This window comes from uncultured Bacteroides sp. (assembly GCF_902472605.1).
GTDB lineage: Bacteria > Bacteroidota > Bacteroidia > Bacteroidales > Bacteroidaceae > Phocaeicola.
Genome location: NZ_CABROP010000007.1, coordinates 1 through 93,427, shown reverse-complemented (window position 1 = coordinate 93,427; position 93,427 = coordinate 1). Strand labels below are relative to the sequence as shown.

The 93,427-nt window shown below is 46.4% G+C and carries 60 protein-coding genes and 1 pseudogene; 37 read left to right on the top strand and 24 right to left on the bottom strand.

The genetic code is table 11. The features are described 5' to 3' along the window. The first annotated feature begins 280 nt into the window (after positions 1 to 280). The 3 genes from RDP42_RS03005 (at position 281) to RDP42_RS02995 (ending at position 2,411) form a co-directional block, all read left to right on the top strand. Entirely contained in the window at positions 281 to 877 is a 597-nt protein-coding gene (locus RDP42_RS03005) for a TetR/AcrR family transcriptional regulator (protein WP_303916737.1), read from the top strand. A gap of 29 nt (positions 878 to 906) precedes the next feature. After that, complete coding sequence (gene fabG, locus RDP42_RS03000) at positions 907 to 1,653, top strand: 3-oxoacyl-[acyl-carrier-protein] reductase (RefSeq protein ID WP_072543560.1); 747 nt, start codon at positions 907 to 909, stop codon at positions 1,651 to 1,653. Positions 1,654 to 1,739: 86 nt separating this feature from the next. Then, positions 1,740 to 2,411 (top strand): RluA family pseudouridine synthase, encoded by a 672-nt coding sequence (locus tag RDP42_RS02995; RefSeq protein ID WP_204473692.1) that lies wholly within the window; start codon positions 1,740 to 1,742, stop codon positions 2,409 to 2,411. A gap of 298 nt (positions 2,412 to 2,709) precedes the next feature. On the opposite strand, the gene RDP42_RS02990 is transcribed toward RDP42_RS02995, so the two are convergent. The 7 genes from RDP42_RS02990 to RDP42_RS02960 all read right to left on the bottom strand — a co-directional run bounded on the left by RDP42_RS02990 (position 2,710) and on the right by RDP42_RS02960 (position 12,518). Next, on the bottom strand, positions 2,710 to 4,065 hold the full coding sequence (locus RDP42_RS02990; protein WP_308762467.1) for a sigma-54 dependent transcriptional regulator: 1,356 nt from the start codon (positions 4,063 to 4,065) through the stop codon (positions 2,710 to 2,712). A gap of 38 nt (positions 4,066 to 4,103) precedes the next feature. Beyond that, positions 4,104 to 6,617 (bottom strand): ATP-binding protein, encoded by a 2,514-nt coding sequence (locus tag RDP42_RS02985; protein ID WP_308762466.1) that lies wholly within the window; start codon positions 6,615 to 6,617, stop codon positions 4,104 to 4,106. A gap of 3 nt (positions 6,618 to 6,620) precedes the next feature. Then, positions 6,621 to 7,946 carry an MATE family efflux transporter gene (locus tag RDP42_RS02980; RefSeq protein WP_308762465.1) on the bottom strand — a complete coding sequence of 442 codons (1,326 nt, stop codon included), beginning with the start codon at positions 7,944 to 7,946 and terminating at the stop codon, positions 6,621 to 6,623. Continuing rightward, entirely contained in the window at positions 7,943 to 9,181 is a 1,239-nt protein-coding gene (locus RDP42_RS02975) for a pitrilysin family protein (RefSeq protein ID WP_308762464.1), read from the bottom strand. The genes RDP42_RS02980 and RDP42_RS02975 overlap by 4 nt, the downstream gene beginning before the upstream one ends. Positions 9,182 to 9,193: 12 nt before the next feature. Beyond that, on the bottom strand, positions 9,194 to 10,033 hold the full coding sequence (locus tag RDP42_RS02970; RefSeq protein WP_204473700.1) for a peptidylprolyl isomerase: 840 nt from the start codon (positions 10,031 to 10,033) through the stop codon (positions 9,194 to 9,196). A 40-nt stretch (positions 10,034 to 10,073) separates the two neighbouring features. After that, the gene (locus tag RDP42_RS02965) at positions 10,074 to 10,712 is read right to left on the bottom strand and encodes an HU family DNA-binding protein (RefSeq protein ID WP_308762463.1); all 639 of its coding nucleotides are present in this window, start codon (positions 10,710 to 10,712) and stop codon (positions 10,074 to 10,076) included. Between the two features lie 210 nt (positions 10,713 to 10,922). Continuing rightward, a complete protein-coding gene (locus RDP42_RS02960) occupies positions 10,923 to 12,518 on the bottom strand; it encodes a DUF6377 domain-containing protein (protein WP_308762462.1) in 1,596 nt (531 codons plus the stop codon). Between the two features lie 177 nt (positions 12,519 to 12,695). Between RDP42_RS02960 and RDP42_RS02955 the strand changes: the two genes are divergently transcribed. The 5 genes from RDP42_RS02955 (at position 12,696) to RDP42_RS02935 (ending at position 22,872) form a co-directional block, all read left to right on the top strand. Then, positions 12,696 to 14,549: a glycoside hydrolase family 13 protein gene (locus tag RDP42_RS02955; RefSeq protein ID WP_308762461.1), complete on the top strand. Its 1,854-nt coding sequence runs from the start codon at positions 12,696 to 12,698 to the stop codon at positions 14,547 to 14,549. Between the two features lie 176 nt (positions 14,550 to 14,725). Beyond that, a complete protein-coding gene (locus tag RDP42_RS02950) occupies positions 14,726 to 16,906 on the top strand; it encodes a glycoside hydrolase family 97 protein (protein WP_308762460.1) in 2,181 nt (726 codons plus the stop codon). Between the two features lie 76 nt (positions 16,907 to 16,982). Continuing rightward, a complete protein-coding gene (locus RDP42_RS02945) occupies positions 16,983 to 20,000 on the top strand; it encodes a TonB-dependent receptor (RefSeq protein ID WP_308762459.1) in 3,018 nt (1,005 codons plus the stop codon). A gap of 21 nt (positions 20,001 to 20,021) precedes the next feature. Beyond that, positions 20,022 to 21,689, top strand: coding sequence for a starch-binding outer membrane lipoprotein SusD (gene susD, locus RDP42_RS02940; RefSeq protein ID WP_308762458.1), 1,668 nt, complete (start codon positions 20,022 to 20,024; stop codon positions 21,687 to 21,689). A 19-nt stretch (positions 21,690 to 21,708) separates the two neighbouring features. Further along, positions 21,709 to 22,872 (top strand): SusF/SusE family outer membrane protein, encoded by a 1,164-nt coding sequence (locus tag RDP42_RS02935; RefSeq protein WP_308762457.1) that lies wholly within the window; start codon positions 21,709 to 21,711, stop codon positions 22,870 to 22,872. 100 nt (positions 22,873 to 22,972) lie between these two features. Here the strand turns inward: RDP42_RS02935 and lptB are convergent, their stop codons facing one another. Further along, entirely contained in the window at positions 22,973 to 23,791 is an 819-nt protein-coding gene (gene lptB / locus RDP42_RS02930) for an LPS export ABC transporter ATP-binding protein (RefSeq protein WP_204473716.1), read from the bottom strand. A 139-nt stretch (positions 23,792 to 23,930) separates the two neighbouring features. On the opposite strand from lptB, the gene RDP42_RS02925 reads away from it, so the two are divergent. From RDP42_RS02925 to RDP42_RS02850, 16 genes are all read left to right on the top strand, one after another. After that, positions 23,931 to 24,674: an ABC transporter permease gene (locus RDP42_RS02925; RefSeq protein ID WP_303913277.1), complete on the top strand. Its 744-nt coding sequence runs from the start codon at positions 23,931 to 23,933 to the stop codon at positions 24,672 to 24,674. After that, on the top strand, positions 24,671 to 25,444 hold the full coding sequence (locus tag RDP42_RS02920) for an ABC transporter ATP-binding protein (RefSeq protein WP_204473719.1): 774 nt from the start codon (positions 24,671 to 24,673) through the stop codon (positions 25,442 to 25,444). Before RDP42_RS02925 ends, RDP42_RS02920 begins: the two co-directional genes overlap by 4 nt. Before the next feature lie 308 nt (positions 25,445 to 25,752). Beyond that, on the top strand, positions 25,753 to 27,099 hold the full coding sequence (gene tig, locus RDP42_RS02915; RefSeq protein WP_303913283.1) for a trigger factor: 1,347 nt from the start codon (positions 25,753 to 25,755) through the stop codon (positions 27,097 to 27,099). Positions 27,100 to 27,255: 156 nt separating this feature from the next. Then, a complete protein-coding gene (gene clpP / locus RDP42_RS02910; protein ID WP_022053439.1) occupies positions 27,256 to 27,927 on the top strand; it encodes an ATP-dependent Clp endopeptidase proteolytic subunit ClpP in 672 nt (223 codons plus the stop codon). Between the two features lie 32 nt (positions 27,928 to 27,959). Continuing rightward, the gene (gene clpX / locus RDP42_RS02905) at positions 27,960 to 29,210 is read left to right on the top strand and encodes an ATP-dependent Clp protease ATP-binding subunit ClpX (RefSeq protein ID WP_308762456.1); all 1,251 of its coding nucleotides are present in this window, start codon (positions 27,960 to 27,962) and stop codon (positions 29,208 to 29,210) included. Between the two features lie 142 nt (positions 29,211 to 29,352). Beyond that, positions 29,353 to 31,536 carry a DNA helicase RecQ gene (recQ, locus tag RDP42_RS02900; RefSeq protein ID WP_308762455.1) on the top strand — a complete coding sequence of 728 codons (2,184 nt, stop codon included), beginning with the start codon at positions 29,353 to 29,355 and terminating at the stop codon, positions 31,534 to 31,536. Between the two features lie 176 nt (positions 31,537 to 31,712). Next, positions 31,713 to 33,188, top strand: a complete 1,476-nt coding sequence (gene guaB, locus RDP42_RS02895; RefSeq protein ID WP_204473724.1) for an IMP dehydrogenase — start codon at positions 31,713 to 31,715, stop codon at positions 33,186 to 33,188. A 118-nt stretch (positions 33,189 to 33,306) separates the two neighbouring features. Continuing rightward, on the top strand, positions 33,307 to 34,569 hold the full coding sequence (locus RDP42_RS02890; protein ID WP_308762454.1) for a peptidylprolyl isomerase: 1,263 nt from the start codon (positions 33,307 to 33,309) through the stop codon (positions 34,567 to 34,569). A gap of 75 nt (positions 34,570 to 34,644) precedes the next feature. Further along, on the top strand, positions 34,645 to 36,003 hold the full coding sequence (locus RDP42_RS02885) for a peptidylprolyl isomerase (RefSeq protein WP_308762470.1): 1,359 nt from the start codon (positions 34,645 to 34,647) through the stop codon (positions 36,001 to 36,003). A 15-nt stretch (positions 36,004 to 36,018) separates the two neighbouring features. Continuing rightward, positions 36,019 to 37,752 (top strand): OstA-like protein, encoded by a 1,734-nt coding sequence (locus tag RDP42_RS02880; protein ID WP_308762453.1) that lies wholly within the window; start codon positions 36,019 to 36,021, stop codon positions 37,750 to 37,752. A gap of 3 nt (positions 37,753 to 37,755) precedes the next feature. Continuing rightward, positions 37,756 to 38,052: a hypothetical protein gene (locus RDP42_RS02875; protein ID WP_303913301.1), complete on the top strand. Its 297-nt coding sequence runs from the start codon at positions 37,756 to 37,758 to the stop codon at positions 38,050 to 38,052. Further along, positions 38,049 to 40,103 carry a DNA mismatch repair endonuclease MutL gene (mutL, locus tag RDP42_RS02870; RefSeq protein ID WP_308762452.1) on the top strand — a complete coding sequence of 685 codons (2,055 nt, stop codon included), beginning with the start codon at positions 38,049 to 38,051 and terminating at the stop codon, positions 40,101 to 40,103. The genes RDP42_RS02875 and mutL overlap by 4 nt, the downstream gene beginning before the upstream one ends. 284 nt (positions 40,104 to 40,387) lie before the next feature. Further along, a complete protein-coding gene (locus RDP42_RS02865) occupies positions 40,388 to 41,725 on the top strand; it encodes a TolC family protein (protein ID WP_308762451.1) in 1,338 nt (445 codons plus the stop codon). A 23-nt stretch (positions 41,726 to 41,748) separates the two neighbouring features. Continuing rightward, complete coding sequence (locus tag RDP42_RS02860) at positions 41,749 to 42,825, top strand: HlyD family secretion protein (RefSeq protein WP_308762450.1); 1,077 nt, start codon at positions 41,749 to 41,751, stop codon at positions 42,823 to 42,825. A 37-nt stretch (positions 42,826 to 42,862) separates the two neighbouring features. Beyond that, positions 42,863 to 44,521, top strand: coding sequence for an MFS transporter (locus RDP42_RS02855; RefSeq protein WP_308762449.1), 1,659 nt, complete (start codon positions 42,863 to 42,865; stop codon positions 44,519 to 44,521). 139 nt (positions 44,522 to 44,660) lie between these two features. Then, the gene (locus RDP42_RS02850) at positions 44,661 to 45,554 is read left to right on the top strand and encodes a helix-turn-helix domain-containing protein (RefSeq protein ID WP_308762448.1); all 894 of its coding nucleotides are present in this window, start codon (positions 44,661 to 44,663) and stop codon (positions 45,552 to 45,554) included. 322 nt (positions 45,555 to 45,876) lie between these two features. Here RDP42_RS02850 and RDP42_RS02845 read toward each other — a convergent pair whose 3' ends face one another. The 13 genes from RDP42_RS02845 to RDP42_RS02785 form a co-directional block, all read right to left on the bottom strand. Next, on the bottom strand, positions 45,877 to 47,295 hold the full coding sequence (locus RDP42_RS02845; RefSeq protein ID WP_308762447.1) for an NADH-quinone oxidoreductase subunit N: 1,419 nt from the start codon (positions 47,293 to 47,295) through the stop codon (positions 45,877 to 45,879). Positions 47,296 to 47,313: 18 nt separating this feature from the next. Continuing rightward, complete coding sequence (locus tag RDP42_RS02840) at positions 47,314 to 48,795, bottom strand: NADH-quinone oxidoreductase subunit M (RefSeq protein WP_308762446.1); 1,482 nt, start codon at positions 48,793 to 48,795, stop codon at positions 47,314 to 47,316. Between the two features lie 20 nt (positions 48,796 to 48,815). Continuing rightward, on the bottom strand, positions 48,816 to 50,705 hold the full coding sequence (nuoL, locus tag RDP42_RS02835; protein ID WP_308762445.1) for an NADH-quinone oxidoreductase subunit L: 1,890 nt from the start codon (positions 50,703 to 50,705) through the stop codon (positions 48,816 to 48,818). 26 nt (positions 50,706 to 50,731) lie between these two features. Then, complete coding sequence (gene nuoK, locus RDP42_RS02830; protein WP_007557857.1) at positions 50,732 to 51,049, bottom strand: NADH-quinone oxidoreductase subunit NuoK; 318 nt, start codon at positions 51,047 to 51,049, stop codon at positions 50,732 to 50,734. Positions 51,050 to 51,061: 12 nt separating this feature from the next. Next, a complete protein-coding gene (locus RDP42_RS02825; protein WP_204480533.1) occupies positions 51,062 to 51,577 on the bottom strand; it encodes an NADH-quinone oxidoreductase subunit J in 516 nt (171 codons plus the stop codon). Positions 51,578 to 51,593: 16 nt separating this feature from the next. Further along, the gene (locus RDP42_RS02820) at positions 51,594 to 52,043 is read right to left on the bottom strand and encodes a 4Fe-4S binding protein (RefSeq protein WP_308762444.1); all 450 of its coding nucleotides are present in this window, start codon (positions 52,041 to 52,043) and stop codon (positions 51,594 to 51,596) included. Between the two features lie 16 nt (positions 52,044 to 52,059). Beyond that, a complete protein-coding gene (nuoH, locus tag RDP42_RS02815; protein ID WP_308762443.1) occupies positions 52,060 to 53,151 on the bottom strand; it encodes an NADH-quinone oxidoreductase subunit NuoH in 1,092 nt (363 codons plus the stop codon). Between the two features lie 56 nt (positions 53,152 to 53,207). Next, complete coding sequence (locus RDP42_RS02810) at positions 53,208 to 54,827, bottom strand: NADH-quinone oxidoreductase subunit C (protein WP_308762442.1); 1,620 nt, start codon at positions 54,825 to 54,827, stop codon at positions 53,208 to 53,210. Positions 54,828 to 54,841: 14 nt separating this feature from the next. Beyond that, positions 54,842 to 55,432, bottom strand: a complete 591-nt coding sequence (locus tag RDP42_RS02805; protein WP_308762441.1) for an NADH-quinone oxidoreductase subunit B — start codon at positions 55,430 to 55,432, stop codon at positions 54,842 to 54,844. After that, the gene (locus RDP42_RS02800; RefSeq protein WP_308762440.1) at positions 55,423 to 55,773 is read right to left on the bottom strand and encodes an NADH-quinone oxidoreductase subunit A; all 351 of its coding nucleotides are present in this window, start codon (positions 55,771 to 55,773) and stop codon (positions 55,423 to 55,425) included. Before RDP42_RS02800 ends, RDP42_RS02805 begins: the two co-directional genes overlap by 10 nt. Before the next feature lie 104 nt (positions 55,774 to 55,877). Beyond that, entirely contained in the window at positions 55,878 to 56,282 is a 405-nt protein-coding gene (locus RDP42_RS02795) for a hypothetical protein (RefSeq protein WP_308762439.1), read from the bottom strand. A 106-nt stretch (positions 56,283 to 56,388) separates the two neighbouring features. Beyond that, positions 56,389 to 58,716, bottom strand: a complete 2,328-nt coding sequence (locus RDP42_RS02790; protein WP_374046905.1) for a BamA/TamA family outer membrane protein — start codon at positions 58,714 to 58,716, stop codon at positions 56,389 to 56,391. Next, positions 58,697 to 63,316: a translocation/assembly module TamB domain-containing protein gene (locus tag RDP42_RS02785; RefSeq protein ID WP_308762438.1), complete on the bottom strand. Its 4,620-nt coding sequence runs from the start codon at positions 63,314 to 63,316 to the stop codon at positions 58,697 to 58,699. The genes RDP42_RS02790 and RDP42_RS02785 overlap by 20 nt, the downstream gene beginning before the upstream one ends. 133 nt (positions 63,317 to 63,449) lie before the next feature. Here RDP42_RS02785 and RDP42_RS02780 point away from each other — a divergent pair, with 133 nt between their 5' ends. Then, positions 63,450 to 64,355: a nucleotidyltransferase gene (locus RDP42_RS02780; protein WP_204473765.1), complete on the top strand. Its 906-nt coding sequence runs from the start codon at positions 63,450 to 63,452 to the stop codon at positions 64,353 to 64,355. A gap of 210 nt (positions 64,356 to 64,565) precedes the next feature. On the opposite strand, the gene RDP42_RS02775 is transcribed toward RDP42_RS02780, so the two are convergent. From RDP42_RS02775 to RDP42_RS02765, 3 genes and pseudogenes are all read right to left on the bottom strand, one after another. Then, on the bottom strand, positions 64,566 to 66,020 hold the full coding sequence (locus tag RDP42_RS02775) for a SusD/RagB family nutrient-binding outer membrane lipoprotein (protein WP_308762437.1): 1,455 nt from the start codon (positions 66,018 to 66,020) through the stop codon (positions 64,566 to 64,568). A gap of 18 nt (positions 66,021 to 66,038) precedes the next feature. Next, positions 66,039 to 68,999, bottom strand: coding sequence for a SusC/RagA family TonB-linked outer membrane protein (locus RDP42_RS02770; protein WP_308762436.1), 2,961 nt, complete (start codon positions 68,997 to 68,999; stop codon positions 66,039 to 66,041). A 362-nt stretch (positions 69,000 to 69,361) separates the two neighbouring features. After that, positions 69,362 to 70,524: pseudogene (locus RDP42_RS02765) on the bottom strand (site-specific integrase). Between the two features lie 342 nt (positions 70,525 to 70,866). On the opposite strand from RDP42_RS02765, the gene RDP42_RS02760 reads away from it, so the two are divergent. From RDP42_RS02760 to RDP42_RS02705, 12 genes are all read left to right on the top strand, one after another. Continuing rightward, a complete protein-coding gene (locus tag RDP42_RS02760; RefSeq protein ID WP_308762435.1) occupies positions 70,867 to 74,049 on the top strand; it encodes a TonB-dependent receptor in 3,183 nt (1,060 codons plus the stop codon). A 22-nt stretch (positions 74,050 to 74,071) separates the two neighbouring features. Further along, a complete protein-coding gene (locus tag RDP42_RS02755; protein ID WP_308762434.1) occupies positions 74,072 to 75,652 on the top strand; it encodes a RagB/SusD family nutrient uptake outer membrane protein in 1,581 nt (526 codons plus the stop codon). Positions 75,653 to 75,999: 347 nt separating this feature from the next. Then, entirely contained in the window at positions 76,000 to 79,161 is a 3,162-nt protein-coding gene (locus tag RDP42_RS02750) for a TonB-dependent receptor (protein ID WP_308762433.1), read from the top strand. 15 nt (positions 79,162 to 79,176) lie between these two features. Continuing rightward, positions 79,177 to 80,727 (top strand): RagB/SusD family nutrient uptake outer membrane protein, encoded by a 1,551-nt coding sequence (locus RDP42_RS02745; RefSeq protein ID WP_308762432.1) that lies wholly within the window; start codon positions 79,177 to 79,179, stop codon positions 80,725 to 80,727. Positions 80,728 to 80,744: 17 nt separating this feature from the next. Continuing rightward, positions 80,745 to 81,176 carry a hypothetical protein gene (locus RDP42_RS02740; protein WP_308762431.1) on the top strand — a complete coding sequence of 144 codons (432 nt, stop codon included), beginning with the start codon at positions 80,745 to 80,747 and terminating at the stop codon, positions 81,174 to 81,176. Positions 81,177 to 81,276: 100 nt separating this feature from the next. Then, positions 81,277 to 82,533 (top strand): GTPase HflX, encoded by a 1,257-nt coding sequence (gene hflX, locus RDP42_RS02735; RefSeq protein WP_308762430.1) that lies wholly within the window; start codon positions 81,277 to 81,279, stop codon positions 82,531 to 82,533. 18 nt (positions 82,534 to 82,551) lie between these two features. Further along, a complete protein-coding gene (locus RDP42_RS02730; RefSeq protein WP_308762429.1) occupies positions 82,552 to 84,543 on the top strand; it encodes a DUF4954 family protein in 1,992 nt (663 codons plus the stop codon). A 20-nt stretch (positions 84,544 to 84,563) separates the two neighbouring features. Then, a complete protein-coding gene (locus RDP42_RS02725) occupies positions 84,564 to 86,108 on the top strand; it encodes a TlpA disulfide reductase family protein (protein ID WP_308762428.1) in 1,545 nt (514 codons plus the stop codon). Positions 86,109 to 86,204: 96 nt separating this feature from the next. Further along, the gene (locus RDP42_RS02720; RefSeq protein ID WP_204480488.1) at positions 86,205 to 87,848 is read left to right on the top strand and encodes a fumarate hydratase; all 1,644 of its coding nucleotides are present in this window, start codon (positions 86,205 to 86,207) and stop codon (positions 87,846 to 87,848) included. Between the two features lie 142 nt (positions 87,849 to 87,990). Continuing rightward, positions 87,991 to 88,962 (top strand): transporter, encoded by a 972-nt coding sequence (locus RDP42_RS02715; RefSeq protein ID WP_308762468.1) that lies wholly within the window; start codon positions 87,991 to 87,993, stop codon positions 88,960 to 88,962. Positions 88,963 to 89,037: 75 nt separating this feature from the next. After that, positions 89,038 to 90,978 carry an ABC-F family ATP-binding cassette domain-containing protein gene (locus tag RDP42_RS02710; RefSeq protein ID WP_308762427.1) on the top strand — a complete coding sequence of 647 codons (1,941 nt, stop codon included), beginning with the start codon at positions 89,038 to 89,040 and terminating at the stop codon, positions 90,976 to 90,978. A 30-nt stretch (positions 90,979 to 91,008) separates the two neighbouring features. Next, a complete protein-coding gene (locus tag RDP42_RS02705) occupies positions 91,009 to 93,048 on the top strand; it encodes a M13 family metallopeptidase (RefSeq protein ID WP_308762426.1) in 2,040 nt (679 codons plus the stop codon). The last annotated feature ends 379 nt before the right edge of the window (positions 93,049 to 93,427 follow it).

Sequence of the window (93,427 nt, the reverse complement as noted above, 5' to 3'; positions counted from 1 at the left end):
GGGTTATGAGCCCAACGAGCTACCAACTGCTCCACTCCGCGATGTTATTTCTTAAATGCGGTGCAAAGGTACGGACTTGTTTTTAGAAAAGCAAATATTTATGAAAGAAATATGAAGGCTTTTATATTTCTTTAAAAGAATCGATCTGTGAGAAAGGATCGATATGGAGAGAAATGGAGATAAGGAGGCTTTTCCAATGAATTTGAGACCTTATATTTGTGTAGTATCAAGAAAAACAGTACTTTTGCTCAGTTTTTTATGAGTTGTGCAATAACGAAAGATGACAGTATTAAAGACGAGAGCTAAACTGGTAGATGTGGCCCGGCAGCTTTTTGCGAAGAAGGGAGTGGAAGATACAACGATGAACGACATTGCTCAGGCTTCGAAAAAAGGACGGCGCACACTTTATACTTACTTTAAAAGTAAGGAACAAATCTACATGGCGGTAGTGGAGTCTGAACTGGAAATGCTTTCCGACCAGCTGGAAAAAGCGGCTGGAAAACCGGTGTCACCGGATAAGAAGATTATGGAACTGATTATGACGCACTTGGATGCCATCAAGATGGTGGTGTATCGTAACGGTACGTTAAGGGCCGATTTCTTCCGGGATATTTGGAGAGTGGAGGCCATGCGCAAGGAATTTGACCGGAAAGAAGTGACTTTGTTTCGCCGTATCCTGCAGGAAGGTAAGGAACAAGGACTGTTCGACATCGACAATGTGGAGATTACGGCCGACATCTTGCATTATTGCATAAAAGGTATTGAAGTGCCCTACATTCGCGGACAGATTGGTGAGGAACTGGATGATGAAACCGGATGGCGTTATGTATCGAAAATTGTATCTGGCGCATTGGGGTGTAAAGAGAAAGAAAAATAATCATATCGTTTAATTAAAAAATAAAGAAAATGGGATTATTAACTGGAAAGACAGCCATTATTACTGGTGCTGCACGTGGTATCGGTAAAGCTATTGCATTGAAGTTTGCTGCGGAAGGAGCAAATATTGCGTTCACAGACTTGGTTATCGATGAAAACGGTCAGAATACAGAAAAAGAAATTGCTGCTTATGGCGTAAAAGTAAAAGGATATGCTTCTAACGCAGCCAGCTTTGAAGATACGGCAAAGGTCGTAGAACAGATTCACAATGATTTCGGTTCTATCGATATTCTGGTAAACAATGCAGGTATCACAAAAGACGGTCTGATGATGCGAATGAGTGAATCACAGTGGGATGCTGTGTTGACTGTGAACTTGAAGTCTGCATTCAACTTCATCCATGCTTGCACTCCGATCATGATGCGTCAGAAACACGGTAACATCATCAACATGGCTTCTGTAGTAGGTGTACACGGTAACGCCGGACAGTGCAACTATTCTGCTTCTAAGGCTGGTCTGATTGGTCTGGCTAAATCTATTGCACAGGAATTGGGTTCACGCGGTATCCGTGCCAATGCCATCGCTCCGGGCTTCATCATCACTGACATGACTGCGAAATTGTCTGATGAAGTGAAGGCCGAATGGAACAAACGTATTCCTCTGCGTCGTGGCGGTACACCGGAAGATGTAGCCAACATCGCCTTGTTCCTGGCTTCTGACATGTCTTCATACGTTTCAGGACAGGTTATCCAGGTTGACGGTGGTATGAACATGTAATACAAACCATAATAATATTATAAGGTGAAGAATAGGGAATAGGAGAAAGAGGCTTTCTTTCATTTCCTGTTCTTCATTTTTTGTTTATGACAGTAGTTTACGAAGATAATCACATTATAGTAGTCAACAAGACTGCTTCTGAAATTGTGCAGGGCGACAAGACGGGCGATGTGCCCTTGTCGGAAACTGTAAAGCAGTATTTGAAGGAGAAATACGCCAAGCCCGGCAATGTGTTTCTGGGGGTGACGCATCGTTTGGACCGGCCGGTCAGCGGACTGGTGGTATTTGCCAAGACGAGCAAGGCCTTGAGCCGTTTGAACGAGATGTTTCGCAATGGGGAGGTCAAGAAGACCTACTGGGCCATTGTGAAGCAACCGCCCAAGGAAACCGAAGGAGAACTGGTGCACTATCTGGTCAGAAACGAGAAGCAGAACAAGTCGTATGCCTACGATAAGGAAGTCAAGAACTCCAAGAAAGCGGTACTTCATTATCGCCTGATAGGCCGTTCAGACAATTATTATCTGCTGGAAGTCGATTTGAAGACTGGACGTCATCATCAGATACGTTGCCAGCTGGCCAAGATGGGGTGCCCTATCAAAGGAGATTTGAAGTATGGTTTTCCGCGCTCCAATCCGGATGGCAGCATCTGTCTGCATTCCCGCAGGGTACGTTTTATCCATCCCGTATCCAAGGAACCCATTGATTTGATTGCTCCTCTTCCTGAAGGAAATTTGTGGAAAGGATTTGGCATGTTGTAAAATCTAAAAAGATAAGAAGGAGACGCTTCACAGCGTCTCCTCCTGTTAACACATAGGCATCTTCATTTTATCATGAGATTGTAAAATAATTGAGAGTTCAATTAATTTGAGGTAAACAATCTCAGAACTTTATTCTATGGGGTTGGGTTTAGCCTAGTTTGTTTGGGTTGTTCATTGTTTTGTTTATCTGTAATATATAGGACAAAACGCGTGCCAAACGTTCAGAAGCCTTCTGGAGGGGGTATGGGAGTGAAATGTTGTGGAATAAGTGTGGAACGTGTGGAATTTTTCCACACGTTTATTGTGGAATCTGGTACAATTTCAGTTTGTTGTAAAGTGTTTTCCGGTCAATGCCCAGTAAGGCGGCAGCTTTGCTTTTGTTGTTTCCGGTCTGTTGGAGGGCTTTTAATATCCGGTGTTTTTCGGTTTCTTCATCGTGTAGCATGAACGATTCTTCAGGTTCTACTTTGTCATCTTCAGTCAATTTTTTTTCGTGGATTTCCTCTCCTAAGTCTTTCGTCGTGATGAATTCTCCCTGAGCCAGTAAGGTAGCCCGTTTGACCACGTTCTTCAACTGACGCAGATTGCCGGGCCAGGAGTATTTTTGCAGGGCTTCACTGGCTTCTGCATCGAAGCCGATGAGGGAGCGGTCCAGTTCCCGATTCGCCTGGTCCAGGAAAAAGTTGGCAAACAGCAGAATGTCTTCCGGCCGGTCTTTCAAGGCTGGCATCTGCAAGGTAAATTCGTTGATGCGATGGTACAGGTCTTCCCGGAAGTTTCCTTTGGCAATGGCTTCCTTCAGGTTCTCGTTGGTGGCGCTGATCAGACGGACGTCCACTTCTATTTCTTTGGTAGAACCGATGCGGCGGATACGGCGTTCCTGTAGGGCACGCAGCAGTTGCACCTGTACTTCGTAGCTCAGGTTACCGATTTCATCCAAGAACAACGTGCCTCCGTTGGCTTCCTCAAAGGCACCGACCTTGTCACTTAGAGCTCCTGTAAACGAACCTTTTACATGGCCGAAGAATTCAGAAGCAGCCAAGTCCTTGGGAATGGAACCGCAATCGATGGCAATGAAAGGCTTGTCTGCCCGTTTGCTGAGTTGATGGATGCGGTGAGCCACATACTCCTTGCCGGTTCCGCTGGCACCGTTGATGAGTACGGACATTTGGGTAGGTGCTACCAGGCTGACATAATTATACAGCTTTCGTGCCTCTTCGCTCTCTCCTTCCAGAAAACTGTGCGTCGTCTGCGAAGCATTTTTCTTCTTCTCCGTCGCTGCCCCTGAAGGTTCCGGCTGGATGGCCTCCTTGATTTTCTTCAGCAGTTCATCGGGCTGTATCGGTTTGGAGATATAGTCCGTGGCTCCTTCTTTCATGGCCCGTACGGCACTCTGTATTTCTGCATAGCTGGTCATGATGATAAAAGGCACCTCATTCTGCTGTTCCCGCAGCCAGGACAGCAGGCACATTCCGTCCTTGTCCGGAAGACGCAGGTCGGAGAGAATCAGGTCAAAACTGCGCGTACCCAGTAGTTTGCGTGCTTTGGCCTGTGTGCTCGCAGTTTCCACTTCAAACCCTTTTTTCCCCAGCCATGTTTTTAGCATGGTAGAGAAAGTCAAATCATCTTCAACGATTAAAATAGACGGAATCATATTTTTTTATTTAATTGCTTTTACAAAGATAATCTTTTTTACGATACTCTTTCTATATCCTTCAAGATTTTGCATTTCAGGATTTTTTGTGTCTCTTCTACTACCCGAGTGGCAGCCTGCGCAGCCTTTGGAGAATAGGTATGCGTACCTCTCTGTTGTTCCAGCCATTGGAGGGAAGGAATAGCCTGCCGGGCTTCAATCATGAGGAAAGTAGGCAGCATCTTGTGGGCTACGGCACAGAGGGTATCCATGTCTTCCGCTTGCAGGGCCGCCTGTATCTTTTCCAGGTTCTTGCGGGTTTCCTGCACAAACGTTCGGAGGATTTCTTGGGCTGCCTCCGGGTCATCTTCCGAGAAGGCAGTCAGCGGAGTAAAATTGTAGGTTTCTTCCGTGTTCTCTTCTTTGGGAAGCGGGGAAGGCTCTTTTTTTGACGTATCCAGTTCATGCCAGGATAAGACTTCTTTCAAGACACTCTTCAAGTCCGACTGGTTGAAAGGTTTCTGCAGCATGCCGGCAAATCCTTTTTGTCGGAAGTCATTCTTGTCCATGTCGCCACGTGCAGTAATGGCAATGACCGGAATGGATTGTGCCTGCGGCAGAGGCAGGCTGCGGAGATGTTTCAACAATTCAAATCCGTTCATGGCCGGCATTTGGATGTCGGTAAACAGGAGGTGGAAAGTCTGTGCTTGTAACTGTGCTACGAGCTCTTCAGGCTGTTCACAGCACACCGTTTCTATTTTCAGCCCTTTCACTTCTTCACTCACGTTATGGAGCATGGCTTCCGTGAGGTGCATTTGTATCCGGTCGTCGTCGATGATGAGTACCCGAAGCAAGGTTTCCGGAATGGACAGAGATGGCTCTGGTATTGGAGACACCGTCTTGGGAGAAATAGAAGGCAGGGGGATGGATACCTGGAACGTGCTGCCTTCTCCCGGGGTACTTTCTACTGTAATTTTGCCCAACAGCAGTTCCACCAGTTTGCGGGTAATGGACAGGCCGAGTCCGAAGCCTTCCTGTCCCTGGGCACTGCGCAGACGGGTAAATTCTTTGAAAATCCGTTCCTGGTCTTTGGCCGTCATGCCGCATCCCGTGTCTGCCACACGAAATACAAACTGGTTGCCGTGGTAGGCTGCCTCCAATGTGATTTTACCTGTTGCCGTGAATTTCAAGGCATTCGACAGCAGGTTCTCTACAATCTGCCGGATACGGAAGGGGTCACCTTCCAAGGTAAGTGATGCCGGAAGATGCTCCTCGAAAATAAGCTGCAGGTTCTTTTTCTCCGCAAGTGGCAAGAAGCTGTTGTAAATGTCGGTCAGCAGTTCGTGGGGATTGAATGCCACAGGATGCAGGTCCATTTTGCCTGCTTCCAGCCGGTGGTAATCCAGCAGGGAAGTGACGAGGGCCAGCAGATGTTGGGCCGAACTCTTCATGTTCGATAAGTAGAACTGCTGTCTCCGGTCGCGAACCAGTCGGATGAGGAGATCGATGTAGCCGATGATGGAGCCTGCCGGAGCCTTGATGTCGTGGGTGATGGTCAGCATCAGTTTTTCGCGGGCCACCAATAAGTTTTCGGCATAGAGCTTGGCTTTTTCCAGTTCCCTGCGGTAATGGTTGTTGCGGGTAATGTCACGGGCAATGACGATGGAGAATATCAATACCAGGACAAAGGCGGCGATGGCAATCTTGGCCATGGTCTCGGCTGCATTCTTCCGAATTTCTTCCTCCTGTGCCAGTTTGATTCGGGCCGCTTCTTGTTCGTCCTGTTCGATGTTTTCCAGCAACTGGTTGACACGCTGGCTGAGGCCGCTTCCAATCACACGGAGATTGTTGATCTGTGCGTTCAGCATTTCAGTTTCTTTTTGCCGGGTCTGGAACACCTTGTGCTGGATACCCGTAATCATGTGACTGATGGTGTCGACGGGGTTGTACACCTCATCGAGCGTATCGGTATATTCTTCCTGTATCACGTTGCTCACCTGAGTGGAATCTTCCTTGCCTGGGGCGAATACATCGGCCAGGCGTTTGAAGAATCCTTTCTTTTTGTGGTGGATGGTGTAGGAGTTGTGGTGCGTGATGACCTTTCTCCGGATATGGGGGGTACTGAGCAAAGAATCCTGCTGGGCAATCAGGCTGTCCAGCTGTTCCTGGTAAATTTGGTCGGTCGGGGTGTTCCGCATGGCTTCCAGTACCGCATACATGTTCCACTGTTTGTTATGAAGTAGGCTTCTCACTGTATCCAGACGGGCCTGCTGCAAGGTGTCTGTCAGAATAATCTCCAAGGTATCGATAGAGGCATTCACCTCTTTCATGGCTTTCAGGTAATGATAATATTCGTTCAGCTTGCCAGTACGCAGAGTTTGTCCAATGATTTCTGCATCATATAGCTGGCTGATGATGCGGTGGGTGATGTGGCGGCGATGTTCCAACTGTTCGTTCAGGTTGGAAGGAGTGGTGAGCAGGTTCATTTGCTGGATGGTATAAGTAAATGCTCCCAGCAGCAGTCCGATCAGCACGATGTAGCCGAATACGATTTTGGAAGAAGTGGAAAACATGGTTTAACAGCGTTGTTTGGTTTTATATCTGAACCGTAAGTAGTACATGATTCCGGCACTGGTGAGTCCGAAAGGAAAAGCCGCCCAGATTCCGGTGACGCCCCATTGGCAGACAAATCCGAAGAAATAACCTGCCGGCAGTGAAATCAGAAAATAGGCGATGAACGAGAACAGCATCATGGGACGCACGTCGGCAATCCCTCGCAGGGCGTTGGCAAAATTGATTTGCAGCCCGTCTCCAAACTGGTAAATCAAGAAAGGAATGATGACTTGGGCCACCATGAGGCTCACGGCCGCATCGTCTGTAAACCAGCCTCCGATGTGGTGGCGGAGGAGGAAAATAGGGATACCAGTCAGCACAATCATGACGAGAATGATATGGAACCCCATACGGGCTGTGCGGCGTACGTTCTCCAAGTCTTTCTGTCCGAAAAAGTAGCTGATGCGTACGGATACGGCAGCCCCCATGCCGTAGTACATCATGAAGCACACCTGCGATACCGCCATCATAATCTGATAGGATGCCAGTGCCGTACTGCCCAGCCAGCCCACCATGATGGCACTGAGGCTGAACGAGGCGGTTTCCATACCCATCTGTCCGGCAATGGGCCATCCTAATTTGTTCAGTTGCCCGAAGTCGGACTTATTGAGGCGTCCTTGCATGAATCCTGTTTTGAATGCTTCGTAGCGGGATGTGCCGAAGAAGAGAATCAGGTAGGCCACTACCATGAGGATGCGAGAGGTCAGGGTCGCAATGCCGGCACCTAACAACCCTAATTCCGGAAATCCAGCTTTCCCGTAAATCAACAGGTAGTTTCCCACGATGTTCAGCACGTTGCCCCCCAACAGAATCCACATGGAAATACGGGTGTCGGTAATGCCGTCGGTAAATTGTTTGAATCCGTTGAACCACAGTATAAAAGGCAAAGAAGAGAGCAGTACCAGATAATAGGGCCGCATCACCGGAAGCAGTTCTTCCGGCTGTCCGAGGTGTTCCAGGTTCCAGTAAAGTACAGCCATGACCAGGCAGACGATGACAGCCAGCAAGGTATTGGCAGCCAGGCTGTTTTTCAGCACCTGTCCCACCGCCTCATGGCGTCGCTGCCCGAACAGGCTTCCCACGATGGGAGTCAGTCCGTAGCTGAATCCCGTACTGAAAATGATGGCCAGGTTGAACATGTTGTTCACGAAACTGGCGGCCGCCAGTTCCTGCGTGCTGTGGTGCCCAATCATCAGGGTATCGGCAAAACCCAGTACGATGACTCCGATTTGTCCGATGACGATGGGAATACCCAGCCAGAGAAGTGCCCGGTAGTTCGATGATTTCATGAAATAGCCTTGTAATAAAGAATGCTGCAGTTTTCGGGTACGAAGCATTTGGCAGAAACCGCTTGAATCTGTGTGGCTGTGACGGCGCGGTATTTGTCCACTTCGTCATTGATGTCTTCGGCTTTGCCTGTCAGTTCAAAAAACGCCAGGTTGGTGGCCACGTTCAGGTAGTTGATGTTGTTGAAAATCTGTTCGCTTTCGTAACGGTTCTTTACTTTCTCCAGCTCCTGCGGACTGACGGGCACGGTCTTCATCTTGTCGAGTTCCTTCCAGATGGCCTCTTCGGCCTGTTCCAGCGATACGCCGGTAGCCGGTTTGCCGGTGATGTGCAATAACCCTTCGTCCAGGCTGCCCGAAATATAGGCATCGATGGACATGAACAGCTTTTGTTCCTGTACCAGCGACTGTACGAAGCGGGAAGAACGACCGTTCGACAGGATATCCGTAATCATGTCGTACACATAATAATCCGGGTGCATGCGGTTGGACATGTGGAAAGCCATGTAGATGGCATCCACGGGCACTTTTCGTTCCACCGTCTTGCGACGGATGGCCGTCTGCGGTTGCTCTTTCGGCAGCTGACGGGGGGTAATCTTCCGGGCCGGAATCGGACCAAACCATTTCTCGGCCAGTCGGACTGTTTCTTCAAAGGAGATGTGTCCCGTGACGGCTAAGATGGCATTGTTCGGGGCATAAAACCGATAGAAGAAGTCCTTTACCTCTTCCAGGGTGGCATGAGCGATGTGTGAAATCTCCTTGCCGATGGTCGGCCAGCGGTAAGGATGCGATTCGTAGGCCAGTTCGCGTATCAGGTGCGAAGCGTCGCCGTACGGTTGATTCAAGTTACGTTGTTTGAACTCCTCAATGACTACCTGCCGTTGCACCTCCAGGCTTTTCGGGTTGAAATCGAGGCTGAGCATACGGTCGCTTTCCAGCCAGAAACCCGTTTCCACGTTTTGGAACGGCAGGGTGATATAATAATTCGTAATGTCGTTGTTGGTCCAGGCATTGTTTTCCCCGCCGGCATTCTGTACCGGTGTGTCATAGTCGGGGATATGAAGGGAGCCTCCGAACATCAGATGCTCGAACAGATGGGCGAATCCCGTGTGCGACGGGTCTTCATCGCGGGCTCCCACGTCGTACAGCAAGTCGAGGGCGACCATTTGGGTAGAGTCGTCCTCGTTGTGTACAATCCGCAGCCCGTTGTCCAGGGTATAACGGTTAACTTGAATCATGCGGTTCTCAGATTATTCAATCACAGTTGCTTTCAAGATACGTACGTCGGTTTCCGGACGGTCGGCACGATTGGTCTTGACTGCCTGAATCTTGTCGATGACATCCATACCTTCAGTTACTTCGCCAAATACCGTGTAGGCACCGTCCAGATGAGGAGCTCCTCCCACGGTGGTGTAGGCTGCAATCTGTTCACGACTGAACTTCAAAGCCGGTTCCTTGGCCACGATGGCACGTGCCTGCGCTTCCAGGCTGTCCTGCAGTTCCAGCAGTCCGTCGTTGTCGCCAGCTTTCCGCATCTTGTAGATTTCTTTCATGTGCTTGCGGGCCAGTTCGTTGAATACGTTTTCCAGACGGGCATCGTTCAACTGGTTTTCCATGCTGATCATCTGTGCTTCCGAGAATTTCCGTCCGGTGACAATGTAGAACTGGCAGCCGGAAGATTCCTTCTTCGGGTTCACGTCGTCTCCTAAACGGGCTGCAGCCAGTGCCCCTTTCTTGTGGAAGAATTTCGGGTTGAATTCGGCCGGAATCGTATAGCCTACGTCACCGTTGCCCAATGTGGTTGTATCGGTTGCCGTCTTGCTCTGCGGGTCACCTGCCTGAATCATGAAGTTCTTGATGACACGGTGGAAGAGTGTGCTGTCGTAAGTACCTTCCTTTACCAGCTTGATAAAGTTGTCGCGGTGTTTGGGCGTTTCGTTATACAGTTTGACCGTGATGTTGCCCATGGTCGTTTCCAGACGTACAAGTGTTTCGTTTCCAGTTTCCATATCGGTTGTCTTTTTTTGATTGCCCGTGCATGCCATCAGGCAGCAGGCCATCAGTGTGAGTAAAATAGATAATCTTTTCATGTCCCAAAAAAATGATTGTGCAAAGGTATAAAAAAACTCTTTATTTTTCTTCTGGAACAGCAGCTATATAGACTCGGTGTGTGCGTTGTCCTTTGGCCTGTATGCCGGAGTCAGGAGTACGGCTCCAAGTTTGCAGTTCGCGGGCCGCCGTGGTATGGCTCAGTCCGGTCAGTTCCATGTAGTCGGTTACGGTCAGGTAAGGATGGTTTTGCAGGAAGTTTTGAGCTATTTTCAGCCGTTTTTCGCTGTTATGTCGGGAAATTTTCAGTCGGGAAGTACCATTTTCTCTTTCCAAGGTGCAGTGCTGGTTGGTTTTCTGTATCAGTTCCTTGTCGGCCCGGAAGTTGATGTTCCGCACTTGGATGCTGCGGGCGTTGCGTCGGGTGTCCCCTTCGGGGAGTTCAGCTTCTTTGCCCTTGGTCAGTCCCAATGAAGGTGTGAAGGTGCCTATCTGGTCAAGTTTGACGGAGTAGCCTCGGGCCATTTCGCGGGTCATGGCTTCGTGTAAGGCTATCAGCATGCCTTTGAGTTCGCCCGCACTGTAGCTGCTTTGCTTGGCAATTTCATTCACCAGTTCTTCTGTGCTGCATTGGCCTTTGATAATCATTCTCGGATAGAGGAGTGTTTCGTCCTCGTTGTGCAGGTCTTTCATTTCCTGCATGGTGTAAGTTGCTGCCATCGTAAGTAATAAATTTAAAGGTTTCAACAAATTCTTTCTTTTCCTTCGGCAAATTCTCTGTTTCATTGTGCGGGATTTGTATTTCACAGTGTGAAATATATATCCCACACTGTGGTTTTTGTATCCCACAGTGTGAAACAGAGAATTCTCCTTGGTGAAGATAGTTAAATTCAAGGGGAAATGCAAGAATGAGGGCGGGGAAATTTGCGCTTACAGGCTCATCACTTCCTGCTCAAAGTTCTCCTTGTCTCCCTTGGCTCGGTTGCGTATCTTGCTTCGGTAATTGTAGACCGTGGCCAGAGAGTAACCTAAGAAATGGGCAATCCGGTTGGCATCGGTCACTCCTAGTCGGATGAGGGCAAAGATGCGGAGTTCGGTGTTCAGTATCTCGCCTGGTTTGGGTTCAATTTTGCCTTCATCGGTAAGCAAATTGTTGAAGTCGCGGATGAAGTGGGGAAACAGTTCCAGGAACGATTTATCAAATTCGTTGTAGAAATTCTTGCGTTCTTCGCGCAGGAATTGTTCCGAACGGATAGCCTTGAACAATTCTTCGATGCGGGATGCCATGGCCAGTTTTTCGAGAGAACGCCGGTATTGCTCCAGTTTGTCCAGGTAGCTGACGCAACGGTCCAGGTAGCGTGCGATGTATACTTCTTTGATTTTTCCTGTTTGCTGCAGTTGTTTGTTGACTGCCACGAGCTCTTTGTTGGTTTGTGACAAATCTTTTCGCATGGCGGAAAGTTTTTTCATTCCATGATATAAATAGAATGCCAGTACAATCAGCGAGATAGCTAACAGGCTGAGACTCAACATTAAAATCCGTCCCATCCGTTTTTCTTGTGCTTTCTTGTCCGAATAAGCCTTGTCGATGATGGGATAGAATTCTGTCACCTCTAAAAAACGTAGGCGGGCATTGCAGGCCACTGCGTCTTGCATGGAACAGCTCACGTAAGTATAGGCTCTTTCCGGATTACCCTGATGATATACCAGCCGGGCGAGTCTCTGTAGGGCGGCATACTCTCGTACAGAGGAAGTCAGGTCGATAAGGGCGGTTTGTGCCAGATAGTAGACTTCCATGTCTATGTCTTTTTTGGCTTCATAGGCCAGTGAGAGGGTATAGAATGCATAGGCTTTTTCTTGCTGGCCTAAAGAGGACGTGAGCACCTTGTTTAAAAGGGGGATTGCTTTGTCGGGATGTCCCTCCAATATTAGTTTCTCGGCCAGAATAATTTGGTGGTTATTACCTTTTGGGATGATTTCAAGAAGAGAATCACGGTAAAGTGCGGTTTGACGCAGGTATTTCTCCTGAACAGTTTTGTCCACGGTGTTGTCGGCCATCCATCCATAACAGGCTCTGATGGTGAAATAATAGTATTCTCTGTTTGGAGAATTTAGCTGATGAGGATTGATGGCTTGTAATTTGGCTAAGGCCTCGTTGTACATACCCATTACTCCTCTTACTTCCGCATGGTTAATCATTATTTCGATGTCCCGGTCCGGATGCCTTTGCAAAGAATTGTAGTATTCCTTGCGTTTGATGTACAGGCTGGCAGAATCTGCCTGATAATGAAGATAGAGATTGAAGAGTTCTCCACAGAGTTTGTATTTTTCTTCATTGCTTGAGGCATAATGTAAACGTTGCTTGAGCTGTTCTATTGCTGCTTCCCGTTCGCTTCGGTATTTTTCTTTTTGAGCGATGACTTTGTCAAGTTGTACCAATATCCGCTCGTTGGAGGTTTGTGCGCAAACAGTGGTTTGCAAGACGTCTCCTAATACGAGAAGTAGAAGGTAAAATCGTATTTTCATAGCCTTAAGGTTAAATAGAACGTATTATCTCATTTATATTTTTATCACTGAAATTTTTATTAGCATACAGTTAATCAGAATATTAGCTTCTGTATGCATTTATATTTTGTTTCCAAAGATAAGAAATCTTTTTTCAGGAATCTATTTTTGCGATGAAAAACATTCAACCTCAATATCATGAAACATACATTGATTTTATGGGCTGTGTTCCTCTTCGTGTGGGGAATGGGGCAGACTGCCCGGGCCATGGACGTAAAGAAAATTGCTCCTTCGTTCTGGTGGGCAGGAATGAAGCATTCCGAATTGCAGATTTTGTTGTATGGTGACGATTTGGCTTCTTCCGATGTAACCGTGTCGGGAGAGGGAGTTTATTTGGAGGAAGTCGTGAAGCAGGACAATCCGAATTACCTGTTGCTGTACGTAGATTTGTCGGAAGCAAAGGCGCAGACTTTCCATATCCAATTAAAGAATGGAAAGAAGCTGCTTCAGATTCCGTATGAACTGAAGGCGCGTATGCGAAAAGGAGAAGATGTGAAAGGGTTTACTTCCGAGGATGTGCTGTATCTGATTATGCCCGACCGCTTTTCCAACGGGAATCCGGATAATGACGTGGTGAAAGGCATGAAAGAAACGAAGCTGGACCGCACGGATTCGTTTGCCCGTCATGGAGGAGACCTTCAGGGCATCTCGAACCATTTGGATTATATTGCCGATTTGGGAGTGACGGCCATCTGGTTGAACCCGACGCAGGAAAACGACATGGAGGGCGGTTCTTATCATGGATATGCCATTACGGATTATTATCAGGTAGACAGACGCTTTGGCAGCAATGAGGATTTCCGTGACATGGTGGACAAGGCACATGGAAAAGGCTTGAAAGTGGTGATGGATATGATTTTCAACCATTGCGGCAGCGAGAACTACTTGTTTAAGGACAAGCCTTCGAAAGAGTGGTTTAATTTTCATTCCAATTATGTACAGACTTCGTTCAAGACAGCGAGTGTGATGGATATTCATGCCAGTGGGTATGAAAAGAAGATTGCTACCGATGGCTGGTTTGCTTCTGTGATGCCTGATTTCAACCAGCGTAACCGTCACGTGGCCCGTTACCTGATACAGAGCAGTATCTGGTGGATTGAATATGCCGGCATCAACGGCATCCGGCAGGATACGCATCCATACGCGGATTTTGATTTTATGAGTCAGTGGTGTAAGGAGGTGTTGGAGGAATATCCTTATTTCAATATTGTAGGAGAAACTTGGCTGAACAGCAATGTGCTGGTTTCTTACTGGCAGAAAGACAGTAAGCTGGCTGCTCCGTTGAATTCCAATCTGCCGACGATAATGGATTTTCCTCTGCAGGCACTCATGAATCAGGCTTTCGATGAAGAGACCGGTGAGTGGGGAGGAGGTCTATATAAACTGTATGATTATCAGACACAGGATTTGGTGTATGCGAATCCGATGAACTTGCTGACCTTTTTGGACAATCATGACACTTCGCGTTTTACCCGGACGGATGAGATGGCTCAGAATCTGAAGCGTTACAAACAGGCTTTGGTCTTTTTACTGACTACCCGTGGGATTCCGCAGATTTATTACGGAACGGAAATCCTGATGACCGGTGATAAAGGAAAAGGTGACGGTGACTTGCGTAAAGATTTTCCGGGCGGATGGCCGGGCGATGTCCGCAACTGTTTTGAGGTCAGCGGACGGACACCACTGGAGAATGAGGCATTCGAGTTTACGCGCAGATTGTTGAACTGGCGAAAGGGAAACTCGGTTATCGGAAAAGGTACGCTGAAGCATTATTCTATCTGTCAGGGAGTGTATGTCTATCAGCGGGAATTCAATGGCAAATCGGTGGTGGTGGTGATGAACGGAACCGATTCTCCGAAAGAACTAGATCTGACTCCTTATAAGGAAATTCTTCCGGTAGACAATGCGCGGGATGTGCTGACGGGGAAGCAGGTGAATTTAGGAGGGAAATTGGCGTTGGAAGGACGAGAAAACCTTGTGTTGGAGTTCTAATGAATTTCTATTTTTAAGCTTTGTCTTATCTGTTAAGTAGCTTATTTATAAATAATTAAGTATTTTGTGGGTTTCTATTTTTCTATTTACGAATATCAAAATTGAGGAGGAAGCTTAATTTTGCTTTCAGTAACTGAAAAACATAAACCTAATTAAATTAATACCGCGAAAAACGTATGAAAACAAGAAAAACTTTTGCCTTTGTAGCGATGTGTTGTTGTGTACTTCTGGCACACGCACAGAAACTGACTTCGCCGGATGGTAATCTGGTGATGGATTTCAGTTTGAACCAGAAAGGAGCTCCGGTGTATGAGCTTACCTTTAAGAACAAACAGGTTATCAAGCCCAGTACTTTAGGATTGGAATTGAAACGGGAAGACCCGGAAAAACGGATTGGCTTTGAATGGACGGAACGCAAGGATAAGGAACGTGTAGATGAAAAGACCAACCTGATGACCGGTTTTAAAGTCAGAGAAACGCATACTTCTACTTTTGATGAGACTTGGCGTCCGGTGTGGGGAGAAGAGAGTGAAATCCGTAATCATTACAATGAGCTGGAAGTCACACTCGACCAGCCGGAAAATGACCGTTATATCGTGATTCGTTTCCGTTTGTTCAACGACGGACTGGGCTTCCGCTATGAGTTTCCTCAGCAGAAGAACCTGAATTATTTTGTTATCAAGGAAGAACATACGCAGTTTGCCATGACAGGCGACCATACTGCGTTCTGGATTCCGGGCGATTATGACACACAGGAATATGATTATACGACTTCCCGCCTTTCTGAAATTCGTGGAAAGATGAAAGAGGCGGTCACTGAGAATTCTTCACAGTTTGTGTTCTCACCGACAGGGGTACAGACTGCTTTGATGATGAAGACGGACGACGGATTGTATATCAACCTGCATGAAGCGGCTTTGAAGGACTATTCTTGCATGAGCCTGAACCTGGACGACAAGAATCTGGTGTTTGAATCTTGGTTGACTCCTGATGCCAAAGGGGATAAGGGCTATATGCAAACGCCGTGTACTTCTCCTTGGCGTACCGTCATCGTAAGTGATGATGCCCGTAATATTCTGGCTTCACGCATCACCTTGAACTTGAATGAACCTTGCAAGATTGCAGATACTTCTTGGATTCATCCGGTGAAATACATCGGTATCTGGTGGGACATGATTACCAATAAAGGAACTTGGGCTTATACGGATGATTTGTCGAGTGTGAAATTGGGTGAGACGGATTATTCCAAGACTAAACCCAACGGAAAGCATTCGGCTAATACCGCAAACGTAAAGCGTTACATTGATTTTGCAGCCAAACATGGTTTCGATGCCGTGTTGGTGGAAGGATGGAACCAGGGCTGGGAAGACTGGTTTGGCAAGAGCAAGGACTATGTGTTTGATTTTGTAACTCCCTATCCTGACTTTGACGTGGAAGAAGTGCATCGCTATGCAGCCAGCAAAGGGGTAGAAATGATTATGCATCATGAAACATCGGCTTCTGTACGTAACTACGAGCGTCACATGGACAAGGCATATCAGTTTATGGTGGACAACGGATACCATGCGGTAAAGAGTGGCTATGTGGGCGACATCATTCCGCGTGGGGAACATCATTATGGACAATGGATGGTAGATCACTATCTGTATGCAGTGAAGAAAGCGGCCGACTACAAGATTATGGTGAATGCGCATGAGGCTGTTCGTCCGACCGGATTGTGCCGTACGTATCCGAACTTGATTGGCAATGAGTCTGCCCGTGGTACGGAATACGAATCCTTTGGAGGAAATAATGTGAACCATACGACCATTTTGCCGTTTACCCGATTGATTGGTGGCCCGATGGATTATACACCCGGTATATTTGAACCGGATTGCAGTAAGATGAATCCGAATAACAAGTCGCATGCACGTACTACTCTGGCACGCCAGCTGGCTCTTTACGTGACGATGTACAGCCCGTTGCAGATGGCAGCCGATGTACCCGAGAATTATGAACGCTTCATGGATGCCTTCCAGTTTATCAAGGATGTGGCAGTAGACTGGGACGAAACCAAATACTTGGAAGCAGAACCGGGAGAATATGTCACCATTGCCCGCCGTGCCAAAGGCGCTACCGACTGGTATGTGGGATGTACGGCCGGATATAACGGTCATGAATCAAAACTGTCTCTTGATTTCCTGCAGCCGGGCAAGAAATATGAAGCTACCATTTATGCTGATGCAAAGGATGCCAGCTGGGACAAAAATCCGCAGGCTTATACCATTACCAAGAAAAAAGTAACCAATAAGACCAAATTGAACCTGAAAGCTGCTGTGGGTGGAGGTTACGCCATTTCCATCAAGGAAGTGAAATAAGAAATAATAAGGGAAAGATTGTGGTTCTCAATGGGTATTGGAATCCCGAATTTAGGTAACACTTTAATTTAATAATATGGAAATAAAATTGAACAATGCGAGTAAATTCCTGTCTGTATGGATAGTTGGAATTTTACTTTCCGTACAGGCCTTTGCACAAGGTCTTACCGTGAAAGGAGTTGTAAAAGACAATGCCGGTATGGGAGTCATCGGAGCCAATGTGCTGGTGAAGGGAACTACTGTGGGTACGATTACTGATTTTGATGGTAATTTTATGTTGGAGGCTAAAAAGGGAGATGTGATTGTCATTTCTTTTATCGGTTACAAAACGCAGGAGCTTCCAGCTACAGCTACCATGAATGTGACACTTCAAGATGATACGGAAATGTTGGATGATGTGGTGGTTATCGGTTACGGCTCGGTAAAGAAGAATGACGCTACTGGTTCAGTGACGGCCATCAAACCGGATGAATTGAGTAAGGGTATTACTACCAATGCACAGGATATGTTGACCGGAAAGGTAGCCGGTGTGAGTGTGATTTCCAATGACGGTACTCCGGGTGGAGGTGCACAAATCCGTATTCGTGGAGGTTCTTCATTGAATGCCAGCAACGATCCGCTGATTGTGATTGACGGGTTGGCTATTGATAACAGCGGTGTCAAGGGTATGTCGAACGGGCTTTCCATGGTGAATCCGGAAGATATTGAGACGTTTACAGTGCTGAAAGATGCTTCGGCTACAGCCATTTATGGTTCCCGTGCTTCCAACGGTGTTATCATTATTACTACGAAGAAAGGAAAGAGCGGTCAGGCTCCGAGGGTCAGTTACAACGGTTCAGTTTCCGTATCCACCATTCAGAAGAAATACGATGTGCTGAATGGAGACGAATACCGGGCATACGCCCAGCAGATTTTTGGCGATGAGTTGCCGGTGTCGCTGGGTACGGCCAATACCGACTGGCAGGATGAGATTTTCCGTCCAGCCGTCAGTACCGACCATCATGTGTCTATCAACGGAGGGCTGAAGAATCTTCCATATCGTGTTTCATTGGGATACAGTTATAACAATGGTATTTTGAAGACATCCAATTTCCAGCGTTTTACCGCATCGGTTAATTTGGCCCCTTCTTTCTTCGATGACCATTTGAAGGTGAATGTAACGGCCAAATACATGAATGGAAAGAACCGGTATGCAGATGCCGGAGCCGCCATTGGAGGTGCGCTTTCCATGGATCCTACTCGTCCGGTATATGGCGGTGACAGTATGTATGACGTGTTTGGAGGTTATTATCAGAACGCACAGTCTACTTCTGATTTTTCGGATCCGGACTGGCGGTATACGGCGAATAAGAATACGCCGCAGAATCCGGTGGCAGCTTTGGAACAGAAAGACGACAGTGCTAACAGCAACGATTTCGTAGGGAATGTGGAAGTGGATTATAAATTCCATTTCTTGCCCGACCTGCATTTGCATGCCAGCTTGGGTGGTGAATATGCAGACGGTACGCAGACTACCATTTATTCACCCTATTCATTCTCTTACAACTATTATGGGAATACTTCGGCTGTGACTGAATACAAATACAATTTGTCGTATAACGTATATGCACAATATATCAAGACATTGGGTGCACATACCTTTGATATCATGGCCGGCGGGGAGGAACAGCATTTCCACCGGAATGGGTTTACCATCGGGAATGGAGTGGATCCTTATACCGGAGAAATTCATGATGCCGTGTTGAAGGAACAGACGGCGTATGCTACCCGCAATACGTTGGTCTCTTACTTTGGACGTTTGAACTATACGTTGTTAGATCGTTACCTGTTCACCTTCACTATGCGCTGGGATGGTTCTTCCCGTTTTGCTGACGGAAACCGCTGGGGTACTTTCCCCTCTCTGGCTTTAGCTTGGAAGATGAAGGAGGAAAACTTCCTGAAGGATGTCAATTTCCTGTCTGACTTGAAACTTCGTTTGGGATGGGGTATCACCGGACAGCAGGATGTGAGCTCGGATTTCGCCTACATGCCGTTGTATGTGGTAAGTGACGATTATGCACAATATCCGTTTGGAGACACATATTATCATACTTCGCGCGCCAATGCCTTCAATACGGACTTGAAGTGGGAACAGACTACCACCTATAATGCCGGATTGGATTTCGGATTCCTCAACGGACGTATCAGTGGTAATGTGGATGGATATTACCGTGAAACAAACGATTTGCTGAATAGTGTGAAGATTCCGGTGGGTACGAACTTCAATGCACAAATGTTGCAGAATATCGGTTCTTTGAAGAATTACGGTATGGAATTTGCCTTTAACGTGAAACCGGTGGTTACGAAAGACTTTATGTGGGACGTAACTTATAACTTTACCTGGAACCATAATGAGATTACCAAGCTGACCGGTGGAGATGATGCAGATTATTACGTAGAAACGGGTAACAGCATTTCCCGTGGTAACAATACGAAGGTGCAAGTCAACAAGGTGGGTTATGCAGCTAACTCTTTCTATGTGTACCAGCAGGTATATGATGAAAACGGCAATCCGATTGAGAATATGTTTGTCGACCGCAATGGGGATGGCATCATCAACAGCTCTGATAAGTATATCTACAAGAAACCGGCAGCTGATTTCATGATGGGACTTACTTCGAAGATGACCTATAAAGACTGGGATTTCAGCTTTTCTTTGCGTAGCAGCCTGAACAACTATGTGTATTACGACTTTTTGGCTGGAAAAGCGAACGTGAGCAGCTCGGGATTGTTCTCTAACACAGCGTATTCGAATACTACCCCGGAAGCCATTGCTTTGGGCTTTACAGGAAAAGGAGATTATTACATGAGCGACTATTTTGTACAGAATGCTTCTTTCCTGCGTTGTGACAACATTACACTGGGATATTCGTTTAAGAATCTGTTCAAGACCTCGGCCTATAAGGGCATTGGCGGACGTGTGTATGCAACGGCTCAGAATCCGTTTATCATCACCAAGTACAAGGGGCTGGATCCGGAAGTGCAGAGTGGCATTGACTCTAATCCTTATCCGCGTGCCTTCACGTTCCTGCTGGGAGTTAATTTACAATTCTAATTTATGAAAACATTAAGACGTATGAGAACTAATTATTTGAAACATATATTTTCAGCGGCATTGATCGTTGCCGTTTCATTGGGAAATGTATCGTGCATCAATGACTTGGATATCAGTTCCATTGACCCTCAAAGTTCTTCCAGCTTTGATCAGGAGGGGGCTTTTGTCAAGCAGTATGCTTTGCTGGGGCTGACGGGACAGAAAGGTCTGGCAGGTAATCCCGACCTGGATGGACAGGATGAAGGAGAATCCGGATTCTATCGTACCATCTTTAATTGCCAGGAATTGCCTACCGACGAATGTGTATGGGTATGGCAGGACAACGTGGATATTCCTCAGTTTACCAGTATTGCGTGGAATTCTTCCAGTCAGCGTACCGAGTGGGTGTATGTGCGTTTGGGTTATGACATTACTCAGATGAACTTTTTCTTGGACCAGATTGCTGACAAAACGGATGAGGAATCCCTTCGTCAGCGTGCGGAAGTGCGTTTCTTGCGTGCCTTGCACTATTCTTATTTCCTGGACTTGTTTGGAAAGGCACCTTTCAAGGAGCATTTTGACAATGAATTGCCGGTAGAAAAAACGGGGAAGGATTTGTTTGATTACATCCAGAAAGAATTGGATGAATGTGAAGCGGATATGTATGAGCCGGGTCAGGCTCCTTTTGGACGTGCAGACAAAGCAGCCAACTGGCTGTTGAGGGCTCGTGTTTACTTGAACGCGGAGGTGTACACCGGTACGGCAGATTATGAAGATGCCAAGACGTATGCGGATAAAGTGATCAATAGCGGATATTATGAATTGTGCGATGACTATAAACTGATGTTTATGGCCGACAACGACCAGAATGAAAAGGCGATGAAGGAAATCATTCTTCCCATTCGTCAGGACGGTATGAAGACCCGAAACTATGGTGGTTCTACTTATTTGGTATGTGGTACGCGTACGGGTGGAATGCCTCACATGGGTACAACCAATGGTTGGTCTTGTATCATAGCTCGCAATTCGCTGGTGTATAAGTTCTTTGAGGAAGGAAGCGTGCCGATGATTCCGGAAGATGTAGAAGTGCCTGGGCAGAGCGATTTTGCCAATGATGAGGCTATTGATGCTTGGGATGCCCAGTATGGCGTGCGGACACAGGACATGATTCAAGCAGCGGGTGATGACCGTGCTATGTTCTATTCGGGTGCAGGTGGCGGACGCAGAACAATGGATCCGAAATCCATTACTGGTTTCCAGAGTGGGTTGTCTATTGTGAAATGGCAGAACATCCGTTCGGATGGAGCTTCTACCAGCCACACCGAATATCCGGATACGGATATCCCGTTGTTCCGATTGGCAGAAGCTTATCTGACCCGTGCGGAAGCCAACTTCCGGCTGAATCAAAAGAGCCTGGCCTGGGAGGATATCAAGACCTTACGTGCAAAACGTGGCTGTGTCAAGCAACCTGCCTTGAATGACATTACTGAGATGTATTTATTGGATGAATGGTCACGTGAATTCTATCTGGAAGGACGTCGCCGTAGTGATTTGGTACGTTTCGACTGCTTTACCACCGACAAGTATTTGTGGGATTGGAAAGGGGGCGTGAAAGAAGGTAAGTCGGTTAGTGACATTTACAATGTCTATCCGATTCCTGCCACAGACTTGAACAATAATACGAACATGCACCAGAATAAAGGTTATTAATCTATTAGAAGCAAGTAACATGAAAAAGATATTATTTCCCATTTTGTTGTTAGTCGGATGCGGACTTCCGTTACTGACGGCTTGTAATACAGACCGAGACGATAATCCGACATTACAGGAAGCAGAGACTTTTGTACTGGAAACTCCGGAGGACAATGTATATGATTTAGGAGAGGCTCAGGATACGATTGTATTGAATTGTGTGCAGCCTACTTATGGCTTTACGGCGGCTACGACTTATAGTGTACAGGTTTCACTGAATGAATCTTTTGTAGATGCCACAGAAGAAACCGAAGCTAATTACAAGACTTTGTCGACGACTTATACTTCCACCTCCATTGCATTGAAGCCTGCAGAGCTGAATACGGCTGTAGTGGATTTGTGGAAGCAGGCGAACCCGGAAGCAGATGCGTATATTGGCACGGTAACTCCGGTATATTTCCGGCTTACGGCAGTGATTACGGGTAGTGAACTGGGCAGTTCGGTATCGAATGTGGTTAAAGTCAGCCAAGTGAAACTGGGCGAGGTCGTCTCTACTTTGGAGCCGCCTGAGGCAATGTATCTGGTTGGTTCCAGCATCGGAACGGCTTGGGGAACGTGGCAACCGATGGTCAGTGTGAATGGGCTGGCTGGAGAGTTCTGGAGTATGGTTTATTTTGATGCGGGTGCCGAATTTAAATTCGGTAAGTTTGAACAAGACTGGAACGGTTATTCTAATATCTATCAGTTTGAAGATCATGCGGGAGCCGGACTGTCAGATAATGGAGGTAATATTAAAGTCGACAAAGCTGGATGGTATATTGTCTATTTGGCCGCTGCCGTGAATGGAGAAGAGTATCAATATACCATGAGTTTTTATGAACCTAATGTGTATGTGTTTGGAAATACGGTGGGCGACTGGAACTACAATGAAGCCTATAAGTTTTCTGTTCCGGAAGATAAGAGTGGCAGTTTTGTCTCTCCGGCTTTGACGGCTACGGGTGAAGTCCGTATGTGTATTAAGGCGAATACAGACTGGTGGCGGCTTGAATTTACCTTGAAAGATGGTGAAACTATCTTCTATCGCGAAAACAATGCGGTCAATAATGGATGGACTGATTTAGGAGCTGAATATTCTTTGACGGCCAATCCAGGTCAGAAAATATCGTTGAATTTTGCAGATGGAACAGGAACTCTTGATTAGATATTGAGGTTTTGATATATGGAAATGTCTCTCTTCACAGGTTGCTGCGGAGAGGGACATTTCTTTAAAAAACAGGCTATAATTTCTTCTACAGTTTGTATTATTCTCTAATTTCCTTCAGCTGGAAGTCCTTTCTTCGCAGGACAAAGCTGTTACTCAGGTATTTCTCGCGGACAATCTTGTTTTCGGCTAGTTCTTCCGGCGTACCCTGGAACAGAATCTTTCCTTCAAACAGCAGGTAGGCTCGGTCGGTAATACTCAGTGTTTCCTGTACGTTGTGGTCGGTAATCAGGATACCGATGTTCTTGTCTTTCAGTTTCCAGACGATGTGCTGGATATCTTCCACCGCAATCGGGTCGACACCGGCAAAAGGTTCGTCGAGCATGATGAATTTCGGGTCAATGGCCAGACAGCGGGCGATTTCCGTACGACGGCGTTCTCCTCCGGAGAGCTGGTCGCCCAAGTTCTTGCGGACTTTCTGTAATCGGAATTCAGCAATCAGGCTTTCCAGTTTCTCTTTCTGGTATTCGGGCGATTTGTTGGTCAGCTCCAGCACCGAAGCGATATTGTCTTCCACGCTCATCTTGCGGAATACGGAAGCTTCTTGGGCGAGATAACCGATACCGTTTTGGGCGCGTTTATATACAGGGTAAGAAGTGATGTCTTTGTCGTTCAGGTAAATATGTCCTTCGTTGGGCACAATCAGTCCGGTCGTCATGTAGAAAGACGTGGTTTTTCCGGCTCCGTTCGGCCCGAGCAATCCCACGATTTCGCCTTGTTTCACATTGATGGAAACATGGCTTACCACCGTTCGCTTTCCGTATTTCTTTACCAGATTCTCGGTGCGGAGCACCATTCTCCCATCGGAAGGCAATTCAAACTTTTCGGCTGTATTTTCTTGATTTTCTTGCGCTGCCATTGTCTTTTTGTTAGCTGTTCAGTCGTGCAAAAGTAGTAAAAATCTTGGCTTCTGTGGTTCTTAATTCGAAAATCCTCCTGTCTTTTATCATAATATAGCTAAAAAGCAGTACTTTTGTGCCAAATATGATTGTAACAATATGATAAAGCCTGTCACGAATCTGGGAAAGTACCTCATGTTGATGGGGCGTGTGTTTTCCCGACCGGAGCGTATCCGGATGTATTTAAAGCAATATCGGAATGAAATGGTACAGCTGGGCATCAATTCCATCGGCATTGTGTTGCTGATTTCTTTTTTTATTGGTGCCGTGATTTGTATCCAGATCAAATTGAATATTGAAAGCCCTTGGATGCCGCGTTTCGTGGTGGGGTATACCACGCGTGAGATTTTGCTGTTGGAGTTTTCTTCCTCTATCATGTGTTTGATTCTGGCCGGTAAGGTAGGGTCGAATATAGCCTCGGAGATTGGTACGATGCGGGTGACGCAGCAGATTGATGCGCTTGAAATTATGGGAGTGAATTCCGCTTCCTATCTGATTCTTCCCAAGATTTTGGGGCTGATGACCATGATTCCATTCCTGGTGATTTTCAGTATTTTTGCGGGTATCATCGGTGCGTTTTGTACGGCCTGGTTTGCCGGGGTCATGAACGCCACCGACTTGGAATACGGACTGCAGTATTGCTTTGTGGAGTGGTATATCTGGTGCAGCTTCATTAAATCTTTGTTCTTTGCCTTTATCATTGCCAGCGTGTCGGCCTATTTTGGCTATACGGTGGAAGGCGGCTCCATTGCAGTGGGAAAGGCCAGTACGGATTCGGTGGTATCAAGCAGCGTCTTGATTTTGTTTTCAGATTTAATACTTACACAATTATTGATGGGATGATACAGTTAAAATCTATATGCAAGTCGTTTGAAGGGCGTATGGTCCTTGAAAATATCGATTTTTCGTTTGATAGCGGGAAAACGAACTTGATTATCGGACAGAGTGGTTCCGGTAAGACGGTGCTGATGAAATGTATCGTAGGATTGCTTACCCCGGAGTGTGGAGAAATCTTGTACGACGGGCGCAACCTGCTGGAGATGGGGAAAAAAGAAAAGAAAGCCCTGCGCCGGGAAATGGGAATGATTTTCCAGAGTGCTGCTTTGTTTGACTCGTTGTCGGTGTTGGAAAACGTGATGTTTCCGCTGGATATGTTTTCCAATGACACTTATCGTGACCGGGTAAAACGTGCCCAGTTCTGTTTGGACCGTGTGAATTTGCTGGACGCCCAGTCGAAATATCCGGGAGAAATCAGTGGAGGTATGCAGAAACGTGTGGCCATTGCTCGTGCCATTGCTTTGCAACCGAGGTATTTGTTTTGCGACGAACCGAACTCCGGTCTGGATCCGAAGACTTCATTGGTGATTGATGAATTGATTCACAGCATCACGACGGAATACAAAATCACGACCATCATTAATACGCATGATATGAACTCAGTGATGGGAATCGGCGATAGCATTCTTTATATTTATCAAGGGCACAAAGAATGGGAAGGTACCAAGGATGAAGTGTTCAATGCCACAAATGAGCGATTGAATAACTTTATATTTGCTTCGGATTTGTTGCAGAAAGTGAAAAAAGAAGAAAATAACAAGGCGCAGAAACTCTGATCAGGAGGCGTCGGAAAAATAATTGGAGAAAATACGGTAGAAGGTGTGTGCTTTCTGCCGTTTTTCTTAACGGAGGCTTCGGAACAGCGTGAAGGCTGAAAGGGCTTTTTACAGACAAGTTGTTACGAGAGGAAGGGAGTTCCTGATTCGTAAAGAGAGATGTTTTTGGATTTTGTCAAGAATGGGGATTTCTGGCCCGTAAAGATTTTTTAGCTTGTCAGTTTGGTTATTGAAAGATTAAACATTATTTTTGCAACCACTTTTGATTTGTACGAGAAATAATTAATAATTAAATAAATAAGTCGGAAATGAATATTTCATTGCAAAATGTAGACAATGTAAGTGCTGTGCTTACTGTCCAGATTGAAAAAGCTGATTATCAGGAAAAAGTTGAAAAAGCACTGAAAACGCTTCGTCAGAGAGTAAATATGCCGGGATTCCGTAAGGGAATGGTTCCTATGGGATTGATCAAGAAACAGTATGGTACTTCTGTATTGCTGGAAGAAGTAGACAAACTGTTGCAGGAAAAGGTAGGCGAATATATCCGTGACAACAAAGTAAATATGTTGGGTACTCCGCTGCCGAAAGAAAACAATGTAAACTTCGAAAAAGACGAAAACTTCGAATTCTCTTTCGACATCGCTTTGGCTCCTGAGTTCAACGTAGAATTGTCTAACAATGATACAATCGACTACTATGACATCAACGTAACAGATGAAATGGTAGACCAGCAGGTGAAGATGTACACTCAGCGTACAGCTAAATATGATAAGGTAGAAGACTACCAGGACAACGACCTGTTGAAGGGTCTGTTGGCTGAACTGGATGAAAATGGCAATACAAAAGAAAACGGTCTGCAGGTAGAAGGTGCGGTGATGATGCCTACTTACATGAAGAACGACGAACAGAAAGCTATTTTCAACGGTGCAAAAGTAAACACCGTATTGGTGTTCAATCCGTCGGTTGCTTTTGACAACAACGAAGCTGAACTGGCTTCTTTGCTGAAGATCAAGAAAGAAGAAGTAGCTAACTACAAAGGCAACTTCAGCTTCCAGATTGAAGAAATCACTCGTATGATTCCGGGCGACCTGAACCAGGAATTGTTCGATCAGGTTCTGGGTGAAGGAAAAGCTCACAATGAAGAAGAATTCCGCGCTCAGATCAAGGACGTGATTGCAAAACAGTTTGAATCAGACAGCGATTACAAGTTCTTGCTGGATGTACGTACTTATTTGGCTAACAAGGTGGGCAAATTGCAGTTCGCTGATGAACTGATGAAGCGCATCATGTTGGAAAACAACAAGGACAAAGGTGAAGAATTCGTTTCTGAAAACTACGAAAAGAGCTTGGACGAATTGACTTGGCACCTGATTAAGGAAAAATTGGTAGCAGCTAACAACATCAAGGTTGAACAGGCTGATATCACTGAAATGGCAAAAGACGCAACTCGTGCTCAGTTCGCTCAGTACGGTATGATCAACGTTCCTGATGAATTGCTGGAAAACTATTCTAAGGAAATGTTGAAGAAACGTGAAAGCGTAGAAGCTCTGGTAAACCGTGTTATTGAATCAAAACTGGCTGAAATTCTGAAAGGTCAGGTAACATTGAATCATAAGGCTGTTTCTGCAGAAGAATTCAACAAAATGTTTCAATAAAATAATTTTGGCACTCGAATCTGATTGCTAAAATATTCTAAAAAAGGAGGCTTTTAACGGGACTTCTTCTGTAAGACAGAAGTGTTTTGTACTTTTGTTTCTTTGGAGGAAGGAGGTTAGAAGCCTCTTTTGTTATCATTTAATATTAGAATTATGATGGATGATTTTAGAAAATATGCTACCAAGCATCTCGGAATGAACAGCATGGTGCTTGATGATGTCATTAAGTCGCAGGCTGGATATTTGAATCCGTACATTCTGGAAGAACGTCAGCTCAACGTGACGCAGCTGGACGTGTTTTCCCGCCTGATGATGGACCGTATCATTTTCTTGGGTACCCAGATTGATGACTATACTGCCAATACGTTGCAGGCACAGCTGCTGTATTTGGACTCTGTAGACTCAGGGAAAGATATTTCCATTTACATCAACTCGCCGGGCGGATCGGTCTATGCCGGTCTAGGTATTTATGATACTATGCAGTTTATCAGCAGTGACGTGGCGACTATCTGTACCGGTATGGCAGCTTCTATGGCAGCTGTATTGCTGGTGGCAGGAAAAGAAGGAAAGCGTTCGGCTTTGACCCACTCACGGGTGATGATTCACCAGCCGATGGGAGGAGCTCAGGGACAGGCTTCGGATATCGAGATTACGGCCCGTGAGATTCAGAAGTTGAAGAAAGAGTTGTACACCATTATCGCGGACCACTCTCACACAGACTTCGACAAGGTGTGGGCAGATTCTGACCGTGATTACTGGATGACAGCTTCAGAGGCAAAGGAATATGGTATGATTGATGAAGTGCTTTCACGCAAACCTTCATTATAATAACGGAGATTTAATTCAAAACTAGATAGACTTTGGAAGATAAGAAAACTTCAAGAAATACCAAAAGACGATGCAGCTTTTGTGGTCGCACAGAAGACGAAGTGGGCTTTCTGATTACAGGGGTCAACGGATGTATTTGCGACAGTTGTGCGGAACAGGCGCACGAAATTGTAAAAGAAGCAATGCATCAGCAGGGAAAGGGGACGACGGATCTGAATCTGTCGGAATTGCCTAAGCCAAAGGACATCAAGGCGTTTTTGGATGAATATGTCATCGGACAAGATGATGCCAAACGCTATTTGTCTGTGGCGGTATATAATCATTACAAGCGTCTGCTCCAGCCGAAAGACAACAATGAGGTGGAGATTGAAAAATCGAACATCATCATGGTGGGAAGTACGGGTACTGGAAAAACTTTGCTGGCAAGAACCATCGCTAAATTGTTGCATGTACCGTTTACCATTGTGGATGCCACGGTGCTGACAGAAGCGGGATATGTGGGAGAGGATATTGAAAGTATCCTGACTCGTCTGCTTCAGGTGGCCGACTATAATGTGGAAGAAGCGGAAAGAGGCATTGTGTTTATCGACGAAATCGATAAGATTGCCCGCAAGGGAGACAATCCTTCCATTACGCGTGATGTAAGTGGCGAAGGCGTACAGCAGGGCTTGCTGAAACTGCTGGAAGGTTCGGTGGTCAATGTACCCCCTCAGGGAGGACGCAAACATCCGGATCAGAAAATGATTCCGGTCAATACTAAGAATATCTTGTTTATCTGTGGAGGGGCCTTTGACGGTATCGAACGGAAAATCGCCCAGCGCTTGAACACCAATGTGGTAGGTTATAGTGCAACGAAGGAAGCGGTGAAGATTGACCGTGCCAACTTGATGCAATACATTGCTCCTCAGGATTTGAAATCGTTCGGACTGATTCCGGAAATTATTGGCCGTCTGCCGGTACTGACCTATTTGAACCCGTTGGACCGTACTGCCTTGCGCAATATTCTTACAGAACCTAAGAACTCCATAATTAAGCAATATGTCAAACTGTTTGAAATGGATGGCGTAAAACTGGAGTTCGAACCGGAAGTGTTTGAATACATTGTTGATAAGGCTATTGAGTATAAATTGGGAGCTCGTGGCTTGCGTTCTATCGTGGAAACCATCATGAACGATATCATGTTTGAGATTCCATCGCAGCATGTAGACCGCTTTGTCGTGACATTAGATTACGCCAAACAACAGATGGGGAAGGCAAATGTTTCTCGTTTGCAAATGGCGTAAATAGAGAGTTTTTAGTGAGAAAATGAAAACTTCCGATGAAATATTCGCCGAAATATTTGTGTAATATGAAAAGTTGTTTATAACTTTGTTACACACGGAGACAATATTTTTACAATCAATAAACATCTAAATCCAAAGGACAATGGCGGAAAATATCAGTTTATCAGCAGCACTTAAAAAGTATTTTGGATTCGATACTTTTAAGGGGAACCAAGAGGCGATTATTCGGAACTTATTATCTGGAAAGGATACATTTGTTTTAATGCCTACGGGAGGGGGAAAATCATTATGTTATCAACTTCCTTCTTTGCTGATGGACGGAACTGCTATTGTGATCTCACCGTTGATTGCCTTGATGAAAAATCAAGTGGATGCCATGCGTAATTTTAGTGAAGAAGATGGAGTTGCTCATTTCATTAATTCTTCACTGACCAAATCGGCTACCGATCAGGTGAAATCGGATATTTTGGCCGGAAAGACGAAATTGCTTTATGTGGCGCCCGAATCTTTGACCAAAGAGGAGAATGTGGATTTTCTGAGACACGTGAAGATTTCGTTCTATGCGGTAGATGAAGCACATTGTATCTCGGAATGGGGACATGATTTCCGCCCGGAGTATCGTCGGATTCGTCCGATTATCAATGAAATCGGAAAAGCGCCTGTCATTGCACTGACGGCTACTGCTACTCCGAAAGTCAAAATGGATATCCAGAAAAATCTGGGCATGACGGATGCGGTAGAGTTCAAGTCTTCCTTCAACCGTCCGAACTTGTACTATGAGGTACGTGCCAAGACGGCAAATGTAGATAAGGACATTATCAAGTTTATCAAGCAGAACGAAGGAAAGTCGGGCATTATTTATTGCTTGAGCCGCAAGAAGGTGGAAGAGCTGACGGAAATTCTGCTGGCCAACGGAATAAAGGCCCGTGCTTATCATGCAGGAATGGATTCTGCCACGCGAAATGCCAACCAGGATGCGTTTCTGAAAGAAGATATCGATGTGATTGTAGCTACAATTGCTTTCGGTATGGGAATTGACAAGCCGGATGTACGTTTTGTGATTCATTACGATGTGCCGAAGAGCTTGGAAGGATATTACCAGGAAACCGGACGTGCCGGACGTGATGGAGGCGAAGGTCAGTGCATCACTTTCTATTCAAGCAAGGACTTGCAGAAGCTGGAGAAGTTCATGCAGGGAAAGCCGATTTCGGAGCAGGAAATAGGACGCCAGTTGTTACAGGAAACAGCCGCCTATGCAGAATCTTCAGTGTGCAGAAGAAAAATATTGTTGCATTATTTTGGTGAAGAATATACGGAAGATAATTGTGGTAATTGTGATAACTGTTTAAATCCAAAGAAACAAGTGGAGGCTCAGGATTCATTGTGTGCAGTGATTGAAGCAATCATTGCTGTAAAAGAAAACTTTAAGCAAGATTATATAATTGATATTTTGTTAGGTAAGGAAACTTCTGAAGTGCTGGCTCATAAGCATGAAGATTTGGAAGTGTTCGGCTCAGGAATGGGGGAAGATGAACGATTGTGGAACGCAGTTATTCGTCAAGCGCTTATAGCCGGTTACTTGACAAAGGATGTGGAAAACTATGGCTTATTGAAAGTGACGCCCGAAGGGCATAAGTTCTTGAAAAAGCCGAAGTCATTCAAAATTGTAGAAGATGCGGATTTTGATGATGAAGAAGTGGATGAAACTCCGATGCGGAGTGGTGCTTCGTGCGCAGTCGATCCAGTATTGTATTCCATGCTGAAAGATTTGCGGAAGAAGACGTCGAAGAAGCTGGACGTTCCTCCCTACGTAATATTCCAGGATCCTTCTCTTGAAGCAATGGCCACGATTTATCCGGTAACCTTGGAAGAGTTGCAGAATATTCCGGGGGTAGGTGCCGGCAAGGCGAAACGTTACGGCCAGGAATTCTGTGAACTGATCAAGAAACATTGCGACGAGAACGAAATCGACCGTCCGGAGGATTTGAGAGTACGTACGGTAGCCAACAAATCAAAGTTGAAGGTTTCGATTATTCAGAGCATCGACCGTAAAGTGGCATTGGACGACATTGCGGTGGCAAAGGGAATTGAGTTCAGCGAACTGCTGGATGAGATTGAAGCCATTGTTTATTCAGGTACCAAGCTGAACATCGATTATTTCTTGGAAGAAATCATGGATGAAGACCATATGCAGGATATTTATGATTATTTCAAGGAGTCTACTACGGACAAGATTGATGATGCCATGGATGAATTGGGTGATGATTATACAGAAGATGAAATCCGATTGGTACGTATCAAGTTTATTTCTGAGATGGCCAATTGATAAAGGAGATAAAGTATTTCTTTAAGATATTCTACAGCGGGTTGGTGTGTGTACACACTGACCCGCTGCTTTTTTTTGAGTGATAAACTGGCTTTTTAAAAAGATGTTAACTGTAGGTTTAAATCTGAATAAAATTCGTATATTTGCACGCAATAAAATCTAAAGCATAAAGCCCTATGTCATTTATTGCAGATAAAGTTGTAATGGACGGATTGACTTACGATGATGTATTGTTGATTCCGGCCTATTCTGAAGTATTACCTAAAACAGTCGAACTCACGACTAAGTTTTCACGCAACATTGAGTTGAAAATTCCGTTTGTAACTGCAGCCATGGATACGGTTACCGAAGCACAGATGGCCATTGCGATTGCTCGTGAAGGCGGTATCGGTGTAATCCATAAGAACATGTCTATTCAGGAACAAGCTCGTCAGGTAGCTATTGTAAAGCGTGCTGAGAATGGTATGATTTATGATCCTGTCACCATTAAGAGAGGTTCTGTGGTAAAGGATGCACTTGATTTGATGGCTGAATACAAGATTGGTGGTATCCCTGTAGTGGATGATGAGAATTACCTGGTAGGTATTGTTACCAACCGTGATTTGCGTTTTGAAAAAGATATGAACAAACGCATTGATGAGGTGATGACGAAAGAAAATATCGTAACCACTGAACCGGGTACGGATATGGAAACTGCTTCCAGAATTCTGCAGGAAAACAAGATTGAAAAACTGCCGGTAGTAGATAAAGCTGGAAAACTGGTAGGTCTGATTACGTATAAAGATATTACAAAAGCAAAAGACAAACCAATGGCTTGCAAGGACTCTAAAGGTCGTTTGCGTGTGGCTGCCGGTGTAGGGGTTACAAATGATACTTTCGACCGTATGGAAGCGTTGGTGAACGCTGGAGCAGATGCCATTGTGATTGATACGGCTCACGGACATTCCATGTATGTGATTGAGAAATTGAAAGAAGCGAAGAAACGCTTCCCCAATATTGATATTGTGGTAGGTAATGTCGCTACGGGTGAAGCAGCCAAAACGCTGGTAGAAGCAGGTGCGGATGCCGTGAAAGTAGGTATCGGTCCGGGTTCTATCTGTACCACTCGTGTGGTAGCCGGTGTGGGTGTTCCTCAGCTGACCGCAGTATACGATGTGGCAAAAGCACTGGAAGGAACAGGTGTTCCTTTGATTGCAGATGGTGGTTTGCGTTATTCTGGTGATGTGGTAAAAGCATTGGCCGCTGGTGGTTACAGTGTGATGATCGGTTCTTTGGTAGCCGGTACGGAAGAATCTCCGGGTGACACTATTATCTTCAACGGACGTAAGTTTAAATCTTATCGTGGTATGGGCTCATTGGAAGCCATGGAAAATGGTTCAAAAGACCGTTACTTCCAGAGCGGTACAACTGATGTGAAGAAGCTGGTTCCGGAAGGTATTTCTGCTCGTGTACCTTATAAAGGTTCTTTGTATGAGGTGATTTATCAGCTGGTAGGTGGTTTGCGTGCCGGTATGGGTTACTGCGGTGCACACAATATCATGGAATTGCATAATGCGAAGTTTACGCGTATTACCAATGCTGGAGTATTGGAAAGCCATCCGCACGATGTCTCTATTACGAGTGAAGCGCCGAACTACAGCCGTCCTCAGTAAATAAAGATTCTTTGAATTTATTCGCATATAATCATTCTGAACGTCAGTCAGGTCGTAATGACTTGCCTGACGGCTGGAATGATTTTTTTGTTTGATGAAGTATAAATAAAGGTTAGTCATGCGTAGAATCCTGTTGTGGTGTGTGTATCTGCTGATGGGGGCTTGTCTGTCTGCTCACGCAGAAGAGCGGGAAGTTGTGTTCCGGATTGATGGAAAAGCCACCTCTGTGAAAGAATTTGAACATTATTATGCGCGGATACATGCCGTAAATGGTATCTCAGCCGAACGTTTTTTGCCTCATTTTTTGTATTATAAGCTGAAAGTGGCCGATGCCAGAAAGAAAGGATGGGATACGTTGCCCGATTTTCGGTTGCAATGCAATGCGTTGCAAAGTGAGTTAGGGAAAGCTAAGGGAGAGAAAAACCTGCAGTCTGCTTCCATGAAGTGGGTAAAATTTCGTCAGATATCGATTTTGTTACCCCAGCATGTGTCGGCTGCGCAGGAGCGTCAGGCCCGGAAAAGCATGGATTCTGTGTATACCGCATTAAAGGGGGGAGCGGACTTTGAAACAGTCGCACGGAATTATCCCTTGGTGGAGGCTTCGCCTTATTTGGATGGAGAATGGATTCCGGAAGTATGTCTGGTAAAAGAATTTTCGGAACGGTTGGATACCTTGAAGAAGAATGCCTATTCAGCTCCGTTTTTTTCTCCATTGGGTATTCACGTGGTTCGTTTATTGGATTGCAAGCAAGACGTATACCCCAACTCGGATGATACGATGGCGGAAGTAGTCGGTGAATCGGATGGAGAGGAGTCGGAATGGAAACAGACCTTGACCGATGGCTTGTTGGCGGCTTACTGGGACAAACGTCATATCGGAGGATCTTCAGGGAGTGTCACCGATCAGGACTTGCAGAATTATTTTGAGGCGCATAAAAAAGATTATGCATGGGAACTTCCCCACTTCAAAGGGGGAGTGGTGCATTGCCTGAATAAGAAGGCCGCTTCTAAGTTGAAAAAGAAGTTGAAAAAATTACCATTGGGGGAATGGACGAAAGAAGTTGCTGTAGCTTTCCAAGAAAATCCAGGTTTGGAGGCAGAGGTGGTAACCGGGTTGTTTCAGATAGGAAGTAATCCTTATGTGGATAAGCTGGCTTTTAAATGCGGACACTTTACGCCTCGGACTGACTTACCTTATACATTTATCTTGGGAAAACGTCTGAAGAAAAGGCCTGAAGAATTCCAGGATGTGCGGGCAGAAGTGCAACGTGATTATCGTTTGTCGATTGAAAAATCACAAATGGAAGAGTTAAAGCAAAATTTCCAAATAGAAATAAACCAAGACATTTTAAAAACCGTTAATTGTAGCGGAAAAAAGTAATTAATGCCGTATCTTCGTCCTTTGTAATGTAACGGACCAAACAAATCAAATAGACAGAAAATGAATAAATTGATCATGACTGGTGTCTTGGCTTTCTTATTTGCCTTGACAGGAATAGTCCCCACTATGGCACAAGATAATGTAATTGATGAGGTGGTGTGGGTTGTCGGCGATGAAGCCATTCTGAAATCGGATGTAGAAAATGAACGCTTGAATGCACAGTATGAAGGCCGCCGTTTTGACGGTGACCCTTATTGCGTGATACCGGAAGAACTGGCAGTGCAGAAACTGTTCCTTCACCAGGCGGAAATTGATAGTATTGAGGTGAGTGACCAGGAAGTATTGCAGAAGGTAGAAACCCAAATTGCCTGGTTGACAGAACAGATTGGTTCGAAAGAAAAAATGGAAGAATACTATAATAAGACTTCCACACAAATCCGAGAGATGTTACGTGAGAATATCCGTGACGGGCTGACCGTACAGGAAATGCAGAAGAAAATTGTGGGAGATATCAAACTGACTCCGGCAGAAGTGCGAAACTATTTCAGTCGTCTACCGCAGGATAGTATTCCGTTTGTACCTACACAGGTGGAAGTACAGATTATTACACGTGAACCTAAGATTAAGGAAGAAGAAATTGAACGTGTAAAGAAAGAACTGCGTGATTTTACGGATCGTATCAATAAGGGAGAGACGACTTTCTCGACCTTGGCCCGTATGTATTCCGAAGACCCGGGTTCTGCCCGTCGTGGAGGTGAATATGGTTTTACGGGACGTGGAGAGTTGACCCCGGAATTTGCCAATGTCGTGTTTAACCTGACAGACCCCAAGAAAATCTCAAAGGTTTTCCAGACTGAATATGGTTATCACATTGCCCAACTGATTGAAAAGCGTGGTGACCGTGTGAGTTACCGTCATATCCTGATTAAACCACGTGTAGACGAAAAGGATATTGAGGCGGAACTGAACAAGTTGGACACGCTGGCCAATGATATCCGCAAGGGAAAAGTGACTTTCGATGAGGCAGCTACTTGGGTATCTCAGGATAAAGATACCCGTAACAACCACGGTTTGCTGGCTAATCCTCAGACTTCTACTTCTCGTTTTGAAATGCAACAGCTGGCCGGATTGGTTTCACAGGAAGTGGCCAAGACCGTAGAAGGCATGCAGATTGGAGAGGTTTCCCAGCCGTTTACTATGATTAATGCCAAAGGTAAGGAAGTGTGTGCCATTGTAAAATTGAAAAACCGTATTGATGGACACAAAGCCACTATCTCTGAAGACTATCAGCGTTTGAAGGATATTGTAACGGCTAACCGTAGTGAAGAGAAACTGCAGAAATGGATTGTAGAGAAACAGAAAAATACGTATGTACGAATCAATCCGTCTTGGCGTAAGTGTGATTTCAAATATCCAGGATGGATTAAACAGTGATGAGAATACCTGCACATGAAACAGGATACAGATAAAAAATCAGGCCGTGTAAGGATGCATCGTCTCCTGCCGGTTGTGGCATTTTGTTTGACCATACTGAGCCTTTCAGCTCAGGGAGGACTTTCTGTTCCTCAGCATCCGGTGAAGCAGGAAAAAAAACAAGCTCCGGCAAAGACTGCCCAGCAGAAAGGAGAATCCAAGCGTCCGGCAGCTAAAAGCAAGGTGTATTTGTTGCACTCCGATTTGCTGCGGAAAGATGCCCAGCATCCGGATGCCCAGATTGTGACCGGCAATGTGGAGTTCCGCCATGACAGTGTGTATATGTATTGTGACAGTGCATGCTATTATGATAAAATCAGCAGCTTTGAAGCTTTTGGTAATGTGAAGATGGTACAGGGGGATACCTTGTTTCTCTATGGTGACCGTTTGTACTATGACGGACTGACTCAGATTGCGGAGATGCGTTGCAATGTACGGATGGAAAACCGTACGACTACCTTGCTGACAGACAGCTTGAACTATGATAGAGTATATAACTTGGGGTATTTCTTCGATGGAGGAACCATGATGGACGAACAGAACGTATTGACCTCTGAATGGGGAGAATACAGTCCGCAGACCAAGCAGTCCGTTTTCAATTACAATGTGAAGCTGGTCAATCCGCAGTTCACGCTGACCTCGGATACTTTGCGTTACAATACGGCTTCTAAGATTGCCGACATCGTGGGGCCTTCGGATATCTGGAGTGATGCTAATCATATTTATTCAGAAAAAGGTGTTTATAATACGGTAACTGGAAAGGCTGACTTGTATGATCGGTCTGTGCTGACCAATCAAGGCAAGCAACTGACGGGAGACACGCTTTTCTATGACCGCAATACCGGAGTCGGTGAAGCATTCAGTCGGATGGTGATGACAGATACAGTCAATCGGAATATGCTGACGGGTGAATATGGTTTCTACAATGAAAAGACAGGGTATGCCTTTGCGACCGACAGTGCTGTGGCCATTGATTATTCACAGGGCGACAGTTTGTTCTTGCATGCGGATACGTTGTTGATGGAAACCTTCCACATGGATACGGATTCCATGTACCGTGAAATGCGGGCCTTCCACAAGGTACGTTTTTACCGTACAGATGTACAGGGAGTGGCCGATTCACTGGTATTCTCTACGACAGACAGTTGTTTGACCATGTATCGTGATCCAATTATCTGGAACAAAAACCAGCAGCTTCTGGGCGAAGAGATAAAAGTGTATATGAACGATAGTACCATCGACTGGTCGCACATCATTGGTCAGGCACTTTCGGTTGAAAAAATAGACTCCGTCTTGTACAATCAAGTGACCGGAAAGGAGATGAAATCTTACTTTGTGGGCGGAGACATGCGAAAGACTGAAGTGATAGGCTCCGTACGGGTGGTATATTATCCGATGGACTCCGACAGTACGCTGATTGGTATGAACGTGTCGGAGACCAGTAAGCTGGAAATTTATCTGCAGGACAAGAAAATCGAACGGATGGTGATGAGTCCGAAATCGAACGGGGTACTGTATCCGATGACACAGATTCCGGCAGGGAAAGACCGGTTGGAGAATTTTGTTTGGTTCGATTATATCCGTCCGAAAGATAAGGCCGATATATTCAACTGGCGCGGTAAACGAGTGGAAGACCAGTTGAAGAAGAGTGTACGCGGACCGGTAGTCTTGCCGAATGCTCGTTTGTTTGAAAATAAGAAGGAGGAATAAGATATGGGAATGTTTACAATGAGAAAGCCTCGCGGTTATCACCATGAATATATTTACGTGGATGAGCGCAAGGAAAAATTGCAGAAAATAGAAGATACTGCGAAACGTGAACTGGGAATGCTTCCTCCCAAGGAATTTGATCCGGAAGACATTCGTGGAAAGTTCGTGGAAGGAACGACGTACCTGAAACGCCGCAAGGAAAGCGGACGTAAACCTCTGAGTTATGGAGTCATGTTTGTGGCGATTGTAGTGTTGCTTTATATTTTACATTATCTGATTACAGGAGAATTTACATTATGACCTCGGGAGATGTAATCCGTTTGTTGCCGGATTCGGTAGCCAACCAGATTGCAGCCGGTGAGGTGATACAACGTCCTGCGTCTGTCATTAAAGAGCTGGTGGAAAATGCTGTCGATGCCGGTGCCAAGAATATCGAGGTACTGGTGACCGATGCCGGGAAAACCTGCATACGGGTAATTGACGACGGGAAGGGCATGTCGGAAACGGATGCCCGAATGGCTTTTGAGCGTCATGCTACCTCTAAAATCCGGGAAGCGGCCGATTTGTTCGCCCTGCATACCATGGGGTTCCGGGGAGAGGCGCTGGCTTCCATTGCGGCTGTGGCACAGGTGGAACTGAAAACCTGCTGTAATGGGGACGGCTTGGGTACTTATATTCAGATTTCTGGTTCTCAGGTGGAGAAGCAGGAGCCTGTGGCATGTCAGCAGGGCAGTGATTTCTCGGTGAAGAACCTGTTTTTTAACGTACCTGCCCGCCGGAAGTTCTTGAAATCCAATCAGACAGAGCTGAGTAATATTGTGGCCGAATTTGAACGGATTGCATTGGTGAATCCCGACATTTCGTTTGTATTGAGCCATAACGGTACGGAGATGCTGAATCTGCCGGCTATCCCATTGCGTCAGCGGATTATGGGCGTATTCGGGAAAAAACTGAATCAGGAACTTTTATCATTGGACATCAATACCACGATGGTAAAGATTCACGGATACATTGGTCGTCCGGAATCTGCCCGTAAGAAAGGGGCTCGTCAGTTCTTCTTTGTGAACGGACGGTACATGCGGCACCCTTATTTTCATAAGGCGGTGGCCAGTGCCTACGACAACCTGATTCCGGTAGGAGAGCAGGTTTCTTATTTTATTTATTTTGAGGTGGTTCCTTCGGATATCGATGTCAATATTCATCCCACCAAAACGGAAATCAAGTTTGAAAACGAACAGGCCGTATGGCAGATACTCTCTGCGGCGGTGAAGGAAACCTTAGGCCGTTTCAATGCAGTACCTTCCATCGATTTCGATACGGAAGGTATGCCGGATATTCCAGCCTTTGAAAATTCTCCTTATAGTGTGGCTCCTCCGCCTACCAGCTTTGATCCTTCTTATAATCCGTTCAACACCTCGGCTGTGCCTCCTTCTACTTATTCCTCTGCTTCCAGTGGAAGGGTAGAAGCTTCTCCCTCTTTTGAGGAAGGACAAGAATGGAAACCCGTTTCGAGTGAACGGGAAACTACCGTACGTTCATCGATGAACCGGCGGGAATCGGTACCCGATTTTGGACGGAACGGCAACTATACCCCTTCGTTTGGAGGACATAAAAACCGGGTAGAATGGGAACCATTGTTTGAAGGGCTGGAACGGTCGCACGAGGAGCCGTCGGATACGGTGGAAGAAGAACCGAAGCCATTAGAAACGACGAACTGGGAAGAAGCATCGGCCGAATCCATGCTGTCGACAGCCGAAGAGGAAAACAAAGAAAGAGTGCCGCTGGAGAATTCCATGCGTCATTATCAGTATAAAGCCAGTTTCATACTGACCTCAGTCAAGTCTGGATTGATGATTATCAACCAGCAGCGGGCTCATGTGCGGATTCTTTTCGACCGTTATATGGCGCAGATAGAAAACCGGAAGAATGCGTCTCAGCGGATGCTTTTCCCGGATATGGTACATTTCTCGCCGTCTGAAGTTCCGGTACTTGAGGAATTTATGGACGACCTGAACGCGTTGGGTTTTGAACTCAGTAGTCTGGGAGGAGGAACCTATGCCATCAATGGGATTCCGGCAGGTATCGAAGGATTGAATCCCGAGAAGCTGGTGACAGATATGGTACATACGGCCATCGAAAAGGGCTGTAAGGTGAAGGAGGAAGTGCAGAGCATGCTGGCCCTTTCCTTGGCAAAAGCTGCTGCTATCGTACCGGGGCAGATTCTGACCGATGAAGAAATGAACCGGCTGGTAGATGACTTGTTTGCGGTGTCTACTCCGAACTATACGCCCGACGGAAAGACCGTGCTGGCAGTATTGAAAGAAGAAGACTTGGAAAAGATGTTCAAGTAAGGTGTACGGCCGAGAATGTAAAGAAGGCCGTTGTACATAGATTTACAGACTACATCGTAAAACAGAGTGTAGTTGCTGAAAGAGAAATCCCTCTATTTTTACTTTGCCGCAGAGGTAAGGTGGAAAATAGAGGGATTTTTTTGTTTGTATAAGAGGGACAAAGAGCCTTTTGGGGGGAAAGAATGAGATGAAAAAGGAAAATCTGAACAGTCCCTCCTCTTTTCTGAATAATCGTGTAAGTACCTGACAGACTATCTTTGCTTCAGATTAAGAAACGAAAAAACATGAAGCAATTAGTAGTCATTTTAACTTCCTTGTTCGCGTGGTTACCTGCTTTTGCGCAGCGCACACTCACGTTGGAAGAATGCCTGCGGATAGGCATCGAGAACAATCTTTCGTTGGCTGGCAGTCGCAACGAACTGCGGAAAGCCCAGCATCTGCTCAGCGAGAACCGGGCAAAGTTGTTGCCGCAAGTCAGTGCGGTAGCCGGGTTTAACGATAACTTTAATCCTCCCGTATCAGTTACCGACGGTTCGGCATACGGCAATCCCTACAACGTGACCAAGACGCTGCAATACAATGCGTCGGCAGGTTTGCAGTTGCAGATGCCGCTTTACAACCAGACGGTGTACACCGCCATTGACATAGCCCGTACGATGAACGAGTTGAACCGCCTGTCGTATGAAAAAGCTCGGGAGGACTTGATGCTGCAAATCAGTAAGATGTATTACTTGGGGCAGAACACGGTGGAACAGCTGGCCCTGATTCAGGAAAACCGGGTGCGGTTGCAGGAGTTGCGCGACATTACCCAGGCTTTTTTCGACAACGGCATGGCCATGGAGGTGGACGTGAAGCGGGTCAACATTAACTTGGAGAACCTGCAGGTGCAGTATGATAATGCGAAGTCGATGCTGGTGCAGCAACTGAACCTGTTGAAATACGTGATGGACTATCCGGCGGAAGAGGAGATTGCCTTGACGCCGGTGAATCCGGAACAAGTGGAGTCGGTTTCGTTGACCGGACTTCGCAGTGACTTGTATGAATTACAGCTGCTGGAGTCGCAGGAGAAACTGGCCGGACAGCAGAAAGATTTGATTCGTCAAGGTTATCTTCCTTCGCTGAGCCTGACCGGAAGCTGGATGTATTCTGCCTACACTGACAAGGCCCGGCATTGGTTTCATTCCGGTCCTTCCAATCACTGGTATCCGTCCAGCGGGTTGGGGCTGACTCTCCGTGTGCCGATTTTCGACGGACTGGACAAGCGGGCGCGCATCCGGAAGGCCCGGATTGACGAGGAGAACGCCCGGCTGAACTACGAGAATATGCGGAAGAACATGGAGACGCAGTATCTGAATGCCACGAACGACTTGATGAACAACCAGCGTAATTTCCAGAAGCAGAAAGACAATTACCTGCTGGCTGAAGAGGTCTATCAGGTGACGACTGACCGCTACCGGGAGGGTATCGCTTCCATGACGGAAGTCCTTCAGGACGAAATGCGCATGAGCGAGGCACAGAACAATTACCTCAGCGCACACTATAATTATCAGGTGGCCAACCTGACCTTGCTGAAACTGACCGGACAATTGGACCGCTTGTTTCAGACAAATATCACTCATTGATTCACTCTTAAACTATTTTGTATATGAAAACTTCCAATCATACGCTTCAGGAAAAAGCCTTGAAATTAAAAAAACAACGTCGTCGCCAGATTTTAGCCAGTCTTTTGGGAATTGCCCTCCTTTTGTGGGGAGTGGTCGAAGTGGTCTGCATGTTTCTGGACTACAAGCATACGGAAACGAGCAACGACGCACAGGTGGAACAATATATCTCTCCGGTAAACCTGAGAGCATCGGGATACATCAAGAAAATTTATTTTACCGAGCATCAGCAAGTGCATAAAGGAGATACGCTCCTGGTGTTGGACGATCGGGAATACCGGATTCGGGTGATGGAGGCAGAGGCCGCACTGAAAGATGCGATGGCGGGAGCTACCGTGATGGATGCCACCTTACAGACCACGCAGACCACGGCTTCGGTCTATGAGGCTTCGATTGCTGAAATCGAGATTCGTCTGGCCAAGCTGGAAAAAGACCGTCAGCGCTACGAGAACCTGGTAAAGCGGAATGCGGCTACTCCGATTCAGCTGGAACAGATTGAAACGGAATACGAGGCTACCCGCAAGAAACTGGAAGCTACCCGACGCCAGCAGCGGGCCGCGATGTCGGGTATCAAGGAGGTATCTAATCGGAAGGAGAGTACGGAGGCTGCCATACAGCGGGCAAAAGCAGCTTTGGAGATGGCTCGCCTGAACCTGTCGTATACCGTAGTGCTGGCTCCTTGTGACGGGAAACTGGGGCGAAGGGCCTTGGAAGAAGGACAGTACATCACTGCCGGACAAAGTGTGACCTATATTCTGCCGAATAGTCAGAAATGGATAGTGGCCAATTACAAGGAAACACAGGTGGAAAACCTGAAGTTAGGGCAGGAGGTACGGATTGCCATCGATGCCCTCAGTGACCGGGAGTTTACCGGAAAGATTACGGCTATCTCCGGAGCCACTGGTTCCAAGTATTCGCTGGTACCTACCGACAACTCTGCCGGCAACTTTGTCAAAATTCAGCAGCGCATTCCAGTGCGCATCGATTTCACGGATTTGTCCGAGGAAGATAATGCCCGTCTGGCAGCTGGAATGATGGTGGTCGTCAAGGCCAAATTGTGAGTGTCACGTTTTCATGGATTCTTTTAAAAGTAGAATTATGCCTTCTTGTCCTAAAAATTATCCGTTCTATAACTGGGTGCCCAAACCGCTGGGCATCTTGATTCTGGTCCTGCTTTTTGTGCCGATTCTGACGGCAAGCGGGGTTTATACCGCCAATAGTGGGGAAATGCTCAGTGGACTGGGCATCCAGTCGGAACATATTCAGTTTGTCGGTTTTCTCACTTCTGTGGGAATGGCAGCCTTTTCGCCCTTCTTCTATGAGTTGGTGTGCCTCCGTCGGGAAAAGATGATGTGTATCGTAGGTTTTTCTTTGCTTTACCTGCTGAGTTACGTCTGTGCCAAGACCGACAGTATTTATGTGTTGGCGGTCTGTAGCGTGGTGATGGGATTTCTGCGGATGGTGCTGATGATGGTCAACCTGTTTACGCTGATCAAGTATGCGTTCGGGATGGAGGCCACCCGCAACATCACGCCGGGGAATGACCCTGTGGATGCAGCAGGATGGGACAGGCTGGACGGGGAGAAAAGTGTCAGTATGCCGACCATCTACCTGTTTTTTATGATTCTCGGACAGTTGGGCACTTCGCTGACCGCCTGGCTGGCATACGAATATGAATGGCAGTACGTCTATTATTTCATGATGGGGGCGTTGCTGCTTTCCATGCTGGTGGTGTTTGTCACCATGCCTTACCACACTTATGCATCTCGCCGTTTTCCCATCACTTTCCGGAAATTCGGGAGTGTGGTGATATTTTGTCTGATGTGTGCTTCGGTGATTTACGTGCTGGTCTATGGCAAGGTACTCGACTGGTACGATGACCCCTCTATCTGCTGGGCTACGGGGAGTGCCATGTGCTTTACGGCTCTTTTTGTGTATATGGAGAAGAAACAACATTCTCCGTATTTCTTGATGGATATCTTCAAGCTGCGTTCCATTCGGATAGGAATCTTGTTGTTCCTGCTGTTGATGCTTTTCAATTCAAGCGCTTTGTTTGTGAACGTGTTTACCGGGGTCGGGATGAAAATAGACAACTGGCAGAATGCGGCCCTGAACAACTGGAGCATGGCAGGATATTTCATCGGCTGTGTCATTGCCGTCATGTTGGGGCGTAAGGGGGTACATTTGAAATACCTGTTTTCGTTGGGCTTTGTCTTGATTGGCCTTTCGGCCCTGTTCATGTACTTTGAGGTGCAGACGGCCGGCTTGTATGAGCGGATGAAATATCCGGTCATCATCCGGGCTACGGGGATGATGCTGTTGTATTCGCTGACGGCGGTGTATGCCAACCAGCGTATGCCCTATAAGTATCTCTCTACCTGGATTTGCATTATGCTTACCGTGCGGATGGTGCTGGGCCCCGGCATCGGTACGGCTTTGTATACGAACGTGATGCAGCATCGTCAGCAGCATTATGTCACCTGTTTCGCACAAGACCGTGACCGGCTGAATCCGGAAGTGTCGGCTTCTTATACCCAGACAGTACAGGGGATGCAGTATCAGGGAAAGAGCGGACAGGAAGCCGAACAGATGGCGGCGATGTCGGCCAAGGGAACCGTGCAGGTACAGGCCACTCTGTCGGCAGTCAAGGAAATGGCCGGATGGACTTTTTATGGTTGTCTGGGCTGTGCGGTCTTTTTTCTGCTGATACCCTGGAAGAAGCGTAGATTGTCTTCTTTACCGGTTCCTGTTTCTTGAAGGAAGTGATGCGTCACGGGGAGGCTTTTCGTTTCTTAATCTATATTTTCGGCGGGGAATAGCTGCGAAGCCTCTGCCGTGACGCTTTTTTGTGTATCTTCGTATCATTAAACGAAAGTAAGGACTTGAATCTGGAGTTATGGATACACAAGAAGCACGTTTGATGAGGCTGAATCAGTCGCTGGTGGAGCGCAGGGATATTTGTTGCTCTGAAGGTACGGTGGACACATTCCCGCCGGTATTGCAGAAGACTTTCCGGATGGATTATTTGGGACTGATTGTCTGTGAGCAGGGAAGTTTCCAGTTCACTTTGGACCGGAAACCGTTTACGGCGAAGGCGGGAGAGACGGTTTTCTTGTCCGAAGACACGGAGTTCTGTGCAGGGACGTGTACGGAAGATTTGCGGGTGGGTTTTTTATTTTACCGGGTAGACCCTATCCGGGAACTGTTAGGCAGTTCGGTGGTGGCCATGCATCTGTATGCCACGCTGACTCCAGAACCTTGCTACGTGTGGTCTACGGGAGAGGAAGAAGACATCGCCCGTTACATCCTGTTGCTTAGTCGGTATCGTCATTCTACGGATAATCCTTTCGGCAATCACGAACGGAAGTTGTTGTTGCTGTCCTTGACGTATCGGCTTTGTGCCATTTACAGCCGTCGGCTGATGGAAGAGAATCAGGCGGCCGGACACAAGATTGATACTTTTATTCAGTTGATTCGTTTGATTGAGAAATACTACAAGCAAGAGAGGGGAGTGGCCTTTTATGCCGACAAACTTTGTCTGTCACCCAAGTATCTTTCGGCTTTGTCAAAATCCGTGTGTGGATATACGGTGCAGGAATTGGTGTTTCGGGCCATCATTCGTCGGAGCATGCTGTTGCTGAAGAATTCGAATAAGCCTGTGCAGGAAATAGCCGATGAGTTTCATTTCCCCAATGCCTCCGCCTTTGGGACTTTTTTCAAGAAAGAAACCGGACTTTCTCCCTTGCATTATCGGTGTGCGGAGGAGAATATGCCGTTTGAAAGTGAATAGCGGGCTTTTTTATTGTTGATTTTCAATGGGTTATAACTCTCCTAAAAATGCACTTGCGTTTGGAGTAAAACGCTTTGACGTTTTACTTAAAATGTACTTGCGTTTAAAGTAAAACGCACTTGCGTTTGAGTTGAAACGTACTTGCGTTTTTGAATGAAGGTCGAAGGGTTTTTACCGCAGTCATTTTTTAGACAAAAAATGAGGCTGTTTCAAAAGTCTGATTGTCCGGATAGTGTGAAACTTATAAAAAACAGAAGCCGTCTCAGATGTTATTTTGAGACGGCTTTTCTTGTATAAAAGTGGAATAAAATGATTATCAGCTTTAGAATCCCAGTCCCGCTACATGGCTGAACAAATCGTACACGCCGCTGCACAGTCCCAGGATAATGACTCCGACCAGGCAGATGAACAGTCCCGTGCGGACGAGGGCCGGGGTGCGGAAAGCGGCAATCGGCGTATCGTTGGGCGTGATGTACATCGCCTTCACGATGAGCAGGTAGTAGTAGAGGGAAATGATGGTGTTCACCAATGCCAGGAACACCACCAGCCAGTGGCCGCTGTGGAAGGCAGAGGCAAATACGAAGAATTTGGAGAAGAATCCGGCAAACGGCGGGATTCCGGCCAGAGAGAACAGGGCCAGCGTCAGGAGGAAGGTCAGGCGTGGGTTGGTCTTGTAGAGTCCGTTGTACGCACTGCGGTCCACTCTTCCTCCGGTATGTTGTTCAATGACACTGATTACACCGAATACAGCCAGGTTGGCAGCGATGTACACCACGAGGTAGTACACCAGTGAAGCCATTCCCTGTTCGTTTCCTCCCAATACCGCCAGCATGAGGTAGCCGGCCTGTGAGATACTGCTGTAGGCCATGAACCGTTTCAGGTCTTCCTGCAGGATGGCGAAGACATTGGCAAGGGTGATGGTCAGCACGATGACGATGCTCAGCAGCAGGCTCCAGTCGGCCACCATCTGTCCGAACACCTTCACCAGGATGCTCATCAGGGCGAAGGCGGCTGCACCTTTGGAGATGACAGACAGGTAAGCCGACACATTGGTCGGTGCTCCCTGGTAAGTATCGGGCGTCCACATGTGGAACGGCACCAGGCTCAGCTTGAATCCCAGTCCGGCAAAGAAGAACACCATGGCCATCACCTGGAGCGGGGTGCCCGTCAGTGCGGCCGTCACATCGGCAAAGTAGGTGGTTCCCGTGGTGCCGTACACCATGGAGATACCGTAGAGCATCAGGGCAGAAGAGAACATGGAGTTCAGGATGAACTTCGCTCCGGCTTCGGCGCTGTGGTGACGGAACTTGTCGAAGGCCACCAGACAGGCCATCGGGATGCTGGCCAGTTCCAGTCCCACGTAGAAGAGGATAAAGCTTCCGGCGCTCACCATGAAATACATTCCCAACAGGGTGCTCAGGGTCAGCATGTAGAACTCACCAGCTTTGTGGCGCGTGTCTTCGCGTGACAACCACTGGCCCGACTGCAGGAATACGAGCAGCGTGCCGGCGGTCAGGATGGTTTTTACTACAGATGCCATCGGGGTGGCATGATACATTCCTCCGAAGGCCTCTCCGCTGGTCGGAACGAGGTTCAGGGCCAGTTGCACCACCATCAGCACGCAAGCCATGTACTGGAGCGGCTTGTGGCTGGGCGTCTTCATGATCAGGTCGGCCAGCAGCAGGAGGAGGATAATGGCGACCAGGCTGATTTCAGCCTGCATAGTAAATAATTCGCTCATATAATTTCTTTTTATTTGTTATCGGATAAGTTGGCTGATAATCGGTTCTACGCTTCCGCTGATGAGGTGGCTCACCCAGTAAGGAGCCAGTCCCAGTCCGGCTACGGCCACGATCAGGCAGATCACGGCAAAGCGTTCATCCCAGGTGGCATCGGTCAGTTTCAGGTGCTCCGGGTTCTGGCAGGTGCCATACAGGATTTTTCCGATTACACGCAGGATGTAGACCGCCGTGATGACGATGCTCATCGTGGCGATGACGGTGCAGGTGCGGTGGAAGAGATCAGGATGCTGGAAGGAGCCGACGAACACGGTCATTTCGGCCACGAATCCGCTCAGCCCCGGCAGACCCAAGTTGGCCAGACCGGCAATCACATAACCTACGGAGAGGAACGGCATGATTTTCATCAGTCCGCTCAGCTGGCGTACGTCACGGGTGTGCGTACGTCCGTAAATCATACCGATGAGGGCGAAGAACAGGGCCGTCATCAATCCGTGGCTCAGCATCTGCAGGATGGCACCCGTCGCACTCACGCGGGTCATCATCAGCAGGGCGAACAACACCAGTCCGCAGTGGCTCACGGAAGAGTAGGCGTTGATGTACTTCAGGTCGGTCTGTACCACGGCGCTGAAGGCACCGTACACCACGGAGATGGTGGTCAGCACCAGGAAGAAGTCGCCCCAGATGGCGGCTCCGGTCGGCATCAGGTACATCGCGATACGGAAGCATCCGTAACCTCCCAATTTCATCAAAACACCGGCGTGCAGCATACTTACGGCCGTCGGGGCGGAAGCATGACCGTCGGGGCTCCAGGTATGGAAGGGGAAGAGGGCACCCAATACGCCGAATCCCAAGAAGACCATCGGGAAGAAGATGCGCTGCATCTCGGTCGGTATCTGGTGTTTCACGATTTCCAGGATGTTCATCGTCTCGGCACCGGCTCCGTAGTAGATGCCTAAGATACCGATCAGCAGGAAGGCAGAACCACCCATCAGCATCAGCGTCAGCTTCATGGCGGCATATTCCTTGCGGCCGCTTCCCCATACGCCGATGAGCAGGTACATCGGAATCAAGGCTACCTCATAGAACATGAACATGGTGAACAGGTCGGTCGAGATGAAGAAACCAAACACACCGGTGCTCAGCAGGGTGAACCACAGGAAGTATTCCTTGGTGAGGGGTTTCAGCTTCCAGGAAGCAAATGTACCGGTAAATACGATGATGGAACTCAGCAGCAGCATGACCACCGAGATGCCGTCCACTCCGACGGAATAGCAGATGTGAAGCGGGGCGTACCACGTGATGCTGTCTGTGAAAAGCATCTCAGCCGTGGCTCCGGCATGGCGCTGTCCGATATAAGACACCGTGAGGTAGGCGGCAAGCACCAACAGGATGGACGAGCCGGCCACCATCACTCCTCTGACCTGATTGACGTTGCGGGCAATCCACAGTCCTAACAGCATCAGCAGAGGTATCAATACGAAAAGACTTAATATATTCATACGTTATAGATTCTTCTTTGTTAGTTCAGCAGCAAGATGATTGTCAGTACAATGATTCCTGCCAGGAAATAATGAGTGTACGTCTGGATTTTACCGTTCTGTATCGGCTGTACGGTTTCTCCGGCGGCGTTGGTGCTCCAGGCCATGAAGTTCATGAACTGGTCGATGACGTGGCGGTCGAACCATGCCAGCGGAGTGGATACGCAGCGGAAGATGATTTTCTTGGTGACGAACAGCCAGAGCTCATCCATATAGAAACGCTTGTAGGCCGCACGGTGCAGGGTACTGAAACGCTGTGCCAGCATTTCGGGTACAGGCTGTTTTTCGCGGGCATACATCCAGGTGGCCAGGGCGATGGCGATGACGGCAATGATGATGCTGGTGCCGGCCACTCCCCAGTCGAGGTGAATGTCGTAGGCATGTCCGTTGGCAGAAACGAAGTGTCCGAAAGGAATGAATCCGGCTACGATCGTCACCAGTGCCAGGAACATCAGCGGGAAGGTCATGGTCAGCGGACTTTCATGCGGCACGTGGTGTGCATGCAGTTCCTTGTTTTCCTTGCCCCAGAAGATACAGTAGTACAGACGGAACATGTAGAAGGCAGTCATTCCGGCGATAATCGTCATGATCCATCCGATGACCGGGCTGTACTGGAAGCAGGCCGTCAGAATCTCGTCCTTGGAGAAGAATCCGGAGAACGGAGGAATACCGGCGATGGCCAGACAGGCAATCAGGAAGGTGATGTGGGTAATCGGCATGTATTTGTGCAGACCGCCCATGGTTTCCATCTCGTTGCTGTGTACGGCGTGGATGATGCATCCGGCACCCAGGAAGAGCAGGGCCTTGAACATGGCGTGCGTGAACAGGTGGAACATGCTGGCCATGTAACCCAAACCACCCTCGTGCGGGTCGGCTGCGGTGCAAACACCCAGTGCTACCATCATGAAACCAATCTGTGAGATGGTAGAGAAGGCAAGCACACGTTTGATATCACTCTGTGCGCAGGCTACGCTGGCAGCATAGAAGGCAGTGAAAGCACCTACCCAGGCTACGATGTGCAGGGTGTGGGGCGCATAACCGATGAACAGCGGGAACATGCGGGCTACCAGGTACACCCCGGCTACCACCATGGTGGCGGCATGAATCAGGGCAGATACTGGAGTCGGACCTTCCATGGCATCCGGCAACCAGATGTGCAACGGGAACATGGCACTCTTACCGGCACCACCTACGAACATCAGTCCCAGGGCCAGCGGCAGTACCATTCCAGCCTGCATCAGACGTTCCGTACCGGGATTGAAGGTGAAGGTCTGCATGTAATATCCGTAAATCAGGATACCGATCAGGAAGCCCAAATCGGCAAAACGGGTCACGATAAACGCTTTCTTGCTGGCAGCAATGGCTTCCGGCTTGGTGTAGTAGAAACCGATGAGCAGGTAGGAAGACACACCCACCAGCTCCCAGAACACGTACATCTGGAAGATGTTGGTGGCAACCACCAGTCCCAGCATGGAGAAGGTAAACAGCGACAGGAAGGCGTAATACCGCTGGAAGCCCACCTCTCCTTTCATGTAACCGAAAGAATAGATGTGTACCATCAGGGAAACGGTGGAGATGACCACCAGCATCATGACGGAAATCGGGTCCAGCAGGATACCCATGTCAATATGAAGCGATGAAGTGAACGGCAGCCATTCGATGTTCCACGGGGTCAGCGTAGGGTAGAGACCTTCCGCAGTACGTGGAGCCGTGAAATAGCTGAATGCCGTCAGATAGCTCAGTACGGCCACCACTCCCAGTGAAAGTGTGCCGATGGCGCCCGCCACGCGATGAGGCATTTTCATGCCGGCCAGTGCCAGAAGCAGGAAGCTCAGCATCGGGAGGGCAAGTATCAGAATTGTATAATCCATAAGCAATTGAATAATGTATAAGAAAGTTATCCTTTCAAATCGGTTATATCATCGGTAAGCACCTGTTTCAGGTTGCGATACACATTAATAATGATGGCGATGGCCACGGCGGTTTCGGCAGCGGCGATGGCTATTCCGAACAGGCTGAAGAAGTGTCCCTCCAGTTGTCCGGGGAAAAGATAACGGTTGAATACCGCGAAATTGATGTTGGTCGCATTGAGCATCAATTCTACTGAAATCAGCAGGGCCAGCAGGTTCTTGCGGGTGAAGAAACCATAGATGCCGCAGAAAAGCATGACGGTGCTGATGACGAGGTAGTGAACTACATGAATTTCTATTTCCATAATCTTACTGTATTATTTTTCTTTGCGTGCAATCAATATCGCACCAATCATACAAGCTAACAACAATACGCTGACGGCCTCAAACGGCAGGACGAACTGGTACTTGTCGGTACCAATCAACGCGTGTCCGATCTGGTCGACCGGAAGTTCCACTCCCTGTGGAATCAGGTTCAGGGCAAAGCCGTTGGTCATGACCAGGAAGAGCACCAGCACGGCTCCCACCACGGTGGTAATCAGCACGCTGATGAGTTTGGCCCGGTTTTGCCGGTATTTCATATTCTTGTCCGACTGGGTCAGCAAGATAGAGAACACATACAATACCACGATACCTCCGGCGTACACCATCAACTGGACCGCACTCAGGAAGGTGTAGCCCAGAATTCCGTAGATGGCTCCTGTGCCGAAGAGCACGAACAGCAGGTAAGTGGCTGCACGCAGCAGTCTTCCTGTAGTGACAGCCAGAATGGAGCTGACAATGATACAGGCACCTACGATATAAAATACGATTTCTTGAAGTGATAGACTCATATCCGTTTCGTTTTATTTATTTCTTGTTGAGTGTCATTACGAGTTTCTCTTTCTGGAATACTGCGTTTTCGAAGTCATTCGTGAATCGGATGGCATCGTGCGGGCAGGCATTGACGCACAGCATGCAGAACATGCAGGAGCCGAGGTTATACTCGTATTTCACCAGTACTTTTTTCTTCTTGCCGTCTTCCGTCTCGCGCATTTCCGTGGTCAGGCGGATGGTGCCGTTCGGACAGTTCATCTGGCACAGGCCGCAGGCGATGCAACGGTTGTTGCCGTTTTCATCGACCGGCATTTCGAGCATGGCTCTGTGGCGTTCCGGAATATGGAGAGTGGTATGGCGGTTTTCCGGATACTGTTCGGTTATTTTCTTCTGGCAGAACACCTTTATGGAGGTGCGCATACCTACCAGCAGACTCTTTACTCCGCTGACGTATCCTTTCAAATATTCTTCCAATGCATTCATATTCAAAAATTTTTAATCAAAATGTCAGGCCGCACACTTTGCATACGGTCATCAGTAACAAAACCACCAGTGACAGCGGCATCAGATATTTCCACTCCAGGGTGAGCACCTGGTCGATACGCAGACGCGGGAAGGTCCAGCGAATCCACATCAGCAGGAAGACGATGAGGAAGGTCTTTCCCATGAACCAGACAAAGCCGGGGATGTAGTCCATCACCAGGTTCAGGCCGTCGAGTCCGGCAATGTGCAACGGCATCCAGCCGCCCAGGAAGAGGGTGGTGGCAATACCGGCCGTGATGAACAGGTTCAGGTATTCGGCCAGGTAGAAGAATCCGAAGTGCATACCGGAATATTCCGTATGGTATCCGGCGGTCAGCTCCTGTTCCGCTTCGGCCAAGTCGAACGGGCCACGGTTGGCTTCTGCATTACCTGCAATCAGGTAGATGATGAATGCCATGATGGCCGGGATATGTCCTTTGAAAATGTTCCATCCGTTGGCCTGTCCTTCCACGATGGTCTGGATGTCCATGGCACCGCTCATAACCACCATGGTCAATACGCTGAGACCGATGGAAAGTTCGTAACTGATAATCATGGCTCCGCTTCGTACGGCACCAATCAATGTATATTTACTGTTACTACTCCATCCGGCCAGCAGGATACCCAAGACGCCGATGGAAGAAGCCGCCAGCACGAAGAAGATACCGATGTTCATGTGCAGGATTTCACCTCCCTTGTTCCACGGCAGGCAGGAGAAGGTAAGGATAGAGGCCAGAATGACCAGAAATGGAGCCAGGTTGTACAGGAAATGGTCGGAGTTCTTCAGGCTGATGATTTCCTTGGTCAGGATTTTCAACACGTCGGCCGGAACCTGCAACAGTCCGCCTTTTCCTCCTACACGGTTCGGACCGATACGGCACTGGAAAGCCGCACAGACTTTACGCTCCATATAGATAAGGATGATGGCCAGCACGGCGTACATGAGGAGAATGAACACGCCGACCACGAGGCCTTCAAGGGTAAGTGCCAGCCACTCGGGCATCAGACTGCACAGAAAGGCATGAATCTGCATGAGCAGCGGGCTGAAATTATAATAATCTAAAAACATATTTCTTTTAATTTTTCAGTTTTACAGTGAGGATTGTCCACCTTTCAGCCGGAATCTTACCGGTCGATGTCAGGGATGACAAAGTCGAGTGTACCTCCAATGGCGATTAAGTCGGCAATCTTGGTTCCGCGGCAAATCGTATCCATGGCATGTACCAATGGAAGTCCCGTAGAACGGTAGTGCAGACGGTAAGGCACCTTGTCTCCATGGCTCTCAAGTACGACATCGAACTCTCCACGGCTGGTTTCTACCGAGGAAGTGAACACGCCTTCCGGCAATTTGATAATCGGTTTGGTCTTTGCGCGGAATTCACCTTCCGGGATGTTGTCAATCAACTGTTCGATGATGTGGCAGGATTCCATGATTTCGTCCATACGCACCATATAACGGGCAAAAGAGTCCCCTTCCGTATAAGTGATTTCTTTGAAATCCACCTTGTCATACAAAGCATACGGATGATGTTTGCGCACGTCGTTGGCCCATCCGGAAGCACGTCCGGTACCTCCCGTACAACCCAGTGAGATGGCATCTTCCTTTGACAGGATTCCCACCCCTTTCAGACGGGTGTCGGCGATGACATTGGTCGTGAAGATATCGTGATAGTCCTGGATTACGCTGCGCAGGTGCTTGATGAATTCCTTCACCTTCTGCTGGAAGGTAGGATGGATGTCGGCCTGCACACCCCCGATCATGTTATAGTTCTGAATCAGACGGCCGCCGGTGGTCTCCTCAAAGATATCCAGAATCATCTCACGTTCACGGAACCCGTAGAAGAACGGTGTCAGTCCACCCATATCCATTACCAGGCAGGAGTAGAACAGCAGGTGAGAATCGAGACGTTGCAGCTCGTCCATGATGGTGCGGATGTACTGGGCACGTTCAGGCACCTCGATGCCCGCCGCCTTTTCGATGCACATGCACAGGGCGTGACGGTTCTGATGCGCGCTCAGGTAGTCCAGGCGGTCGGTCAGCGCCAGTGTCTGCGGATACGTCAGGCTTTCGTTCATCTTTTCGATGCCCCGGTGGATATAACCCAAAATCGGGTCGATCTTGCGGATATTTTCACCGTCGAGAGAAGTACGCATACGCAATACACCATGTGTAGAAGGGTGCTGCGGGCCGATGTTCACCACGAAGTCATCTTCTCCAAACACTACGTTTTTGCGTCCCTCAAGTGTACCGTCTGGATGGAGGAAGTATTCGTCGGTCAGGTCGGCGTTCTCTTCGTTGTCCATCTGCAGCGGATTGGAGTTCATGTCATAATCCTTGCGCATGGGATAACCTTTCCAGTCTTCACGCAGGAAGATGCGGCGCATATCCGGATGGTTCAGGAAGACGATGCCGAAGAAGTCGTACACTTCACGCTCCTTGATGAGGGCCGTTTTCCACAGGTCGCTCACTGTAGGCAGGAAAGCCTTTTCACGGTCGGGAGCCACTGATTTGAGGATGATTCGGGCACCTGTGCGGGTAGATTCCAGCAGATAGAGTGCCCCCAGTCCTTCTTCCCCCCAGTCCATTCCCACGATGTCACGCAGGAAATCCATGGGCTCCTCCTTGTCGTCATGCAAGGCCTGGGCTGTGGCATGCAGCTTGTCGGCCGGTATTTTCACCACCGTTTCACCCGTCGGACAGATTTCCGCTTCAGGAGTAATGCGTTTTATTTTTTCAATTTCCATTTGCATTTTCTTTTTTACTTGGTTGATTCCTCTTTTTCCTTGCGGTTCACGCCTCCTAAGAAGCGTTCCACCTTGATTTTACGCTGCAGCTGCATCATGCCGTAGAAGAAGGCTTCCGGCCGCGGAGGACATCCCGGGATGTACACGTCGACGGGGATGATCTTGTCGATGCCGTTCACCACGTGATAAGATTTGATGAACGGACCCCCGGAAATGGTGCATCCGCCCACGGCCACCACGTATTTCGGTTCGGCCATCTGGTCGTACAGACGCTTCAGCACCGGAGCCATCTTGTAGGTGATGGTTCCCAATACCATGATCATGTCGGCCTGACGCGGGGAGTTACGGGTTACCTCAAATCCGAAGCGGGCCATGTCATAGCGGGCGGCTCCCAAGGCCATGAACTCGATGGCGCAGCAGCTGGTTCCGAAGGTGAGGCTCCAGAGCGAGTTGCTCCGTCCCCAGTTGATCAGTTCGTCTACTGTTCCTAAAATGATACCTGCCCCGTCCATGTTCAGGCGGCGCACCATATCTTCCAGGTAATCGTTGTTCTTGAAGTCTTCATACTTCATCGAACGGATGGAGGTGGCTTTTTTTACTTCCATTCAAGTGCTCCTTTCCGCCAGGCGTATGCCAGGCCTAAAATTAAGACAACCAGGAAGAATCCTACACTGACCAGTGCGTACGTTCCTACCCGGCTGGCCACTACTGCCCACGGAAAGAGAAACACGGTTTCGATGTCGAACATCAGGAACAGGATGGCGAACAGGTAGTAACCTGCACGGAACTGTACCCATGATTCTCCGCGAGTGGGAATACCACATTCGTACGGCTCTCCTTTCTGCGGATTGAATGACCTTGGAGCCAATAGCTTGGCAATGGCCATTGCAGCAGCGACCAGCACGACGGCTGTCAGAATAACTACAATAATAAATGTAAAAAACATATATCTAAGAATTTTTGATGATACATAATTAGAATAACTGTCCCGATACGTCAAACCTCCGTTTGTAATGGGGTATCCGGCACAGTAGAGAATCTTAGATAGTATTAAATCAGGATTTTTTCGAGGGTATATAAATAGTAGATTCTATTTAAATGAGTATAAGGGTGTTTAGAATGTTTTTGGTAGGAAGTGCACAAGTAGAGGGGGGGAGTGTGGGTAAGACTTTCTCTGCTTCCGCAGGCTGTCAGGAAAAATTTTCCGTCAAACTCCTTCTGTGCCTGTACGCACAGGAATTTATGTGGAATGTGTGCTTTCCCATTGGAAATCAGTAGGCTTACCGTCCTTGAAGTAGTGTCTTCAGATTGTGAATGAAGGTAGCTTGTAGCCTGCTTTCCTACGGAGCTTGTTTCTTGTAAAGAATTTGGATTAAGGGCATAAAGATTACCTCCTATGAATAATGTCATAAGAGTGATAATTGATAAGAAAGCAAAAATCTTCCACTTATTCATTCCGAAAAACCTTAATACCTTCAAAAACGGTGCAAAGGTAGGCAATTATTTTGAACCATGAATCTGTATTTGCATTAAATTTTCTTGTTGAAGTGATAGCTGAACCTTAGAACGGATAACCAATGGCGAAATGAATTCCCATTCCATCCTTGAACCGGGGGATATTGTAATATCCACTTTTGCCAGTTTCATAAGGTACGTGTAAGGCGATTCCGAAGTCCAGACGCAGAATCAGGAAAGACAGGTCATAGCGCAAACCGACTCCGGTACCGAGCGCGATGCTGTCGAAGAAGTTATCCAAACTGAATTCTGCTCCCGGACGAGCTTCGTCTTTCCGCATCAACCATACGTTGCCGGCATCCAGGAAAGTCGCCCCGTTCAGATTGCCTCCCATGAAATTCGACAGGATACGAAAACGGTATTCCAAATTGGCTTCCAGTTTGATGTCACCGGTTTCATCCACGTAAGAATAATTGGCGTTGTTGACCGGATGGAATCTTCCCGGTCCGATGGAACGGACGGTAAAGGCACGGATACTGTTGGCACCTCCAACATAGAATTGTTCGCTATAGGGGGCGATGGTCTTGTTACCGTATGCCCAGATGACTCCTCCCATGAGTCGGGCAGCCAGTTGCTGCTTTTCGCTGATGTTGTGCAGGAAGCGAACTTCGGAAGAGTATTTCAGGAACTGTGCGAACGGAGTTCCCAACAGTTTCTTTTCTTTGGTGCTGAACTTTTGTCCGAAGGCGGCATAAATCATGGAAGTTACGTTACCGGCCGAGGTCAGTGAGTTCTCCCACCATACTTGGTTTTTCTTTTTCCGGTAACTGTTGTCGTAGGTTACGGTGTAAGTCAGCGAAGGAATGAACTGGTCGTCCAAACTATGGAACAGCATCGGGTTGGCATTGGCAATAGAGTCAAAGCGGGCTGTTCGGTTTTGCAGGGTGTTGAAGGCCAGATGCAGCGGTGTGACCGTATGCTTGATGCTACGTTTGGGTTGGAAACTGTAGGACACGGTTCCTCCGAATGATAACATCTTGAAATAGCGGGCACGGTTCAATTGTTCGGCATAAATCTTGAAATTAGTTTCCGACGGGAAGCGGAATGGGTCTACCCGGTTTCGTATCCACGGAAGAATCAGTCGGGGAAAATTCAGTGACAGTGCCGCTCCTAATTCGTATGAGTTCATCACGGAACTTTCACCGTCTACCGTAGAGCTGGTTTGCCATTCGTAAGATCCTGACAATTCCAGGTTCAACGAGGCTCCCATTCGCTTGAAATTCTTTTTGGAAAGATTGAATTTGGCTCCAGGGCCTGTCTGTTTGGTACTTTTGGTGGTAACGTTCAATTCCAGTTCGCTGTCGTAAGGCAGGTCGAACATCGCATTGACGTCAATGTCCAGTGTATCTGTTCCCGGGCGGGGCGTATATTTGAAGTCATTGAATTTGAATACCCCCAGTCTTGACAAAGCCTGTTGTGTGTAGTTTTGTCGGACTTGTGAGTACGTTTCTCCACTACGGTAGAGGAAACGTCGGCGAAGCACTCCATACCGTATGCCTGGTCTTTTCCCGGCATAATTAATGGTAAAGTTATGAAAATTCAGGGAATCTTCCGGCTGTTCTCCATTGTATCCAATCAAATTGATTTTTGTATTCCCGATATAGTATGTACGCAATCCGTCTTCCGGTATATTTTGCTTCTGTACGATTTTTAAGTTGACATATCCCGGGCGAATCAGTGTGTCGGCCAAGAATGTAATAAAGTCGGAACGATAATAGTAATATCCGTTGTTACGGAACAGTTCTACCAGCCGGTTTCTTTCTTCGTCCAGTTTGCTGACGGAAAACTCATCTTCCCTTTTGAGCAGACGTTCCTCATAGGATTTTTGAATCAGCGTGTCCGCTTTACCGGAGAATCCCACGTAGCTTATGGAATCCAGCTTGTAGCGTTGTCCTGTGTAAATAGTGTACAGCAGTTTGGCTTTCTTGGGATTTTTGGCCGTATCGACTTTTACTGTTACGTTTCCTTGAAAGAAACCGTTTTCACGCAGCAGGTTGCTGGCTACCTTGGTACGGGTTTCCGGGTTGACGGTTGACACATAGATCGGGTCGGCAGCCAGTTTCTTGAAAATCCATTTTCCGATACCTTTTTCGTAACGTTCAAAACGGTTATATACCCATAATCCGAGAGGGAAGGGGATACGAAGGTTCGGGCTACCGAAAAATGAATTGTTCGGTGCCACGTTCAAGGCTCCTTGCACTTCTTCCAGGGTTGCTTCGCCTTCATCTTCCGGATTGTATCCTTCAATCTTTGGAGAAGGAGTTCCGATGTAGAGCAACTCATCTTCCGGCAGATGTTTGGTGGTAGAGCATGCAACCATCACTACAAGCAGCAGAAGTCCTGTCAGGAAACGGCTATTTATCTTTATTTTCATCTTCATTTTCATCTTCCTCTTTTTTTACAGCTTCGACGGGTGCTTTTTCTTTTTTCCTGAAAATAAACAATTCACCTACTTTGCTTACTTTCTTGCGCAATACGATACCTACGCCTGTTTCAGTTACTTCTCCATCGAGGATACTTTCATAATTCTTGTCGTGGAAAAGCTTTACATATCGTGTTCCACTGTTATCCAAACGATACTCTAATGAAATATTGTCGATGAAGGACTCATCTTGCTGCACGTTGTTTCCGGTTGAAACTTTTCCGCCGATGACAACCCGGATACGGTTGTTCCAGAACCGTTTGGCGAACTGGAAGTTATAATCCGTGCTCGATTGTCCGGTTTGTTCTCCGTTGTTGGTTTCTATACCGAAGTTCACATCGATGGTCTTGAGGGCACTTCCGGCTACCTTTGAAATCTGGTCTTGCAGGAACGAGTTCATCACGCTGCTTCCTCCTCCACCGCCCAATGTACCTCCTTCTGTCAGGTACATGCCGGTTACCAACATGGTTACTGCTACTTTGTTTTTGTCTTCGGCCGACATGGAAGCCAGTTCATTCTGCATACTTCCGTCTTCCGGTGCATCTATAATAAAGGTAAAGCCTAAATCTTCCAAAGTGTTCGTAATATTTACTCCTACATCGAAATTGACCATACGTGAAGCCTGTCCTTCCTGTGCCACAGACGAGCGTACTCTTTCGGTAGCCTTGATGTTCAGTTGCGGATTCATGGCATTTCCACTCCATTGTATGTAACTTCCACTTTGTATGTGGAAGGTCTTCAACTGGATAATCGGCAACTGGTATTTCATTTCTCCACTCAGCAGTGAATATTTTCCGCTTAAAATGATATTTCCTGCCGGTGTATATTGGAAGGAGAGGTCGCCTCCACCTTCAAAATACATGTAGTTGCTGCCTTTTTCATCCAGGTTGACACGACATTGTACGGCTTCATCGATATGCAAGGTCATCAGCATATCGATGCCTCCCAGTGTCAGGGCCGGTAATATTCTTCGGTCCACAGTAGTCGTATCACTGAAATTCATGAAGGTAACCGTTTCTCCCAGTTTGTCCTCCACGGTCAGCGGAGAATCCTGCAAGATGTATGTAAAGTCACTGTTACCTAAAATATTCATATTCCCACGTATGGTCATGTTGTCAGGAGTGCCTTTAAGTGTAGAGTGGAAGTCTACATATAGCTTTCCGAATACCAGCGAGCGTTTGGTCTGTTTGGCATTCAGCAATTCAAAGTTGTTGGCATCCATTTTCAAGTCCATTTTCATTTGGCTGAGGTCTGCCATATCTACACTTCCATCAATGGTAAATGGAGTTTTTCCTTTGGTGAAAATTTTAAATCGGTTGAAGGTCAGCTTGCTGTCTTTCACCTCCACTGGCCTGTCGTCAAACCGCAAGTTCAAGGAAGCCTGTGGAACATAGATATTCACACTGTCCAGGTTGATTTGTCCGTTCATGAGAGGACTGGCATTGCTACCCGAGACTTTCATGTTTCCGTCTACGTCACCGCTTAAAATGGCCATTTGGTCGGGAATGAAAGAATTGGCAATTTCCAGCGGAAAATGGTGTAGGGACATGTCTGCATTAATCCGGTCATTCTCCTCCTCACTGGCCGCCGGGAAATAGGAACCGTCTATGCTGGCAATCTCCTGATTGTTTCGAGTAATAAAGCCATTGATACTTTGTTCTCCGCTTTCTTTGGGCAGGTAAACCGCACTCAAAGCCCAGTTTCCCAGTTCAATACCGTTGTAAGCCAGCTGGTCGATGCTGTTTTCCAGTGAAATCATGTCAGTACCATTCGTTTGTACATAATGCGCTTCGGCATTGATGACACCGGAAATGTCCGGCATGTAAGGGATTACCCTTTTAAATTCTCCAATGTTGATTTGGCTCAATGCAAGCGTCAAATCCTGTTGGGCAGTAGAGTCAGGAGTGGAGTATAGACTGATGCCTGTACGCATGTCATCATGGATAGAAAGGTTGGCCATGATACGTCCGTCATCCCTCAAGTAAATATAGTTGTCAGGGTTTACCGTGAACTTTCGGTATACTAATGTAGGGTCAAATGGGTTGATATGCAAGCTGATGCCTTTTTTCTGCAATCCGGCGGTCATGCCGATATTGACTCCACATTCTTTTTTACCGTTCAGGTATTCTATGGTCGCATTAAGTTTATCTGCTTCCACGTCTCCGTTGAGCATGATGTCGAATGCTTCCTGAAAAGGCTTATCGTTGGCGATAATGCCGCTGCTGAGCAATATTTTCTCAGCTTGTTGTGATGCGTTGAAATAGATGGTATCAAACGCAAGGCTGTCGGTGCTCAACCCATAGAGATTCATGGCCGCATTCAGTCCGTTTTCTGGCGAGGTCTGAATGTTTACATTCATCCGGTCGAAATTGATTCTCCGGATGGCCAGGGTGTTGGAAACCGGATTGTCTTTTCCGGCAAAAATGCGCAACTGGGCATTGGGCAGCAATTCGCGTAGAACGGTCTGGTCAATGTGTCTTTCTTTCCATTGCTTGTCCAGTGTCTGCGTCAGCTTCGTGAACTGGTTACCCAGTTCATCAATACCTCCCTTGCTGTGGAACAGGAAGGTCAAATCGCCCGCATTGACAAAGCTATGGATGGAATCACGTGCGGTGGTAAAGCCCAGATGCAAATCTTTGGTCTTGTATGTCTTTTTCTCCGTAATCAGTTGGATATCCTTAACCGACATACGTATCCCATGACTCTTCTTTAGGTTGGTATTCAGATGAATATCAATGTTGCTCGCAGTCTTGAAAGGAGTTTGTACCAGTCCCATTCCATACAAATCCAGGTCGGCAATCTGAATCAGTGCATCAGCTTTGACTCGTGACGGATGCAAGGTAGCATCCAGCTGAGAAGAGATTTGCATGGCATTGTCTTTTATGTTCATTGTCATGCTGGCCTGTGAATTCTTCAAGCCTGCCTGCAGCTGTACCCCCGAGAGCGTACGTGAACCAATTTGCAGATGCGAAAGTGCTGCGTCTGCTTTTAACCGTGTATGCGGAGAGAAAAAGTCATATCCTTTTCCTTTTATATGTGCTTGTGCCGAGAGCTGGAATAGAGAATCCATCGGCATAAAACTATGCAGATTGAGCTGTTCTATGTTTAAATCGGCCTGATAAGCCTCTGTCAGAAGATTGTACTTGCCGTCCAGTTCTGCATATCCTTCATCGTGACTCAGTTTGGTTGCTGCTTGCAGGTCATTTCCTTTCATTTGTGCTTTTCCTCGAAGTTGTGTACCAGAAGGGATAAGGAAATCTCCTGTCAAGCTTTGCAGAAAGTTCATCCGGTAAAAATCAGAATTCAAGTTGATGACCCCCTGTCGGGATATACTGTCGAGTACATGCCGGAGAGTACCATCTGCTTCCATACGGAAATAGTCGGGAATTTTTACCTGGCAAGTATTTAAGTTCAACTGGTTCAGGTTACCATCCACGTCGAGACGTATTTGCAGTGGCGCTGCAGGAAACGATTGAATAAATTCTTTCGGCATATCGGGGATGAGCTTGAACAAGTCTGCTTTCCCGATTTCAGCCATCAGCCGTGCTTGCAGTAGCCCGTCCTGATTCTGTTCCGTGACCGACCAGTCGACTGTGGCGTTGAATGCAATGAACGAGTTGGCTGTCTTGATTTGGAAATCAGGAATCTTGATGGTTTTCTCATCGGCACGCAATTCTCCTTCCGATGAAGTGATTTCCAGCCCGGAGCGTTCTTTCAGTTCGAACTGATGCAGTAGAGCACGGATGTTGTTCCCTTGGTAATAAAGTGAGTCTAGCTGCAGATTTACTTTCGAGAGAGCAATGTGCGATGGATCTATCCCTTTGGCCAGCGGAGTCGAGTTTCCGGAGTTGTAAAACAGCTGGCTGTCCAGTAATTTGAATGTATTGGCAGAATACGCTTCCTTATGTAAGTCGACAAAGCCGTTGCGCAAAGATGCGCTTTGGATTCTGATGCCGAAATTCATGGTATCGAGTGGCATGTCCATCTGGAAACTGACATTGTCAAGGTCAATTTTCTCCAGTTTGAATTTCCAATAGGTGGGAGCACTTTGGGTAGTGTCTTGTGCGGTTGTATCGGCCAGGCACATTTTCAGGTCTGCATCCTTGAGGGTCAGTTCATTGAGTACAGCCGTTTCGGGAGTCAGGTCTACGCCATGCGATTTCAAGAACAGATTGCCCAGCTTTCCTTTGAGCGACATTCCCTCAATCAGGTTTGCGGTGTTGACTGAGGCATTTTTCAGGCCTACTCCATCCACTTCTATCTGTTTTTTCAACAGAGGTAGCAGCTGGATTTTCACCGTCAGTTCTTCTACGTCAAGCAGGGTATCTTTCTGGTCTTTTACGGTTGTTTCATGTACGACCAAGTTTAGTGGAAATGACAGAGAAATGCGTTGTATATGAATTTGCATTCCCGTAGCCTCAGAAGCATATGCGGTGGCCTTGTCCACAATAAAGTTTTGGACAGGGGGGATGTAAATCAATATGCATAATATAATGAAAAGGATGAATGGACTTGCTAAAGCAATTCCTCCCCATTTTATATATTTTTTCATACACTATTGAGCCGTTAGATATTGCGAATATACGAAAAAGAACCAAATAATGGTACATTTTGTTTATGAACTGTGAGTTGAAATCACATTATTTATTTACCTTTGTGCAGTTACTAAAATTTATATACTACTTATGAAACCAACATTATTTGTATTGGCTGCCGGTATGGGAAGTCGTTACGGTGGCTTGAAGCAACTTGACGGACTGGGTCCTAATGGGGAAACAATCATGGATTATTCAATTTTTGATGCAATTCGTGGAGGTTTCGGAAAATTGGTATTCGTAATCCGTCGTGATTTTGAAAAGGATTTCCGTGAAAAGATTGTAAGCAAATACGAAAATCATATCCCTGTAGAGGTTGTATTCCAAGATTTAAACAACCTGCCGGAAGGTTTTACTTGTCCGGAAGGCCGTGCAAAACCATGGGGAACAAACCATGCCGTATTGATGGGAAAAGATGTGATCAAAGAACCGTTTGCTGTTATTAATGCGGACGACTTCTATGGTCGTGACAGTTTTGCCGTAATCGGTAAATATTTGTCAGAACTGCCTGAAGGAGCAAAGAACGACTATTGCATGGTAGGTTTCCGTGTAGGTAATACCTTGTCAGAAAGTGGTTCTGTAGCTCGCGGTATTTGCTCTACCGATGAGAATGCCCATCTGACTACCGTAGTAGAACGTACGGAAATCATGCGTGTAAACGGAGTCGTTTCTTATAAAGATGAGAAAGGTGAATGGGTAGGCATTGAAGACAATACTCCTGTTTCAATGAACATGTGGGGATTCACTCCGGATTATTTCAAATATTCTGAAGACTATTTCGTAGAATTCCTGAAAGAGAATATTGGAAATCTGAAATGTGAATACTTCATTCCGTTGATGGTTAACAAGCTGATCAATGAAGGTACTGCTACTGTAAAAGTACTGGATACTACTTCCAAGTGGTTCGGTGTGACTTACGCTGCTGACCGTCAGAGTGTGGTTGACAAGATTCAGGCTTTGGTGGATGCAGGTGAGTATCCTTCTAAATTGTTCTGATAATCCTCATTGAGAAATTTATTATAGACAGGCCGGGACTGCAGGAAACTGTGGTTCCGGTTTTTTTTGTGTTTAGAAAATAGAAATTACTGTGGGGATGATGCGCAGCATGAAGTCTTGATAAGTCTCCTAAAAAAGACCAAAGGCCGTCTCAAGGAAAACTGAAACAGCCTTTGGTATATTTTTATGTGGTGGATTAAATTTTATTTTTTATTTGCCACCGTTTATCCATGTTTTCTCAGAGTAGATATAATATCCGTCTCCATACGCACTGCTTATATTAGGATTGCTTAACACGCTACTGTTACCGTATGGCAAGCGTTCCGGATAACGATTGACACCTCCTTGTGTGTTATAAGGGTTGGTCAGGACTACATAACTTTCCCCCATTGCTTTCAGACGGCGTAAATCATTGTAAGTTTCCACTTGCTCATCCGCACATTGGGCAATGTACTTCTGTTCAAAAAGCGTCTTGAGCGTCGGCGTTCCCAATGAATTTACGTAAGCACTGGCATCGCTATCATCTCCACACCATCCCAATATTTCACTGATAGAAGCTGTTACAGCTTTTTGGAATTCACTGGTAGCGTCTTCATTCAGGCGTAATTTAGCTTCAGCCAAGATGAAATATAATTCAGATACGCTGAACAGATGAAGAGGTTGAGTACCTAAATCATACCATTCCGGGAAGGCCAGACTTCCATCGGCAACTTGTGCGGCCGTTTCATCTCCAGGAGTATATGATTCCCCTGTTTCATAAGTGTAATAAGTAAAACGAGGATCGTCACTACCCATTAAATCCGTAACGGTTTTTGAAGAAGCAATGTAATATCTGCTCCATAGATAAGCGCTCCAGGGATTGTCACAAGTAACACCGTTGAATTCTTTAATCATGAATCCTTTGAAACCCAGTTCGACAGCTTTCCCAGCGGCGGCCTTTACCTCTGCCAATAAAGCATTTCTATCTTCGGTTACAGCCAGCTGATGAATCAAATAGCGAGCCTTTAAAGCGTATGCTGTGGCCATCCATTGTTCATTGTCATTTTTAAACGCAATGTCTTGATTTCCGGCAGACTTTAAATCTTTTCCTTTTTCAAGATTGCTGATAGCATCTTCCAATGTCTTTAATATACCAGCATACACATCCTTTTGTGCATCCAGTTTAGGCTGGAGATTTTCTTGTCCCAGCAAAGCCTCGCTATAAGGAATATCTCCATGCATGTCTGTCAATACTCCAAAATTCAGAGCTTCCAGAACTTGTGCCATACCCAACAAATCATATTTGCCAGCATTTCCTTGCGTTCCGGTATTGATCTTTTCAATCATCTGACGGATATTCATCAGATTTCCGTATGTGGAATTCCAGACATTATTAAAGGTTGTAGACGCAGCCCATTCAGAGGAATTGCGCAGTTCTGCTCTCATCAGCTGATTGTTCCCTACGCCAATTTCTTGCTCATTGAGAGAAGAGAGATAAAAAGCATAATCCCCAGAAACGGTGCTGAAACCTGTGGCCATGATTGCATCTGTCAGCTGAAGTGCAGCTGACACGTTTTCGGGAGCAGGATGCTGATTATCTTTGTTGATATCGTCCATTATATCCTCGGTACAAGATGTCAGTCCGAGAAATGCAACAGACAAAACGGATAATATATATTTCTTCATGTTCGAATCGTATTTATATTAAAATTTAATAGTAAGTCCACCGCCAAAGCTTGAAGTATTAGGCACAGAGAAACGTTCAAAATATCCACTCATGTTATTGTTACCCTGTGATGATTCCGGGTCGAAATTAGGCAAGTTGGCCCAAACCAAGATATTACGGGCAAATCCATAAACTGAAATATCGAATATACCCATTTTAGGCAACTGGTAAGTCAGTGTGACGTCACGCAATTTCACGAAGCTGGTATCATAGATACCTGATTCAGAAATATTGTAATAGGCCTGATAGTAGGCTTGCTTGCTGACCTCAACTGTATTCTTTTCTCCCGTAGCTTCATCGATTCCTTCTGCCACCATCGTTCCTTCATGATAATTGAGAGATTCCTTGGTTGCACCGAAATAGTTCAATGTCATGTTTGTACCATGATACATTTTACCACCTTGCTGCCAGCTCCATGTGGTTTCCAAAGAAAGACGTTTGTAACGTCCGCCGAAAGTGATACCTGTGGTGAAGTCAGGTGAACAGTTACCCAAGTTCTGACTGTCTCCTGTAGCTTGTGGCAGACCGTTAAGCAAGAGAAGGTTTCCTTCATTGTCACGTTTGAATGCAGCGCCATAAATGTTCGGATATGTACATCCTGCCTGAGCTCTGATTTGCGGTTCCACAAAACCACCCAGCATGATAGATTCTACACCCGGAGCCAGTTCTACTACCTTATTAATAATCCGAGTGAAGTTGATACCTAAGTTCAAGTCATAATCTTTACTCTGCAAAATAGCTGCATTGATAGAGAATTCATGAGCATGTGTACGCATCTTTCCTGCATTGGTCATCATATACTGATAACCGATTGTTCCATCTGTCGGTACAGAGAATATCTGGTCTTTTACGTTCTGTAAGCTATACGTATATTCCATTTTGATTCTGCTGTTGAACAGATGCAAATCGATACCGGCTTCATAGTTTACGGTGTTCTGTGGCTTGAGGTCTTCATCATAGACCACATAGTAGGGAACGTATGATGAGACACCGCTTGGAAGAGGATAAGACACCGGAGTATAGGCTAAGAAACCTCCGCCATAAGACGGGGTATAATAGAAATTGTTGTAATAATTTCCAGCCTGACCGACTTGTGCAAATGAACCTCTTAATTTACCATAGTTAATAACACTGTTACCTTCAAGGAAAGACAGTTTGGTGAATTCCCATCCTAAAGATACAGAAGGATAGAAGAAGCTACGACTACCTCTAGGCATTGTAGATACATAGTCATTACGTCCTGTCACAGTCAGATACAGCTGGTCCTTCCATGATACAGATGCGCTTCCAAAGAAACCAACTGTACGTTCTCTTCTTGTGTATTCGTTGGCACTGGCCAGATTGGTGGCATTCCCAATGGTTGGGAATCCTGGGAAGTTAAAATTGCTGGCATAGTAGTCCCACGTACGAATGTTTTCATCATTAAATTCATTACCCAAGATAATGTTTAGTCCCCATTCGTCTTCATTTCCGAAACGTCCGTCAAAATTGATGGTAAACAGGTTATTAAATACATTGTGCTGAGAACCATAATTTTCAATATCACCTCCGGTCAAAGCAGTGGTTGACCCCATTTCTCTTACATCCGAATAGTTGGATGTCCAGATATCCAAACCTGCCTGTTCACGGAACTTTAATGTAAATCCATCTCCCCAGTTCAATTTGGGTTGGTATTCAAGGTAAGCATTTCCAAACACACGGTTCGTATGCTGCAAGTATTCATTGTTGTCTGCCCACCAGTAAGGATTCACGAAAGAAGTGGAACGGAACAATACCTGATTGGTAACATCTCCCGGAACATGAGTAGGAATACCTTTCAGGTCATATTCTGCCGGAGCCGAATAAACCACGTTCATGATACCGTCGTTAGCACCTGGAGCTGAAGTAATCTTTGTAGAAGAATAGTTTGCAGAAAAACCAGTATTCCATTCATCATTGATTTTCCAGTCAACCAATCCTCTTGCTCCCCAACGGTTCATTCCAGTAGATGGGATAATACCATTCTGATAAGAGTTGTTCAGGCCAAATGAATAATTCACTCCATTAAGGCTCTGAGATATGTTCACATTGGTATTTTCAGTGAAACCTGTACCCAAAAAATCACCGACATTGTCATAAATTTGGGGAGTAGTCCAACCATCCAGTCCCGCTTTGGCACGCTGGGTGTTATAATATTGACCTTCGTGCATGCCATATTCCGCAGTGTAGTCATTGTTTGTATTACCTCCATAAACAGGATCATTAGGCAAATCACTGATTTTAGGTCCCCATGTGCTGGAAGAAGAAGGATTATATGCACTGATGTTATCTCCCTGTGCATACACTGTCTGGCGTTCAAACTTTCTTGACACCCGTTGAGCACTCAAATTTGTTGAGATAGTGACAGCCGGTTTGTTCAAGTTGTTTTTTGCCCCACGTTTAGTTGTGATTACAATCACACCGTTGGAAGCACGGATACCGTACAAGGCAGAAGCAGCCTGTCCTTTAAGTACGTTGATTGTTTCAATATCCTCAGGATTGATATCAATACTACGGTCGGCATAGTTCGCACCTGTTACAGAACTTCCGGTATCGAAGTCGGCAGAAGTATTAATCGGCATACCATCAATCACATACAAAGGCTGGTTATTTCCATCAAACGAACGGGCACCACGGATAATAATTTGTGAAGAAGCTCCCGGTGCACCAGAAGACTGGCGGACTTCAACTCCAGTCAACTTACCTTGAATAGCATTAGCCAAAGAAGTTGTACCACTTTTACTTAATTCATCAGATTTTAAATCCTGTGCTGCATAGCCCAACGCTTTACGGTCTCGTTTGATACCCATTGCAGTCACTACCACTTCGTCAAGCTGTTCAGCATCAGACTTCAACGCCACTTTTACGACGGGAGCAACCTTCACTTCCTGTGACTGCATTCCGATGAAAGAAATGACCAAAGTTCCCGCTGAACTAAAATTTCATACAAATAACTGATAAACAAATAATTAATAATTTATCTGTATTACATATAAACAATCCAGAGCCTATGTGGACGTGCGAGTTACATAGGTTTTCTACCTCTTTTTTACTAATAAAGTCAAAATCCAACAGTATTAATTTATAACCTATTCCTCATATTTTACGTTTCGCATGTGGAAAACGTATGTTTCTCAGTGCGAAAACGTACGTTTCCCTATAGGAAAACATACGTTTCAGCATCGGGAAACATAAAATATAACAAGAAGCTATTCTATTACAGGCTTTATCTTTTCATGTTTACCTATTCCTTGATAAAATAGGTGTATACCTTATTATATAATTAGAATTTGCATTTCTTCAGGTCCTTGATGATTGTACCGGAAAAGATTTCACTGTAACCTTGGGTAGTTTTCACACTTTGATGTCCTAAAAGCTTCTGAACCGTAGTTATCTGTGCACCATTATATATCAGAAGCGTTGCATTGGTGTGCCGGGCAGTATGAAATGAGAAATGCTTGTCTATTTTGGCCATCAGTCCTATTTTCTTCAAATCTTTGTTGACGGATGAATTTGATTTCAGATGAAAAAAATGATTTAAATCATGTTTATGTTCCTGTAAAAGAAGAAGGGCTTTTCCCTGAAACAACAAATACAATGGTATGCTGACTTCTGTATCAGTCTTCACCGTTTTAAACATCAGCCATTTTTTACCTTTTATTTTTACAATATTTCTTTCATCAAGATGTATAAAATCTGAATACCTTACTCCCGTATAGCAACAAAATAAAAAGGCCTTCAGGCTATGAGCCAACGACTCGGATACAAGAGAAAGGTCAAGTTGTTCTAACTTTCGGATTTCTTCAGGTAGCAGAAAAGTATGTTTGCTTTGAGTGGTTTTTATTTGGTAATTCTTAAAAGGATAATTTTCTGCCATCATATATCCTCTTTTAATGGCTTCGTTGATAAATGTTCTTAATTGTCTCAAGTGTTTGGCGATGGTGTTGGTTTCATACATCCTTTGCCTCATGAAATTCTCAAATTCCTGAAGAAATGAATAAGTAATATCCGAAAATTCAATATAGGGATGAAAATTTTTCAGCAAATCTAATGTAGTCATCAAGTTCTTTTTAGTTGTTTCTTTACGGGCTGATTGTTCTACCCAGTTTCTACCAAAATGAAAAAACGTGACTTTTTCGTCATGAGGTTGTGCTCGTAAATCTCGGAAAACTGATAGACTAATAGGAATTCCTCGTTTCCAATATTTCAACTCTTCCCATTGTAATTCCAACATAAACTCTTCTAACATGCGATTCAATTCTTCCGCTTGTGGGTGACTTATAATTCGACTTCGACAACTATCCCATTGCCGTGGATTTACATATATTCCTGACGAAATGTAAATCTTTTTACGGTTTTGATATACCTCCACTTGAATGAGAGCTTTTCCAAACTTGTTTAACTTTTTTTGCGATTGTACACTAAACGAAAACGGATTTTGTCCATACTATATCATTTTTAAAAGAATATGCAGATAATATGCGATTTGATGGGAGTTTATCACATATATGAGGCCCATTTTGTTTAAATTAAAAGAAAGGAATTGATACTAAACAATGATTGAGATTTCATTACGCAAAAAAAATGTAATGACAAAAAAGCTTATCAAATACTTCAGAAAAACATATTTTTGTATAAAAACTTCCTCGGATAAGTGTTAAAAAGCAACCTTTTGCAGTACTTTTATTGAAAAAGGTATAAATATTTAAATTTATATTACTACTTTTGTCCCCGTTAGAGTGAATGAATTTTTATTAATGTAAAGTTAAACTTTAAGAGAGATTTTTTATGAAAAGAAAATTGATGCTGTTAATGACCTGCCTGATGATAGGTATCGGTCTGGTAAACGCTCAAATCTCGAAGGTAACTGGTAATGTTACTTCTGAAGAAGACGGTTTACCTGTAGTGGGCGCATCAGTATTGGTAAAAGGTACCACTGTAGGTACTGTTACCGACATTGATGGTAATTTTACGTTGACTAACGTGCCAAGTTCAGCGGGAACTTTGGTCATTTCTTTCATCGGAATGCAGACGCAGGAAGTGAAAATTGCTCCGATGGTAAAAGTGGTGTTGAAGTCTGATTCAGAGCAACTTGATGAAGTGATGGTCGTGGCTTACGGTACGGCAAAGAAATCAGCTTTCACAGGTTCTGCATCTACAATTAAAAATGAAAAGATTACTTCTCGTCAGACGTCAAATGTGACGAATGCATTGGCTGGTCAGGTTGCGGGTGTACAGACTACAAGTAGTACAGGTCAGCCGGGTAAGGATGCTACTGTACGTATTCGTGGTATCGGGTCTATTTCAGCAAGCAATACGCCGTTGTATGTAGTGGATGGAGTACCTTATGATGGAGAAATCTCTGCTATCAACTCTTCTGATATCGAGTCTATGACTGTATTGAAGGATGCGGCTTCTAATGCATTGTATGGTGCCCGTGGTGCCAACGGTGTCATTTTGATTACTACCAAGCGTGGTAAGACGGGAGATGCACGTGTGACATTCGATGCAAAATGGGGTGTCAACAAACGTGGAGTTCCTTCTTATGAGACCGTGCAGGATCCGGGCAAGTTCTATGAAATGGCTTATTCTGCCATTTACAATGGTGACCTGAAAGGATATGCGGCTGCGGGTGATTTGGTAGCGGCCAATAAATATGCTAACCAAGCTATGTTGTCTTCATCTTATTTAGGATATCAGGTTTTCACCGTACCTAACGGAGAACAGTTGATTGGCATGGATGGCAAATTGAATCCAAATGCGACTTTGGGTTATTCTGACGGTACGTATTATTATAGACCGGATAACTGGAGTGATGAATTGTTTGAAAACAACATGCGTCAGGAATACAATCTGAGTGTCAGTGGGGCTACTGAAAAAATGAACTATTACATGTCTGCCGGTTACTTGGACGATCAAGGTATCGTTCCTAACTCTGGATTCCAGCGTTACTCTGCTCGTTTGAAGGCTGATTATCAGGTGAAACCTTGGTTGAAACTGGGAGGTAATGTGTCATTTACTCATTACGACAGCCGTGAACAGGATACAGAAGGAGGTTCATCCAATGCCAATGCATTCTATGCAGCCAATATCATGGGCGCTATCTATCCGATGTATATTCGCGATGCAGAAGGCAATATCATGATAGATGAAAGAGGATACAAACGTTATGACTACGGTTCTGATACGAACTTCTCTCGTGACAATGTGATTCCGAATGCCAATCCGCTGGCCAGCTACATGTTGGATATGATGCGATATGCCGGTGATGTAGTCAGTGGCAAATGGTTTGCTGATATTGACATCTGGGGTGGAATTAAGGCTAAAATCAATGTAGGTGTAGATGCAAATAACGTGCGCTATACCAATATGGTCAACCCATATTATGGACAGTACTCAGAAACCAGTGGTGTGGGTGGTATTGTAAGCGTAGCTTCTCAGCGTACATTCAGCACCAACTTACAGTATTTGCTGACCTATAACAAGACATTCAATAATGTACACAATTTGGATGTGTTGGCCGGTTATGAAAACTATAACTACAAATATCAATATTTGTATGGTTCACGCGAAAAAATCTATAACCCGGATGTGCCGGAACTGAACAATGGTATCTTGAACCAGAACAACTCTTCTTATACCAACAATTATGCTACTGAAGGATGGTTGTTCCGTGTGCAGTATGATTATGATGGAAAATACTTTGTTTCCGGATCTTATCGTCGTGATGCTTCTTCAGTGTTCCATCCGGATAATCGTTGGGGTAACTTCTGGTCAATCGGTGCAGGTTGGCTGATGAACAAGGAATCCTTCCTGGCAGACCAGACTTGGATTGACATGTTGAAATTCAAGATTAGTTACGGTTTGCAAGGTAACGATAACCTGATGTATGAAGGTGGTTTGTATCGTAACTATTATCCTTACATGGACCAATATACACTGTCCAACAGTAACAGTGACTTTGCTACTTCTTTGTATTATAAAGGTAATCCGGAAATCACATGGGAAACTTCTCATAGTTTCAATACCGGTTTTGACTTTACTTTCTGGGGTGGCAAATTGAGCGGTACGGTAGAGTACTTCTCACGTAAGACGACTGACATGCTTTACTTTAAGCCGGTGTCTCCGTCTATGGGATATTCTCGTTTCCCGGAAAATGTGGGTTCTATGATCAACCGTGGTGTGGAATTGGATTTGAACTCTAATATCTTCAGTACAAAAGACTTTACTTGGGATGTGAACTTTAACCTGACTCACTTCAAAAATGAAGTATTGGAACTGGCTCCTGAACTGAATGGTCAGTTGATTGACGGATCACGTATTTACCGTGAAGGTGAATCTATGTACCAGTTGTATTTGCCGAAGTATGCAGGGGTGAACCCTGAAACAGGTGAGAGCCAATGGGCGTTGCTGGAACCGAATGAAGCGGGAGAGACTGTAACCACATCTTATACTGAAGCTTCTTCTAACCGTTTTGCTACGGGTGACATCCTGCCGAAAGTATATGGTGGATTTGGCACAAGCTTGACTTTCAAAGGCTTTGATTTCTCTATTGCATTTGCTTACCAGTTGGGCGGACGTATTTTGGACTATACTTACCAGAGCTTGATGAGTACGGATGCACAAGGAGCAGCATGGCATGTGGATATGTTGAGAGCATGGACTCCGGAAAACAAGAATACAGATATTCCGCGTATGAATGTGCAGGATTTGTACACCTCAAATATCTCTGACCGTTGGTTGACAAGCTCTGATTATTTGAGCTTGCAGAATATTACATTCGGTTATACACTGCCGAAGTCATTGACTCGTAAGATTAAGATTGATGGTATCCGTTTGTATTTCGTCGCAGATAACGTAGCTTTACTGACTGCCCGTAAAGGTCTCGACCCACGTCAGGGTTATGTAGCTGCGGATAATGTGTACTCACCGATTCGTACAATTTCCGGTGGTATCTCATTGAATTTCTAATTAATTAAATGTTTTAGAACGTATGAAAAAGACAAATAAATATTTGGTATTCGTAGGTGCTGCCTTATGTCTGGCTTCCTGTGACCTGGATAAGCTTCCGGAAGGCCAGTATGTTGGAGATGGGCAGAACGAGGAAATTATAAGCAAGCGTCCGAACATGGTTGTGGCAGGTGTCAATGCGATGGCTGCGAAATTGAATACATTCGGAACGATTTCGGATGATGCTACTACCTATCATAATGACTATGGAGTAGCTGCTGTAAGTCAGTTCCTGGAACAGGGTGGACAGGATATGCCTTGTACAACTTCAGGTTATAACTGGTTTGCTACAGCACAGAATTATTCAGACCGTCTTTATACAAGTGCAGAAGATGAATTGATTTGGAAAACTTTCTACAATCATATGAAAACTGCCAATGATGTGCTTGTGCTGACGGAAGGTACGAAAGATGAAACCATGTTGGTTTATCGTGGACAGGCCTTGGCAGCTCGTGCATACGATTTGATGAACCTGGCTCAGATTTATCAGTTTACTTATAAAGGGCATGAAAATGCATTGTGCGTGCCTATTATCACTGAGAATATGACGGAAGAGGAGATGCAGAACAATCCTCGTGCGACAGTTCAGCAGGTTTATGACCAGATTATGAAAGATTTGAATGAGGCGGTTACCTTGTTGGCTGGTTATGACAATGGTTCATCAAAGGATAAAATAGATGAAGCTACGGCCTATGGTTTGCGAGCTCGTGCAAACTTGTTGATGCAGAATTGGGCAGACGCGGCGAAGGATGCAGCAAAAGCCATTGAAGGTGGAACACCTCAGTCGCTCAGCGAAGTGTCTAATCCGACATTCAATTCAGCTTCTGCCGATTCTTGGTTGTGGGGAGTGTTGATTACTCCAGATAATGATGTGGTTACCACAGGTATTATCAACTGGCCTTCTCACTTGTGTTCACTGACTGGAAACGGTTATACCACACTGACGGGTTCTTTCCGTTATGTAAGCTCTGCATTGTATGATCAGATTCCTGCTACAGATATCCGCAAACAGTGGTTTATTTCCCCGGATACAACTTCTACTTTGGTGGACAATAAGACGGTGGGAGGTATTCCTGTGATTGATTATTTTGGTTTGGCTCCTTATACCAATGTGAAATTTGGTCCGTATCAGGATGTAATGGGTAATACCACTAACTCACAAGACTGGCCACTGATGCGTGTGGAAGAAATGTATCTGATCAAGGCAGAAGGTGAAGCAATGTCTGGTGACCTGCCTACGGCTAAACAGACATTGGAGAATTTCGTGAAGACTTATCGTAATCCTTCATACGTATGCAACGCTTCTTCTGCAGAAGCTATGCAGGATGAAATCTGGTTGCAGCGTCGTATGGAGTTATGGGGTGAAGGTTTCGCGTTGTTCGATATTCTGCGTCTGAAGAAGCCAATCATTCGTAAGGGAACAAACTATGCGGCTATCGTTCAGTTCAATTTGGAGCCGGAATCTCAGATTATGATTTACCGTATTCCACAATGTGAAATGGAAACCAACAAGGGTATTACGGAAGCCGACAATAATCCGGCAGCTCCGCAACCTTCAGTGTAATACGTAAGATAAACTAATATTGAGAAGGAGGTATATCTTTTCATTGATATACCTCCTTCTTTGGTAATATCCCATTAAAATATGGTCTTTTCATAGGAATCGCCTTGTTAATAATACAAAATATATGCAATTTTATTCTATTTATATTCGTTTTGTATAAATATAGGTAAGTATATACAAGTCGTTAAGAATCATTTATTTATCTCTTTTTAATATTCTTTTGTTTCCTGCCTATGGAATAAGTGTAAGAATACCCTCTGTTTGACTTATTCTCCTTAGTTTATTATTTTAGCAGCCCGTTTGTGAAAACATACTTGTTTAACTTAACTAAACTAAAGAGAGATTTTATGAAGAAAAAAATCACGTGGTTCGTGACCTTTCTCCTGATAGGGATTGGTCTGTCTAATGCCCAGATTTCTCAAGTGACCGGTAATGTGACGTCCGATGAAGACGGACTGCCGGTAGTGGGCGCATCGGTATTGGTAAAGGGTACGACTGTAGGGACGGTGACCGATATCGATGGAAATTTTACAATTACTGGAGTGCCGGCCTCGGCAAAAGTTCTGGTGGTTTCTTTTATCGGTTTGCAGAGCCAGGAAGTGCCTGTGAAATCGGTGGTAAATGTAGTGCTGAAATCCGATGCGAAGCAGCTGGATGAAGTGATGGTTGTGGCTTATGGTACAGCCAAGAAGGAGTCGTTTACCGGTTCGGCATCGGTGGTCAAGGCTGACAAAATCACGTCAAGACCGGTAGCTAATGTCACGAAGGCTTTAGACGGATTGGTGGCCGGTGTACAGACTACTTCCGGTTCCGGACAGCCGGGTTCGGGGGTTTCGGTCGTGGTTCGTGGTTATGGGTCTATCAATTCGGCCCAGAGTCCTTTGTATGTGGTAGACGGAGTGCCTTATGATGGAGACGTGGTTTCCATCAATCCGAATGACATTGAGTCGATGACGGTATTGAAAGATGCCTCGGCAGGTGCGTTGTATGGTTCACGCGGAGCAAACGGCGTAGTGATGATTACAACGAAGAAAGGAAAGTCGGGCAAGGTAAATGTCAATCTGAAGGCTAACTGGGGTGTGGCCTCCCGTTCTATTCCCCGTTATGAAACAATGGATGAGGCGGGGTATCTGGAGACCGTTTTCCAGTCGTACAAAAACAATCAGATTTATAACAATGGTCTTTTGCCGGCGGCAGCGGGAGTTGCGGCACTGGAGGCCATGAAATCGGGGGCTACTGCGATTTTCGGCCAGAATGAACAGTATAATCCGTTCAATTATTCTGTGACGGAACTGATTGATCCTACTACGGGCAAGGTGCGTAGTGACGCGCGTCTGAAATATTCGGAAGATTGGATGAACGAGGCAATGGTGAACAACCCGTTGCGTCAGGAGTATAATGCTTCTTTCTCTGGCGGAAATGAAAAGACCAAGTATATGTTTTCATTGGGATATCTGAATGAAAAAGGTTTGTTGAAGACTACCCAGTTTTCTCGTTACAACGGTCGTATGAACATTGATTCGGATGTGACCAACTGGTTGAAGGCCGGGATGAATGCCAGCTATTCGCGCAATGAGAATAATACGGCAGTGGAAAACTCATCAAAAAACTCCAATGTGTGGTACACGGCTCAGCTGATGGCACCTATTTTCCCTGTGTATGAGAAGGATGCGGAAGGAAAGACGGTGTTGGATAAAAATGGCAATCCGGTGTTCGATTATGGATCAAACCGTCCGGCGGGTGCCAATGCGGACTGGAATACCATTGCAACTTTGTATGATGACAAATATTCTACTACGAGCGACAACTTGAGTGCCCGTATGTATATGGAATTAGGCAACCTGAAAGAGGGTCCTTTGCAGGGTTTGAAGTTTTCGGTGAATTATGGTTTCGACTTGATTAACCGGGACAACATGACTTATTACAATCCTTATAACGGAAATGCGACTTCCGTGAAAGGACGTCTGACCAAGAGTGCTTCCCGCTCTTTCAGCTACACACTGAACCAGCTGTTGAATTATGACCGCCGCTTTGGTAAGCACCATGTAGCGGCACTGGTAGGACATGAGTTCTATAAATATACCTATTCTTATTTAACCGGTCAGAAAACGGGTTTCCCGTTCGGTGGATTGTATGAACTGGCGGCAGCTACAACGGTAGTGGATACGGATTCTTATAGCCATAATTATTCAGTAGAGTCGGTATTGTCGCGTTTGTCTTATGATTATGCTGATAAATATTATTTCTCGGCCAGCTTCCGAACTGACGGGTCGTCTCGTTTTTACAAGGACAGCCGCTGGGGTAATTTCTGGTCGGTAGGTGCGAACTGGCGGATTTCGCAGGAAGAGTTCATGAAAAACGTGAGATGGGTGAATAATCTGTCGGTGAAAGTAAGTTACGGTGTGCAGGGAAATGACCGTTTGCTTGATTCAAACGGTGATGACATCTATTATGCATGGCAGTCTTTCTATAGTCTGAGCTATCCGAACAATACGATGAACGGTGCCGCTTTGTCTTCTTTGGAAAATAAGGGATTGAAGTGGGAAAAGAACGGTAACCTGAATGTGGGTGTGGAAGGCCGGTTATTTGACCGCGTGAGCTTCAGTGTGGAATGGTACCAGCGCAAGACTTCGGACATGTTGATGTCTTTCCCGATGGCTACCTCACTTGGGTTTGACGGATACAACAAAAATATCGGTAGCATGCGTAACCGCGGTCTTGACGTGAGCATTGCCACAGATATTTTCCAGCAACCGAACTTCGGATGGCGGTTAACCCTGATGGGCTCTACCGTGAAAAACGAGGTATTGCAGCTGGCGGATAAACCGGAAATCATTAATGGAAGTTATATCATCCGTGAAGGTGAAACCATCAATTCGTTCTATACGGCTACTGCGGCAGGAGTGGATCCGGCTACCGGTGAACAGTTGTACTGGGTGTGGGATACGGATAAAGACGGCGTAAGAGGCGAGAAGTATATCTCGAATGATGCGTCGAAGGCTACCAATTGCAAGGAAATCCAAGGCAGTCGTATTCCGGACTTGTATGGTTCTTTCAACAATGAATTCCGGTACAAGAACTTCGATTTGTCTGTGCTCTGTACGTATTCTATCGGTGGTAAGGTACTGGACGGCGTGTACAGAACCTTGCTGTATGGAAATTATGTCGGACAGGCTAAGAGCAAGCACTTGGAACGTGCTTGGAAACAGCCCGGTGATATCACTGACATTCCCCGTATCGAGATTGGCAGGAGTTATATTACAACCAACAACGACTTGATTGACGCTTCTTACCTTGCCATCAAGAATATCTCCCTGGGTTATACTTTCCCGGAGAAACTGATTCAGAAATGGGGCATGAACCGTTTGCGGCTTTCAGCTACGGCAGACAATGTGGTGTTGTTCAACTGCCTGAAGGGTATGAATCCTCAGTATAATTTCAGCGGTGGTACGAGCTTTGGCTATGTGCCGGTTCGGACTGTATCATTTGGTATTGACGTAACATTCTAATGAAAAAAGACAACAATGAAAATCAATAAATATTTTTTATGCGGGCTGGCGTTCGCAGGAGTCGGTTTGTTGGCTTCCTGCTCGGATGAATTGGAGACTCAGCCTACCAACTCTGTGTCTGGAACGCAGGTTTTTGAGAACGCGGAGCATGCGGAAGCCGCGATTAATGGAGCATACCGTTTTTTGTACACTGCCGGATGGAGCTCGGGCTGGGGCACACAGAACTGTGGGCAGACAGCCATCCAGTTGTTTGCCGATTTGATGGCAGAAGATCATTTGATGCACGAACAGGGACAGGGATGGTTCTATGAAGATTATCGCCTGAACGTGCACGGAGACTATGCTGGAAAAGCCGGACGTTCTTATTCCGTATGGAATTTTTATTACACGATAATCAGTAACCTGAATTATATTCTGGCAAACGATGGAAAGCTGGATGGAAATCCTGACTTGGTGAATAGTCTGATGGGACAGGCGTATGCTTTCCGGGCTTATTGCTATTTTTATCTGATTCAGTTGTACCAGCAGACTTATGCTGGGCATGAGAATGCACCGGGTGTTCCTCTTTACACGGAACCGACGGTAGCCGGAACGGAAGGGAAACCTCGTGGTACGGTGCAGGGTGTGTACGACCAGATTAATTCAGATTTGGCTGAAGCAGTCGGTCGCTTGAAAGGACTGGAGCAGTCGCACATCTCTCACATTGATTATTATGTGGCTAAAGGTTTCCAGGCGCGTGCTTTCTTGGTACAGCATAAGTATAAGGAAGCGGCTGAAGCGGCGAAAGAAGCCTTGACAAAACCCGGTCTTTCGTTGGTGAAGGTAGATGCCTTGGGTGGAAACAACAGTGTGAAGGTGGACGATGTAATGTGGGGACTGGAGATTTCGAAAGACCAGACTTCGGGTTATGCCGGATTCTTCTCTCACATGGATGCGGATGCAAAAGGCATGTATGGCTCCAAAGCCCGTCAGTGTATCAGCTCCGGATTGTATAACCTGCTGTCGGATACGGATGAGCGTAAGATGAAATGGTTCCGGGGAAAACTGGAAAAGGAGGAAAAAGGTAATTCTATGGTAAGTTATTGCCAGCTGAAATTTAAGATGGCCGATTATACTATCTGGACCGGTGATTATCTGCTGATGCGTGCGGAGGAAATGGTATTGATTAAGGCCGAGGCTGAATGTCATTTGAAGGAGTTTGATTTGGCACGGACTACCATCAAGCAGTTGGGAACGCTTCGGGATACAAATTATGAGGCTATTCTGGCAAAGCGTACCGATTCGGAAACTTATGATGCGAATACAAATGCTCCTGTCACTACGCTGATGGAAGAAATTTTGTTGCAGCGCCGTGTGGAATTGTGGGGTGAAGCAGGAAGAATCTTCGACTTGCAACGTCTGGCCTTGGGTTACGACCGGAAGTATGACGGTTCCAATCATTCGGAAACAGTGCAGACGAAGAATACGGGAGTGGCTTCTCCGCTCTTCATATTCCCCTTGCCTCAGTCGGAGATTGACGGAAACGAGCATATCAGCAGCTCGGATAACAATCCTATTGTACGATAACTTTTAATTGAAATGAGATGAAGAATTATATATTCGCAATTGCGGTTTTATTATCGGGTGTGGCTGCTTCGTGCAACAAAGATGCCGAAGGAGCGGTGTACACAGCACATGAAATGGCTTTTTCTTTTGTAAACGCCAAACAAGTGATGGACGCGGAGGCCGGAAATGCCGGTGTAGTAAAAGTGCCGGTTTATCGCTCTAGCAGAAACGGTGAGGCCAAGGTGGAAATGATGCTTGACGAGAAGGCGGTTGCCGAAGGTGTGCTGAAGCTTCAGACACCGGAAGTGACCTTTAAAGACGGAGAACCGGCTGCCTATGTGGAAGTAAGTTTCTTGCCGGCAGACCAGTGGAAGGAAAAGAAATATACGGCAGTACTGACCTTTAAAGAAGGCACTCATTTGTCTCCCGGTGCTGAGGTCCGCACGGAAATTACGGTACAGCGTAAATAATTACGGTTGATTGTGGTTTGTAAAAATAAAAGAGCGCATCTGAAAGGAGATGCGCTCTTTTTCTGTATATTTGCGACATATAGAATTAGATTTACACTGAATGAAGGAATTTGTGATATCGGATGCGCAGACCGAAAAAGCTGCGCTGGTGGGTTTGATAACCCAGACTCAGAATGAACGTAAGACCAATGAATACCTGGACGAACTGGCTTTCCTGGCGGAGACGGCAGGGGCAGAGGTAGTGAAACGCTTCACCCAGAAGCTGGACACTCCCAACTCTGTGACGTATGTAGGAAAAGGTAAATTACAGGAAATCAAAGAATACTTGGCTGTTCAGAATGAAAATGAGGAGACTGAAATCGGAATGGTGATTTTCGATGACGAACTCTCGGCGAAGCAAATCCGTAACATTGAAAATGAACTGAAAGTCAAGATACTCGACCGTACTTCATTAATCCTGGATATTTTTGCCATGCGGGCACAGACGGCCAATGCCAAAACGCAGGTGGAACTGGCGCAATACAAATACATGCTTCCCCGCTTGCAGCGTTTGTGGACACACTTGGAACGTCAGGGAGGTGGTTCCGGTGCCGGAGGTGGTAAAGGTTCCGTGGGTTTGCGTGGTCCGGGTGAAACGCAGTTGGAAATGGACCGCCGTATCATCTTGAACCGTATGGCTTTGTTGAAACAGCGCCTGGCCGATATTGATACGCAGAAGTCTACGCAGCGCAAGAACCGCGGACGTTTGATTCGTGTGGCGCTGGTGGGATATACCAACGTAGGAAAATCTACGCTGATGAACCTGCTGGCCAAGAGTGATGTGTTTGCAGAAAACAAACTGTTTGCCACACTGGATACGACGGTGCGCAAGGTGATTATCGAGAATCTGCCTTTCCTGTTGTCCGATACGGTAGGGTTTATCCGGAAATTGCCGACCGACCTGGTCGATTCGTTCAAGTCGACGTTGGACGAGGTGCGTGAAGCTGATTTACTGGTGCACGTGGTTGATATTTCTCATCCGGATTTTGAAGAACAGATTCAGGTGGTGGAAAAGACCATTGCCGATTTGGGAGCAGGTGGGAAGCCGAGCATGATTGTATTTAATAAGGTAGATGCTTATACGTACGTGGAGAAGGCAGAAGACGACTTAACTCCGAAAACCAAAGAGAACATTACCCTTGAGGAACTGATGCATACTTGGATGGCGAAGTTGAACGATAATTGTATTTTCATCTCAGCTCGTGAGAAAACGAACATCGAACAGTTCCGTGACCTCTTATATAAAAAGGTAAGAGAGCTGCATGTACAGAAGTATCCTTACAATGATTTTCTGTATCAGACCTACGACGAAGAATAACCGCCAAAAAGAGAAAAGATGACACGACACTATCGTTTCCTGACCCCTGAAGAGATTGCTCGGTTGGAAGCCCAGCATTGTGTGGCTTCCGATTGGGAAAGTGTAGAGGTGGCCGAGGGTTTCCACACAGACCATATCCATCATGTCCGTTTCTCTGGAAAGATCCGACTGGGGGTTTTTGAGAAAGAGTTTACACTGGCGGGTGGAATTACCAAGCATTCCGGACTGTATTATGCTACGTTGCACAATGTGACGGTGGGAGATAACTGCTACATTGAAAATGTGAAGAATTATATTGCCAATTATGAGATTGGGCAGGATACCTTTATCGAGAATGTGGATATTATTCTGGTCGATTGCCGGAGCCGTTTCGGGAATGGAGTGGAGGTCTCAGTCCTGAATGAAACGGGGGGACGGGAGGTGATTATGCACGACCGCCTGTCGGCCCATCAGGCTTACATCATGGCGCTTTACCGTCATCGCCCGGTACTGATTGAGAAGATGCGGCAGATTATTGAGACCTATGCTGAGGCGCATGCTTCGGAAACTGGCACGATAGGACATCATGTCACGATTGTCAATGCGGGTTACATTAAGAATGTACGGATTGGCGATTATTGTCAGGTGGAAGGAGCCGGACGTCTGAAGAACGGAAGTGTGAACAGCAACGAAGCAGCGCCGGTGCATATCGGTTACGGAGTGGTGTGTGATGATTTCATCATTTCAAGCGGTTCTCATGTGGAAGACGGTACCATGCTGACCCGCTGTTTCGTGGGACAGGCTTGTCATTTGGGACACACGTATTCAGCTTCCGATTCGTTGTTTTTCAGCAACTGTCAGGAAGAAAATGGAGAGGCTTGTGCCATTTTTGCCGGACCTTTCACGGTGACACACCATAAATCTACCTTGTTGATTGCGGGTATGTTCTCGTTCATGAATGCGGGGTCGGGTTCCAATCAAAGTAATCATATGTACAAGCTGGGGCCGATTCATCAGGGAACGTTGGAACGGGGAGCCAAGACCACTTCTGATTCTTATGTGTTGTGGCCGGCCCGTATTGGTGCCTTTTCACTGGTGATGGGGCGTCATGTAACGCATCCGGACACTTCCAATCTGCCTTTTTCTTATTTGATTGAAGAGAAAAATACCACGTACCTGGTGCCGGGTGTCAATCTGCGAAGTGTGGGAACCATCCGCGATGCGCAGAAATGGCCTCGCCGTGACAAGCGGAAGGATCCGAACCGGTTGGACCAGATTAATTATAACCTGCTGAGTCCGTATACTATTCAAAAAATGATGACGGGACGCCAGATTCTGAAAGAGCTGGCCCGGGTGTCGGGAGAAACTTCGGAAATCTATTCCTACCAGAGCGCGAAAATCAAGAATTCTTCCTTGAATAAGGGAATTAAGTTCTACGAGACAGCTATTCACAAGTTTTTAGGCAATTCTGTGATCAAGCGGTTGGAAGATATCCATTTTACTTCTGATGAAGAAATCCGGAAACGGTTGTTGCCAGACACTCCGGTTGGTATCGGAGAGTGGGTAGATATCTCCGGATTGATTGCGCCGAAGAGCGAGATTGAACGGTTGATGGAGGATATTGAGTGCGGGCGGTTGACATCTGTAGATGAGATACACAACCGTTTTGCGGATATGCATTCCCATTATTACACCTATGAATGGACGTGGGTTTATGAAAAGATGCTGGAATTTTACGGCTTGCAGGCCGATAAAGTGACGGCAGCAGATATTGTGTCTATCGTGCGCCAGTGGCAGGAAGCAGTAGTTGGACTCGACAAGATGGTATACGAAGATGCCAAGAAAGAATTTTCGCTGACTTCCATGACCGGATTCGGAGCCGATGGAAGCAGTGAGGAAAAAGTGCGTGATTTTGAAGAAGTGCGGGGCGTGTTTGAGAGCAACCCGTTCGTGACGGCCGTGCTTGAACACATCAAAGTGAAAACCGCCCTTGGAAACGAATTGATAGAACGTCTGAAAGATTTGTTGTAAAAATACAGGAGGGTCTGTGTATGAAGAATATATGCGGATGGATTTGTTTGCTGTGCTTGTGTTTTCTGTCTCTGCAGGCACAGGCCGGAAGGAAAAAAGTGCTGGAATGTCCGGGATTCGTATGGGCCAACACTTCTGAAATTGAGTTTAAGCGGATGATTCTGACCGAGGAACAGACGCAGGTGGACGCCGTGATGTATGGTAAGCCCGGCACTCCGCTCGTCATCTCTTCCCAGGCCATGTTGAAAGGAGCGAATGGGGCAGTGGCCCGTTTGCGCGAGGCGGATAAAATATCTATTGACGGAGTGACGGAGCCGGAAGTAATCGGTGAGGACGGAAGACTGGAGGTGACCCTTTCTTTTGCTCCGTTGCAGTCCGATGTGCATGAGGTGGATTTCGTGGAACCGGAAATGGGCTGGAACATCTTTGGCATTCAGTTGAGCCGGAAGGAACCTTATGTATATGTACCGAATTTTCTGACTTCGGACCCATCGATGGATTCGAATGAACTGCCGGAGCCGGGATTGTCGGAAGGGAAGTCAGTCGTGAATGGATATATTTTAGGATATGACTCAAAGATGACCTTGTTGGGCGAACTGGTATATGAGGACGGGCTTTTTCCTCAGCCTTGGACGCTGCCCGTAAAGATACGTCAGGATGGTTCTTTCCATTTGGAAACAGAATTGTATCAACCTGTGTTGACCTCCTTGAAGTTGGGTGAGGCTACTCTGTCTCTTTTTCTGGTGCCGGATGAAGAACTTACGGTTTATATTCATTTGCCCCGTTTGAGCATGTCATGCTCGCATCTGTTGGGCAGACATTATGAGAAAAAAGAAAAAGCCTGGTTTGATGGAGCGGCTGAAACAATCAACAGAGAGCTGTCTGTGGGGAACAAATCAGCCTTGGAAGCTTATCAAGCTGTGGAAAAAGACTTGATGGAACGTCCGGAAATTGCTGGAAAATTGAAAGCTGACAGTGAAAAGGTGAAACCGGTGTGTGAACGTTTGCTGGCTGCTTCTTCTTTGACTTCGGATGACGCGAAAATCTTGAGGACATTGGAGTTCCCAGAAATCCGAACTTATGTAGAAACGGTAGCGCAGGCTCTCCAGTTGAATGCCGCGCGAGTGGTTTCTACCAAAGAGGCGGTGGTTGCTTCGCTGGATGCCCAGGTGGCAGGTGCCGATATTCTTCCCCGGATTATTGCGCCACATAAAGGAAGAGCTATTTTGATAGACTTTTGGGCGACTTGGTGTGGCCCGTGCCGGAAAAGCATGCAGGCCATGCTTCCCTTGAAAAAAACACTGGCCTCCAAGGATATTGTCTATATCTACCTCACGGGACCTTCTTCTCCGGAAAGTATCTGGAAGGCTGCACTTTCCAAGATGACCGGTGTACATTACCGGTTGACCGATACACAATGGAAGTACCTTTGCAGTTCGTATGGGGTGACGGGCATTCCCGCCTATCTGATTATCAGTCATGACGGAAAATTGCAGGCGCGCTATGTGGGTTTCCCGGGCGTGGATGTATTGCAGGAAGATTTGATTCGTGCCATTGAAGAGTGAAAAGGATTGCCGATAACTTTTTGGATGAATTAAGGAAAAATTTCAATAATACTTTGTAACTTTGCTGCACAATAACTAACAATAAATACAATTATTATGGCAACACCAGAATTCAAGTATCAGCCGATGTTTGAGAAAGGTAAAGATACGACTGAATACTATTTGCTTACAAAAGACTATGTGTCAGTAAGCGAGTTTGAAGGAAAACCTATCTTGAAGGTTGAAAAGGAAGGTCTTACAGCAATGGCGAATGCGGCTTTCCACGATGTCTCTTTCATGCTGCGCCGTTCACACAACGAAAAGGTGGCTAAGATTCTGCACGATCCGGAAGCCAGCGAGAACGACAAGTTTGTAGCACTTACTTTCCTGCGCAATGCCGAAGTGGCTGCCAAAGGCGTACTGCCTTTCTGCCAGGATACGGGTACTGCCATTATCCACGGTGAAAAAGGACAGCAGGTATGGACAGGCTACTGCGATGAAGAGGCCTTGTCTCTGGGTGTGTACAAGACTTATACAGAAAACAACCTGCGTTATTCTCAGAATGCGCCGTTGACTATGTACGACGAAGTGAACACTCGTTGTAACCTGCCTGCACAGATTGATATCGAAGCTACTCAGGGAATGGAATATGAATTCCTTTGCGTCACAAAAGGTGGTGGTTCTGCCAACAAGACTTATTTGTATCAGGAAACAAAAGCCATCCTGAACCCGGATACATTGGTTCCGTTCTTGGTTGAAAAAATGAAAACACTGGGTACGGCTGCTTGTCCTCCTTATCATGTAGCATTTGTGATTGGAGGTACTTCTGCTGAAAAGAACCTGTTGACCGTGAAACTGGCTTCTACTCACTACTACGATAATCTGCCTACTACAGGTAATGAATACGGTCGTGCATTCCGCGATTTGGATTTGGAACAGAAATTGCTGGAAGCTGCTCACAACATTGGCTTGGGTGCACAGTTCGGTGGTAAATACTATGCACACGACATCCGCGTCATCCGTCTGCCGCGTCACGGTGCTTCTTGTCCGGTAGGTTTGGGCGTATCTTGTTCTGCCGACCGTAACATCAAATGTAAAATTAACAAAGACGGTATCTGGATTGAAAAGCTGGATTCAAATCCGGGCGAACTGATTCCGGAAGAATTGCGTCAGGCTGGTGAAGGCAATGTAGTGAAGATTGACCTGAACCGTCCGATGAAAGAAATCTTGGCTGACCTTGACAAATATCCGGTAGCTACCCGTCTGTCACTGACTGGTACCATCATCGTAGGTCGTGATATTGCACATGCCAAACTGAAAGAACGTCTGGACCGTGGTGAAGATCTGCCTCAGTATATCAAGGATCATCCGATTTATTACGCAGGTCCGGCCAAGACTCCGAAGGGTATGGCTTGCGGTTCTATGGGACCGACAACTGCAGGACGTATGGACCCGTACGTAGACTTGTTCCAGAGTCACGGTGGTTCTATGATTATGTTGGCTAAAGGTAACCGTAGCCAGGCTGTGACAGATGCCTGCAAGAAACACGGTGGTTTCTACCTGGGTTCTATCGGTGGTCCGGCTGCTATTCTTGCTCAGAACAACATCAAGAGCATTGAATGTGTAGAATATCCGGAACTGGGTATGGAAGCTATCTGGAAGATTGAAGTAGAAGACTTCCCTGCATTTATCTTGGTGGATAACAAGGGTAACGATTTCTTCAAACAGATCAAGCCTCGTTGCACAGGTAACTGTAAATAATTGAGACTTTAGATATGCTTTTCCCGTTGGGAAGGGCATGAGACCATACAAAGGATTTGCAAACCGTAGCCTGTCGATGGCCGGATTTGCAAATCCTTTTTTATTCTATTTCCCCGATTTGTTTCATCATAGTGGATTAAAAATGAATTTTCTGCGTTTTTGTAAGAACTGGACGCTTCCCATTGCGATGGTCATGGGAGTCATTCTGTATTTTGTATATGTCAATATTCCTTTTCTTGCCCCGACCAAACCGTTTGTGACCCGTGCCATCGACATTGTGCAGCCGGTGTTGATTTTCCTGATGCTGTTTCTCACGTTCTGTAAAATCAGTCTGCATGATTTGAAGCTGTGTGCCTGGCATTTGCGTTTGCTGCTGATTCAGGGAATCAGTTTTGTGATTTTGGGCTTGCTGCTGGTGATATTCCCTGATTTCCAAGCCCGTATTTTGGTGGAGGGAGCCATGATTTGTCTGATTTGTCCCACGGCTACGGCAGCCGCAGTGGTCACCCGTAAATTAGGGGGAGATGCGGCCCATCTGACTACCTATACCATTTTGATTAATATTCTGACAGCTATTTTAGTGCCGTTGATGCTTCCGCTGGTTCATCCGCATCCGGAACTGAATTTCGGTAGTTCGTTTACTCTGATTTTAGGAAAGGTCTTCCCGTTGTTGCTTTGTCCGTTTCTGGCGGCAATTCTGTTGCGGGTACTTCTGCCGAAGGTACATGCCAAAATCGCACAGTATCATGAGCTGTCATTCTACTTGTGGGCTGTAGCCCTGACTCTGGCCATCGGGGTGACGGTAAAAAGTTTCGTACACAGCGACGTGTCTTTCTGGTATCAGGCCGGATTGGGAGGCGTTTCCCTGGTGTGCTGTGGTCTACAGTTTTATTTTGGAAAGAAAGCCGGGCGTAAGTATGGCGATTCCATCAGTTCCGGACAGGCTTTGGGGCAGAAAAACACCGTATTCGCCATTTGGATGGGCTATACTTTCTTCACTCCGGTGACGGCAGTGGCTGCCGGATTCTACAGTGTATGGCACAATGTGGTCAATTCCTATCAGTTGTATTTGCAGCGGAAAGTGGAAGGAACGTCCGACGCTTTGAAAAATTAACAGCTTGTCTGTCATTGCTGTGCGCGGAAAGTTGTAACTTTGCCGTCACTTTGTAATGTAGAAGAATAGATTCGCATGATTTCAATAGAAGGATTGAAGGTGGAGTTTGGAACGACTCCCTTGTTTGAAGATGTATCGTTTGTTATAAATAAGAAAGACCGCATCGCGCTGGTCGGGAAAAACGGTGCCGGAAAATCCACCATGCTGAAAATCCTGGCGGGATTGCAGCAGCCTACGGAAGGGGTGGTGGCCGTGCAGCGAGGCATTACCATCGGATATTTGCCGCAGGTGATGATTTTAAGCGATACACGTACGGTGATGGCGGAAGCCGAGATGGCTTTTGAGCATATTTTCGAGATGCAGGAGAAGCTGGAAAAGATGAACCAGGAGCTGGCCGACCGTACGGATTATGATTCGGAGAGTTATCACGAACTGATAGAGCGCTTTACCCACGAGAACGAACGTTTCCTGATGATGGGAGGTACTAACTACCATGCAGAGATTGAGCGTACGCTGACGGGATTGGGATTCAACCGGAGCGATTTTGACCGGCCGACGTCTGAGTTCAGTGGGGGATGGCGTATGCGTATCGAGCTGGCGAAACTTTTGTTGCGCCGTCCGGATGTGCTCTTGCTCGACGAGCCGACCAACCACCTGGACATTGAGAGTATCCAGTGGCTGGAGAATTTTTTGAAAGCAAGTTCGGGAGCCGTAGTGCTGGTGAGCCATGACCGTGCCTTCATCAACAACGTGACGAACCGTACCATTGAAATCTCCTGCGGGCGGATATACGATTACAAAGTACCCTACGATGAATTTGTTGTGCTGCGTAAGGAACGCCACGAACAGCAGTTGCGTGCGTACGAAAACCAGCAGAAAGAAATAAAAGATACGGAAGACTTCATTGAACGCTTCCGTTACAAGGCTACCAAGGCCGTACAGGTGCAGAGCCGCATCAAGCAGTTGGAAAAAATCGTCCCCATTGAGATTGACGAAGAAGACAATTCCACCCTTCGCCTGAAATTTCCTCCTTCCATCCGTTCCGGTAATTATCCGGTGATTTGCGAGAATGTGAAGAAAGCATACGGCGACCACGTGGTGTTTCACGACGTGAACCTGACCATCCACCGCGGGGAAAAGGTGGCGTTTGTGGGAAAGAACGGCGAAGGTAAGTCTACCTTGGTGAAGTGCATCATGGACGAGATTCCTTTCGAGGGGAAATTGACCATCGGACACAATGTACAAATTGGATATTTTGCTCAGAACCAGGCTCAGTTGCTTGATGAGAACCTGACGGTGTTTGATACCATCGACCGGGTGGCGAAAGGGGATATTCGTTTGAAGATACGCGACATCTTGGGTGCCTTCATGTTTGGAGGAGAAGCCTCCGAAAAGAAAGTGAAAGTGCTTTCCGGAGGAGAGCGCAGCCGTCTGGCCATGATCAAACTGTTGCTGGAGCCGGTGAACTTTCTGATACTGGATGAGCCGACCAACCACTTGGACATGCGTTCGAAAGATGTGCTGAAAGAAGCGATAAAGGAGTTTGATGGAACCGTCATCGTAGTATCACACGACCGTGAGTTCCTCGACGGACTGGTGACCAAGGTGTATGAATTTGGCGGCGGTCTGGTGAAAGAACATATCGGTGGTATTTACGATTTCCTGCAAAAGAAGAAGATGGAGAGCCTGAACGAACTTCAGCTGTCGCAGTCGCCGCAGGTGGCTCCAGAAAAGAAAGAAGAAACACCGGACAGTGACAACAAACTTTCGTACGAAGCCCAGAAAGAGCTGAACAAGAAAATCCGTAAGCTGGAAAAGCAGGTGGCCGACTGTGAGGCAAAGATTGAAAAACTGGAAGGCCAGGTAGGGGAACTGGAACAGCAGATGGCTACGCCGGAAGGAGCTTCCGACATGAAACTGTATGAACAGCATCAGCAGCTGAAGAAACAGATTTCAGAAGCGGAGGACGAGTGGACCGCCCTCTTGTCGGAACTGGAGGAAATGAAGCAAGAATAAGTTGAAACTTAATTAAAATAACAACCATTTATGAACAAAAAGAATTATGTAGCCGTAGCTGCATTGGCATTTGCTATGCTGACCAGCTGCGCCGGACAGAAGGAGGCCAAAAGCACTTCTGGTATCGATTTGGCAAACATGGATACGACCGTGGCTGCCGGAACCGACTTTTTCCGTTATGCATGTGGCGGTTGGAACGAAGCGCATCCGCTGACTGCCGAATATTCTCGTTATGGTACATTCGACCTGTTGTTCGAAAACAGCCAGAAGCAGTTGCGTGAACTGATTGAAGGACTGGCTGCCCAGAAGAACAACCCGGCAGGTTCAGCCGCACAGAAAATCGGTGATTTGTACAACATGGCCATGGATAGCGTGACCTTGAACAAGCAGGGAGCAGAACCTGTGAAAGCAATGCTGGGTAAGATTGCAGCCTTGAAAGATAAAAACGAAATTATCCCGATGATGACCGAAATGGCGCATATCGGTATCGGTACTTATTTCCGCAGCTATGTATATGCTGACCCGAAGAACAGCGCGCTCAACATCTTCCAGATGGGACAGGGCGGTATCAACCTGGGTGAAAAGGAATATTACCTGGACAACGACAGCATTACGCAGAATATCCGTGAACAATATAAGGTGTATATCGGTAAACTGTTCCAGCTGGCAGGCTTCACAGAAGCAGAAGCTCAGCAGAAAGTGGCAGACGTAATGGAAATCGAAACAGCCATCGCCAAGGCTTCACGCAGTGCTACAGAACTTCGTGACCCGGAAGCCAACTACCACAAGATGTCGTTCGACGAGCTGAAGAAGACCATCTCTGGTATCGACTGGGATGCGTATGTAAAGGGATTGGGCATTCAGGCTCCTGCCGAACTGAACGTAGAACAGGTAGAGCCGATTCAGGAAGTGGCTCGTTTGATGAATACTTTGCCGCTGTCAAAACACGTGTCTTACCTGGAATACAATCTGCTCGATGCAGCCGCTTCTTGCTTGAGCGATGACTTCGTGGCTGCCCGTTTCGATTTCTATGGCAAGGTATTGTCTGGTCGTCAGGTAAATCAGCCGCGCTGGAAACGTGCCGTAAGTTCTGTAGACGGTATGTTGGGTGAGCTGGTAGGCGAAATGTACGTGGAAAAATACTTCCCGGCTGCAGCCAAGGAACGTATGGTGAAACTGGTGAAGAACCTGCAGGTGGCACTGGGCCAGCGTATCGACGCACAGGACTGGATGAGCGACAGCACCAAGGTGAAAGCGCACGAAAAACTGGATGCTTTCCATGTAAAAGTAGGTTATCCTGACAAATGGAAAGACTATTCCAAACTGGACATCAAGAAAGACTCTTACTGGGCTAACGTATGCCGTGCTTCAGAATGGAACTTCAATGATATGTACAGCCGTCTGGGCAAACCGGTCGACAAGGACGAATGGCTGATGACTCCGCAGACAGTCAACGCATACTACAACCCGTCTACCAATGAAATTTGCTTCCCGGCAGCCATCCTTCAGCCGCCGTTCTTCAATATGGAAGCAGACGATGCCGCTAACTACGGTGCCATCGGCGTGGTAATCGGTCATGAAATGACACACGGATTCGACGACCAGGGTCGCCAGTTCGACAAGAACGGTAACCTGACCGACTGGTGGGCTCCGGGTGATGCCGACCGCTTCAAGGAACGTGCACAGGTAATGGTGGACTTCTTCAACAACATTGAAGTATTGCCGGGCTTGCATGCCAACGGTGAATTGACACTGGGTGAGAACCTGGCCGATCACGGAGGTTTGAACGTGGCCTTCCTGGCTTTCCAGAATGCCACAAAGGATGCCCCTCTGGGTGTAGTTGACGGTTTCACTCCGGAACAGCGTTTCTTCTTGGCTTACGCTACTTTGTGGGCTGGTAACATCCGCGACGAGCAGATTCGTGTATATACCAAGTCAGACCCTCACTCTTTGGGCAAATGGCGTGTGAACGGTGCGCTGCCGCACATCCAGGCTTGGTACGATGCCTTCCACATCACACCGTCTGATCCGTTGTATGTAGCTCCGGAGAAACGTGTGAACGTGTGGTAAGCCGTAAATTCTGAGAATTAATATTCAGCATATAAAAGGTCTATGGACTGTCATGAGGTCCATAGACCTTTTTTTATGGTCTTCAGCGTGATAAGTATAGGAGGCAGGAAGTATTCTTTCATTTCTACTGGCATATTCTTTCTTTTCTACCGATATTTTCTCTGTTTCACACTTTGGGATTTGTGTCCCACACTGTGAAATATATATCCCACACTGTGGTTTTTGTATCCCACAGTGTGGGACAGAGAATTTGTGTGGAAGTTTGAGAGAATATGTAGGTAGAAAAGAAAGTTTACAAAAATATTTTTCTTATTTTCTGCTATTTAACGTGAGTTCGATATAAGATCAAAAGATAGTAAGTTGCCCGTCATTGATAAAA

Excerpts from the sequence above, each read along its gene's own strand:
- RDP42_RS03005 (WP_303916737.1), top strand. The coding sequence starts at position 281 with ATGACAGTATTAAAGACGAGAGCTAAACTGGTAGATGTGGCCCGGCAG.
- fabG (WP_072543560.1), top strand. The coding sequence starts at position 907 with ATGGGATTATTAACTGGAAAGACAGCCATTATTACTGGTGCTGCACGT.
- RDP42_RS02995 (WP_204473692.1), top strand. The coding sequence starts at position 1,740 with ATGACAGTAGTTTACGAAGATAATCACATTATAGTAGTCAACAAGACT.
- RDP42_RS02990 (WP_308762467.1), bottom strand. The coding sequence starts at position 4,065 with ATGATTCCGTCTATTTTAATCGTTGAAGATGATTTGACTTTCTCTACC.
- RDP42_RS02985 (WP_308762466.1), bottom strand. The coding sequence starts at position 6,617 with ATGTTTTCCACTTCTTCCAAAATCGTATTCGGCTACATCGTGCTGATC.
- RDP42_RS02980 (WP_308762465.1), bottom strand. The coding sequence starts at position 7,946 with ATGAAATCATCGAACTACCGGGCACTTCTCTGGCTGGGTATTCCCATC.
- RDP42_RS02975 (WP_308762464.1), bottom strand. The coding sequence starts at position 9,181 with ATGATTCAAGTTAACCGTTATACCCTGGACAACGGGCTGCGGATTGTA.
- RDP42_RS02970 (WP_204473700.1), bottom strand. The coding sequence starts at position 10,033 with ATGAAAAGATTATCTATTTTACTCACACTGATGGCCTGCTGCCTGATG.
- RDP42_RS02965 (WP_308762463.1), bottom strand. The coding sequence starts at position 10,712 with ATGGCAGCAACTTACACCATGCAGGAAATGAAAGACCTGCACAACGAG.
- RDP42_RS02960 (WP_308762462.1), bottom strand. The coding sequence starts at position 12,518 with ATGAAAATACGATTTTACCTTCTACTTCTCGTATTAGGAGACGTCTTG.
- RDP42_RS02955 (WP_308762461.1), top strand. The coding sequence starts at position 12,696 with ATGAAACATACATTGATTTTATGGGCTGTGTTCCTCTTCGTGTGGGGA.
- RDP42_RS02950 (WP_308762460.1), top strand. The coding sequence starts at position 14,726 with ATGAAAACAAGAAAAACTTTTGCCTTTGTAGCGATGTGTTGTTGTGTA.
- RDP42_RS02945 (WP_308762459.1), top strand. The coding sequence starts at position 16,983 with ATGGAAATAAAATTGAACAATGCGAGTAAATTCCTGTCTGTATGGATA.
- susD (WP_308762458.1), top strand. The coding sequence starts at position 20,022 with ATGAGAACTAATTATTTGAAACATATATTTTCAGCGGCATTGATCGTT.
- RDP42_RS02935 (WP_308762457.1), top strand. The coding sequence starts at position 21,709 with ATGAAAAAGATATTATTTCCCATTTTGTTGTTAGTCGGATGCGGACTT.
- lptB (WP_204473716.1), bottom strand. The coding sequence starts at position 23,791 with ATGGCAGCGCAAGAAAATCAAGAAAATACAGCCGAAAAGTTTGAATTG.
- RDP42_RS02925 (WP_303913277.1), top strand. The coding sequence starts at position 23,931 with ATGATAAAGCCTGTCACGAATCTGGGAAAGTACCTCATGTTGATGGGG.
- RDP42_RS02920 (WP_204473719.1), top strand. The coding sequence starts at position 24,671 with ATGATACAGTTAAAATCTATATGCAAGTCGTTTGAAGGGCGTATGGTC.
- tig (WP_303913283.1), top strand. The coding sequence starts at position 25,753 with ATGAATATTTCATTGCAAAATGTAGACAATGTAAGTGCTGTGCTTACT.
- clpP (WP_022053439.1), top strand. The coding sequence starts at position 27,256 with ATGGATGATTTTAGAAAATATGCTACCAAGCATCTCGGAATGAACAGC.
- recQ (WP_308762455.1), top strand. The coding sequence starts at position 29,353 with ATGGCGGAAAATATCAGTTTATCAGCAGCACTTAAAAAGTATTTTGGA.
- guaB (WP_204473724.1), top strand. The coding sequence starts at position 31,713 with ATGTCATTTATTGCAGATAAAGTTGTAATGGACGGATTGACTTACGAT.
- RDP42_RS02890 (WP_308762454.1), top strand. The coding sequence starts at position 33,307 with ATGCGTAGAATCCTGTTGTGGTGTGTGTATCTGCTGATGGGGGCTTGT.
- RDP42_RS02885 (WP_308762470.1), top strand. The coding sequence starts at position 34,645 with ATGACTGGTGTCTTGGCTTTCTTATTTGCCTTGACAGGAATAGTCCCC.
- RDP42_RS02880 (WP_308762453.1), top strand. The coding sequence starts at position 36,019 with ATGAAACAGGATACAGATAAAAAATCAGGCCGTGTAAGGATGCATCGT.
- RDP42_RS02875 (WP_303913301.1), top strand. The coding sequence starts at position 37,756 with ATGGGAATGTTTACAATGAGAAAGCCTCGCGGTTATCACCATGAATAT.
- mutL (WP_308762452.1), top strand. The coding sequence starts at position 38,049 with ATGACCTCGGGAGATGTAATCCGTTTGTTGCCGGATTCGGTAGCCAAC.
- RDP42_RS02865 (WP_308762451.1), top strand. The coding sequence starts at position 40,388 with ATGAAGCAATTAGTAGTCATTTTAACTTCCTTGTTCGCGTGGTTACCT.
- RDP42_RS02860 (WP_308762450.1), top strand. The coding sequence starts at position 41,749 with ATGAAAACTTCCAATCATACGCTTCAGGAAAAAGCCTTGAAATTAAAA.
- RDP42_RS02855 (WP_308762449.1), top strand. The coding sequence starts at position 42,863 with ATGCCTTCTTGTCCTAAAAATTATCCGTTCTATAACTGGGTGCCCAAA.
- RDP42_RS02850 (WP_308762448.1), top strand. The coding sequence starts at position 44,661 with ATGGATACACAAGAAGCACGTTTGATGAGGCTGAATCAGTCGCTGGTG.
- RDP42_RS02845 (WP_308762447.1), bottom strand. The coding sequence starts at position 47,295 with ATGAGCGAATTATTTACTATGCAGGCTGAAATCAGCCTGGTCGCCATT.
- RDP42_RS02840 (WP_308762446.1), bottom strand. The coding sequence starts at position 48,795 with ATGAATATATTAAGTCTTTTCGTATTGATACCTCTGCTGATGCTGTTA.
- nuoL (WP_308762445.1), bottom strand. The coding sequence starts at position 50,705 with ATGGATTATACAATTCTGATACTTGCCCTCCCGATGCTGAGCTTCCTG.
- nuoK (WP_007557857.1), bottom strand. The coding sequence starts at position 51,049 with ATGGAAATAGAAATTCATGTAGTTCACTACCTCGTCATCAGCACCGTC.
- RDP42_RS02825 (WP_204480533.1), bottom strand. The coding sequence starts at position 51,577 with ATGAGTCTATCACTTCAAGAAATCGTATTTTATATCGTAGGTGCCTGT.
- RDP42_RS02820 (WP_308762444.1), bottom strand. The coding sequence starts at position 52,043 with ATGAATGCATTGGAAGAATATTTGAAAGGATACGTCAGCGGAGTAAAG.
- nuoH (WP_308762443.1), bottom strand. The coding sequence starts at position 53,151 with ATGTTTTTAGATTATTATAATTTCAGCCCGCTGCTCATGCAGATTCAT.
- RDP42_RS02810 (WP_308762442.1), bottom strand. The coding sequence starts at position 54,827 with ATGGAAATTGAAAAAATAAAACGCATTACTCCTGAAGCGGAAATCTGT.
- RDP42_RS02805 (WP_308762441.1), bottom strand. The coding sequence starts at position 55,432 with ATGGAAGTAAAAAAAGCCACCTCCATCCGTTCGATGAAGTATGAAGAC.
- RDP42_RS02800 (WP_308762440.1), bottom strand. The coding sequence starts at position 55,773 with ATGTTTTTTACATTTATTATTGTAGTTATTCTGACAGCCGTCGTGCTG.
- RDP42_RS02795 (WP_308762439.1), bottom strand. The coding sequence starts at position 56,282 with ATGAATAAGTGGAAGATTTTTGCTTTCTTATCAATTATCACTCTTATG.
- RDP42_RS02790 (WP_374046905.1), bottom strand. The coding sequence starts at position 58,716 with ATGAAAATAAAGATAAATAGCCGTTTCCTGACAGGACTTCTGCTGCTT.
- RDP42_RS02785 (WP_308762438.1), bottom strand. The coding sequence starts at position 63,316 with ATGAAAAAATATATAAAATGGGGAGGAATTGCTTTAGCAAGTCCATTC.
- RDP42_RS02780 (WP_204473765.1), top strand. The coding sequence starts at position 63,450 with ATGAAACCAACATTATTTGTATTGGCTGCCGGTATGGGAAGTCGTTAC.
- RDP42_RS02775 (WP_308762437.1), bottom strand. The coding sequence starts at position 66,020 with ATGAAGAAATATATATTATCCGTTTTGTCTGTTGCATTTCTCGGACTG.
- RDP42_RS02760 (WP_308762435.1), top strand. The coding sequence starts at position 70,867 with ATGAAAAGAAAATTGATGCTGTTAATGACCTGCCTGATGATAGGTATC.
- RDP42_RS02755 (WP_308762434.1), top strand. The coding sequence starts at position 74,072 with ATGAAAAAGACAAATAAATATTTGGTATTCGTAGGTGCTGCCTTATGT.
- RDP42_RS02750 (WP_308762433.1), top strand. The coding sequence starts at position 76,000 with ATGAAGAAAAAAATCACGTGGTTCGTGACCTTTCTCCTGATAGGGATT.
- RDP42_RS02745 (WP_308762432.1), top strand. The coding sequence starts at position 79,177 with ATGAAAATCAATAAATATTTTTTATGCGGGCTGGCGTTCGCAGGAGTC.
- RDP42_RS02740 (WP_308762431.1), top strand. The coding sequence starts at position 80,745 with ATGAAGAATTATATATTCGCAATTGCGGTTTTATTATCGGGTGTGGCT.
- hflX (WP_308762430.1), top strand. The coding sequence starts at position 81,277 with ATGAAGGAATTTGTGATATCGGATGCGCAGACCGAAAAAGCTGCGCTG.
- RDP42_RS02730 (WP_308762429.1), top strand. The coding sequence starts at position 82,552 with ATGACACGACACTATCGTTTCCTGACCCCTGAAGAGATTGCTCGGTTG.
- RDP42_RS02725 (WP_308762428.1), top strand. The coding sequence starts at position 84,564 with ATGAAGAATATATGCGGATGGATTTGTTTGCTGTGCTTGTGTTTTCTG.
- RDP42_RS02720 (WP_204480488.1), top strand. The coding sequence starts at position 86,205 with ATGGCAACACCAGAATTCAAGTATCAGCCGATGTTTGAGAAAGGTAAA.
- RDP42_RS02715 (WP_308762468.1), top strand. The coding sequence starts at position 87,991 with ATGAATTTTCTGCGTTTTTGTAAGAACTGGACGCTTCCCATTGCGATG.
- RDP42_RS02710 (WP_308762427.1), top strand. The coding sequence starts at position 89,038 with ATGATTTCAATAGAAGGATTGAAGGTGGAGTTTGGAACGACTCCCTTG.
- RDP42_RS02705 (WP_308762426.1), top strand. The coding sequence starts at position 91,009 with ATGAACAAAAAGAATTATGTAGCCGTAGCTGCATTGGCATTTGCTATG.